Here is an 83,912-nt window from a genome sequence, read left to right as displayed (position 1 = left end):
CTTCACCCATCAACGACTCTTACAGCGTGTCGTCACACTTTCTCAACCAACCTGCCTGGGCAGTACACCTAGCGCGCCCCCCTAGATCTTGGCGTCCCGACCCTCCCAGTACGGGTCGCGCAGCTTGCGCTTGTAGAGCTTGCCATTGGGGTCGCGCGGCATCTCCGTGATGTAGTCAATTGACTTGGGCAGCTTGAACTTCGCCAGCCGTGCCGCCGCGTACTCCATCAGCTCGGCGGTCAGCGCGTCATCGCCCACAACACCCTCGGCCGGCTGGACGACGGCCTTGATCGCCTCGCCCCAGTCCTCGTCGGGCACCCCGAACACCGCGACATCGAGCACCTTCGGGTGAATGATCAGCTCGTTCTCGATCTCGGCAGGGTAGACGTTGACCCCGCCGGAGATGATCATGTTGGTCTTGCGGTCCTGCAGATACAGGTAGCCGTCCTCATCGAGGTAGCCGACGTCACCGACGGTGAACAGGTCGCCGGCACGGTTTTCCTCGGTCTTCTTCTTGTCGTTGTGGTAGGCGAAGGTGGAGCCGCCCATCTGCATGTAGACGGTGCCGACCTCACCGGCCGGCAGCTCGTTGCCTTCGTCGTCGAGCACCTTGACCACCGAATACGGCCAGGCCTTGCCCACCGAGCCCGGGTGCGTCAGCCACTCGGCGCCGCTGATCTTGGTGCCGCCGCCCTCGGTGGCGGCGTAGTACTCGGTGATCACCGGACCCCACCAGTCCAACATCTGACGCTTGACCTCGGGCGGGCACGGCGCCGCGCCGTGAATCATGTTGCGCAGCGAAGACATGTCGTAGCGCTCGCGCACCTCGGCGGGCAGCGCCAACAGCCGACGGAACTGGGTGGGCACCATGTGGCTGTGGGTGACTTTGTGCTGGTCGATCAACGCCAGCATCTCCTCGGGGTCCCACTTGTCCATCAGCACCACCTTGTGGCCCAGCTGGATGGAGATCGACGAGAAGTTCAGCACCGCAGTGTGATACAGCGGCGAACCACAGATGTGCACGTGGTTGTCGAACGGCAGCAGGTCATACAGCGCGAAGAAGCCGGCCGAGGCAACCGGCACCGCGTCGGGGTCGGCGCCAGTCAGCGGACGCTTGACGCCCTTGGGCTTACCGGTGGTGCCGGAGGTGTAGAGCATCGCCGCACCCATGGTGCGCACATCGGGCCGGCCCTCTTCGCCCGCGCCCAGCGTGGACAGCGGGGCGAACCCCTCGATGTCGCCGACGGCGAAACGCCCAGCCGCGGGCAGACCGGCCTCGTCAGCGGCGATCTTGGACGCCTCAGCGAATCGCTCATGGGCGACAACAACTTTCGCGCCACTGTCGGAGAGGATGTAGCCGATCTCCGGACCGGTCAGGTGCCAGTTGATGGCCACGATGTAGAGCCCGGTCTGCATGGCGGCGAAGTACACCGCGAGCGTGTCGACGATGTTCGGCAGCACCATCACCAGCACGTCGCCGGGCTCCAGGCCCATCGCCTGCAGGCCGCGGCCGTAGCGGTCCGCGCGGGCGGCCAGCTCCCCGTAACTCAGCTGACCGCCGTGGACGTCGACCACGGCGGCGACGTCGGGGGTGTCACGGGCAATGTTCCACAGGCCGGCTTCGTTCATTCGGCCAATCTAGAACGCGTTCTAGTCTGCCCGCAAGGCGGAACCAGCGCCGCGCGCCGAACCGGACTAAACCAGCGAGGCCAGCTGCTGAATCTGCTCGGTGCTGCGTCCGGTGACCACCATCATGGTGACGCCGGCGGCCTCCCAGACCTTGATCTGCTTACGGACGTAGTCGACGTCGCCCACGATCGCGGCGTCGTCCACAAGCTCGTCGGGGATGATCTCGCCGGCCTTGTCCTTCTGCCCGCTGCGGAACAACTTGGTCACGTCGTCGACCACCTCGCCGTAGCCCATCCGGCGGTAGACCTCGGCGTGGAAGTTGGTGTCCTCCGAGCCCATGCCACCCATGTAGAGCGCCAGGTAGGGCTTCATGGCCGCGAACGCCGCGGCGCGGTCCTCGGTGATGACGATGTTGGCCGTCGCACAGATCTCGAAGTCTTCGCGGGTGCGCCGCGCGCCCGGTCGGGCAAAGCCCTCGTCGAGCCACTCGTTGTACATGTCGGCCAGCCGCGGGGCGTAGAAGATCGGCAGCCAGCCGTCGGCGATCTCGGCGGCCATCGCGATGTTCTTCGGGCCTTCGGCGCCGAGCATCACCGGGATGTCGGCACGGCGCGGGTGGGTGATCGGCTTGAGCGCCTTGCCCAGTCCGGTGCTGCCCTCACCGCTGATCGGCAGGGGGTAGTGCGGGCCGGCGCTGGTCACCGGGGCCTCGCGGGCCCACACCTGGCGCAGGATGTCGATGTACTCGCGGGTGCGCGCCAGCGGCTTGCCGAAGCGCTGGCCGTACCAGCCCTCCACCACCTGCGGCCCGGACACGCCCAGGCCCAGGATGTGGCGGCCACCGGAGAGGTGGTCCAACGTCAAGGCAGCCATCGCGCAGGCGGTCGGGGTACGTGCCGACAGCTGAACCACCGAGGTGCCCAACCGAACCCGTGACGTCGACGAGCCCCACCAGGCCAGCGGGGTGTAGGCGTCGGAGCCCCACGCCTCGGCGGTGAACACCGCGTCGAAGTCGGCGTTCTCGGCCGCGGCCACCAGTTCGGCGTGGTTGGTCGGCGGCTGCGCGCCCCAATATCCGAGTTGCAGTCCCAGCTTCATCCTTGGCTCCTCGCTCGCCTGCTTGCCACCATTGTTAGAACCTGTTCTACTCGATGCCGTGACTGCCAGCCAAAGCAACCGCGCGCAGATCGATGACCATGAGCCACCCCTCTCTGCGCCGCTGAAGTTGTCCTTCGACTACACACGTTCAGTCGGCCCCGTTCTAGGCGCGTTCTTCACCGCTCTGCGTGAGCGCCGCATCGTCGGCGTCCGTGGTTCCGACGGTCGGGTGTACGTGCCGCCGGCCGAGTACGACCCGGTCAGCTACGAACCGCTCACCGAGATCGTACCGGTGGGCAGTGTCGGCACCGTGGTCTCGTGGTCCTGGCAACCGGCCCCGTTGGAGGGCCAGCCGCTTCAGCGCCCGTTCGCCTGGGCGCTGATCAAGCTCGACGGCGCCGACGTGCCGCTTCTGCACGCGGTGGCGGCCGAAAGCCCCAAGGAGATCAGCGTCGGCACCCGCGTGCACGCGCACTGGGCCGACGAGACCGTCGGCGCGATCACCGACATCGCCTACTTCACGATCGGTGAGGACGCCGAACCGGTGGCCGACACCCCTGACGAGCGCGACCCGGTGAGCATGGTGGTGATCCCGTCCAGCCTGGAGATCCAGCACACCGCCTCGCTTCCGGAGAGCGCGTACCTGCGCGCCCTGCAGGAAGGCAAGCTGCTCGGGGCCCGCACCGGCGCCGAAGGAAAGCTGTACTTCCCGCCCAAAGAGGCCGACCCGGCCACCGGCCTGCCGTTGGACAATTTCGTCGAGCTGCCCGACAAGGGCACGGTGACGACGTTCGCCATCATCAACATCCCGTTCGCCGGGCAGCGCATCAAGCCGCCGTACGTGGCCGCCTATGTGTTGCTCGACGGCGCCGACATTCCCTTCCTGCACTTGGTGTCTGACATCGACGCACACGAGGTGCGGATGGGTATGCGCGTCGAGGCGGTGTGGAAGCCCCGCGAGGAGTGGGGCCTGGGCATCGACAACATCGAATACTTCCGGCCCACCGGCGAACCGGACGCCGACTACGACACCTACAAGCACCACCTGTGAGGGGCAGCATGACGCAACGCGATGTCGCGGTGGTGGGTTTCGCCCACGCCCCGCACGTTCGCCGCACCGACGGCACCACCAACGGCGTCGAGATGTTGATGCCGTGTTTCGCTCAGTTGTACTCCGAGCTGGGCATCGCCCAGACCGACATCGGCTTCTGGTGCTCGGGTTCCTCGGATTACCTTGCTGGACGGGCTTTCTCGTTCATCTCGGCGATCGACTCTATCGGCGCGGTTCCGCCGATCAACGAGTCGCATGTGGAGATGGACGGCGCATGGGCGCTGTACGAGGCCTACATCAAGGTGTTGACCGGCGAGGTCGACACCGCATTGGCCTACGGCTTCGGCAAGTCCTCGGCCGGCCAGCTGCGCCGGATCCTGGCCCTGCAGACCGACCCCTATACCGTCGCTCCACTGTGGCCGGACTCGGTCTCGATCGCAGCACTGCAGGCCCGGCTCGGTCTGGACGGCGGCCAATGGACCGCCGAGCAGATGGCGCGGGTGGCACTGGATACCTTCGCGGTCGCCGACCGGGTGGATTCGGTAGAGCCGTCCGCCAGCCTCGATGAGCTGCTGGAGCGTCCGTTCTTCGCCGACCCGCTGCGCCGGCACGACATCGCACCGATCACCGACGGCGCCGCCGCGATCGTGCTGGCCGCCGGCGACAAAGCCCGCGAACTGTGCGAAAACCCGGCCTGGATCACCGGTTTCGAGCACCGCATCGAGTCTCCGGTGCTGGGCAGTCGGGACCTGACCCGGTCGGCGTCCACCACCGCTTCGACGCGCGCCGCCTCCGGCGACGACATGCCGGCGGTGGACGTCGCCGAGATCCACGCGCCGTTCACCCATCAGCACCTGATCCTGACCGAGGCGATGCGGTTGCCCTCGAAGACGAAGGTGAACCCGTCCGGCGGCGCCCTGGCGGCCAATCCGATGTTCGTCGCCGGTCTGGAGCGCATCGGCTTCGCCGCGCAGCACATCTTTGACGGTTCGGCGGGCCGGGTATTGGCCCACGCCACCAGCGGGCCTGCCCTGCAACAGAACCTGGTCGCGGTGATGGAAGGACGCAACTGATGGGCCAACTCGCTGCAGTGCTGGGCACCGGGCAGACCAAGTACGTCGCCAAGCGCCAAGACGTGTCGATGAACGGCCTGGTGCGTGAGGCCATCGACCGTGCGCTGGCCGATTCGGGCTCGACGTTCGACGACATCGACGCGGTGGTGGTCGGTAAGGCACCGGACTTCTTCGAGGGCGTGATGATGCCCGAGTTGTTCATGGCCGATGCTGTTGGCGCCACCGGCAAGCCGCTGATCCGGGTACACACCGCCGGTTCGGTGGGCGGGTCGACCGCGATCGTGGCGGCCAGCCTGGTGAAGTCCGGCAAGTACCGGCGGGTGCTGGCGATGTCGTGGGAGAAGCAGTCGGAGTCCAACGCGATGTGGGCGCTGAGCATCCCGGTGCCGTTCACCAAGCCGGTCGGCGCCGGCGCCGGCGGCTACTTCGCGCCGCACGTGCGCGCCTACATCCGCCGGTCCGGGGCACCGAACGACATCGGCGCGATGGTCGCGGTCAAGGACCGGCTCAACGGCGCCCGCAACCCGCTGGCGCACCTGCACCAGCCCGACATCACCGTGGAGAAGGTGATGGCGTCCCAGATGCTGTGGGACCCCATCCGTTTCGACGAGACCTGCCCGTCTTCAGACGGCGCTTGCGCGATCGTGATCGGTGACGAAACGGCAGCACAGGCTCGGATCGACGCGGGCGAGCCGGTGGCCTGGATCCACGCCACCGCGCTGCGCACCGAGCCGTTGGCCTACTCCGGGCGCGACCAGGTCAATCCGCAGGCCGGCCGGGACGCCGCCGCCGCGCTGTGGAAGGAAGCCGGGATCACCAGCCCGATCGACGAGATCGACGCCGCGGAGATCTACGTGCCGTTCTCCTGGTTCGAGCCGATGTGGCTGGAGAACCTGGGCTTCGCAGCGCCCGGCGAGGGCTGGAGGCTCACCCAGGCCGGCGAGACCGCGATCGGCGGCAAGCTGCCGGTCAACGCCTCCGGCGGGGTGCTGTCCTCCAACCCGATCGGCGCCTCGGGCATGATCCGGTTCGCCGAGTCGGCGATCCAGGTGATGGGCAAGGCCGGCGATCACCAGGTGCCGAATGCCCGCAAGGCACTGGGCCACGCCTACGGCGGTGGCTCGCAGTACTACTCGATGTGGGTGGTCTCCGCTGACAAGCCCGCCGACAAGCCCGCCAACTGAGAAGGACATCCGCATGAACGCAGATCACCCCGCCCACGTTGCCGGCAAGCGCTCCCGTGACGCGGTCGCGGCCCGCGACAAGGACGCCTGGCTGGCGAACTTCGCCGACGACGCGATCGTGCAAGACCCGATCGGGCCGTCGCACTTCGACCCCGAGGGCAAGGGGCACCGCGGTCGTGACGCGATCTCGAAGTTCTGGGACAACGCGATCGCGAGCACCGACAAGATCGAATTCAACTTCTCCGACACCTTCCAGTGCGGCGATGAGGAAGCCAACACCGGAAACATCACCATCACCATGGGCGGCCACCAGATCGTCACCGAGGGTGTGTTCACCTACCGGGCCAATGAAAAGGGTGAACTGGTGGCGCTGCGCGCCTACTGGGAGTTGGACCGCGCCGCCAAGACCGCCAAACCCGTTTAAGCGAGCCAGTTCAGCGGCACCAATAGCCGCGTCGAACGTGTAATCAGACCGAGTTTCCCGGCAATTTTTCGGTCTGAGTATACGTTCGGCGAGAACTGCATCAATCGCCCAGTTCAACCGGCTCCAGGCCTTCGCGGTAGCGCTGTGCGAGGTTGCGGTAGTACGGCGGGTTGGCGTTGATCCACATCTCGGCACCAGTGCCGGCGATCGGACCCTTGACGACGGCGGGCGAGCCGGTCACCAGCACCCCGGCGGGGATCTTGGTTCCGGCGAGCACCGTCGCTCCGGCCGCGACCAGGCTGCGGCTGCCGATCACCGCACCGTCGAGCACGGTGGCGTGGTTGCCGATCAGCGCCTCGGCGCCGATGTTGGCGCCATGGATCAGGCACATGTGGGCGATCGTCGCGCCGGGGCCGATGTCCACCGGAACGCCCGGCGGCACATGCAGTACCGAGCCGTCCTGTACGTTGGCGCCCTCGCGCACCACGATGGGAGCGTCGTCGGCGCGCAAGATGGCGCCGAACCACACCGAGGCCCCGGCTTCGATGGTGACGTCGCCGATCAGCGTGGCGGTGGGAGCGACGAAGGCGGTGGGGTCGATCCGCGGCGAGCGACCATTGAAGGAAAACAGCTGCATCGTTCACATATACCAGGGACGAAAGACCCCGAACCAGCAGGGCTTATTGCGCAAACAGCTGTCAAAACTGTAACGTGTTCTAGTTAGAAGCAAAGGGTTGGAGGCAACAGGTGAGCACTGACAACGCCGAGGTCGGCGTCCGCCACATCGATACCGGAACACTGCCGGACCGCTACGCGCGTGGCTGGCACTGCCTGGGCCCGGTGAAGGACTTCCAGGACGGCAAGCCGCACTCCATCCATGCGTTCGGCGCCAAGCTGGTGGTCTTCGCCGACTCGCAGGGTGAGCTGCACGTGCTCGACGCCTATTGCCGCCACATGGGTGGCGATCTGAGCCGCGGTGAGATCAAGGGCGACACGGTCGCCTGCCCGTTCCACGACTGGCGCTGGGGCGGCGACGGGCGCTGCAAGCTGGTGCCCTACTCCAAGCGGACCCCGCGGGTTGCGCGCACCCAGTCCTTCCCGACCGACGTGCGCGGCGGGCTGCTGTTCATGTACAACGACCCCGAGGGCAACCCGCCGCCGGACGAGGTGCGGATCCCGGAGATCGAGGAGTGGTCCAGCGGCGAGTGGACCGACTGGCGCTGGAACTCGATGGTGATCGACTCCAACTGCCGCGACATCATCGACAACGTCACCGACTTCGCGCACTTCTTCTACATCCACTACGGGCTGCCCACCTCGTTCAAGAACGTCTTCGAGGGCCACATCGCCTCGCAGTACCTGCACAACGTCGGGCGTTCCGACGTTCCCGGCCTGGGCACCAGCTACGGCGGCTCGGAATTGGACTCCGAGGCCTCCTACTTCGGTCCGTCGTTCATGATCAACTGGCTGCACAACAGCTACGGCGGTTTCAAGGCCGAGTCGATCCTGATCAACTGCCACTACCCGATCAGCCAGGACCAGTTCCGGTTGATGTGGGGCGTCATCGTGCAGAAGCCCAAGGGCCTGGACGACGCGACCACCGAGAAGATCGCCGACGCCATGACCGACGGCGTCAGCAAGGGCTTCCTGCAGGACGTCGAGATCTGGACGCACAAGAGCCGGATCGAGAACCCGCTGCTGGTCGAGGAAGACGGTGCGGTCTACCAGCTGCGCCGGTGGTACTCGCAGTTCTACGTCGACGCTGCCGACGTCACCTCGGAGATGACCGATCGCTACGAGATCGAGATCGACGCGACGGTGGCCAACGAGAAGTGGAACGCGGAAGTCGCCGAGAACCTGCGGGTGCAGGAAGAGGAAGCCAAGGCCCCAAAGGCTTCCGAAACCGTTAACGCCGAGTAGGGCGGCCGCCATGGCCCGCGAGGTTCCCGACGCCGGCGAGCTGGCCCGGTCCATGCTGATGCTCTACGGTCCGCATGACGAGCACGGCGACCACCCCGACGACCGGGACGATGAGTCGGGTCCCGACACCCGCTACTCGCGACAGCCACTGTTTCCGGTCGACCCGGAACGCTACGAGGCGATTCGTGCTGCGACCGAACGGGATACCGACCGCTACCTGCATTCAGGCTTGATGCCGGTGGAATGCCGGCACTGCACCGCCACCGTCGAGGTCAAGAAGCTGGGACCCGGATACACCTCGGTGCAATGGAATTCGGCGGCGGTGCAGCAGTGTGCCCACTTCGCCGCTGAGCGCGAAGCCGGCCACACCAGCAGCCGCAACCGCGGCTGCCCGAAGCTGGCGAAGAGCATCCTGCACGCGGTTGCCGAGGGCCACCTGGAGGAGCGATCCAGCGCTCCCCCGCCCGGCGACGGTATCGACTGAGCGACGCGAAAGCCCCCTCCATCATCGGAGGGGGCTTTCGCGTCGGGGCAACTCACAGTCCGGCGAAGCGCTCCCGGACCTGCTCGGCGGTCAACCCATAGTCCGCCAGCGAGTATTCGTGCTTCGGCGCACGCGGGCCGGTCTTGCTTGCGGCATAGTCGTCGGCCATGGCCTGGCGCGCCTCATCGGACAGCGGCAGGCCGAAGCGTTCGTAGATGCTCGCGGCGGTGGCCAGCGGGTCGGCGACGAAATCCTTGTAATCGATGTCGCAGAACTGAGCCTGGTCGTATTGCGCGCGTTGGCTGTTGAACAGCTCCAACCCGCGAGCCCAGGTCTCCATCTCGTCGGCGCCGATCCGCGCGCCCACGAAGGTGTTCGACTGACCTTCGGTGGTGTGCCGAGCCAGCGAACACATCGACGCCAGGATGGTCTCGGCCGGCCGGTGGCACTGCACGATGAGCGCATCGGGGTAGACCGCCATGATCGCGTCCAGCGCGAACAGGTGGCTGGGGTTCTTGAGCACCCAGCGCTTGCCGGGGTCGTTGAGCCCGATCAGTTGCAGGTTCCGGCGGTGCCGCTGGTACGACGGGACCCAGTCCCGTTCGGAGAGCCAGCGCGAATAGCTCGGCAGGTGCGCCAGCGTCTCATAGGACACCGAGTGCAGCGACTGGCGCAGCAGCTGCCAGCACTCTTCCAAGCCGTCGGCGGTCATGAAGTGCAGCCCGGTGTAGTCCGGGTTCTCGTCATGGTGCCGAGCGAACTGAGCTGTCATCTGCTGGAAAACCGGGTTGCTGTCCCAGGTTTCGCGTGGCGGTCGCGGCTGCGGGAACTCGGCCAGCCACATCTCCAAACCCTGGTGCGCCGGGTCGGCGCCCAGCAGCCGGTGCAGCGCGGTGGTGCCGGTGCGGGGCAGCCCGGTCACGAAGATCGGCCGCTCGATGCCGACCTGGATGTACTCGGGGTTGGCATTCCAGCCGGCCTGCGACAGCAATCGGGCCACCAACGCACCGCGCAGGAAGAACCGGTTCATCTTGCTGCCCAGCTCGGTGAGGTCGGCCTCGGTCCGATACGAGTCCAGCAGCACGCCGAGCGCTTCGCGGTAGTTGTCGTCGTCGGGACCGAAGTCGTCCAGACCCACCATCTTGGTGGCCGAGGCGTGCAGATCCTCGACGGTGCCGACGTTGGTACGAGCCGTCATCAGTTGTGGTACTCCCCGCAGTTGACGTCGATAACCTGGCCGCTGATGCCGCTGGCCAGATCGCTGGCCAAGAACAGCACCGCCGACGCCACCTCGTCCTCGGTGGGCAGCCGCCTCAGGTCGGAGTTGGCGGCGGTGGCCGCATAGATCTGCTCGACGGTGGTGCCGTACTTACCGGCCTGATGGGCGAAGTAGCTCTGCAAAGTGTCACCCCAGATGTATCCCGGCGCAACGGAGTTGACCCGGATGCCCTGCTCGCCCAGTTCGGACGCCAACGACTGCGACATCGCCAGCAGGGCGGCCTTGGCCATCTTGTAGGCGCCGTACTTGGGCTGTGAGTGCCGGATCACCATCGAGTTCAGGTTGACGATCGAGCCGTTAGCCGCGGCCAGCGCCGGCGTGAAGCCCTGCGTCAGGCGCAGCGCGCCGAGACCGCTGAGCTCGATGGCGTCGCGAATGTGCTGAAACGTAGTCTGCGCCAGCGGCTTCATCGACGGCACCCGGAAGGCGTTGTTGATCAGGACGTCGATGTGGTCGAACTCGGCCGAGGCCGCCTCCACCAGGTGCGCCACCTGGTCGTCATCGGTGATGTCGGCCGGCACCACCAAGGCGCGACGCCCGGCGGCCCGGACCTGCTTGGCCACCTCTTCCAGGCGATCCGCACTGCGCGCGACCAGCACCAGATCGGCACCCTCGGCCGCGAACCGATTGGCCATCGTGCTGCCGAGCCCCGGCCCGACACCACTGATCACAACGACTTTGCCGTTGAGCATTCCGGTCATCTTCACCCCAGCATTCTGTTAGCGATTTGCTGCTGCCGCTGCGCGATACGCGCTCGCCAGCTGTCTTGGGAAATCTTGTTGTGGTCGTAGAAGGGCAGCGCCGCCTGCACCGCATCGACGTCGATGAGCTCGACGGTCGGGCCGTCGGCCTCGGTCAGCTGCCGCGACACCCGCTGCCAGCGGAACTGCAGGAAGCCGCGCCGATGCCCCAGCGTCTCGACCCAGTTGGTGACCCCAGGATCGGTATCGGAGACCACGATCCGGATCTTGCCGTCCGGATCGGCTTGCGCCTGAGTGCCGTTCAGCGAGGTCTGGTGGTTGATGTAGTCCAGCGAGATGTACCACAGGCTGCCCAACTGGAAGCCCAGGTACGGCGCATCCGACACCGGCAGGGTGATGACCAAGGCCTGCCCGGGCTCGAGCTCGTAGTGCCCGGCCGACGAGTACTGAGTGGCCAGACCGCCCGGCGTGAGCCGCGGCGCCACCATGGTGTTGACCGGGAGGTTGAGGTAGAACCACTGCGGGAACGCCAGCCAGGTCTTGATGCGGTTGATCAGCTGCTTTCCCGCTGCGGCATAACGCTTCTCGATGAGCCGTCGGGTCAGCTCCGGCGGTGCGGTGCCTTCGGTATCGGTCCGGGCGATCGAGAGCGTGCCACGCTGCGCGGCCCAGTCGTTGTAGACCTCGCGGATCACCAGTTGCGCCGGTGTCTTGGGCTGGAAACGCCAGGTAAAGGTGCCGTCGGCGGCGACGTCGAGTTCGCGATCGTCGAAGGCGGCCTCACTGGCCGGGACGTTGTCGTCGGTGTACTCGCCACCGAGCAGCTGGAAACTGAGGTCGGTCGTGGTTCCCCGGGTGCCCTGCACGATGTAGTCGTTGCCGGGACGCACCACGGTGCCGAAGTACAGCGTGTCGGGGTTGTCCAGGCCCATCTTGGTGAACGGCCCGGTGCCCGACAGCAAGAACGGGTGGTCGCGCTCGCTGTTGAAGGCGGCGTGCACACATGCCTCGACGCCGCCGGCCAGGTATTGCAGGCCCTCGAGCAGGTCGGCCTCGGTCTCGATGTGCGGGGCCGCGGCAACCAGCTTCTCCGCCTCGGCGATCGCGGCCGACAGGGGTTCGGAGTACATCGCTGCAGCACCTCGCAGATCGTCAATTGGTCCAATATTGGACCGCAGTGGTAGATATCTCGAACCGACTTTAGACGGTCGCGGTAGCATGCTGCAATGGCTGTGCCTGAACAAGCGGCGCCCCAACGAGTCGTGCGGTCGTCCCCGCCGACCGAGCGGGTGGTGACGATCCTGGATTTTCTGGCCCGCCACCCCGACCAGAGCTTCGGCCTGTCCGAGCTGGCCCGGCGCACGCAGCTGTCCAAGCCGACGTGCCTGGGCATCGCCAACGCCCTGGCCGACGCGGGCTACCTGACGCGAGACGATCCCGACAAGACCTACCGGCTCGGGCCGGGCCTGATCTCACTCGGTCGCGCAGCCCAGCAGTCGCTGCGGGTCGGCCCCGAGGCGCGCGAGCAACTGCGGCGACTGTCCGCGGATTTCGCCACCTCCGCGGCGCTGAGCGCGGTGGTCGACGACCGGATCACGGTGCTGGAACTGGTGGCGGCACCCAACGCGCACCTGGGAGTTCAGGCCGGCCAGAGTTATCCCTTTGCACCGCCGGTCGGGCTGATGTTCGTGCTCTGGGACGACCACGCGCTGCGGGACTGGCTGGCCCGCCAGCCCACCATCCCGCTGCGATCGGAGAGCGAGCGCCTGCAACGCGTCGTCGACGAGTGCCGTGCCGACGGCTACCTGGTGGAGCGGCTGACACCGGGTGGGCAACGGCTTTACGGGTTGATGGCGGGCCTGTCCAGCGATCTGCCCGATGAGCTGCGGGCCCTGCTCGGTGAGCTGGTGTCCGATATCGGTGAGCGGGTGTATCTGCGTGGCGAAGCCGGCGGCCGGGGCCGGCACGACATCAGCGTGATCTCCGCGCCGGTCTACGACCACCATCAACGCCAAGCGATGGTGGTGTCGCTGCACGCCCAGCGCGCGCTGACCGACTCCGAGATCTCCAAGTGGGCGCGTGGACTGCTGCGGACCGCCGAGGCGCTCACCGTGCAACTCGGCGGAACTAGGCCCGCCTGGCTGTTAGGTTCGGCGCCATGACCGCGCTGGCCTTGTCGACTGCCTCCCGGCTCGAGCTGTCCGAACTCGTGCACCGCTACGCCGGCTACGTCGACGCACGACGATTCGACGAGGTGGCCGAATTGTTCACCGCCGACGCCGAACTCGTGCTGCCGGATCCGCCGGATCACCTGGAGCCATGCGTGCGCCACCGAGGCCACGCCGGTGTGCGGGACGCAATGTCAGCACTGGCCGGCGTGAGCCGCACCCACCACGGCATCGTCGGCGAGGTCTACACCGCCTCGACCTCGGCCGACGTCGCGACCGGAGAGATCGCCGGGGTGGCACATCATTGGCTCGAACACGATGGCAAGCTCACCGACCACGTCTGGTACCTGCGCTACCGCGACGCCTATCACCGCGTCGGGCAGGACTGGCGGATCGCGCGGCGGGAGCTGACCGTCGACGCGATCGAGTCGCGACCTGCTCGCCAGGTGCGCTCATGACCAGACCCCAGATCTCTTTCCAGCTCAAGACTTTCACCGACCACCCCGGCCACGATTGGTCCACCACCTTGGCGCTGGGCGCCGCGATGGACGCTGCGGGCGTCGATCGTGTCGTGGTCTCCGACCACGTGGTGTTCGGCGAGAACCCGGATGCCTACGCCGACCCCCGGCTGGGCGGTATCAGCGGCGGGCGCCAGCCGACTGGTCCCGACGGTCAGTGGCTGGACCCGCTGATCGTGCTGACCGCACTGTCCGCAACCACCACCCGCATCCGGCTGGGCACGGCGGTATTGCTGGCGGCACTGCGCCGGCCGGCGGTGCTGGCGAAAGAACTGGCCACGCTGGACGTGCTGTCGCGAGGACGGCTGGACCTCGGCGTGGGCGTCGGCTGGCAACGCGAAGAGTACGAGGCCGCCGGACTGTCGTTCGAGCGCCGCGGCCGTCTCCTGGACCACACCCTGGAGGTCTGCCAGACCCTGTGGACTCAGCAGCGCAGCAGCTACACATCCCCGGAGCTGTCCTTCGAGAACATTCACCAGATGCCCAAACCCGTTACACCCGGCGGGGTTCCGATCTGGGTGAGCGGCACCGTCAATGACGCGGTGGCGCGCCGGCTGGCCCGGTTCGGGTCCGGCTGGATCCCGTGGGGCCCGGCAATGCGCGACCCGGCGGGCGCCATCGCGGCGATGAAAGACCGCATCGCAGCGCTGGGCGGCGATCCGACCGGCCTGCAGGTGCTGGGCCACGCGACCACCGCCAAGAACCCGGACGGCTCCCTGGACACCGCCGCCACCGCGGCCTCTGCGCCGGCACTGGTAGCCGCCGGGGTCACCGATGTGCGGGTCACTTGCTCGCTGCCCAAGGAAATCGGCCGGGCCACTGAGCTGCTCAGCCAACTCGTCGAGGCGTTCCGCGCCGCAACCGGTTAAGGGAGACATCGATGGAAAAGGTCATGATCATTGCGCGCACAGCCGATTTCAGCGACCAATGGTGCCAGAATATGCGGGGTCCGGTCGCGGAGAAACTGCTGGATCTGGGACTGCCGGGCGTCGTGGTGAACGTGCGCGACGAGGCGGTGCGCGACTCCATGATGACCCTGACGACGCTGGATCCGCCGGCGGCGGCCGTCATCAGCCTGTGGACCCAGCAGTACTACAGCGAAGCGACTCGGGCAGCCATCGCACTGATCGAAGCCGAATCCGATTCGGCGGCGGCGTATCTGGTGACCGAATCGATGCCCATGCCGCCGCCGGACCTCGGCGAGGGCCGCCGTACCCGGGGACTGGCCAATGTGGCGTTGCTGCGCCGGCCGGCTGATCTGGACGAGGCGACCTGGCTGCACCGCTGGCACATCGACCACACCCAGGTCGCCATCGACACCCAGGCGACCTTCGGCTACACCCAGAATGTGGTGATCCGCCCACTCACCGAGGACGCACCCCGCATCGATGCCATCGTCGAGGAGAACTTCCCCGACGAGGCGGTGTCAGATCCGTACGCGTTCTACGGCGCGGCCGACGAGGCCGACCTCACCGACCGGGCGGGCCGGATGATCGCCAGTGTCAGTGCGTTCGGCGCGCACCTGAACATCGACACGGTGCCCACCAGCCGCTATGTGTTCCGGTCGCCGTTCGTCACACACACTGCTGGGACAGCGTGATCAACGCCTCCCGTACATGCGGGTGACGTTCGAGGTAGGAGAGCACCGGGTTCGGGGCGCCGGGATCCTCCTGCCGTCCTTTCGCGTCTAATTCGGCCCGGACGTCCGGATGCCGGTTCAGGTACGAGTCGATGGAGTTGCCGAAGGTCTGGTCGCATTGCTCCGGTGCGGCGTTTGCCACCGGTGTCAGTACCCCGGCAACGCTCAGCAAGCCGACCGCTATCGCTCGAGTAATACCGCTCATCACTCGACGGTACCCGCGTTCTTAGTTCACGCTGGCCAGGGCGAACGGCAGGACCTGGGGTGCACCCGCGGCGCGCAACACCCGGGCCGCCATCGTCAACGTCCACCCGGTGTCGGTCACGTCGTCGACCAACAACACCGGGCCGATGTCCGCCGGTAGTTCCGCCGGCGGCAGCCAGCAACCCTGCAGCGCGGCGACCCGGTAGGCGGAGTTCGCGGCGGTCGCCGCCCTCCGCCCAGGCGCATATCGCAGGGTGTCCAAGCGGGTCAGGCGGCCGAGTTCGGCCAGCCGGTCGGTCAACGAGCCGATCAGCACCGGGTGCGTTGCCGAGTCCAGCCCCAGCACAGCGGTCGGCCTGCTCTGCCACTCCCAGCCGGCCAGCACGCTCACGGCCGCGCGTACCACCTCGTCGGGCACCTCGCGGTCGGGCTCGTCGAGCAGCCGCCGCAGCCGAGCTCCCCAGCCCAGGTCGGTGAGCCGGCCGATGACCCGGCCCGGCTCCGGCCCGTCGGAGATCCGGCCGGACAGTGCGACGCCGAGCTGCGCCAGCCCCGATGGCCACTGTCGACGCGGCGTGATCTCCACCCCGGGTCGCATCAGCCGCTCGCGGGTGGCCGTGGCGGCCGCGGGATCCACCGCGGCGTCGAACCGCGGCCCTGCGCAGTTGTCGCACCGCCCGCAACGCTCCCCCGCCTGCAGTTGAGGGTCGTTGAGTTGGGCACGCAGGAAGCTCATCCGGCAGCCGTGCGTGCCCTGATAGTCCAGCATCGCCTGCTGCTCGGCCCGTCGCAGCTCATCGAGCTTGCGGTAGCGCTGCTCGTCGTAGCTCCACTGCGCACCGGTTCCCAGCCATCCGCCCTTGACTCGGCGCACCGCGCCGTCGACATCGAGGACCTTGAGCACCATCTCCAGCCGCGACCGATTCAGGTCGACGCGTGCCTCCAGCGCCGGTGTCGACAGCGGCTGGTCGGGTGATAGTTCGCCGATCACCTTGCGCACCAAGGACTCCGCGGGGAAGGCCAGCGACGCGAAGTAGCGCCAGATGTCCTGGTCCTCGGTGCCGGGCAGCAGGATCACCTCGGCGCTGGCGGTGGCGCGCCCGGCTCGACCGACCTGCTGGTAGTAGGCGATCGGCGAGGACGGCGCACCGAGGTGGACGACGAAACCTAGGTCGGGCTTGTCGAATCCCATGCCCAGCGCGGAGGTGGCGATCAGTGCTTTGACCCGGTTGGCCAGCAGGTCGGCCTCGAGTTGCTCCCGGTCGGCCGAATCGGTGGAGCCGGTGTAGGCGGCCACCGCGAACCCCTGCGCGCGCAGGTCGGCGGCCACGTCGTGGGCTTGGGCTACGGTAAGCGTGTAGACGATCCCGGATCCGGGCAGCTTCTCCAGGTGAGTGCCGATCCAGGCGGCCCGTTGCGCCGGACCACCGGCGTGCACCACCGACATCCGCAGCGATTCGCGGTCCAGGCCACCACGCAGCACCAGTGTGTCGCCACCGCCCACCCCGAGTTGGCCGGCGACGTCCTCGACCACCCGGTTGTTGGCGGTCGCCGTGGTCGCCAGCACCGGGATGTCGGCGCCGAGCTCGGCGATCAGGGTGCGGATCCGCCGGTAGTCCGGCCGGAAGTCGTGGCCCCAATCCGACACGCAGTGCGCTTCGTCGACCACGACCAGCCCGGCCCGGGCCGCCAGCGCCGGCAGCACCTCATCGCGGAAGTCCGGATTGTTGAGCCGCTCCGGACTGACCAGCAGCACGTCCAGCTCGCCCGCGGTCACCCGACGTTGCACGTCGGCCCACTCGGTCACATTCGACGAGTTGATGGTGGCCGCGTGCACACCGGCGCGTTCCGCGGCAGCGACCTGGTTGCGCATCAACGCCAGCAGCGGCGACACGATCACCGTCGGGCCGTGCCCGCCGGCCCGCAGCAGCTTGGCCGCGATGAAATACACCGCCGACTTGCCCCAGCCGGTCCGCTGCACCACCAGCGCGCGGCGGCGCCCAACGACCAGTGCCTCGATCGCAGCCCACTGGTCGTCGCGCAGCAGCGCCTGCGGTCCGGCCAGCTGCTCCAGAATCGCCTGGGCTTGCGGCCGCACCGTCATGCCGCGATTATTTCGCAGCCCGCTCCCGCTGGATCTCCAGCGCGATGTCGATGAGCTGGTCCTCCTGGCCGCCGATCAGCTTGCGCTGCCCGGCCCGGTGCAGCAGCTCATGGGCGGGCACGCCGTAACGCTCGCCCTGGCGCACCGCGTGCTTGAGGAAGCTGGAGTACACCCCGGAGTAACCCATGATCAGCGCGTTGCGGTCCAGCACGCACTCGGCCGGCATGGCCGGGCGCACCACTTCCTCGGCGGCGTCGGCGATGTCGAAGAAGTCGATGCCGGTCTTGATCCCGACCTTGTCGAACACCCCGATCAGCGCTTCGACCGGGGCGTTACCCGCGCCCGCACCGAATCGGCGCACCGAGCCGTCGATCTGCTTGGCACCGGCGCGTACCGCCTCCAGGGAGTTGGCGACGCCGAGCCCGAGGTTCTCGTGGCCGTGAAAACCCACCTGGGCGTCGTCACCGAGCTCGGTGACCAACGCCTGCACCCGATCGCGGACACCTTCCATCACCAGCGCACCCGCGGAGTCCACCACGTACACGCACTGACAGCCGGCGTCGGCCATGATGCGGGCCTGGGCGGCCAGCTTCTCCGGGGTGACGGTGTGGGCCATCATCAAGAACCCGACGGTCTCCAGGCCGAGCTCGCGGGCCAGGCCGAAGTGCTGGATGGAGACGTCGGCCTCGGTGCAGTGGGTGGCGATCCGGCAGATCACACCGCCGTTGCCCTGCGCCTCCTTCATGTCTTCCTTGGTGGCCACGCCGGGCAGCATCAGGAAGGCGATCTTGGCGTCGCGGGCGGTCTGCGCCGCGAGCTTGATCAGCTCCTGGTCCGGGGTCTTGGAGAACCCGTAGTTGAAGCTGGACCCGCCCAGTCCGTCACCATGGGTCACCTCGATGACAGGCACTCCGGCGGCGTCGATCGCGGCGACGATCGCCGAGACCTCCTCACCGGTGAACTGGTGGCGCTTGTGGTGGCTGCCGTCGCGCAGCGAGGTGTCGGTGATCCGCACATCGAAGATGTGGTCGCTCATTTCGCTCCTCCAGCCTTTGCCGCCGCCATCTCGCGGGCGATCTCCTCGCCGACCTTGGTAGCGGCGGCGGTCATGATGTCCAGGTTGCCCGCATAGGGCGGCAGGTAATCGCCCGCGCCCTCGACTTCGACGAACGTGGTGACCACCGCACGCCCGCCGGAGTTCAGCGACGGCTCGTCGAACTGCGGCTCGTTGAGCATCCGGTAGCCCGGCACGTAGGTCTGCACCTGGGCGACGACGTCCTTGATCGACGCGGTGATCGCGTCGCGGTCGGCGTCCTCGGGGATCTGGCAGAAAATGGTGTCGCGCATGATCATCGGCGGGTCGGCGGGGTTCAAGATGATGATCGCCTTGCCGCGCTCGGCACCACCGATGGTCTGCACACCGGCCGAGGTGGTCTTGGTGAACTCGTCGATGTTGGCCCGCGTACCCGGACCGGCCGACACGCTGGCGACGCTGGCCACGATCTCCGCATACGGCACCGTGCCGCCTTGGGCTTTGACCGCGCGGGTGACCGCGTACACGATCGGGATGGTGGCCTGTCCACCGCAGGTGATCATGTTGACGTTGGGCGCATCGACGTGCTCGTGCAGGTTGGCCGGCGGAATCACCGCCGGGCCCACCGCGGCCGGGGTCAGGTCAATGGCCCGGATGCCGGCGGCCTCGTACTTGGGCGCATACGCCTTGTGCACGTAGGCGCTGGTGGCCTCGAAGACGAAGTCCGGCTTCTCATCCAGGGCCAGCAGCCAGTCCGCACCCTGCGCCGAGGTCTCCAAGCCGAGCTTGCGGGCCCGGGCCAGACCCTCGGACTCCGGGTCGATGCCGATCATCCAGCGCGGCTCCAGCCACTCCGAACGCAGCAGTTTGTACAGCAGGTCGGTGCTGATGTTGCCCGACCCGACGATCGCGACTGAGGCTTTGGCAGCCATGAACGCTCCTCTATCCGAATCTATGCGAAAACCAGCCGGACTGAACCCAGCCCGGCGAACTCGGCGACACAGTCGTCGCCGGCGTGTACGTCGATGGCCCGGGTCGCGGTGCCCGGCAAGACGATGTCGCCCGCCTTCAACCGCACCCCAAAGCTTTCCACCTTGCGCGCCAGCCAAGCCACCGCGGTGACCGGGTTGCCCAGCACCGCGTCGCTGCGGCCCTGCGCGACCACCTCGCCGTTCTTGGTCAAAGAGGCGTTGATGGCTCGGATATCGATGTCACCCGGCTTGACCCGCTGCTTGCCCAGCACGAATCCGGCCGACGAGGCGTTATCGGCGATGGTGTCGCAGAGTTTGATCTTCCAGTCGCTGATCCGGCTGTCGATCAATTCGATGGCCGGGGCGAACGCCTCGGTGGCGGCCAGCACGTCTTCCTCGGTGCAGTCCGCGCCCGGCAGATCCGCGGCCAGGATGAACGCCACCTCGACCTCGACCCGCGGGTAGAGGTAGTTCGACGCCTTGACCGGCTTGTCCTCGAACACCTGCATCTCGTTGAGCAAGTGGCCGTAGTCCGGTTCGTCGACGCCCATCATCTGCTGCATCGCCTCGCTGGACAGACCGACCTTGTGTCCGACGACGCGGGCGCCCTCGGCGATCCGCTGGCGGATGTTGATCAGCTGGATCTCGTAGGCGTCGACGACGTCGATACCGGGCTGAGCCGCCGTCAACGGAGAGATCGGAACCCGACTCCGCTCCGCTTGCGCCAACTCGGCAGCGAGTTCCTCACGGATCTGGGCGCTGAGCATCTTCGATGGTCCCCTCGGGTGGTGTTGAGCGGATGAAACGAGCCGTTCAGCGGCAATTCTATAACGTGTTCTAAAACCGCAAACTGAGACGAGGCCGTAGCCCCGTAGCGGCCCGGACGTGATCTGTACCCGTCAGGATCTGCCGATGGAACAACTGTCAGGACAACAGTCCACTTTGTGAAACTCCGGAGGCGCCGTGCGGTCGATGGCCATCGTGACCAGTATTGGCCTGGCCGCTGCAGCAATCGCGGTTGTCCCACCCACCGCAGCGCTCCCGGACGCCGGCGAGCTGAGCTTTGCCGGTCCCGGATTCACCGTGCGCGTCAACCAGGCACCGTTTGCCATGCAGGTGCTCAACTCCTCTGGTCAACCGGTTTTGACGCAGGTGCCCAGCAACGGTGGGCCGCGACTGGTCAAGAACGAAGCCCAGAAACCGCTCGGTGTGACCCCCTCCGAGTGGCTGTTTCCCACCCGGTACACGCCATTCACCTTCACCGTGGGTACGTCCTCGGCGACCCCGTTTCTCATCAGCCCGTTGTGGGTGGGTGACCTATGGGAGGCCTCCAGCTGCGGGATGCAGTACGCGGCCACCGGAGTACTTTCCACTCGCCCCTTGCCGCAGGGCCTGGAGCTGACGCTGCGTACCGACGACCCGTCGGGGCGCACCCTGGGGGTGACGCTCAGCGAGGACTCCGGCCGGCTGCGGGTGTCGGTCGTCCCCAGCAGCACCCAGGGCATCGTCGCGATGGGAGACAGTTTCGCGTCGCCGACCGGTGAGCGGTTCGCCGGCTTCGGCGGCCTGCACAACGGACTGGATCAGCATGGGGGCCGATTCACCAACTGGGTGCAGGAGGCCAACGTCGGCGCCGGGCCATTGGCACCGGTGTTCAATGTCCTGATGGCCAGCTCCGGCGGCCCGCACTATCTGTTCCCCGGCGGTCCAAGGGCCGCCTACTACGTGCAACCACAGTTCACCTCCACCGCAGGCTACGGCTTCCTACTGGCCCAAACCGAGCTGGCCGACTGGCATCTGGACTCCGATCGCCCCGACGCCTGGCACGTCAACGTCGCCGCCGCCCACCTGGACTATGAGGTCGCCGTCGGCGACCCGGGACAGGTGATCAGTGCACTCAGCGCGGCCAACGGCCGCCATCGCGTCCCGCCGGCATGGGCGCTGGGCACGCAGTTGGACCGTCGCATCGTGACCGGGCAGACCGGGGACGACTACGCGGCGGTCGTCCGCAGCGACCTGGCCAACATCGTCGCCTACAACCTGCCGATCACCGCCTACCGCCCCGAGGCCTGGCTCACCCTGGACCCGGCGGTCCTACGCCAACTGATCAGCGAATTCGGTTCGCACGGTATTCACGTGCTGCTCTACACCCGCAGCTTCGTCAGCATGGATCCGCTGCGCAACACCTCCCCGGCGGATTACCGGTATGCGGTGGCCAACAACTACGTGGCGACCCACGCCAATGGCAGGCCCTACATCGTCGGCTCCCCCAACCAGGCGCTCGGCGGACAGGCCGCCGTCATCGACTTCACCAACCCGGCCGCCAAAGCCTGGTTCCAACGCACCGTGATCGAGCAGCTCGAAACCGGGGCGGACGGTTTCATGAGCGATTTCGGCGAACAGACCCTGCCCGACATGCATTTCGCCAACGGGCAGACCGGCGCCACCATGCACAACGCCTACCCCGCGCTGTACCAGCGGGCCGTACGCGAAGCGGTGGAGTCCTTCGAACAATCACATCCGGGCCGCCACATCTGGTTCTACAACCGCGCGGGCTATACCGGGTCGACCGGCTACGAAGGTGGCAACTTCCCGGGCGACGAGAGCACCGACTTCTCGGTGGCCTCTGGCCTGGCCGCACTCATCCCGGACATGCTCAACCGGGGCCTGGCCGGCGCCTACGGCTATGGCACCGACATCGGCGGCTACCAGGACCTGCTGGCCGGCCCCACCCCCAAGGAGCTGTTCGTGCGGTGGTCTCAGATGGCTGCACTGTCACCGATCATGCGGGTACACGGGGCGCACTCCGGCACCCATATGCCGTGGGACTACGACCAGGAGACGTTGGACACCTTCCGACAGCTCGCCGAGCTGCGCCAGCGGGCCATCCCGTTGATCTCCGCCACCTGGGCCACCGCGGCCAGCACCGGCATACCACTGTCCCGGCCGGTGTGGCTGGCCGCACCCGACGACCCCCGGGCATGGGCGGCCGACCAGGAATGGATGATCGGATCCGACGTCCTAGTTGCCCCGGTCGTCACCCAGGGCGCCACCTCGCGGAAGGTCTATTTCCCACCCGGTTGCTGGACACGGAAAGACAGCGAAGGAAGCTACGCCGGCCCGTCGGAGGCCACCGTGGCAGCGCCGCTGACAGACCTGCCCTACTTCGCCCGCTGCAACACCGGCGGCTTCTAGATCACCGACCGCCGGTGTAATCGACGTTCCAGTGCTTGATGCCGTTGAGCCAGCCTGAGCGCAGCCGCTGCGGGCGCTCCAGGGGCTTGAGGTTCGGGATGTTGTCGGCGATCGCGTTGAAGATCGACCCGATAGTCATCCGCGCCAGGTGCGTACCGATGCAGTAGTGCGCACCCGTGCCGCCGAAACCGACATGCGGGTTGGGGTCACGCAAGATGTTGAACTCCTGCGGCTTGTCGAACACCGTCTCGTCGAAGTTGGCTGCCCGGTAGAACATCACCACCCGCTGACCGTCCTTGATCAGCGTGCCGTTCAGGTTGTGATCACGGGTTGCGGTGCGCTGGAACGACGTCACCGGCGTGGCCCAGCGCACCACCTCGTCGGCGGTGGTCGCCGGGCGTTCCTTGCAGAACAGCTCCCATTGCTCGGGATGCTCGGTGAACGCCATCATCCCCTGAGTGATCGAGTTGCGGGTGGTCTCGCTACCGGCCACCGCCAGCAGGATGATGAAGTAACCCAACTCGTCGTCATTGAGCTTCTCGCCGTCGACGTCGGCTTCGACCAGCGTGGTCACGATGTCGGGACCGGGGTTCTGCCGCTTGAGCTCCGCGAGCTTGAGCCCGTAGGTGATGATCTCCAGCGCCGAGGCCGCCGGGTCGTAGTGCGCGAACTCCGGGTCGTCGTACGACGTCATCTGGTTGGTCCAGTCGAACAACTTGCCGCGGTCCTCCTGCGGCACCCCCATCAGCCCCGCGATCGCCTGCAGCGGCAATTCCGAGGCCACCTCCACCACGAAGTCACCGCTCCCCCGAGCCAATGCCTCCTTGGTGATCGCCTGCGCCCGCGCCTGCAGGTCATCGTGCAGCGGCAAGATGTGCCGAGGAGTGAAGCCACGGGAAATGATCCGGCGCTGCCGGGTGTGCTTCGGCGCGTCCTGGTTGAGCATCAGGATCCGTTGCGCGTCGAGCTGTTCACGGGTTGTCTCGTCGTGGAACCTGGGGATGGCCCCGTTGCGCTCGCTGGAGAACACGTCGTCGAGCCGCGAGATCTCCTTGACGTCCTCGTGCCGGGTGATAGCCCAGTAACCGCCGTCTTTGAATCCGCCGCTCTTGTCGTCGGGTTGCGCGATCCACTTGATCGGCTCGCTGCGCCGCAGTTCGGCGAACTCCTCGTCGGGCAGTCGCTCGGCATAGATTTCCGGGTCGGTGAGGTCGAAACCGGCCGGAATGCCGGTGGCTGACGAGATAGTAGGGCTGGCCACGATGACAACTCCTCACTACTGATCCGCAGGAGAAAACGATACGTTCTCGCGTCAGTAAAGCATGCCTTTACCTCAGGCGAAAGGGCAGAAAGGCCCTGCATCCGGGACGGAACTAGAACACGTTCTACTGGCTCGCCAGGTCGGCCTGACCTGGCCGGAACCGACGGGGTACCAGCAGGGTAGGGAACGCTTGCCCGGGGGCCGCCCGAGCAATAGGGCCAGCCAACTGGCGCCCGGGCGGGGCAATTCTATAACGTGTTCTACATGGCCGAACAGGAGTACGACGTCGTCGTGGTCGGAAGCGGCGGCGCCGGGATGGTCGCCGCCCTCACCGCCGCCCACCAGGGACTGTCCACCATCGTCATCGAGAAAGCCGCCCACTACGGCGGCTCGACAGCTCGCTCCGGTGGTGGCGTGTGGATCCCCAACAACGAGGTGCTGCAGCGCGCGGGCGTCAAAGATGATGCTCAAGCAGCTCGCACCTACCTGCACACCATCGTCGGTGACGTGGTTCCGGCCGAGAAGATCGACACCTACCTGCGGCGCGGGCCGGAGATGCTGTCGTTCGTGCTGAAGAACTCGCCGTTGAAGATGTGCTGGGTTCCCGGCTACGCCGACTACTACCCCGAGCAGCCGGGCGGCAAGCCCACCGGCCGTTCGATCGAGCCCAAGCCGTTCAACGCCAAGAAGCTGGGCGCCGACATGGGCGGCCTGGAGCCGGCCTACGGCAAGGTGCCGCTGAATGTGGTTGTCATGCAGCAGGACTACGTCCGGCTCAACCAGCTCAAGCGCCACCCGCGCGGTGTGCTGCGCAGCCTCAAGGTGGGCGCCCGCACCATGTGGGCCCAGGCCACCGGCAAGAACCTGGTCGGTATGGGTCGCGCCCTGATCGCGCCGCTGCGCATCGGCCTGCGCGACGCCGGCGTCCCGGTGGAACTCAACACCGCGCTGACCGACCTCTATGTCGAGGACGGCGTGGTCTCCGGTGTCTACGTCCGCGGTGCGGGCGACCCCGAATCGGGCGAGCCACGGCTGATCCGCGCACGGCGCGGGGTCATCCTGGCCAGCGGTGGATTCGAGCACAACGAGCAGATGCGGGTGAAGTACCAGCGCGCGCCGATCACCTCCGAGTGGACCGTGGGAGCGAAGGCGAACACCGGCGAGGGCATCGTCGCCGGCGAGAAGCTCGGCGCCGCACTGGACATCATGGAGGACTCCTGGTGGGGGCCGACGGTCCCGCTGCCCGGGTCACCGTGGTTCGCTCTGTCGGAGCGCAACTCGCCCGGATCGATCATCGTGAACATGGCCGGCAAGCGGTTCATGAACGAGTCGATGCCCTACGTCGAGGCCTGCCACCACATGTACGGCGGCGAATTCGGCCAGGGCCCCGGCCCCGGCGAGAACATCCCGGCCTGGCTGATCTTCGACCAGCGCTACCGCAACAACTACATCTTCGCGGGATTGCAGCCAGGCCAACGGATCCCGAAGAAGTGGCTGGAGTCAGGCGTGATCGTCTCCGCCGACACCCTGGACGAGTTGGCCGCCAAGACCGGCGTGCCGGCCACCGCATTGGCCGCGACCGTCGAGCGGTTCAACGAGTTCGCCCGCACCGGCGTGGACGAGGACTTCCACCGCGGCGAGAGCGCCTACGACCGCTACTACGGTGACCCGACCAACAAGCCCAACCCGAACCTGGGCCAGATCGCACAGGGCCCGTTCTACGCGGCCAAGATGGTGCCGGGCGACCTGGGCACCAAGGGCGGGATCCGCACCGACGTGAACGGCCGGGCACTGCGCGACGACGACAGCGTCATCGCCGGGCTGTATGCGGCCGGAAACGTGAGCGCACCGGTGATGGGCCACACCTACCCCGGACCGGGCGGCACCATCGGACCCGCCATGACGTTCGGCTACCTGGCCGCCCTCGACATCGCCGGAAAGGCCTAGACATGGCGATCGATCTCGACGTCGCACTGGGAGCGGAGTTCGGCCAGGTCGAATTCTCCTGGACCGCAACCAATGTGCAGCTCTACAACCTGGCGCTCGGTGCCGGGTCGGACCCGATGGCTCCGCGGGAGCTGAGCTATGTAGTGGACGGCAAGCCGCAGGTACTGCCGACCTTCGGCTGCGTCGCAGCCTCGTTCAACGAGGTCGACCCGCCGAAGGTGAGCTGGCCCGGTGTCGAGATCGACCTGGCCAAGATCCTGCACGCCTCGGAGAAGGTGACCGTGCCCGCGCCGCTGCCGCCCTCGGGCAGCGCCCGCGCGATCAGCCGGATCGTCGAGGTGTGGGACAAGGGCAAGGCCGCGGTAGTGGTGCTCGAGACCTCGGTGACCAGCACCGACGGCACGCCACTGTGGACGCAGCACCGGTCCATCTTCGCCCGCGGCGAGGGTGGCTTCGGCGGCGAGCGCGGGCCGTCGACGTCGAGCGAACTGCCCGACCGGGCACCGGATTTCGAAGTCGACATCCCGGTGTCCCCGCAGCAGGCACTGCTGTATCGACTCTGCGGCGACCGCAACCCGCTGCACTCAGACCCGGCGTTCGCGGCCGCGGCGGGTTTCGACCGGCCGATCCTGCACGGCCTGTGCACCTACGGCATGACCTGCAAGGCGGCGGTGGACACCGCGCTGGACGGTGACGCCGGCGCGGTCCGTTCCTTCGGCGCCCGGTTCGCCGGCGTGGTCTTCCCGGGCGAGACCCTGCGGGCCCGACTGTGGAAAGACGGCGGTCGACTGGTGGGCAATGTCGTGGCACCGGAACGCGAGGACGCCGCCATCCTCAACGACGTGGAGCTTGTTTCGGCTTAGCTACTTCGACCTGAAACGGGCTTCTGGTGAGCGTGGCTTGGAGTGGTCACGGCTGGGATCGACGAGGGTGGCCACCGGAGCGAACCGCCGTGGGCTGATTCCGGCCAGTCGCTGCCGGCACATGAGGCTGCCGCGGTCTTACCGGAAATGACTTCCCGTCCTCACTCGGATCTGCAGATCAGCCCGGATCGCGGTGCGCCATACACCTGGCCGGAGGCGTCATGGAAACGCCGGTCATCGGCACGATGGCGAAGTTGACCTTCTCGGCTTCGATGACCCGGTACGCTTCCACCGTTCCGTTCGGAGGCGACGAAGCTGCGGATTTTTCAAAAGCTGCCAGCCCGAACGCAATTCAGCGTTCTCTTCGCTCAACAGCACCCGCTCAAGACGCTCGTCAGCATTAAGCGACACACCATTATCGTCGGCGTCGGACGCCTCGCCGGCGAGGCGCACCCAGCGGCCCAACGCTTGCTCACCCACACCGATCTCGGCGGCCACATGGGCATGGTCCGACCGGTCTCGATTACCAGGCGGGCAGCCTGCTCCTGAAACGCCGGGCGTACGTCTTGCGCTTGCCCGACATACGGACATCCGTCTCACGGGAACAGCAGTACCACCAGTCACGTGTCCACCAGCAGTCCTCGGCGTCCACGGCCAGCGCACAACTCTTATCGTTATTGATAATGATTTTCATTTTCAGTATGGTGAGCTCTATGACCGCGCCTATGTGGATGGCATCTCCTCCAGAGGTTCATTCAGCTGCGTTGAGCAGCGGCCCTGGGCCCGGCCCACTGTTGTCCGCCGCCGGCGCATGGTCATTGCTGAGCCTTGAGTACACCGCGATCGCCGAAGCGCTGCGGGAATCGTTGGCCGCCACCGAGGCCGGGGCATGGCAGGGACCCAGCGCTGCGAGCTACCTCACCGCGCATCTCCCGTACTTGGCGTGGCTGACCAAAGCCAGTGCCGACAGCGCCGCGCATGCCTCCCAGCACGAGACAGCGGCTGCGGCCTACGTCACCGCGCTGGCGACCATGCCGACGTTGGCAGAGCTGGCCGCCAATCACGCCAGCCATGGTGTATTGGTCGCGACCAACTTCTTCGGCATCAACACCATTCCGATAGCGCTCAACGAAGCCGACTACCTCCGAATGTGGGCCCAGGCCGCGACCACTATGGCCACCTACGAAGCGGTGTCCGGCGCAGCATTGGCCTCGGCGCCGCAGCCGGCTGTAGCGCCAACGATCGTCGACCACAGTCACGACGACCACGAGCACGACGAGCACGACGACCACGAGCACGAGCACGAGCACGAGCACAACGACGACGACGACCTGGATGGCGGTCACAACCACGATCACGCCAGCGAGGGCCTGGATCCGACGGACCCGAGATGGTGGGTGGCCGTATGGGGCGAACTGGGCTACTACGCCGAAGTGCTGCTGATCGACCTGCTGACCAATCCTGGCGCGTTCATGACCGACCTCACCTGGATCATCGCCGACCTGACGTTCCATGCCGCCCAGCTCGCCCCGCTGCTTAGCCAGCTGGCCCCGGCGCTGCTGCAGACGGCGCTGGCCTTGTCCATCAGCAACCTGGGTTGGGCGGCGAGCCTTGCCGGCCTGGCAGACCTAGCCGGAATTCAGCCGGCTTCCGTCCCGGTCGGCGCCGAACCGATCGCCCCGACCACACCTGCAACCGGCGCGTCGTTGGGTGCACCACCCGCTCCAGCGTCCACGACTGTCGGCACGCCTTCGCCGGCTTCGGTTCCTACCAGCGCTCCACCGAGTCCGATGCCACCACCGGCTCCACCTCCGCCAGCAGGCGGGGGGTTCTTCCCGCCGTACGTTATCGGCCCTACGGGCGCAGTAACCCGGGCCAACGCCAAAGCCAGTTCCCGCAGCGCGAGCAAGGCATCGAATCCCGACCCGGCCACCGAAGACTCGACGGCGACCGCTGCCGCACGGAATCGGACCAGAAGCCGGCGGCGTCGAACTGCACCAGGGCACGCAGACGAATTCATCAAGGTGTACGCCGACAACACAGCACTGCCTGAACCCGAGCCCACATTCTCGACTCGCGTGTCGGCCAGTATCGCCGGTGGGCTGGGGCTCTCCGGCACACATACCGAGGAGGATTCCCCTGCAGCGGGATTGACCACCTTGTCCGGTGATGACTTCGGTAGCGGGCCGACAATCCCGTTGTTACCCGAAAGCTGGCACGACAATGCCTAATGGCCCGCCTGCGAATTACCGCGACAATTTGTAGAGCGGGGTGTTAAGGCATACATATATCCAAGCGCATATGCGACTCCACCCATATCTGATTTCGGATAGATATGGAACGTTGCATATATGCAGTCATAACAATTTGACCGGTTGTCCCAACACAGATTGAGAGTGTGTAGATGAGTGATCGCAACAACAACAGGCGGAAGAACAACGAGCTGCGTCGCGCAATAGGTGCAGGTAGCACGGTTGGTGCGTTTTTGGCGTTTGGGATGTCGCCATTGATATCAGCGCCGGTTGTGCGCGCGGACGATATCCTCATCGACCTGCCAGATTTCAGCACGCTATCCGATGTCAGCGGTCTAGCCGATGCCAGTTTCCTATCAACGGACATGCCCGGCTCGGCGGCGGAATCGGGCTTTAGCTGGGCCAATGTCTTTGACGCGACCTATGACAATCTCCATGCTGGAGCACAGGAATTCCTCGTTGACCCCGCCAATGCTGGGCTGCTTGAGTTGCTCAACGGCTTCGGCCTCTATGAGGCACTATTCGGGCGGCTGTTGATCGGCAACGGAATCGACGACTTCGCTGGCGCCAACACCTCGCTGTTCGGTTGGTTGCCCGGTATCGGCGACCTCGGCGACGGGGGTTTCCTGTTCGGTGACGGTGGTACCGGCACTGACGCCAGCTACCTCGACGGTGTTCTGAGCGCCGCCGGCGCGGGCGGCAATGCTGGGCTGATCGGCAACGGGGGCATCGGCGGCGTCGGTCTGGCCACCGGTTACTACGGTGGTGACACCTTGGTCGCAGCGACTGCTGGCGGGGCAGGAGGATCGGGCGGCCTGCTGGTCGGTGACGGCGGCGCCGGCGGCGTGGGTGGCCTGGGTCTGAATGGCAGCATCGCCGACGGCCTCGACGGTGGTGTCGGCGGCGCCGGTGGCGCGGGAGGGAACGCCTACTTCTACGGTTCCGGTGGTGCGGGCGGCAGGGGCGGCGCCGGCGGCAACGGCGCAGCGGGTGCTGACGGACAGATAGACCAGGTCGGCGGTGCTGGCGGCGACGGCGGCGTTGGCGGTGTCGGTGGAACCGGCGGCAACGGTGGGTGGATCATCGGCCACGGCGGTGCTGCCGGTCGCGGGGGCAACGGCGGCTACGGCGGTGACGGTGGCGAGGGCGCCGACGCGGTCGCGCACAGCCATGACCACGGTCATGAGCACGAGGATGAGCTCTTCATCCATGAGGCCACCGCTGGTGGGGCCGGCGGAAATGGCGGAAATGGCGGCGCTGCGGGCGAGGGCGGGCTGGCTCGCACGCTCTTCGGTAGCACCTTCGGAACCACGGGCGCCGCTACGGCCGCAGGGATGGGTCGCGACGGCGGTGACGGCGGCGGTGGCGGAGCCGGCGCAGTCCACGGCACCGACGTCCTCTCGGACGGAGCCGCTGGCGGCGCGGGCGGAAACGGCGGAAACGGCAGCACCGGAGGCGCAGGCGGTAACGGCGGCGCCGGGAGCGCCGGAATTACCGGCGGTGCAGGCGGTAACGGCGGCAACGGCGGAATCGGCAGTGCAGTCCACGGCGGTGCCGGTGGCGCCGGTGGTAACGGCGGGCACGGAAGCCATATCGGTGGTGCCGGTGGTGCCGGTGGAACCGGTGGCGACAGTGAGACGCGCGATGGCGGGGCCGGCGGCGCCGGGGGCACCGGGGGCAACTCTGCCGGTGCGACCATCACCTTGCCGGACACCACCGTGATCTCCGGGGCAGCCGGTGACGGCGGGGCCGGTGGTGACGGCGGCAACAACATCGGCACCCACGGCGCTGGTGGCGACGGTGGCGCCGGTGGTCGCGGTGGCAACGGCGTCGCGGCCCTCGCGCCTGGTGGTGCCGGTGGCCATGGCGGCCATGGCGGTAATTCGGGACCCTTGGAGGGCGAAGCCGGTACCACAGGCGGGCTCGCCGATGGTGCATTCGGAGGTATCGGTGGTACTGGCGGAGTCGGGCATGAGCACGATTCCAGCCATGACCACAGCGGGGAAGAACCGCCCATCAATCCCGACGAAGACGATGACCATGACCACGACCACGACCACGACCACGACCACGACCACGACCACGACCACGACCACGACCACTAACGTCGTAGTCGCTGGCGGAAGTCGCCGCCTCTGAGGTCCTTCGGGGAGGGCCCCGCACGCCGGGCGTGCGGGGCCCCCCTGCCATTCGGTAAGTCGATCAGCCACCCTCGCCGTGTTACTGATGCCAAGCAATGAACTTCCGAGGCTAGTGTTACGGCGCACCTCCCGCCGTTTGGTCACGTTCCCGGCCAGGCGAAACGACGACCCCAACTATTCAGCGGAAAGACGGCGGCCGACTGGTGGGCAATGTGGTGGCGCGGGCACGGAAGGACGCCGTCACCCCAACGATGTGGAGCTTGTTTCGGCCTAGGTTTCCCGGCAGCGCCCGCCTGAACCCAGGCAACCCTAATTGAAAATGACTTTCATCTTCGGATAATCTGTCCGGCATGACCGCGCCGGTATGGATGGCCTCGCCCCCCGAGGTGCATTCGGCTGCGCTGAGCAGCGGCCCCGGGCCCGGGGCCCTGTTGTCTGCTGCCGGCGCCTGGTCGTCGCTGAGCCTGGAGTACACCGCGATCGCGGAGGCGTTGCGGGACCTGCTGGGAGCCACCCAGGCAGCGTCATGGCAGGGGCCTAGCGCCGAGCGCTATCTCGCCGCACACGTGCCCTACCTGGCCTGGTTGGCGACGGCCAGCGCGGACAGCGCCGCGCGAGCATCCCGACATGAAACAGCGGCCGCGGCCTACGTCAGCGCATTGGCGGCCATGCCCACGATGCCCGAACTGGCGGCCAACCACGCTATCCACGGAATCTTGGTCGCCACCAACTTCTTTGGTGTCAACACCATCCCGATCGCGGTCAACGAAGCCGACTATGTGCGGATGTGGATCCAGGCCGCCACCACCATGGCGACCTACGAGGCGGTCTCCGGTGCAGCCGTGGCGTCAGCCCCACAGCTCGCCGTGGCACCGCCGATCGTCGGCTATGCCGAGGCCGATCACGATCACGATCACGACCACGACCACGACCACGACCACGACCACGACCACGACCACGACCACGACCACGACGGGATCCACGACGGCGATCTGGATCCGACCGACCCGGAATGGTGGAAAGACGTCTTCGGCGAAATGGGCGAGTGGGCCAAGATCATCATCAACGATCTGCTGACCGACCCGGCAGCGCTGCTGACCGATCTCCCCGTCATCATGGCCGATGTCACCTTCCACGCCAGTCAGCTCGCCGCCACCTTGAGCCAATTCGCGCCAGCGCTGCTGCAACCCGCGCTGGGCCTGGCGATCGGCAACCTGGGCTGGGCTGCCGGCCTGGCCGGACTGGCCGGAATTCAGCCTGCCCCGGTTCCGCTGGCCGTCGAGGCCGTACCTCCGGCCAATCCGCTGACCGCCGGGGGCTCGGCGGGTTCGTCCACCACCGTCGCCAACACCGCCGCGGCACCGGCCACGGGTGGCTCCATTTCGGCGCCGACCACCAGCGCAGCGCCGGCTGCGGCACCGCCTGCCGCTCCCCCCGCCGCTAGTAGCCCGGCGTTCTTCCCCCCGTATGTGATCGGGCCTCCCGGCGTCGCCGGCCAGGTGAGCGCCGTGGCCCGCCGCCATGCCGTGAAGAAGGCATCGAATCCCGACTCGGCCGCCGAGGATGCGGCCACCGCCGCCTCGGCACGGGATCGGTCCCGGGCCCGCCGACGCCGAGCTGCTCGCGGGCACGCGGACGCGCACATCTACGTGTACGCCGACAGCGCCCCCGATATCGGGCCCGACGCCGCGACTCGCGCCTCCGACAGCAGTGCCGGTCGCCTGGGATTCGCAGCGGCGCAAGCCAAGCCTGGTCTGCCCGCGACGGGTTTGACCACGCTGGCGAGCGGCGGTCTCAACGACGGGCCGACCCTTCCGCTGTTGCCCGAGAGCTGGGGCGAACCCACCAACGATTGAGCGGTGCCGGGTTCCCCTCCCACCCAGCGTGAAGGCGAGGGCGGCTAGCCCAGAATCAGGCCCGACGTAGGCACGCCGGTACCAGCGGTCACCAGCACGTGCTCGACGCCGTCAACCTGGTTGACCGAGGTACCGCGCAGCTGGCGCACACCCTCGGCGATGCCGTTCATGCCGTGGATGTAGGCCTCGCCGAGCTGGCCGCCGTGGGTGTTGATCGGCAGCCGGCCGCCGAGTTCGATGGCGCCGCCGGCGATGAAGTCCTTGGCCTCACCCTTGCCGCAGAATCCCAGCTCTTCCAACTGGATCAGCGTGTAGGGGGTGAAGTGGTCGTAGAGCACCGCGGTCTGGATATCGGCGGGCGTCAGACCCGACTGCGACCACAGCTGCTTGCCCACCAGGCCCATCTCGGGCAGGCCGAGCTCCTCGCGGTAGTAGGAGTACATGGTGAACTGGTCGGCCCCGGCGGCCTGCGCGGCCGCCTCGATGATCGCCGGTCGGTGCTTGAGGTCGCGGGCCCGCTCCGGCGTGGTGACGACGATCGCCACCCCGCCGTCGCTCTCCTGGCAGCAGTCCAGCAGCCGCAGCGGTTCGGCGATCCACCGCGAGTTCTGATGATCCTCAATCGTGATCGGCTTGCCGTAGAAGAACGCCTTCGGGTTGGTCGCCGCATGCTTGCGGTCGGCCACCGACACTGCGCCGAAATCCGCACTGGTGGCGCCGTATTCGTGCATGTAGCGCTGGGCGATCATCGCCACCGACGCCGCCGGGGTGCTCAGGCCGTGCGGGTAGGACCAGCTGTACTCCACGCCGCGCGAGTCGGCGTTGACCGTCAAACCGGTCATCACCTGGCCGAACCGGAACTCCGAGCGCTCGTTGAAAGCCCGGTACGCCACCACGACTTCAGCGACTCCCGTGGCCACCGCCAGGGCGGCCTGCTGCACCGTGGCCGCGGCGGCGCCGCCGCCGTAACCGATCTGGGAGAAGAACTTCAGCTCACCGATCCCGGTGGCACGTGCGACGGCGGTCTCCAGGTTGGAGTCCATGGTGAAGGTGACCAGACCGTCGACGTCGGAGGGCTTCAGGCCCGCATCGTCGAGGGCGTCGAGCACCGCCTCGGCCGCCAGACGCAGTTCGCTGCGCCCGGATTCCTTGGAGAAGTCGGTGGCGCCGATTCCGGCGATAGCCGCCTTACCGGACAGCATCATTCCTCCCCGAGGGTGAGAGTGGCGGTAGCGATCACGTGGTCACCAAGACTGTTGTTGCCCACGACCTTCACGGTGACCAGGCCGTCTTCCACCGCCGTCACCTCGCCGGAGAATGTGACTGTGTCATAGGCGTACCACGGCACACCCAGCCGCAGCCCGATCGAACGGATCACCGCGTTGGATCCCGCCCAGTCGGTGATGTAGCGCTGCACCAGGCCGGTGTCGGTCAAGATATTGACGAAGATGTCCTTGGAGCCCTTGGCCTGCGCCTTGTCCCGGTCGTGGTGCACGTCCTGGTAGTCGCGAGTGGCGATCGCCGTAGAGACGATGAACGTCGGGTCACCGTAGATCTTCAGTTCGGGCAGCTTGGTGCCCACGTCGACAGTCGCAGCGCTCATGCCCCGTCTCCTTCCACAGGCTCCCAGGCGTACAGAGACCACGCCGGACCGACATCGCTGGCGGGGAAATCGAGATAGGTTGCGCGGACCGGCATTCCGATCTTTACCGCTGCCGCGTCGACGCCGCGAAGCTCGCCGAGCATCCGCACGCCCTCTTCGAGCTCGACCAGCGCGATCACGAACGGCAGGCTGCGGCCGGGGACCTTGGGCGCGTGGTGCACCACGTAGCTGAACACCGTTCCCTCACCGCTGGAAACGACGTAGTCGGTGGTCTCGGTCTTGTCCTTCCAGACCGCCGGCACCGGCGGATGCTGCAGGCTGCCGTCCGGGCGGAGCTGGATGCGCAACTCGTGTGCGGCCACGCCGTCCCAGAAGTACTGGGAATCCCGCGACCACGACGGGCGCATCATCTTGTCGGGGTCGAGGTCCCCGGGCACCGCGGCTGAGGAGCCCGCGTTTTCCTTGTCGGCGGGCAGGAACTTCAGGATGCGCCAATTCATGTCGGCCACGCATTCCGCGTCTTCGTCGCCGTTCACCCACCAGCGGATCTTCTGAGTGACGAAGTACCCCTCACCCAGGCCGGTCTTCTTGGGCCCCACGATGTCGGTCACCTCGGCGGTGACGCTGACCTCTTCGCCGGGGCGCAGGTAGCGATGGTAGGTCTGCTCGCAGTTGGTGGCCACTACGCCGACATAGCCTGCGCCGTCGAACAGCTCCATGACCTTGCCGAGCGGGTCGTCGGCCGGACGCTCCCCGCCCAGGCCCATCATCGTCCACACCTGGATCATGGCCGGCGGAGCGACGACTCCGGGATGACCCGCGGCACGCGCGGCTGCCTCGTCGGTGTAGATCGGGTTGGCGTCGCCGATCGCATCGACCCAATGGCGAATCATCGGCTGGTTCACCGGATCCCGGCCGGTCCGCGGTTTGCTGCGGCCCGACGCCAGTATCTGCTCGATCCCGGAGGAAAGGTCGCTCATCTGTCTCCTCGACTCATCGTGAAACCCGCGGAACCTTCAGCCCAGAAGCGGCGATCATCTCGCGCATGACCTCGTTGACGCCGCCGCCGAAGGTGATCACCAGGTTGCGCTTGGCCATCTTGTCCAGCCAGACGAGGACTTCGGCGGTCTCGGGGTCCGCCGGGTTGCCGAATCTGCCGACGATCTCCTCAGCGAGGCGATTGACTTCCTGGATTCGCTCGGTGGAGAACACCTTGGTGGCCGCAGCGTCGGCGACGGCGATGTTCTCACCAGAGGATGCCACCTGCCAGTTGAGCAACTCGTTGATACGCCAGATCGACTTGATCTGCGCCAGAAGATGTTTCACGTCGTCCTGCTCGATCGGCGTAACGCCGTCCGAACCGGGCTTGGACGCCCAGTGGTGCACCTGGTCGTAGATGCCGGCGATGCGACCGGCCGGACCCAGACCGACGCGCTCATGGTTGAGCTGCGTGGTGATGAGCTTCCAGCCGCCGTTCTCCTCGCCGACCAGCATGTCGGCGGGTACGTGCACGTCGTTGTAGTACGTCGCGTTGGTGTGATGGGCCCCGTCGGACAGGATGATCGGGGTCCAGGAGTATCCGGGATCCTTCGTGTCGACGATGAGGATCGAGATGCCCTTGTGCTTGGCAGCGGTCGGGTCGGTTCGGCAGGCCAGCCAGATGTAGTCGGCGTCGTGGGCGCCGGTGGTCCACATCTTCTGCCCGTTGACGATGTATTCATCGCCGTGCTTGACCGCGGTCGTGCGCAGTGACGCGAGGTCGGTGCCGGCGTCGGGTTCGGAGTAACCGATCGCGAAATGTACATCGCCGGAAAGAATTCCAGGCAGGAACTTCTTCTTCTGCTCTTCGGTGCCGAGCAATTGCAGCGTGGGGCCGACAGTCTGCAAGGTGACCATCGGCAACGGGATGTCGGCCCGGTTGGCTTCGTTGATGAAGATCTGCTGCTCGAGCGGACCGAATCCCAGGCCGCCGTACTCCTTGGGCCAGCCGACGCCCAACTTGCCGTCACTGCCCATCCGCTTGATCACGGCACGATAGGCCTCGTTATGCCGATCCGACTCCATCGCCTGCGCCTCTTCGGGCGTGATGAGGGTCGAGAAGTACTCGCGCAGTTCGGCTTGCAGTGCCCGCTGCTCGGGTGTCAGGTCGATGAACATTTACGCTCCCACCAAATCGAGGCGGTGCACGGGACCACCCAACAGCCGGGTCAAGTCTTTGATCGAGGAGTAGTAGCGGTCCATCGGGTAGGTGATGTCCATACCCATACCGCCGTGCAGGTGGTGACAGAGTCGCATGGCCGGTGCAGCCTGCGATGTCAGCCAGTAACCCAGGATCCCGATGTCATCACCGGCGTCAAGACCTTGGGCCAACCGCCAAATCGATGAGGTCGACAGCAAGGCAATGGTCCGCGAGGCGATGTACACCTCGGAAAGCTGCGCGGCCACCGTCTGGAACGTCGACAGGGGACGGCCGAACTGCTCGCGGGTGGCGACGTAGTCGGCGGTCAACCGCAGGGCGCCTGCCACCAGCCCGGCCCCGAAGGCCCCGGTGGCGGCCAGCGCCAACTGGTTGACCCGGGCAACGCTGGCGCCATCGAGCACGTCGGCGTCCGCGATCGCGACGTCGGCGAACGTCACCACGTATTCGTCGGACCCGTTGGAAGTCGGGGTCTTGGTGACCGTGACACCGTCGGCGTCCGGGGCGACGACCACCACCGCCTTGTCAGCCGTGACGATCAGCCAAGTCGCCGCCTGGGCATAGGGCACACCGGTCTTGGTGCCGTTGAGCTTTCCGCCCGCAAAGCTGGTCGCGGGGTGCTCCGGCAACTGCCGGCCAGGTTCGTTCAGCGCGGCCGACAGCACCGCGCCGGTGGGCACCCCCGACAGATACCGGTCCTGCTGGGCATCGGACGCCAGGTCCAGCAGCGGAATCAACCCCAGGCCCAACGTTGCCAGTGCGGGACCGATGGTGCCATGACGGCCGATCTCGGTCAGCGCGGTAGCCAGCTCCGACAGGCCCAGACCGTCGCCACCGAGTCGCTCTGGCACACCCAGCGCTGCGACCCCGCCGGCTACCAGCGCATCCCAGCTGTTGTCTCGGTCGAGCACCGACGTCACCACATCGGCGACAGCCTGCTGCTCCGGGTTCGGTGTGAAGTCCACCCGAATCCTCCTTGATTCGTTAGGCCGTCAGTCAGGTCAGTGCGCGACCGGGCACGCACCCGAGTAGTCGACCGGCCAGTGCTTGATGCCGTTGAGCCAGCCGGACTTCAACCGCTCGGGGTCGCCCATCGGCTTCAGGTCGGGCATGTGGTCGGCGACCGCGTTGAAGATCAGGTTGATGGTCAGGCGGGCCAGGTTGGCACCGATGCAGTAGTGCGCCCCGGTGCCGCCGAAGCCGACGTGCGGGTTCGGGTCACGAAGGATGTTGAAGGTGAACGGGTCGTCGAACACCTCCTCGTCGAAGTTGGCCGAACGGTAGGACATCACCACGCGGTCGCCGGCCTTGATCTTGACGCCGTCGATCTCGGTGTCTTCGCTCGCGGTGCGCTGGAATGCCGAAACCGGGGTGGCCCAACGGATGATCTCGTCCACGGCGGTCTGCGGCCGTTCCCGCTTGAACAGCTCCCACTGGTCGGGATTCTGCGAGAACGCGACCATGCCGTGCGTGATCGAGTTGCGGCTGGTCTCGTTGCCGGCAACCGCCAGCATGATGACGAAGAAGCCGAACTCGTCATCGCTGAGCTTCTCGCCGTCGATGTCGGCCTGGATCAGCTTGGTCACGATGTCGTCGGTGGGGTTCTTGCCCCGCTCCTCGGCCATCTTCATGGCGTAGGTGATGACCTCGAACGATGACATCGCCGGGTCGACGTCGGCGTACTCCGGGTCCTCGCCGGCGGTCATCTCGTTGGACCAGCGGAACAACTTGTCCCGGTCGTCCTGGGGTACACCGAGCAGTTCGGCGATGGCCTGCAGCGGCAGTTCGCAGGACACCTGCTCGACGAAGTCGCCGGTGTTGGACGCCGCGGCAGTCTGGGCGATCTTCTGCGCCCGCGCCTTCAGCTCGTCCTCGAGCCGCGAGAGGGCGCGGGGGGTGAAGCCCCGGGAGATGATCTTGCGCAGCCGGGTGTGGTGCGGCGCGTCCATGTTCAGCAGGACCGCCCGCTGCAGGTCGACCGCCTCGCGGGTCATCTCCTGCGGCCAAACCGGGATCGCGCCGTTCATGGCGCTGGAGAAGACGTCGCTGCGCAGCGAGACGTCCTTGACGTCCTTGTGCTTGGTCACCAGCCAGTAACCCTTGTCGCCGAAGCCTCCGGTTCCGCCGGGAACGTCGACCCAACGCACCGGTTCGGACTTACGCAGCTCGGCGAGTTCCTTGACCGGGAGGCCCTGCAGGCTCATCTCGGAATCGAGGAAGTCGAAGTCGCTGGGGATGGCGGGGCAGCCCATGTGTCTACTCCTAGAGTGATCTGTTAGTAGGTTCGACGACGCAGGAACAACGCCGTCTAGTGCCTGATTGCGACCATTGAAACACGGCCCGACCGCAGATCAAAGGCGGTGCTGCATCGTCGCTTGTCAGACTAATGAAACGTGTTCTAGCCTGGCCGCATGGGTAATCCTGTCATCGTCGAAGCCACCCGCAGCCCCATCGGTAAACGTAATGGCTGGTTGTCCGGCCTGCACGCCACCGAACTTCTCGGGGCGGTGCAGAAGGCATTGGTCGCGAAGGCCGGGATCGACGCGGGAAGCGTCGAGCAGGTCATCGGCGGCTGCGTCACGCAGTTCGGCGAGCAGGGCAACAACGTCACCCGGCAGTCGTGGCTGGTGGCCGGGCTGCCCGAGCACGTCGGCGCCACCAGCATCGACTGCCAGTGCGGCAGCGCGCAGCAGGCCAACCACCTGATCGCCGGCCTCATCGCCACCGGCGCCATCGACATCGGCATCGCCTGCGGCATCGAGGCGATGAGCCGCGTCCCGCTGGGCGCGAACGGCGGCGGTGCGCGAGCGGCGTCCTGGGACATCGACCTGCCCAACCAGTTCGAGGCGGCCGAGCGCATCGCCAAGCGCCGGGGCATCACCCGCGCCGACCTGGACGCCCTGGGGCTGCGGTCCCAGCAGCTGGCCAAGCAGGCCTGGGCCGAGGGACGGTTCGACCGGGAGATCTCCCCGATCGAGGCCCCGGTGATCGACGAGAACAAGCAACCCACCGCCGAGCTGAACATCGTCAGCCGCGACCAGGGCCTGCGTGACACCACGGCCGAGGGCCTCGCGGCGCTCAACCCCGTCATGGAGGGCGGCTCACACACCGCCGGTACCTCGTCGCAGATCTCCGACGGCGCCGCCGCGGTGCTGTGGATGGACGAGGACAAGGCCAAGGCGCTGGGCCTGCGGCCGCGGGCCCGGATCATCAGCCAGGCCAACGTCGGCGCCGAGACCTACTACCACCTGGACGGCCCGGTGCAGTCCACCGCCCGGGTGCTGGAAAAGGCCGGGATGAAGATCGGCGACATCGACCTGGTCGAGATCAACGAGGCGTTCGCCTCGGTGGTGCTGTCCTGGGCCGCGGTGCACAAGCCGGACATGGATCGGGTCAACGTCAACGGCGGGGCGATCGCGCTGGGCCACCCGGTGGGTTCCACCGGTAGCCGGCTGATCACCACGGCGCTGCACGAGCTCGAGCGCACCGACAAGTCGACCGCGCTGATCACCATGTGTGCCGGCGGAGCGCTGTCCACCGGCACCATCATCGAGCGCATCTAGTGGCCTCGGTTCCGGAGGCTGACCGCATCGCGGCGGCCCAGGCCTACATCGACGCCCTGGTCAGTCACGACGCCTCGGCGGTCCGGTTCGCACCCGACTGTGTCCGGATCGAGGTCGGGCTCAAGACCGGATTCTCGGGAAATCATTTGCGGCGCAGCCTCAACCGCGGTCCGCAGTTCCGGTTGATCTCGGCGGCCACGCTGCCGAAGTACAGCATCGACGGCGACGACGTGCGGGCGGTCTACGACATCATCACCAAGCCGTCGCTGTTCGGGGTCCGGGTCTGCTCGCATGTCGACGAGGTTTTCCGGATCCCCGCGGACAGCGCGGACGGCACCGCTGTGATCCATCACATCCGCGCGGGGATTCGTCCGTTCATCCACCGTTAGAGTGAGCCCGTGAGCAACCCAGACACACCAGAGAAGCCGAAGTCGCTGGATTCGCCGGTCACCGGAACGGTGATCAAGTGGATGTCGAAGGCCAACACCTGGGCCTACAAGGCGACCGGCGGCCGGGTCGGCGGTAAATGGCGGTTGGGCACCAAGCACTTCGGTGAGGTTCCCGAGGTCGGCATCCTCACGACCACCGGACGCAAGTCCGGTCAGCCGCGCGAATCCCCACTGTTGTTCCTGCGCGAAGGTGACCGAGTGATCCTGGTGGCCTCCCAGGGCGGGCGCGCCACCAACCCGATGTGGTACCTGAACCTGAAAGCCAACCCGCAGGTGTCCTTCCGGATCCGCAGCGAGGTGCTCATCCTGCGTGCCCGCGACGCCAGCGAGGCCGAACGGGCCGCCTACTGGCCCAAGCTCGACAAGATGTACCCGGACTTCGTCAACTACCGGGCCTGGACCGATCGGGAGATCCCGATCGTCATCTGCGAGCCCTAGCAGCAACCTCGCGAGGGCTGCGAATCAGACCAGCCGCCAACGAGAGCCCCGCACACCCGGTGTGCGGGGCTCTCGTTGGCGAAACGCTTAAGGCGTTTTGCCGCTCGCGCCGGTCGTGCCGTTGGTGGCGCCGGTCCCACCCGTGCCGCCGGCACCACCGTTGATCGCACCGGCGTTGGTGCCGATGGATCCCGGACCGGTCGGCAGGTTCGGGGTGATGACGGTGCCGCCGGACCCGCCGCTACCGCCGACACCGTTGGTCGCCTGGCCGACGCCACCGTTGCCGCCCTTACCGCCATTACCGCCGTGCACGTTGTTGACCGGTCCGGAGGCGCTGGTGGTTCCGTTGCTGATCGAGGACGGAGGCGTTCCCTTGCCGGTCCAGCCCCAGCGGATGTTGCTGCCGTCGCCGCCCTTGCCGCCGGCACCGCCGTCGCCACCGGTGCTGCCTGCCCCGACACCGGCGCCGCCGTTGCCACCGGTACCGCCCGCGCCGCCGTTGGAGCCGGCCGCGTACTGATCGCTGCCGCCCATGCCGCCGGCACCGCCGTCTCCGCCGACGAATCCGGTACCGCCGTTGCCACCGGTACCACCGGCGCCGGTGACATTGGCCGGGGTCCCCGCCGAGGAGTTTCCGGCGGTGTCGAGGTAGCCCAGCGGTTGGAGGTTTCCACTGCTGCCACCCTTGCCGCCGACACCGCCGTCGCCACCGTTACCCGCGTGGCCGGCAGCGCCCAGGCTGGTACCGGCACCGGCCGCACCGCCGTTGCCGCCGGCGCCACCGGCGCCACCATTCGCGCCGGTGCCGATGTTGTGGCCCTGGAGCGGCTCACCGTCATTGCCGTGCGTGGTGTAACCGCCGTTGCCGCCGTCCGCGCCCGCGCCGCCCTTACCGCCGTCGCCACCATTGGTGCCCACACCGGTAGTCCCGCCGCCGGCCCCGCCGGACCCACCGGTACCACCGGTGCCGCCGGCGCCGCCAACGGTTCCGTTGCTGGCAGCGGCGTTGTACTCCGGAGACGCAACCCCGTTGGTGCCCTTGGCGCCGTCGCCGCCGTCGCCACCGTTTCCGGCCACGCCGCCGTTACTGTCGATGCCCGACGTTCCGTTGGCCGCACTGCCGCCGGCGGCGCCGTTGCCGGCGTTGCCGCCGGTGCCGCCGTTGCCACCCTTGCCGCTGGCCGCGGTGGCGTTGGCCCCGTCGCCGCCGTCGCCGCCGCTGCCGGCCTTGCCGGCATTGCCACCGGTGTCGCCGACCCCCGCGCCGGCCTTACCGCCGGCACCGGCGTTGCCGCCGTTGCCGCCGGCGGAGCCGTTGGAGCCGGCCGTGGTCGCGTTGTTGCCGGTGCCACCGTTGCCGCCGCTGCCCCCGGCCCCACCGTTGCCGAGCGTCCCGGCTGCACCGCCCTGGCCGCCGGCCCCACCGTTTTGGCCGGCGCCGCTGGCCAGCGTGGTACCGGTGCCGCCATCGCCGCCCTTACCGCCGTTACCACCGGCAGTACCGGCCGCACCGGCCGCGCCGTTGGCGGCCGACTGCCCACCGCCACTGTCGCCACCGGCACCCGCGCTGCCCGCAGCGCCGCGGTTACCGCCGGCGCCACCGGCGCCACCGACGCCCGCGGTCGTCCCGGTGCCACCACCGAGGCCCTTACCACCGGCACCACCGTTGCCGGCATTGCCGCCGCTGCCGGCGTTGCCACCGACACCACCAGCACCGTGATGGTTCGCCGCACCGTTGCTGGCGGTGCCACTGGCCCCGCCGGCGCCACCGGCGCCACCGTTGCCGCCCTTGCCACCGCTTGTGCCGTCGCCACCGGTGCCGCCGGCGGCACCGGCCACTGTGGCATCCGCGCCGGCCTTGCCGTCCGCGCCGGAACCACCGTTGCCGGCGTTGCCACCCTGACCACCGGCGCCACCGCTGGCCGCCACCGCGCCCCGGTCGCCACCGGCGCCGCCGACTCCACCCTGGCCACCGTTGCCGCCGTTGGCCGAACTGCCCGCCGCCTGGGTGAAGCCATTGCCACCCCGCCCGCCGGCACCACCATCAGCACCCTGGCCGTCGGCACCACGGTCCACCCCGTTGGCCTGCAGGCCACCGACGCCACCGCTGCCGCCCTTGCCACCGCTGCCGCCGGTGCCACCGTTGGGGTTGGCCGAGCTACTGGCATCGGTACCGGCGGCCCCCTGGCCGCCCTTGCCACCGGCACCACCAACACCCGCGTCGCCGTTGGCTCCATCGGTGGCCGCACCGGTCCCGGTGCCGGCCTTGCCGCCGACACCGGCGTTGCCGCCGTTACCGCCGTCATGGCCCGCGCCAGCGGCACCGTTGTTCACACCCGCAACCCCGGCACTACCCGCAGCCCCCTGGTCACCGGCACCACCGTTACCGGCGTTACCACCCGAGCCCGCAGCACCCGTGGCACCCGTGGTCGAACCGGTACCACCGACACCACCGTTACCGCCGGAGCCACCGTTACCGCCGTTGCCGCCGTTGCCGTCACCGGTCACAAACGACCCGGCCGCACCGTCAATACCGTTGCCGCCCTTACCACCGGCGCCACCATCGGCACCGGCACCCGAGGCAGCGTGCGTGGAACCGTCGGCCTCCAGGCCACCCTTGCCACCGTTACCGCCGGCGCCACCGCTGCCACCGGAGGTGCCGCTGTCGCCGGCATTGACACCGTTGACACCCGCGGCACCTTGGCCGCCCTTACCGCCGGCACCACCAACACCCGCGTCGCCGTTGGCTCCATCGGTGGCCGCACCGGTCCCGGTGCCGGCCTTGCCGCCGACACCGGCGTTGCCGCCGCTGCCGCCGTCATGGCCCGCGCCACCGGCACCGTTGTTCACACCCGCAACCCCGGCACTACCCGCAGCCCCCTGGTCACCGGCACCACCGTTACCGGCGTTACCACCCGAGCCCGCAGCACCCGTGGCACCCGTGGTCGAACCGGTACCACCGACACCACCGTTACCGCCGGAGCCACCGTTACCGCCGTTGCCGCCGTTGCCGTCACCGGTCACAAACGACCCGGCCGCACCGTCAATACCGTTGCCGCCCTTACCACCGGCACCACCGCTGCCACCGGCACCCGCGGCAGCGTGCGTGGAACCGTCGGCCTCCAAGCCGCCCAGGCCGCCGTTACCGCCCTTGCCGCCGTTGCCACCGGCGACACCGTTGACGTCAGCGGTGGTGCCGTCGGCGCCGTCGGTGCCCTTGGCACCGCTACCGCCGTTGCCACCGACACCGGCTGAACCGTCGGTGCCGTTGTCGGAGTGCTGACCGCCGCCGCTGTCGCCACCTTGGCCACCGATTCCGGCGTTACCGCCGGCGCCGCCGTTCTGCCCGTCGCCGCCACCGGTGCTGCCGTTGGCACCATCGGCGCCGTTGCCGCCGTTGCCACCGTTGCCACCGAGCCCGCCGACACCGTGGTCACCCGCGGTGTGTCCGGTGCCTGCGACACCGCCGTTACCACCGGCGCCACCGTTGCCACCGTTGCCGCCGTCGGCCCCGGGCGCCGAGCCGTTGAGACCGTTGTAACCGTTGCCGCCAGCGCCACCGTCGCCACCGCTGCCGCCGTCGCCCTGGTTGAGCTGCGTTCCGTTGCCGGCGAAACCACCGGCACCACCGTTGCCGCCGGCACCGCCGTTACCACCGGCCGTTCCGTTGATGTCGCCGGCCTTGCCGTTGGCACCGATGTAGCCGCGGCCACCGTCGGCGCCGTCGCCACCAATGCTTCCGTTACCGGCCTGCCCGGCGGCACCAGTGGTGCCGTCGCCATTGTCGCCACCGGCACCTGCCGCGCCGGCGCTGCCGCCGGAGCCACCGGCCCCACCGTTGCCACCGTCGAGGTGGCTCGCGGTCCCGTTGGCGCCCTTGCCGCCGCTACCGGCGCTACCGGCGTTACCACCGTTTCCGCCGGCACCGCCGGCGCCGTGGACGCCATCGGTGGCACCGTTGAGGCCGATACCGGCGTTGCCGCCAGCCGCGCCGGCGCCGCCGGCGCCGCCGTTGCCGGCGTTGCCGCCCTGGCCACCGTCACCGTTGTCGCCACCGGCGAAGGTGCCGGTAGCGCCCTTGGCGCCATCGCCGCCGTCACCACCATTGCCGCCGTTGCCGCCTAGGCCGCCACTGCCGGCGTGGTAACCGACGCCGCTGCCGGCACCGCCGTCGCCGCCCTTACCGCCGGCTCCACCGGCCTGGCCGTCGCCGCCGGCCTCACCGGGCTGGGTTCCGCTGCCGCCGTTGGCGCCGTTGGGACCGTTCGGGCCCGGCAGTCCATCACCGCCGTAGCCACCGTTGCCGCCGTTGCCTTCGCCCGTGGCGCTGCCACCGGTGCCGCCGTCACCGCCGTGCTGGCCGCCGTCGCCGCCGTCACCGGCATTGCCACCATCACCGGTCTGGGTGCCGCCGGCACCACCGTCGCCACCGTTGCCACCGTCACCGGTCTGGCCTGTGCCACCGTCTCCGGCGTCGCCACCATTGCCGTTGGCGCCGGCGTCGCCGCCACCACCACCGGCACCACCGTTGTGGTCGCCGTTGCCGCCATCGCCGCCGTTGCCGCCGTTGCCGGTGTCGGTACCACCGGCACCACCGGAGCCACCGGAGCCGCCGTTGGAGTTGTCACCGTGCCCATCGCCACCGTTACCGGCATTGCCGCCGTTGCCGTGGCTGCCGGCGTCGCCACCATTGCCACCGTTGCCACCGTCGCCGTTGGGGTTGGTGTAGCCGTTACCGCCGTCGCCGCCATCTCCCGACGGCGTGCCTTCGGCACCGTCGCCACCGTCGCCGCCGGCATTGCCGGTGCCACCTGCACCACCGGTTCCGGCACCACCGCCGGATCCCCCGGACCCGGCGTTACCGGTGTCGCCACCCTTGCCGCCGTCGCCGCCGTCGGGGTTGGTGGCGTCGCCGTCGGCACCCTTGCCGCCGTTGCCGGCCGAACCGGCGTTACCGCCGGCGCCTCCGTCGCCGCCATCGCCGTTGTTGCCGGCGTTGCCGTTGTTGGCACCGCCGCCGCTGCCGCCGGTACCACCGGCACCGCCGGTACCACCCGAGCCGCCGTTGCTGCCGGTACCGCCGTCGGCGCCGGGAGTGGTGGCGTCGCCGCCGTCCGCTCCGGCACCACCGTTGCCGGCGTCACCACCGCTGCCGGCATTACCACCGGCACCACCGTTGCCCACGACCGAACCGCCGGTGCCACCAGAGCCACCGTTGCCTCCGGCACCACCGTTGGTGCCGTCGCCACCGGCCTGCGACGGGTCCGTGCTGTCGCTGCCGTCTGTGCCGTTGGAGCCCGAGCCGCCGTTGCCGCCCTGTCCGCCGTTGCCGTGGTCACCGGCGTTACCACCGGCGCCACCGTTGCCACCGGCCGTGCCGGGGGCGGCGTTCGGGTCGGTGGAGGCGTCGTAGCCGTTGCCTCCGGCGCCACCGTCTCCACCGGCGTCCGCTGTGCCGTCGGTCCCGCCATTACCGGCCGTGCCGGTACCGCCGGCACCGCCGCTGCCCGCCGAACCGCCGGTTGCGCCCTGGCCGATGGCGCCGTCGTTGCCGCCGTCACCGCCCTTGCCGCCGTCGGGGTTGTTGGCGTCGCCGTCCGCGCCCTTGCCGCCGTTGCCGCCGACACCGGCGTTGCCGCCGTTACCGCCGTTGCCGCCGTCGCCGTTGGCACCCGCCGAACCGTTGGTCGCCGAGCCGCCGTTACCGCCGTTGCCGGCCTTGCCGCCGGCCCCCGCGTCGCCACCGACACCGCCGTTGCCGCCGTCCTGGCCGGGTGCGGTGGCGTCGGTACCGTTGGCGCCCGTTCCACCGGAGCCGCCGTTGCCGCCGTTGCCGGCCAAACCGCCGGCCCCGCCGTCGCCTTCGACCGAGCCGCCCTTACCACCGGCACCGCCGTTGCCGCCGGAGCCGCCGGCCGTGCCGGAGCCACCCGCGTTGCCGTTGCCGTCACCGTCGGTGCCGCTGCCGTTCGCACCGGTGCTGCCGTCGGTGCCGCTACCGCCGTTGCCGCCCAGACCACCGTTGCCGTGGTCGCCGGCGTCACCACCGGCACCACCGTTGCCACCAGAGGTCCCCGGCGCCGCGTTCGGGTCGGTCGAGGCGTCGTAACCGTCGCCACCGGTGCCGCCGTTGCCCTGGGAACCGGAGGGGATGCCCCCGTCCTGACCGTCCGTACCGTGGGTCAGGCCGCTGCCGCCCGTGCCACCGGTACCGCCGGTGGCGGCGTTACCGCCCTGACCACCATTGCCACCGTCGGGGTTCTCCGCGGTGCCGTGCGCACCCGTGCCGCCGTCGCCGGCCTTGCCGGAATCGGCACCATCGCCCGCGTTGCCGCCGGCACCCTCGCTGCCCGCCTTACCGTGCGTGGAACCACCGGCGGCACCACCTGCGCCGCCATCGCCACCGGCACCACCGGTGCCGGCGCTGCCACCCGCACCGCCGTTACCGTTTCCGCCGTTGTCAAACGTGCCGTCCGCACCATTGGCGCCATTGCCACCGACACCACCGTCGGCGCCGGCGCCACCGGCACCACCGTTACCGCCATCACCGGCGAGCGATCCACCGGCACCACCGGCACCGCCGGTACCGCCCTTACCGCCCGATCCGCCGGTCTGTCCGGCGTCGCCCGGGTTTTCGCCGTTGCCACCGGCACCACCGGCGACACCACTGCCGGCGTTGCCGCCGTTACCGCCATTGCCGTGGTCACCGGCGGCACCACCGGCACCGCCGTTGCCGCCGGCCGTTCCCGGTGCGGCGGTCGGGTCGGACGCGGCGTCATAGCCTGTCCCGCCGTTACCGCCGTTACCGCCGCTGCCGGGGGTGTTGCCTGCCGAGCCGTTGTTGCCTGCGGTTGCGCCGGATCCGCCGGTTCCGCCGCCGCCGCCGACGCCGACGTTGCCGCCGTGGCCGCCCGCGCCGCCGTCGGGGTGGGCCGCCGTGCCGTCGATACCGTCGCCACCGTCGCCGGGAGCACCGCCGTTGCCACCGTTGCCGGCATTGCCGCCGGCCCCGGTGGTGCCACCACCGGCACCGCCGTTGCCACCGGTACCACCGCCGCCGCCGTTTCCGCCGGCGAACCCGTCCGCGTGCCCGGCGTCGCCGTTGTTGCCGTCGAAACCGGCACCGCCCTGACCGCCATTACCGCCGAGGCCACCGTGGCCGTCGGTCGCATGTCCGCCGCCGACTTCTTGGCCGCCGGCGCCACCCGCGCCACCGGTACCGCCATTGCCGCCGGCGGTGCCGTCGACATTGTCCCGGTCGCCGTTTGCGCCGTCCAGGCCGGAACCGCCCGCGCCGCCGTTACCGCCGGTGCCGGCGGCACCATTGCCGCCGTTGACGCCCTGCTGACCGCCGCCGGAGTCACCGCCCTTGCCGCCAGCCCCGGCATTGCCACCGTCACCACCGGCGCCACCGTCGTAGCCACCCACGTGCTCGGCGTCTCCGTTGGCACCGTTGGATCCGTCGGCGCCGTTACCGCCGTTTCCGCCGTTGCCGCCGGCGCCACCGACGCCGTGGCCACCGGTGGCCGCACCCGTACCGCCGACACCACCAGCGCCACCATCGCCACCCGTACCACCGGACTGGCCGTCTCCGCCCGGGTTGGTGCCGTTGGCACCGTTGAAGCCGCTACCACCACGGCCACCGGCGCCACCGGCGCCGCCGTTGCCGTCGGCCGCCTGGGCGGTGCCGTCGGCTTGCACGCCGCCCTTGCCGCCGTTGCCGCCGGCGCCGCCGGCCGCACCCGCGGTGCCGTTGACGTTCCCCGCGGTGCCGTTGGTGCCGTCCAGACCGGCGCCACCGACGCCACCGTTGCCGCCTTGGCCGGCGGTGCCGGAGTTGCCGCCGGCGGCGGTGGTTCCGTTGCCGTTGTCGCCGCCCGCTCCGCCGATGCCGGCGTTGCCACCAGCACCACCGTCTTGGCCCGCGTAGCCCGCCTGGTGCTGCGCGTCGCCGTTGGCACCGCTAGCGCCGTCCGCGCCAGCACCACCGTTGCCGGCGTTACCACCCACACCACCAGCACCGTGGGCACCGGTGCTCGAGCCGGTGCCACCGGCCCCGCCGGCGCCACCGGTGCCACCGTTGCCACCGCGGGTGCCATCGGCACCGGGCTCGTCACCGTTGGTGCCGTTGATGCCGTTGCCGCCGCGCCCACCGGCGCCACCGGCACCACCCGTGCCCGTGGTGGCCTGGGTGGTGCCGTCCGCTTCGAGGCCACCCGTGCCGCCGTTACCGCCGGCCCCTCCGGCGCCACCGGCAGTCCCGTCGGGGTTCTCGGTGGTGCCGTTGGTGCCGTCGAGGCCGGTACCGCCTAGGCCACCGGCGCCGCCGTTGCCGGCGGTGCCGTCACTGCCATTGGCGGCGGAGGTGCCGCCGCCGCTGTCGCCGCCGGCGCCACCGATACCGGCGTTGCCGCCGGCACCACCGTCTTGGCCGGCATACCCGGCCGTGTGCTCACTATTGCCGTTGGCACCGTTGCCGCCGTCCGCGCCGCTACCACCGTTGCCGGCGTTACCGCCGACACCACCGGCGCCGTGGGCACCCTCGATCGTGCCGGTGCCGCCGACACCACCGGCGCCGCCGGCGCCACCATTGCCGCCGCGGGTGCCATCAGCCCCCGGCTCGTCACCGTGGAGGCCGTTGATGCCGTTACCGCCGCGGCCACCAGCACCGCCGGCACCACCAGTGCCCGTAGTGGCTGCCGTGCCATCGGTGTTCAGACCACCTTGGCCGCCGTTACCGCCGGCCCCACCGCTGCCGCCGGCGGTGCCGTCGGGGTTTTCGGCGGTGCCGTTGACACCGTCGAGGCCGGTGCCGCCGAGGCCACCGTTGCCGCCGATCCCGGCAACACCGTCAGCACCGCTGGCCGAGGTAGTGCCGTTACCGCTGTCGCCGCCGGCGCCGCCCTTACCGGCGTTGCCACCGTTGCCGCCGTCTTGACCCGCATACCCGCCGGCGTGCTCGCTGTCCCCGTTCGCGCCGTCACCACCGTCGGCGCCGTTACCCCCGTTGCCGCCGTTACCACCGAGGCCACCAACACCGTGAGCACCGTCGGTCGAGCCGTGCCCACCCTGGCCGCCGTTGCCACCCGCGCCACCATCACCGGCATGGGTGCCATCGCCGCCGGGGGTGTTGCCGTTGTAGCCGTTGTAGCCGTTCCCGCCAGCGCCACCATCACCACCGGCTCCACCGGCGCCTTGGGCGGCCTGGGAGCCCTCGGCGGTCAGGCCGCCGGCACCACCATCACCACCGTTGCCGCCCTGGCCACCGCCGGTGCCATTGATGCTGCCCGCGACACCATTGGTACCCAGGAAGCCATCGCCACCGGCCCCGCCATTGCCACCCACACTGCCGGTGCCGTCCACACCATCAGCACCCTGACCGCTGCCGTCACCACCGGTGCCGCCGGCACCGAAGTCGCCACCGGCGCCACCGACTCCACCATTGCCGGCGTCGGGATGCTCGACCGTGCCGGCAGCACCCTGGCCACCGGCACCGGCAACCCCGGCATTGCCACCATCCCCGGCGCCACCACCGGCACCCGCGCTACCGGCGTTGCCGGTGGTGCCGCTGCCGGCCGCACCGCCGGCACCGCCATGACCGCCCGCACCACCGGAACCGGCGTCACCACCGGCACCACCCTGGCCATCACCACCGTCAGCGAAGCTGCCGGTCGCACCATCAGCACCCGAGCCACCCGCGCCACCGGTGGCGCCTCTACCGCCGGCGCCACCGGAGCCGGCGTTGCCGGCCACCGCACCACCATTGCCGCCCGCACCCCCGGCGCCACCATGGCCACCGTTGCCACCGGAGACCCCGGAGCCACCGGCCGTGCTGGCATCGGCACCGATCGCACCCGCAATACCGTTACCGCCCAGGCCACCGGTTGCGCCGTTGCCGTGCGCACCACCATCACCGCCGGCCCCACCCTTGCCACCGGACGCGCCATCACCGTTGGCCAGGGTGCCGGTGCCGTTGCCACCGTTACCGCCGACCCCACCATTGCCACTGATCCCGGACGGGACCTGTCCGTCGGCGCCCGGACGGCCCGCGTTGCCCCACAGCCAGGACATGAACTTCTCACCGGCGGCCCCACCAACGCCGGCGATCGTGCCGATCGCACCGCCCTCGCCGCCATCGCCACCATCACCGCCACCGAGGAGGCCATCACCACCGGCACCACCAGCGCCGCCCTCACCGGCTAAGCCCGCATTACCGCCCACACCGCCATCACCGGCAGCACCGAAGTGCCCGCCCACACCCCCGACACCACCACGGCCACCGACGCCACCATCGCCACCGTTACCGCCGACACCACCATTGCCACCCAGATCATCGGCACTCACCGCGCCGGCGCCACCGGCTCCACCCGTGCCACCGGTGCCCCCGACACCACCTGCGCCGCCCAGGCCACCCAGGCCGAGCACGAAGCCGGCCGCACCACCCGCGCCACCATTGCCACCCACACCACCGGTCAGGCCCTCGCCACCAGCGGTGCCATTGAGCGCACCCAAGACACCGTCAACACCAGCCGTGCCCGTGGTGCCGACCGCGCCCGCACCACCAGCGCCACCGGTGCCACCGAACCCGAACAGGCTGATCACATCACCGCCGGCACCACCATTACCGCCGGCCACCAACACATCCAGTGACGCCCCACCCACACCGCCCGCGCCGCCATCGCCGAACAACCACCCACCCACACCACCAGCGCCACCATCGCCGCCGTCGACACCGACACCACCGGTGCCGCCGTTGCCGAACATGCCCGCGCTACCACCGACACCACCAACACCCCCAGCGATCCCAGCGACACCGGCCGCACCGGCACCACCATCGCCGAACAAGAAGCCGCCATCACCGAGATTGCCGAACCACCCCGACCCACCCAGCAACGACTCATTGGTCCCATCGAAGCCATCGACGCCGTTACCGATCAACGCCCGACCGAACAAGTCCACAAACGGCTGATTCACCAAGTCCAAAAACTGCTGATTACCAGCAATAAAGTCCTGCGTCAGGTTGTACAGCGGCAGATACAAATCCTCGTGATAAAACGACGCCACCGCCACATCGAACTGCTCAAACGCATCGACGATGAACCCACCATCGGCCGCACCCGGCTCACCCCACCCCACCCACAACGCCGAACCCGGATCCGACAACTCCGACCAAAACCCCGGATCCAACACATCAAAACCATCCGCCGACGCCACCGACGCCGACCCCACCCCAAACCCCAAAAACACCGCCACAACACTCGACGCACCCACCACACGCCGACGGCCCACGGCCCGACCGGACGAATAAACAACTTTGCTAGACATCCGACGGCTCATGACGACCCTCTCCATAACTTCTACTAAGAATTCACGCAGGTTCGAATTATGGCCGTCTGTTCACTTATCGCAAACTCAAGCGCCGCTTATGTGGCTGCAACTACACGGCAGGACGCTCCACAGCTTTAGGTGGAGTCTTATATCCGCCGGTCACCGCCCTACGGACACGGCTAGCGCGATTAGAGTGATGTTGGTCACAGTCTAAAAATGTGAACCATTGGCACGAAATTTGCATTTACTTCACGGCGATTGGCGTTGATTGCACGCCTTTAATGCGTAGGTCAAAGAGGCCTACGCATGCAGTGGGTCAAATATTCAATCGCAGTTTGCTGACACGACAAATTCGGCAGCAATAAGACGCCGAATACGGGCCTCGACGACCCACCAGGGGCCGCCATGGAGCACATCCTGGGCTTCCTTGCTGCCGCTGCCCTCGATCAGGAGTTCGCGATCAGTTGGAGATCAGCGAAATACGTCCGCTGCGAGGCGGCGGACTGGGCAAGCGCAGCTCTGCCACTGTCACTGTGCGGCAGTGCGCCCCCCAAGAGCATCGGCAAAATTGCCGAAATCGCGCTGGTATCGTGGCGCCGAGACTGGTCGGTAACTTAGCGGTAAAAGTACCTAGATGACGGGAAGCAAGCCTTACGACTGCACAACTGCATGGATGCACAGCGGATCCATCCGGGGGGAATGGAGGGCTTGCCCGCTTGCGCGGGCGTCCTTGCCTCTGAGAGACGGTAGATGATGTCGCACGCGAAAGTGGCGCTTTTGCCACCTTCCCCACCTCGCACGGTCCTCGTGGTCAGCCCCGGAGACTCACGGCCACAATGGCAACCTCCGACAGAGTCCATGACCACCGGGCTCTCCTGGCTGGAACGCATGCTCGCCGAAGTCGTTGCCGCCCATCGTGGTGAACGTCTGATGGACCAGGACCACAACGGCAAGTTCGCCGTCGGGTTCGCCGACGCCGGCGACGCAGCCGCTTGTGCCATCGCATTGCAGCACGCCCCCTCGGCGCCGATCCGTCCGCGGATCGCCGTGCACGCCGACAAGGTCTCGGTGGCCGAGCCTTGGGCACACCGGCATTCGCTGGTGAATCGCGCCGCACGGCTCTGCGATCTCGCCCATAGCGGTCAGACGTTGTTGTCCGAGACGGCCCAGCGGTTGATGGCTGACCGACTCCCACCAGAGGCTTGGCTGATCGATCTGGGTGTGTTTCGGCTGCGCGGCATACCGTATCCGGAGCGGGTCGCGCAGCTCTGCCACCGCGAGCTTGTCATCGACTTTCCGCCGCTTCGAACCGGAAATGCGGTGCACGAGCCCTACTTTCCGACGCCACTGACGAGTTTCGTCGGACGCGAAACGGAGTTGGCCGAGCTGCGGCGGCTGGTTGACGGCAACCGCCTTGTGACGCTGACCGGCTCCGGCGGCGTCGGCAAGACACGGCTCGCGCTGCAACTGGCCGAGGAATTTGTCGACCGGTTCCGCGATGGAGCATGGTGCGTGGACCTGGCGCCGATCACCGATCCGGAGCTGGTTCCCGAGCGAGTGACGCACATGTTGGGCCTGCCGGACCGACCGGACCGCTCCCCGGTGGACCCCCTCGTCCGCTTCATCGCGGACCGCCAATTGCTGCTGGTGCTCGACAATTGTGAGCATCTACTGGACGCGTGCGCGCACCTGACCGCGACGCTGTTGGCCGCGGGTGCAGAGCTGACCATCCTGGCGACGAGTCGCGAGCCCATCGGGGTAGCCGGCGAAGTGACCTGGAAGACCCCTTCACTCTCGCTCGTCGACGAGGCTGTCGAGTTGTTCCGGCAGCGTGCTCGGCTGGTCCGGCCCGGATTCACCGACACCGACGGTGATGCCGCCTTGGTAGCCGAGATCTGTCGCCGCCTGGACGGGGTGCCATTGGCCATCGAGCTTGCCGCGACGCGGGTTCGGGCGTTGTCGCTGGCCGAGATCGCCGACGGGCTGGACGAGCGGTTCCAACTGTTGACCGGTGGTGCGCGCACGGTGGTCCCACGCCAGCAGACACTGCGGGCTTCCGAGGACTGGTCGCACGACTTGTTGAGCGAACCCGAGCGCGTGGTGTTTCGCCGTTTGGCGCCATTTCGTGGCGGTTTCGACATCGATGCCGCCCACGCCGTGGCCGGCGGCACTGACCTGCCGCGTGGGCAGATCATCGACAAACTCACGCAGTTGGTCGACAAATCGCTGGTGATAGCCGACAGCACCGGAGAGTCGACGCGCTTCCGGATGTTGCAGACCGTGCAGCAGTACGCCCTGGAAAAGCTTGAACAGGCCGGGGAATCAAAGGCCATCCGGGCGCGCCACCGTGATCACTACACAGCCCTGTTCGGCTCCGAGGTGACCGCCGGATACGGCTGGCACATCGCGCAGGCGGAACTCGAGATCGACAACCTCAGGGCCGCCTTCGCCTGGAGCCGCCAGCATGGCGAGCTGGAGCTTGCCGCGCGGCTCGCCTCAGCACTGCTCCCGCTGTGGATCCACAGCCGGACCCTGGAGGGGCTGGCATGGTTCAACGCCGTGCTCGCCGTCGGCGACGCGATGGCGCCTGCCGCGCGCGCCCGCGCGCTTGCGGACAAGGCCATCTTCGACGCGTTGATCGGGAACTACGGGCAGGTCCAACAAGCAGAGGAAGCGGTCTCGATCGCACGGAATCTCGATGAACCGGGACTGCTCGCCTGGGCCCTGGCCGCCTGCGGCTTCACCTGTAGCTACAGCCCCGAGCTCGCCCTGCCCTACTTTGAGCAGGCCATCGCGCTTTCCCCGGCAATGAACGACGACTGGCGGTTGAGCCAGTTGTATGGCGTACAGGCATATTCGGCGTTCGTGGCCGGGGACCTGGAGACGATGCGGCTCGCCGCGGAGAAGGGCGCAACCCTCGGCGACGCGGTCGGTGACTGGTCGGTTGCGCGACTGTGCCGCCTTTGCCTGGGACTTGCGCACCTGCACCGCGCGGAGCTCCCACTGGCCGCCGAGCAGGCCCGACAGGTAGCCATGGAAGCCGAAGACGCACACGATCCGCTGTTCAGCTCCCAGAGTCTGACAGTCCTGGCCGAAGCCCTTGCGTGCCAGGGCGATATCCGCGGGGCGCACGCGGCAGCGGACGCATGTGTCGAGGCCGCGGCCGAACTGATCGACTTCCACCGCGCGTTCGGATTCGGCGCGGTCACAGACACGCTGTTGGCCGCCGGCGATGTGCCCGGCGCAATCCGTGCAGCCGAGGCGGCGTGTGACGCGTGCGAGCTACCCCAACTGCTGGCCATCAACGGCAATCCGGTCGCCCGGGCGGCACTGGCATCCGGCGACTTGGTCGCGGCGCGCCGTTGGGCTGACGAGGCACTGTCGGTGGGTTCGGGTATCCACCGAATACTGCTGCTGGAGATACGCGGCCGGGTGGCCATGGCCGAAGGAGAGTTCGAGCAGGCCGAACGGGACGCACGCGACGCGCTGGCGATCGCGGCGCACACCGAGGCAGTTCTGGGCGCCCCGGATCTGATCGAATTGCTGGCGGCATTGGCGACTGCCGCCGGGCGACACCACGACGCAGCACGAATGTTCGGCTCAGCAGCGGGTGCCCGTAGTCGCACCGGCGCGGTCCGCGCCAAGGTCTACGACGCGGACTACGAAACCACTGTGGGCACGTTGCGAGAAGCGATGCAGCTGAACGATTTTGAGCGTCGTTGGGCTCAGGGCGAGGCCTTGTCGACGACTGAGGCCATCGCCTACGCATGCCGAGGCGACGAAAAGGCCAAGGGCGAATCCAAACGCCCCTCCAGCGGTTGGGAATCGCTGACGCCGGCCGAACGCAATGTCGTCCGGCTCATCAGTGCCGGTCTGCGCGACAAAGACATCGCCGCCGAACTGAGCGTTTCACCACGAACGGTGCATTCGCATCTGAACCGGATCTACACCAAGCTCAACATCTCGTCCCGCTTGCAACTCGCGCAAGTGGCGGCGCAACATACCTGACCCGGCAGCGTTGCCCCGACGTATCAGGCGATGCGGGACTCGGGCTCCACGTACGCCCACTGCTTCCAGTGCCGGTATTCCTCGGCGGTCAGTTCCCGGCCGAGCAAGGTGGTGACGGCGGCGTCGTGCTCCAGGTAGAGCTCCTGGTTACGTCGCCACGCCGGCAGGTAGCGGTAGAACGGCAACCACGGGTGCAGATGATGGATGAGGTGGTAATTCTGGGACAGGCTCAGCGGAGCCATCAGCCATTCCATCCCCACCCGAAGCCGGCTGGCCCGATACCGGTCCTCACGCTGGGTGACGTCGATGCCGTGGTGCGGTAGCCAGTCGAACGCCCAGCCGATGATGAAGAGACCGAGGCGCTGCGGGATCAACACCACCTCCGCGAGCAGCCAGAAGTGGTCGGTGAGGATCGCCGCGACGGTCATGACGATCGTCAGCGTGAACAGCACCGACGTTTCGGCGAGCTCGGCAACCGGACGCCGCCAGGAATGGCGTATCCGCGGCCACAGCTTGCGGACATACCAGGTCGCGTTGAACAGGTCCATCAGCGCCCAGCGGAACGGCAGCTGCCAGGTGGGCGCGTGGGTGGCGAACATGTCGGGATCGCGCTCGGGATCATTGGTGTGGCGGTGATGCTCGCCGTGGACGTAACCGAAAGCCGGTAACGAGAACGGCAGCACTACCAACAGCCAAGCCACCCTGCCGACCACGGCGTTGACCCAGCGCACCGAGCAAAACGAACGGTGCAGGGCTTCGTGCGCCACCGAGAACAACACATACGTCACCAGGGTGCTCACCGGTATGACGACCCAGGCCGAAAGTGATCCGCGGGCTGCGCCGATGGCCACCAGCACGAATACGGTGACACCGGCCACCCCGAGCCCGAATGTGGGCCACGAGAAAGTCGGTACGCCCTCGCCGGGGTGTGGGTGGCGCCGACGCCGTACTGCCGCGGGTCGGTGGTCTTCCACCTCGAGCACCGACACGTGACCTCCAGCAGCTGGACATGAACAACGAGCGCGTCACCTAAGAGCAGGTGAAAGATTACGTCGCTTCCCAATGAGGGCCGGGCCGCAACGCATACTTGTCCGGCTAAGTAAGTATCACAATATTGACGCCCGCGTATAACGTCGCAGGTCCGCGCATCGAGACTTCCGTCTCCTTGAGGCGCTATGCCCCGTACACCGGCACCGGCGGCCGCGACTGGCCCAGCAGCTCGGTGACGACCGGCCCCAGCTCGGCGGGATCCCAGCGGGAACCCTTGTCAGCCTGCGGTCCGTGCGCCCAACCCTCGGCGACCCGGATCTTGCCGCCTTCGACTTCGAAGACCTTGCCGGTCACGTCGCGCGATTCGACACTGCCCAGCCAGACCACCAGCGGGCTCACGTTCTCCGGCGCCATTGCGTCGAAGGCATCGCCCTGGGTGGCCATCATGTCGGCGAAGACGGTCTCGGTCATCCGGGTCCGCGCCGACGGGGCGATGGCGTTGGCGGTGACGCCGTAGCGGCCCATCTCGGCGGCGGCGACCAGGGTCAGTGCGGCGATGCCGGCCTTGGACGCGCTGTAGGTGGCCTGCCCGACGCTGCCCTGCAGGCCCGCACCCGAGCTGGTGTTGATGATCCGGGCGTCAACGGTCTCGCCGGCCTTGGACTTGGCCCGCCAGTACGCGGCGGCGTGTTTCATGGTCGCGAAGTGGCCCTTGAGGTGCACCGCGGTGACGGCGTCGAATTCCTCTTCGGTGGCGTTGGCGAACATCCGGTCACGGACGATGCCGGCGTTGTTCACCAGCACGTCGAGTGTGCCGTAGGTGTCGACAGCCTGCTTGATCAGAGCCTCGGCCTGGCCCCAGTCGGCGACGTTCGAACCGTTGGCGACGGCTTCGCCACCGGCGGCGACGATCTCGTCGACCACGTTCTGGGCGGCGCTGCCGCCGCCGGCCGGCGAACCGTCCAGGCCGACGCCGATGTCGTTGACCACGACCCTCGCGCCCTCGGCGGCAAAGGCCAGCGCGTGTGCCCGCCCGATTCCACCGCCCGCTCCGGTGACGATGACCACGCGGCCGTCAAGAAGTCCCATGAGTGCTCTCTCCTTATTTGTTAGCGCTGGAAGCGTCGAGGTAAGCGGGGTTCTCGCCGCCACCGTGCACGGTCAGGCTGGCGCCGCTGACATAGGACGCCAGTTCGGAACTCAAAAATGCGGCCGTCCAACCGATTTCGGATGGCTTGGCCAGCCGGCCCAGCGGCACCGTGGCACCGACGGCGGCCACCGATTCGGCGTCGCCGTAGAACAATTCGGACTGCTCGGTCTCGACCATGCCCACCACGATCGAGTTGACCCGCACCTTCGGCGCCCATTCGACGGCCAGCGACGTGGTCAAGCTGTCCACCCCGGCCTTGGCCGCACCGTAGGCGGCGGTCCCCGGAGACGGCCGGCGGCCGCTGACGCTGGTGATGTTGACGATCGCGCCCCCACCGTCTTGGTTCTGCATGACCGCGTTGGCGTGGGTGGACACGTACAGGGCGCTGAGCAGGTTCAGCTCGATGATCTTGCGGCTGAAGTTGGCCGACGCGTCGGCGGCCAACGCGAACGGGGACCCGCCGGCGTTGTTGACCACGGCGTCGATCCGGCCGTGCTTGGCGACGATCGCCTCGATCAGGCCCTGCACCGCGTCGTCGTCGCGGACGTCGCAGGAATGGAACTCATACGGCAGTCCGTCCACCGGGCGTCGGGCGCAGGTCACCACCGTTGCGCCCTGATCGGCGAAGACGGCGCTGATGCCCGCGCCGACCCCTCGGACGCCACCGGTCACCAGCACCACCTTGCCGGTCAATCCGAGGTTGATAGCGGCAGCCGCAGAGTCAGACACTGTGCTAGCGTACCAAGCAAGTGCTTGCTTAGGTATCTAAGACCCCAATACGACAGGGAAGTCCGCCCATGCCGATCACATCCAAAACCGTCGAACCGGGGATCGTCGCGGTCACCGTCGACTACCCCCCGGTCAACGCCCTGCCGTCGCGGGCCTGGTTCGAGCTCGGCGAGGTCATCACCGCCGCCGGCAACGACATGTCTACCCACGCGGTGATCCTGCGCGCCGAGGGCCGTGGCTTCAACGCCGGTGTGGACATCAAGGAGATGCAGGCCACCGAGGGCTTCACCGCCCTGATCGACGCCAACCGCGGCTGCTTCGCGGCGTTCAAGGCCGTCTACGAGTGCGCAGTCCCGGTGATCGCCGCGGTCAACGGCTTCTGCGTCGGCGGCGGCATCGGCTTGGTCGGCAACGCCGACGTGATCGTCGCCTCCGACGACGCCAAGTTCGGCCTGCCCGAGGTGGAGCGCGGCGCCCTGGGTGCGGCCACCCACCTGTCCCGGCTGGTGCCGCAGCACATGATGCGCCGGCTGTTCTACACCGCAGCCACCGTCCCCGCCTCGGTCCTGGCCAACTACGGCTCGGTGCACGAGGTGGTGCCGCGCGCCGAGCTCGACGAGGCAGCGCTGCGGGTGGCCCGCGACATCGCGTCGAAGGACACCCGGGTGATCCGGGCCGCCAAGGAAGCCCTCAACCTGATCGACGTGCAGAAGGTCAACTCCAGCTACCGGATGGAGCAGGGTTTCACCTTTGAACTCAACCTCTCCGGTGTCGCCGACGAGCACCGCGACGAGTTCGCCGGTACCGAGAAGGGCGCTAAGAAATGAGCAAGGTAACGACTCTCGACGACGCCGTCGCCGAACTGCGCGACGGCATGACGATCGGCATCGGCGGCTGGGGCTCGCGCCGTAAGCCGATGGCGTTCGTTCGCGCCATCCTGCGCACCGACGTCAAGGACCTGACGGTAGTCACCTACGGCGGACCGGATCTGGGGCTGCTGTGCTCGGCGGGCAAGGTGCGCCGGGCCTACTACGGCTTCGTCTCGCTGGACTCCGCGCCGTTCTACGACCCGTGGTTCGCCAAAGCTCGCACCACCGGTGCCATACAGGCCCGCGAGATGGACGAGGGCATGCTGCGCTGCGGTCTGCAGGCCGCCGCCCAGCGGCTGCCGTTCCTGCCGATCCGCGCCGGTCTGGGCAGCTCGGTGATCGACTTCTGGGAGGGTGAGCTCAAGACCGTCACCTCCCCGTACCCGGTCTCGGCTGCAGAAGGGGGCGGACACGAGACGCTGGTCGCGATGCCGGCGCTGAACCTGGACGCCGCGTTCGTGCACATGAACATCGGCGATGAGCGCGGCAACGCCGCCTACACCGGGATCGACCCGTACTTCGACGACCTGTTCTTGATGTCGGCGCAGCGCCGGTTCCTGTCGGTGGAGAAGATCGTGCCCACCGAAGAGCTGATCGCCACCACGTCGCCGCAGACCCAGGTGATCAACCGGATGATGGTCGACAAGGTGGTGGAAGCCCCGGGTGGCGCCCACTTCACCATTGGCGCAGCCGATTACGGCCGCGACGAGAAGTTCCAGCGGCACTACGCCGAAGCCGCCAAGTCCGACGAGACCTGGGCGGAGTTCAAGGCCACCTACCTGTCCGGCAGCGAAGACGACTACCAGGCGGCGGTTAAGGCATTCGGAGCGGAGGCACAAGTATGACCGACTCACCCACACGCGCCGAGATCTGCGCCGTCGCCTGCGCCGAGCTGTTCCGCGACGCCGGCGAGATCATGGCCTCACCGATGGCCACGGTGCCCTCGGTCGGCGCCCGGTTGGCCCGCCTCACCTTCTCCCCCGACCTGGTGCTCACCGACGGCGAGGCCCGCATCCTGTCCGACACCCCGGCGATCGGCAAGGTCGGGCCGCTGGAGGGCTGGATGCCGTTCAACCGGGTCTTCGAAACCCTGTCGTGGGGCCGGCGCCATGTGATCATGGGCGCCAACCAGATCGACCGCTACGGCAACCAGAACCTGTCGGCATTCGGGCCGCTGCAGCAGCCCACCCGGCAGATGTTCGGGGTCCGCGGCGCACCCGGCAACACCATCAACCACACCACCAGCTACTGGGTGGGCGCGCACTCGTCACGGGTGTTCTGCGAGGCCGTCGACATCGTCTCGGGCATCGGCTACGACAAGGTCGATCCGGCCAACCCGGCGTTCCGGTTCTTCAACCTGGGCGGGGTGGTGACCAACCTCGGAGTGTTCGACTTCGGCGGCCCGGACCACCAGATGCGTGCGGTCTCGCTGCACCCCGGCGTCACCGCCGACGAGGTCACCGAGAACACCTCCTTCGAGGTACACGGCCTGGCCGACGCGGCAACGACCCGACTGCCTGAGGTCGAGGAGCTGCGACTGATCCGCGAGGTCATCGACCCGAAGTCGCTGCGGGACAAAGAAGTCAGAGCATGATGATCCGCCTCCTCCTCGCTCCGCTCTGCATCGTCGGCGGTGGCCAATGAGCCGCATCAAGACCCCGCTGACCGAACTGGTCGGCATCGAACACCCGGTGGTGCAGACCGGGATGGGCTGGGTAGCCGGCGCCCGGCTGGTCTCGGCCACCGCCAACGCCGGCGGACTGGGGATCCTGGCCTCGGCGACCATGACGATCGACGAGCTGGCCGCCGCGATCTCCAAGGTGAAGTCCGCCACCGACAAGCCGTTCGGCGTCAACATCCGCGCCGACGGTGCCGACGCCGGCGACCGGGTGGAGCTGATGATCCGTGAGGGCGTCAAGGTCGCGTCGTTCGCGCTGGCCCCCAAGGCCGAGTTGATCGCCAAGCTCAAAGAGGCCGGCTCCGTGGTGATCCCGTCGGTCGGTGCGGCCAAGCACGCCAAGAAGGTGGCCTCGTGGGGCGCCGACGCGGTGATCGTGCAGGGCGGCGAGGGCGGTGGGCACACCGGCCCGGTCGCCACCACGCTGCTGCTGCCGTCAGTGCTCGACGCCGTCGCCGGTACCGATGTGCAGGTGATCGCCGCCGGCGGCTTCTTCGACGGCCGCGGCCTGGCCGCCGCGCTGTCCTACGGCGCGACCGGTGTCGCGATGGGCACCCGCTTCCTGTTGACTTCCGACTCCACCGTTCCGGACGCAGTCAAGCAGCGCTACCTGGCCGCTGACCTGAGCGGCACAGTGGTCTCCACCCGAGTGGACGGCATGCCGCACCGCGTGCTGCGCACCGAGTTGGTGGAGAAGCTCGAAAGCGGCTCGCGGGCGCGCGGTTTCAGCGCGGCGATCGTCAATGCGGCCAAGTTCAAGAAGATGTCGGGCATGAGCTGGCCGGCGATGGTCCGCGACGGGCTGGCGATGCGGCACGGCAAGGAGCTGACCTGGTCGCAGGTGCTGATGGCCGGCAACACCCCGATGCTGCTCAAAGCCGGTCTGGTGGAAGGCAACACCGAAGCCGGTGTGCTGGCCTCAGGTCAGGTGGCGGGCATCCTGGACAGCCTGCCGTCCTGCGCCGAGTTGATCACCTCGATCGTCGACGAGGCCGTCGAGCACCTGAAGGCCGCCTCGTCCCACATCGTTTAACCCCGAGTGTGAATCTCACGACGCGACTCGCCGAGGCGTCGTCGCGAGATTCACACTCGCGCCGGTCCTCGCCCATCCTGCGGCGAGCATGGCGTCTTCAACCCGGCCGATGAGCGCGGCGCGACGGTATCGCAGCAGCTCGGCGCTTACCCGGATGATCACCCAGCCCAGGGCGGCCAGCGCCCAGTGTCGGTCGATATCGCGCTGCCGCTGAGCCGGATCCGTCCAGTGTTGCTCGCCGTCGTATTCGATACCGACCTTCAATTGCCGGTATCCCATATCGATCCGCGCCACGAATCCGCCGCACTCGTCATGCACCATCATCTGGGTCTCCGGGCGCGGCAGACCGGCGTCGATCAACGCCAACCGGGTGCGGCTCTCTTGCGGCGATTCCGCCCCGCTGTCCACCACCGGCAAGACCCGCCGCAGCCTGTTGAGCCCGCGCGCACCGGGGTGGTCGGCGACAACGCACTCGACTTCGTCGATTCCGAGACCGGTGGCGTTGGCCAACGCGTCGAGCCGCTGCACAGCCAGCAGCCTCGACGACGTTCGCCGTCCGATATCGAAAGCGGTACGCGCCGGGACGGTGACCGCGATCCCGGCGACGTTCGCCACCTCACCCGCTTTCAGCGTGTCGGTGTGCACCACGAGGTTGGCCGGCGGCCTGCGGTTGAGGTGCACCAACTCGGCCGCGAGCCTGGGACTGACCCACTTCGCGCCCAGCAGGGCCGCGGCCGAGTTGCCGGCTACCACTCCCTTGCGCCGCGACCATAGCCAGGCGGCCAGTGCCCGTTGCGACGCATCCAGCTCGATACCCCAGGGCGCGAAGACTCCGGGATAGACCGGTTCGTAGAGCCTCCGCATCGCCCGCTCGGGGATCGCCCTGTCGGCCAACGCTTCAGTACCCAGGAACGGCCAGTCCAATTCCGCCATGGTCGAAGCGTGCGGCCACCGACGAAAACGTGCCGACGACCATCCACAGCCTGCCGAGTGTGAATCTCACGACGCGACACGCTGGGAAGACGTCGTGAGATTCACACTCGGCGGGGCGGTGAAAGGCTAGGCCTCGACCACCATCAGGGTGTGCCCGGTCGGGTCGCGAAGCCAGAACATCGGCGGCACCGGGTCACCCATCCGGGCTACCTGGTCGTCCACGTCCACCCCGAGCTCACGGATCGCGGCGTGCGTGGCGTCGATGTCGTCGGTGGTGAGCGCGATGCCGGTGTCGGTCGGCTCGACCGGCCCGCTCTCCGGCGGGGGCGGAGCCAGCGCGATCCCGGTGTTGCCCTCGGGCGGGTAGACCTCCACCCAGCGGTAGCCATCACCCATGTCGATGTCGGTACGCTTTTCGAAGCCCAGGGACTCGTAGAACGCAACCGCCTTGTCCTGCTCGGGCGTCGGCACGCACACGAGGTTGATCGTCTTCAGGCCGATCTTGGCAGTGCTCATCATGCTCCTTCGGGGTTGGGATGGGTTGGGATGGGTTGGGGAAACTACGAATTGACGCCGTATAGCTGGGCGATCTCCGGCGAGCTGGCCCAGCGACCGTAGGTAGGACCCTGCGGCCAGCCGTCGGGCGAGTCCTGCCACTGCTCCTGACGCCCATAGGGCAACACGTCGATCAGCGGAAAGACGTGGCTGAGCTGCTCTACACCGCGGTGGTTGGTGTGCCAGGTTCGGTAGACCGCATCACCTTGGCGCAGAAAGACATTCACCCCGAACTGGCCGCCTGGAGGCACCCCGACGTCAGTCCCGAACGGGCTGTTGGCGGTGCTGTACCAGGGCATCTGATTGCCGACCCGCCGCTTGTAGGCGATCGCTTCGTCGATAGGCCCCTGCGTGACGATGACGAACCGCGCGTCATAGGCGTCGAGGAAGTCGAGCCGGGTGAACTGCGAGGTATAGCCGGTACACCCCGGGCACTGCCATTCCTGGCCCGGCGACCACATGTGGTGGTAGACGATCAGTTGACTCTTGCCCTCGAACACCTCGGGCAGGCGCACCGGTCCGCTCTCGCCTTCGAGCACATAGTCGTCCATGGCGACCATCGGCAGCCGCCGGCGCTGCGCGGCGATCGCGTCGAGTTCGCGGGTGGCCGCCTTCTCCCGGGCACGCAACGCGTCGAGTTCTCGTTGCCAGGTCTGGTGATCCACGACCGGCGGCGCCTTGAAACCCGTCATCGCTGAAAACCCCCATTGGTATGTGTACGGCGTCTACATTGGTTATGTTCACACCGTACACTTGGACCCGAGGGGGCTGTCAAGAGGTGACTGCGACGAAGACCGGTTATCACCATGGCGACCTGGGGGCGGCACTGATCGACGCCGGCCTACAGCTGACCCGCCTCGGCGGTCCCGAGGCTCTGACCGTCCGGGAGGCGACCCGGCGCGTCGGGGTCTCCCCCAACGCCGCATACCGCCACTTCGCCGACCGCGAGGCGCTGTTGAGAGCCGTCGCGATTGCCATCGGAGACCGCATGGCCGCACGCATGCTGCCATCGGTGGGCCGACGCGGCACCCCGGCGAACCGGGCGCGCAATCAGCTTCGTGCGGTCGGACTGGGCTACATCGGATTCGCGTTGGACGAGCCGGGATGGTTCACCGTGGCCTTCTTCGGTTCCGGTGTCACCTCGGTCGACGACGACGGAGTCCCACCACCGTTTCGCGCACTGGTCACCGCACTGGATGCGATGACGGAGGCCGGTGTGCTGCACGCGAACCGGCGTGCGGGCGCGGAGTGGCCGTGCTGGTCAGCCGTGCACGGATTCGCCGAACTGGCCCTGCGCGGGCCGCTGCGCGGTGCCCCCCGCCCCGACCTGGATGCGCTGGCAGGGCGAACGGTCGACGACATCATCGCCGGGCTGGTGGGGTGAGGCCGCGACCGCGCCGGTTCAGCTGGCTTGGGCGGGCAGATGGATCCCGTTACTGACCGTGATCAGGAACGTGGTGAGGTCGCGCGTGAGGTCGTCGATCGATCGCGGCGGGTCGGTCTGGTGCAAGAAATCAACGATGATCTCGAAGAGTCCCCCGACGGTGGCTACCGCCATCGCCCGGTAGTCGACGGTCTGGCCGGGTAGGGCCTTGCTGCGCCAGAACGACTCGATGAAGTTCGCGGCCCACTTGCGGTTCGCCCGCCGTTGCGCCTCGACCCGCGGCGAGATTCCGGTGCTTTCCCGGAACGCAACGACGGCCACTCGGGGGTCGACGACCAGCTCATGGGCGAACACCGTTAGGACACGGCGCACCGTCGCCTCTTCGGTCTCGTCGGGAGCACCGTGGAGCAACTCGTCCGAGACCCGCGCCTCGATGCGCTCGCCGATCTCGTTCATCAGCGCCAGGTAACAGTCTTCCTTGCTGTCGAATAGCTCGTAGAACGCCTTGTTGCCCACGTAGGCGGTTTGGCAGATCTGCTCGATCGAGGTGTTGACGTAACCGTCTCGGGCAAACAATTCGAACGCTGCGGTCAAGAGTTGCTCGCGGCGCTGAGCTCGACGCTGATCAGCGTCAAGCCCGCGAATCCGGCGCCCCCCTGGTGCCGTCGGAGTCGGTGTTTCCATAAGGCCCGATTTTAGCTGCCAAGGCGCTCGATGATCGTGACGTTAGCGGTGCCCCCGCCTTCGCACATCGTCTGCAAACCGTACCGGCCGCCGGTGCGCTCCAGTTCGTTGAGCATGGTGGTGAACAATTTGGCCCCGGTCGCCCCGAGCGGGTGGCCCAGCGCGATCGCTCCGCCGTTGGGGTTGACCTTGGCCGGGTCGATCGGGAATTCCTTCATCCAGGCCTGCACCACCGGCGCAAACGCCTCGTTGATCTCCACGACGTCGATGTCGTCGATGCTCAGGCCGGTCTTCTCCAGCGCGTAGCGGGTGGCCGGAATCGGGCCGGTCAGCATGATCACCGGGTCGTCGCCACGGGCACTGATGTGGTGGATGCGGGCGCGCGGCTTGAGACCGTGCGCCTGCACTGCGCTTTCCGAGGCGAGCAGTACCGCAGCCGACCCGTCGCAGATCTGGCTGGAGAGCGCGGCGGTCAGCCGGCCACCCTCGACCAGCGTCTTGAGACCGGCCATCTTCTCCAGCGTGGACTCGCGCGGGCACTCGTCCACCCGGAAACCGTCGACGTCGATGATCTCGTTGTCGAAACGGCCCTCGGCGATCGCGGTGAACGCCCGCTGGTGGCTCTGCAGCGCGAAGCGCTCCATGTCCTCGCGGGAGATGTCCCAGCGCTCGGCGATCATCTCGGCGCCGCGGAACTGCGAGACCTCCTCGTCGCCGTAGCGTTCCAGCCACTTCTTCGACTCGTTGGTCGGCGAGGTGAAGCCGAACTGCTCACCGACGACCATCGCCGACGAAATCGGGATCCAGCTCATGTTCTGCATCCCGCCGGCCACAATCAGGTCCGCGGTGCGCGACATGATCGCCTGCGCACCGAACGAGATGGCCTGCTGGGACGAACCGCACTGCCGGTCAACGGTGACGCCCGGCACCCCTTCCGGGAAGCCGGCTGCCAGCCACGCCAGCCGGCCGATGTTGCCGGCCTGGCCGCCGACAGCGTCCACGCAGCCGGCGATCACATCGTCGATGGCGGCCGGGTCGACGTCGACTCGGTCCAGCAGGCCGCGAAAGGCCAACGCGCCCAAGTCGATCGGGTGGATACCGGCCAGCGACCCATTGCGCTTGCCGACGGCGGTACGAACGGCGTCGATGACATACGCCTGCGAAACTTGTGCGGCCATTTCAGACTCCTTCTTTGGTGATACCACCCAGCACGATGGCGAGGTATTGTCTGCCGACTTGTTCGGCGGTCAGTGGACCACCGGGTTGGTACCAACGCACCGATACCCAGGTGGTGTCGCGGATGAAGCGATAGACCAGGTCGACGTCGAGGTCGGGGCGGAAGATTCCCGCTTCAATGCCCTGCTGCAGCACGTCAAGCCACATCTTACGTTGCTGCCGGTTGCGTTCCTCGACGTAGGAGAACCGCTCGTGAGATGACAACCGCTTGGCTTCGTCCTGGTAGATGACGACTTGGGCGTGCCGATGCTCGATCGCGTCGAAGGAGGCCAAGAACAGTCCCTTGAGGCGCGCCAGCGGATCCGTTTCGCTGTCGACGATCTGCTGATACCGGGCGAACAACCAGTCCAGGAAGTCGCGCAGCACCTCGTCGACCATCTCCTCTTTGGAGGAGAAGTGGTGGTACAGACTGCCGGACAAGATCCCAGCGGCGTCGGCGATGTCGCGCACAGTCGTGGCACGCAGGCCACGCTCGGCGATCATCGCCGCCGCCAGGTTCAGGAGTTCGTCACGGCGCGTCATGGCATCAGGCGCGCTGGCTGGAAACCGAGATGACCTCGCCGGTCAGGTAGCTGGAGTAGTCACTCGCCAAGAACGCGATGGTGGTGGCGATCTCCCACGGCTCGGCGGCCCGGCCGAACGCCTCGTCGTCGGCAAGCCGGTCCAGCAGTTCGGACGAGCTGGTCTTCTCCAGGAACTTGTGCCGGGCGATCGACGGCGAGACGGCGTTGATCCGTACCCCGTACTCGACGGCCTCGATCGCGCTGCACCGGGTCAGGGCCATCACGCCGGCCTTGGCCGCGGCGTAATGCGACTGCGAATGCTGTGCACGCCAACCCAATACGCTGGCGTTGTTGACGATCACCCCGCCGTGCGGGGCGTCGCGGAAGTAGCGCAGCGCCGCCCGGGTCGCCCGCATCACCGAGGTGAGCGTCACGTTGAGCACGCGGTCCCACTCGTCGTCGGTCATGTCGATGACCGGGGTCTGCCCGCCGAGTCCGGCGTTGTTGACCAGCACGTCGAGACGGCCCATCTTCGCCACGGCCTCGTCGAACAGCGCGTCGACCGCTGCGGTGGAGGTGACATCGCAGACCACCGCCTCCACCCGGCCCAGCCCGAGGCCGGCCAGTTCGTCGCGGGTCTCGCCGAGGCGGCGTTCGTGGTAGTCGGAGACCACCACGTCCGCGCCTTCGAGCAGCGCACGCCGCGCGGTGGTGGAGCCGATCCCGGTGCCCGCGGCGGCGGTCACCAGGACCGTCTTGCCCGCCAATAGGCCGTGCCCGGCGATCTCTTCCGGCGTCTTGGACAGATCCTTGGACGTCGAGCTCATCCCTTTGCCTCCCGGGGTAGGCCGAGAACCCGCTCGGCGATGATGTTGCGCTGAATCTCGTTCGACCCGCCGTAGATGGTGTCCGAGCGGGTGAACAGGTAGAGCCGCTGCCACTCGTCGAATTCGCCCTCGTGCAGCACCAGCGAGTCGCGCCCGATCACGTCCATCGCCAGCTCGCCCAGGTCACGGTGCCAGTTGGCCCACAACAGTTTCGATACGTTGTCCTGGCCGGGCTGCTCGACGTCCATGGTGGCCATCGCATACGACCGCATCGCCCGCAGGCCGACCCAGGACCGGGTCAACCGCTCACGGATCAGCGGGTCTTCGGCGGCCCCGTTGCGCGCCGCGAGCTCAGCCAGCGAAGACAGCTCACGGGCGTAACGGATCTGCTGGCCCAGTGTCGACACGCCACGCTCGAAGGTGAGCGTGCCCATCGCGACCTTCCAGCCGTCACCGGGCTCACCGACCACCAGGTCCGCGTCGGTGCGCGCGTCGTCGAAGAACACCTCGTTGAACTCCGAGGTGCCGGTGAGCTGCACGATCGGCCGGATCTCGACGCCGGGCTGGTCCAGCGGCACCAACAGGTACGACAGCCCGTTGTGCCGCTTGGAGCCCTTCTCGGTGCGGGCCACCACGAAGCACCACTGCGACAGGTGCGCCAGGGACGTCCAGACCTTCTGGCCATTAATCACCCACGCATCGCCGTCGAGCACCGCGGTGGTGGCCACATTGGCCAGGTCACTGCCGGCACCGGGCTCGGAGTAGCCCTGGCACCACAGCTCGGTGACATTGCGGATGCCGGGCAGGAACCGTTGCTGCTGCTCGGGCGTACCGAAGGCGATCAGGGTCGGGCCCAGCAGCTCTTCGCCCAGGTGATTGACCTTGTCGGGCGCGTCGGCTTTGGCGTACTCCTCATAGAACGCCACCCGGTGCGCCACCGACAGGCCGCGCCCGCCGTGTTCCACCGGCCAGCCCAGACAGGTCAGGCCGGCGTCGGCCAGATGGCGGTTCCACGCCATCCGCTCCTCGAACGCCTCATGCTCCCGCCCCGGGCCGCCGAGGCCCTTGAGCTCGGCGAACTCCCCGACCAGGTTGTCGGCCAGCCATGCACGGACCTCAGCCCGGAACTCCTCGACTGCTTGCACCCTTGTAGGCTAACCTACCAAGCACTTGCTCGGCTACGAGCCGTCGAGCCCCGGGAGCCCGCGCTGACGGCGATGCAGAGTTCAGCGACGGGGAGGAGCAGCGCCTATGAGTACAGAACCGCAGACCACACCTGCGGCCCTGGACCACATCGCGCGTGCGCTTCCCGACCATGACGCCCTGGTCACCGAGGACAAACGCTTCACCTACGCCGGCCTGCGCGATGAAGTGCGACGGGCCGCCGCGGCCCTGATCGCCCTGGGCGTGGAGCCCGGCGACCGGGTTGCGCTGTGGTCGCCCAACACCTGGCATTGGGTGATCACCTGCCTGGGCACCCATTACGCCGGCGGGGTGCTGGTGCCTTTGAACACCCGCTACACCGCGCCAGAGGCCGCCGACATCCTGTCCCGCAGCCAGGCCAAGGTGCTGGTCGGCATGGGCCGCTTCCTCAAGACCGACCGGCTCACCGAACTGGACCGGGACCAACTGCCCGATCTGCAGCACGTCATCCGGATTCCGGTGGATGTCGCCGACGGAACCTGGGACGAGTTCATCGCCGCCGGGGCCGCGGTGCCGGCCGCCGACGTCGACGCCCGTGCCGCCGCCGTCGGACCTGACGATCTCTCCGACATCCTGTTCACCTCCGGGACCACCGGCCGCAGCAAAGGCGTGCTCTGCGCACACCGCCAGTCGCTGGCCGGCCCGGCGGCTTGGGCCCAGTGCGGCCAGATGACCGAGCAGGACCGCTACCTGTGCATCAATCCGTTCTTTCACAACTTCGGCTACAAGGCCGGCATCCTGGCCTGCCTGCAGACCGGGGCCACGCTGATCCCGCAGCTCACCTTCGACCCGGCCGGCGCGTTGCGCGCAATCGAATCCCACCGGATCACCGTGCTGCCCGGACCGCCCACCATCTACCAGACCCTGCTGGATCACCCCGAGCGTGACCAACACGATCTGAGCTCGCTGCGGTTCGCGGTCACCGGAGCGGCCACCGTCCCGGTGGTGCTGATCGAGCGGATGCAGACCGAACTGGACATCGACATCGTGCTCACCGCTTACGGGCTGACCGAATCCGGCGGGTTCGGCACCATGTGCCGCGCCGATGACGACGCCGTCACCGTCGCCACCACCTGCGGGCGTCCGATCGGCGACTTCGAGCTGCGGCTGGAAAGCACCGGCGGCGCTTCGGATTCCGGCGAAGTACTGCTGCGCAGCGCCAACATCATGATCGGCTATCTCGATGATCCGGAGGCCACCGCCGCGGCGATCGACGAGCAAGGCTGGCTGCACACCGGCGACATCGGGACCGTGGACGCCGCCGGGAACCTGCGAATCACCGACCGGCTCAAGGACATGTACATCTCCGGCGGCTTCAATGTCTATCCGGCCGAGATCGAGCAGGTCCTGGCCCGCCTCGACGGCGTGGCCGACGTGGCGGTGATCGGCGTGCCCGATGAACGGATGGGCGAAGTGGGCCGCGCCTTCATCGTGCGCCGGGCCGGGTCGACTCTGGACGAGCAAGCGGTGATCGCTTACGCCCGTGAACATTTGGCGAACTTCAAGGCACCGCGATCGGTGACCTTCACCGACTCCCTACCGCGCAATCCCGGCGGCAAGGTGGTCAAGCATGAATTGAGAGAGTGGGCCTAGATGGACCTGAATATTGATGCAGAGGTCGAGGAGTTCCGTTTGGAGGTCCGCGACTTCCTGGCCGCGAACTCCGACAAGTTCCCGACTGAGTCCTATGACACCGCCGAGGGTTTCGAGCAGCACCGTCGCTGGGACAAGGTGCTCTTCGACGCCGGCCTGTCGGTGATCGCCTGGCCGAAGAAGTACGGCGGGCGCGACGCCAGCATGCTGCAGTGGGTGGTGTACGAGGAGGAGTACTTCCGCTCCGGTGCGCCCGGCCGGGCCAGCGCCAACGGCACCTCGATGCTGGCGCCGACGCTGTTCGCGCACGGCACGCAAGAGCAGCTGGACCGGGTGTTGCCGAAGATGGCCAGCGGCGAAGAGATCTGGGCGCAGGCGTGGTCGGAGCCGGAGTCCGGCAGTGACCTGGCTTCGCTGCGTTCGACGGCCACCAAGGTCGACGGTGGCTGGAAGCTCAACGGGCAGAAGATCTGGAGCTCACGCGCCCCGTTCGGTGAGCGCGGCTTCGGGCTGTTCCGCTCCGACCCCGAGGCCCAGCGCCACCACGGCCTGACCTACTTCATGTTCGACCTCAAGGCCGACGGGATCACCGTGCGTGCCATCGAACAGCTCGGCGGTGAGACCGGCTTCGGCGAAATCTTCCTCGACGATGTCTTCGTGCCGGACAACGACGTGATCGGTGTGCCCAACGAAGGCTGGCGCGCCGCGATGAGTACGTCGAGCAACGAGCGCGGCATGAGCCTGCGCAGCCCGGCCCGATTCGTGGTGGGCGCCGAGAAGCTGGCGGCCATGTGGAAGCAGCACGGCAGCGATCCGGTGTTCACCGACCGCGTCGCCGACGCCTGGATCAACGCGCAGGCCTACCGGTTGCAGACGTTCGGCACCGTGACCCGGCTGGCTGCCGGCGGCGAACTGGGCGCGGAGTCCTCGGTGACCAAGGTGTTCTGGTCCGACCTCGACGTTGCCCTACACCAGACCGGCCTGGACATCCGCGGCGCCGACGGCGAACTCGCCGACGCCTGGACCCACGGCTACCTGTTCTCGCTCGGCGGCCCGATCTACGCCGGCACCAACGAGATTCAGCGCAATATCATCGCCGAGCGGCTGCTGGGCCTGCCCCGGGAGAAGAAATGAAATTCGATCTAGACCAAGAGCAGCGCGACTTTGCGGCCAGCATCGACGCGGCCCTGGGTGCCGCCGACGTGCCCGGCGCGGTGCGCGCCTGGTCGCAGGGCGACGCCGAGCGGGGTCGTCAGGTGTGGAATCAGCTGGCCGAGCTGGGCGTGACTGCGCTGGCGGTGCCGGAGGAGTTCGACGGCATCGGCGCCCATCCCGTCGACGTGGTGCTGGCCATCGAGGCGCTCGGCCGCTGGTGCGTGCCCGGCCCGGTGGTGGAGTCCATTGCGGTGGCGCCAATCCTGCTGGCCGGCTCGCCCGATGCCGGCACGCAGCTGGCCGGCCTCGCCGCCGGTGAGCTGATCGCGACTGCGGCACTGCCGCCGCGCACCCCGCGGGCCCTGGATGCACAGATCGCCGACCTTGTTCTGCTGGCCGAGAACGGGACGGCGTCGATCGCCCAGGCCGGTACCCGTCACGCCTCGGTGGACCCCAGCCGGGCGCTTTTCGATGTCACCGCCAACGGAGCGGCCTGGGACACCGACACCGCCCGCGCCTACGAGATGGGCGCCCTGGCCACCGCCGCGCAGCTGATCGGCGCCGGGCAGGCGATGCTGAACACCGCCGTCGACTACGCCAAGCAGCGCACCCAGTTCGGCCGCGTGATCGGCGGCTACCAAGCCATCAAGCACAAGCTGGCCGACGTGCACATCGCGCTCGAGCTGGCCCGCCCGCTGGTGTACGGGGCAGCGCTTTCGTTCGCCGACAACTCTTCCGATACTGCCCGCGACGTCAGCGCCGCCAAGGTGGCCGCATCCGACGCCGCCCTGCTGGCCGCGCATTCGGCGCTGCAGACCCACGGAGCCATCGGCTTCACCAGCGAGTGCGACCTGTCGCTGTGGCTACTGAGGGTGCAGGCCCTGCGTCCCGCGTGGGGAGATCCGACCGCGCACCGGCGTCGAGTGTTGGAGGCGATCTAAGTGGCCCGTAACGACGAACGCGACCTGCTGCGCCAGACCGTGGCCGCACTGGTCGACAAGCACGCCACACCCGAAGCCGTGCGCGTGGCGATGGAGTCCGAGCGCGGCTACGACGAATCCCTGTGGCAGCTGCTGTGCGAGCAGGTCGGCGCCGCCGCCCTGGTGGTGCCCGAGGAGCTCGGCGGCGCCGGCGGCGAACTGGGTGATGCCGCAGTCGTTCTCGAGGAGCTGGGCAAGGCCCTGGTGCCCACCCCGCTGCTGGGCACCATCCTGGCCGAGCTGGCACTGCTGGCCGCCCCCGAGCCCGACGCCGAAACGCTGGAACAGCTGGCGGAGGGCGGCGCGATCGGAGCGGTCGTCTTCGGTGACGACTACGCCGCCAACGGTGATATCGCGGATGTCGTCGTGGGCGCCCAAGACGGGCAACTGCAGCGCTGGACCGAATTCAGCACCGAGCCGGTGGCCACCATGGACCCCACCCGGCGCCTGGGCCGGATCACCCCCACCGCGACCGCAACCATCGGTGACGACCCGGGCATCGCGGACTACGCGGCGATCCTGCTGGCGGCCGAGCAGATCGGCGCCGCGACCCGCTGCCTGGAGCTCACCGTGGAGTACACGAAGAGCCGGGTGCAGTTCGGCCGGCCGATCGGCAGCTTCCAGGCGCTCAAGCACCGGATGGCCGACCTGTACGTAGCCGTGTCGGCCGCCCGCGCCGTCGTCGACGACGCGATCGCCGAGCCATCGGCGACCTCGGCCGCGCTGGCGCGCGTGGTCGCCAGCGAGGCATTCTCCAAGGTGGCCGGCGAGGCCGTGCAGCTGCACGGCGGTATCGCGATCACCTGGGAAAGCGACATCCAGCTGTACTTCAAACGCGCGCACGGCAGTTCACAGTTGTTCGGCCTGCCGGCACAACATCTTCTCCGGTTGCAGGCCGAGGTGCTGTAGCAGCCCCGTACGGTAGCCGCATGTGCACCCGACTGGTTTATCTCGGCCCGAACGGCAACATCATCACCGGGCGGTCCATGGACTGGAAGCTGGATCTGGCGACCAATCTGTGGTCGTTGCCGCGAGGCATCAAGCGCGACGGCCGGGCCGGGGCGAACTCCGCCACGTGGACCGCGAAGTACGGCAGTGTGGTGGCCACCGGCTACGACATCTGCACCACCGACGGTTTGAACGAAGCCGGGTTGTCCGCCAACCTGCTCTGGCTGGCCGAATCGGTGTATCCGCAATACGACGGCAGCCGGCCCGGCCTGTGCATCTCGGTCTGGGCGCAGTACGCCCTGGACAACTTCGCCACGGTCGCCGAAGCGGTCGCAGCGCTGAGCACCGAAGCGTTCCAGGTGGTCACCGACGGCGTACCCGGCGAGGACCGGCTGGCCACTCTGCACCTGTCACTGTCGGACGCCACCGGTGACAGTGCGATCGTGGAATACGTTGACGGCAAGCAGGTGATCCACCACGGGCGCCAGTACCAGGTGATGACGAACTCGCCGATCTTCGACCAGCAGCTCGCCGTGAACGCCTATTGGGAACAGCTTGGCGGCACCGTCATGCTGCCGGGCACCAATCGAGCCGCGGACCGGTTCGCGCGGGCTTCGTTCTACGTCAACGCGATTCCGAAGGCCGACGACATGAAGATCGCGCTCGCCTCGGTGCTCAGCGTGGTGCGCAACGTGTCGGTGCCGTTCGGCATCTCCACACCGGGCGAGCCGAATATCTCCTCGACCCGCTGGCGCACCGTCGCCCACCACACCCGCAAGCTGTACTGCTTCGAGTCGGCGCTGACGCCCAACGTGTTCTGGGTGGACCTGGCCAAGCTCGACTTCGCCGACGGCGCCGCGGTGCGCAAACTCGACCTCGGCTCCGACGACAGCAATATCTTCGCCGGTGAGACATCGGCGAACTTCGAAGTCGCCGAACCATTCACCTTCTTGGCCCTGAACACGTGAGCACACTTCGTCGCGTGGCCACCGCCTCGCTGTCGGTCGGGCTGGCCGCCCTGGTGCTGGCCGCATCGGCCACGGCTGAGCCGGGGCCGCAGTGGTCGGGACTGGATGCGCGCGCCTACGCCGGTGCCATTCCCGCCGACGGGGAGCTGATCACCTCGGCACCACTGGACCCGGCACTGTCAGTGACCGGCGCCGCCCAAGCATTCCGGATCCTGTACGCCACGCCCGACCAGCACGATCGACCCGCGGTGAGCACCGCAGCGGTCTTCGTGCCGCGCGGCGCGGCCCCGGCGGGGGGATGGCCGGTGATCGCGTGGGCGCACGGCACCGTCGGTCTCGGCGACGACTGCACCCCGTCGGCCCGGCCACGCAGCCCCCGCGACAACCAATACCTGTCGCACTGGCTCGACCAGGGCTATGTGGTGGTCGGCACCGATTACGTCGGGCTCGGTACTCCAGGCCTGATGAGCTATCTCAACAGTGCCACCGAAGCGCACTCGGTGATCGACTCCGTGCGAGCCGTCCACCAGCTGGACCTGCCGCTGTCCCCCAAGTGGGCGATCGTCGGGCAGTCCCAGGGCGGCGGTGCGGCGATCAACAGCGCCTGGTGGGCCGCCCGGCTCACCGCCGGCACCGGCCTGGACTATCGCGGCGTGGTGGCCACCGGGACCCCGGCCAACATCGAACGGCTGGTCATGGAGGCCGGCCCCGATCTGCCGCCGCAGTCGGTGCCGCCGGCGGCGATCAGCTACACCTCGTACATTGTGGCTGCCCTGCGCGAAGCGCATCCCGAGATTCCCATCGACAGTGTGCTGACTCCGCGCGGGCACGAGCTGGCAGACCGGGCGGAAACGGTGTGCAAACCGGAGCTGGATCAACAGGTGTCGGGAACGACGCTGAACGAGCTGTTCAGCGCACCGGTGAGTTCGCTGGACGGTATCGGCGCCGCGCTCGATCGCTTCATGGGCACCCCGACCGACGGGTATGACCGGCCGATCTTTCTCGGACACGGCCTGCGCGACACCGACGTGCCGCCCCGGTCCAGTCAGACGCTGTACCAGCAGCTGATCGACAACCACCAGAATGTCGAGCTGCACATCTATCCCGACCAGGACCATTCGGGCACGGTGCTCGCCTCGATGCCGGACTCCACCCGGTTCCTCCAGCAACTGATGACAGGGTGAATCGCATGACCAACCAGCTCGACCGCACGGCGCTGCGCGCCGGCATTCCACCGTTCCACGTGATGGACGTCTGGCTGGCCGCCGCCGAACGCCAGCGCAGCCATGGCGATCTGGTGAACCTGTCGGCCGGCCAGCCCAGCGTGGGCGCACCCGAGCCGGTGCGCGCTGCCGCCGCGGCGGCCCTGCAGGCCAACGAAATGGGCTACACCGTCGCACTGGGCATCCCGGAGCTGCGCTCGGCCATCGCCGGCTCGTACGCCGACCGCTACGGCCTGGACGTCGACCCCGACGACGTGGTGGTGACCACCGGCTCGTCGGGCGGATTCCTGCTGGCATTTCTGGCCTGTTTCGACGCCGGCGACCGGGTGGCGATCGCCAGCCCCGGCTATCCCTGCTACCGCAACATCCTGACCGCGCTGGGCTGCGAGGTGGTCGAGATCCCCTGCGGGCCCGAGACCCGCTTCCAGCCCACCGCAGCCATGCTCGCCGAGATCGAAGGGCCGTTGGCCGGGGTGATCGTCGCCAGCCCGGCCAATCCGACCGGGACCGTCATGGAACCGGCGGAGCTGGCCGCGATCGCCGCCTGGTGCGACGCAGCCGGGGTGCGACTGATCAGCGATGAGGTGTACCACGGCCTGGTCTACGAGGGCGCTCCGCAGACCAGCTGTGCGTGGGAGACCTCCCGAAACGCGGTGGTGGCCAACAGCTTCTCGAAGTACTTTGCGATGACCGGCTGGCGATTGGGCTGGCTGCTGGTGCCGCCGGCATTGCGCCGGGCGGTGGACTGTCTGACCGGCAACTTCACCATCTGCCCCCCGGTACTGGCCCAGTACGCGGCGGTCGCCGCGTTCACCCCGGAATCCATCGCCGAATCCGATGGCCACCTGCGGCACTATGCCGCCAACCGGGAGCTGCTGCTGGGCGGCCTGCGGAGCATGGGCATCGAGAAGTTGGCGCCCACCGACGGGGCGTTCTACGTCTATGCCGACCTCGCAGAGCACACCGACCATTCACTGGGGTTCTGCGCCCGCCTGCTGGCCGACACCGGTCTTGCGCTGACGCCGGGAGTCGACTTCGACACCGAGCGCGGCAACACCTTCGTCCGTCTGTCGTTCGCCGGCCCCACCGCCGACATCGACGAAGCCCTGCGCCGGCTCCGCGGTTGGCTGCCGCTCCGGTAGGTTTACCTTCCGAGCTGGAAATACCTGATCGAAGGGACCACTGCTATGCGCATCACCACGACTTCTGGCCCTGCTCTCGCGGCGGTCCCAGCTTCGCCTCTGCTCCGTCGAGGCTCGCTGAACCGCCTGGCGCTCGGCGCCGCAGCCGTCGGCATCCTCGGGGCGGTGGCCGCATCCACGCTGACGACCAGCAACCCGGCCGATGCCGCACCCGGTGCCTGCACGGCTGCCGGGCTGTCCACCACTGCCAGCGGCGTCTTGGGCCAGGCCGGTGGATTCCTCAACGACCACCCGGAGACCAACGACGTGCTGACCGCCGCAGCCACCATGCCGGCGGATCAGGCCAAGTCCTCGGTGCAGGGCTACTTCATCGGCCACCTCGACCAGCTGGCAACCCTGCAGGGCATCGCCCAGCCGCTCACCGACCTCAAGAGCCAGTGCGGGATCGCGGTCTCCCCGACCCAGCTGGCCATGCTGCTGGAGACCGTCAGCAAGTAGGTCCGGGCCATGGCCCTGGCGATCAATGACCACGAACGGGCCGCGCTGGCGCAGGCGGCCGGTTTCGGGCTTTTCGCCGCAATCACCGGACGCCGGTCGCGGCGGTTCCCCGTGGGCGGCGCCATTCCCGCCGGTGCGCTGGCCTACACCAGCCGCCGTCCGGTACAGCCGTTGTCGGAGGTCGAACGGGCGCTGCTGCTGTCGCTGATGGCCGGCACCACCGGATGGCACGACGGCATCGCGCACCATCCCGGGTACGCCCCGGCGCTGCCGAACTACCCCGGCAGCGCCACCGGGCGGGCCATCCCGTCGGCGGCGGGTTTTCACACCAGCCAGCTGTTCTTCACCGACGACACCGGCTGCTACCTGCTGCCCACACGCGACCAGGCGCCACGGGAGTTCGACACCATCGAGGAGTGGATCGGCCACACCGCCGATTCGTATGTGCGGCTCTCGGATTCTCGCCTGGAACTGCCCGCCGAAGAGCCCTACATGGAGGGCCACAACACCTGGATCGGCAACCACCCGGGCAGTCTGCTGGCATTCAACGTGGCTGACCTGGCCGAACACCTGCTGGAGAATCTGTGGTTCTTCGCGGCCAACGGTTATCCGATCACCGATGACATCACTGGCCGCAACATCCCAGGCGTGCAAGCGTTTTCCGGTCTGGCGCATGCCGCCGACCCGATACCGCTGTCGTTCGTAGAGCAGTACACCCTGACCGAGGCCAGTGCCGAGTTGTCCATCGCGGCCCACAACGGGGCGCTGGGCCTGCAGGCGATGGGCTTGGGCGGCTGGATCTTCGACGGCCTGGACCGGTTGTCGGTCCTGGGCGGCTCCGGTGACCCGCGTGCACCCGGACTGGGATTCGTCGCCGACACCGATCCGCGCTGGCCGTTCCCGAATGTCACCGGCTTACCCGGCTACTTCGAGACGCTCAGTCCCCCGCATGTCACCTCGGTCGCCGAGGGTGTGCGCAAGCTGATGGTCCGCAAGTTCGGACCGGGCGGGCCGTCGCACCCCGAAACCCCGGGTCCGTGGTCGGACAGTCGGGCCGTGCGCGGTTCGGCACTGCCACCGGACGGCATCGCCGAACTGGTCACCTGCGAGGCGTCCTACATTTACGACACCTTCGGCAAACTGCCGGGCACCGTCCCGACCGTGCACGTGCTGATGTACCTGCAGGCCCAGCATCTGGACACCGATTTCTACGACGAGTTCTACTCCCCCGGTGCGTATCTGCGCACCCACGCCGAGCACCAGCGATGCTGGCACGGCTCATGACCGCCGGCGTGCTCCCCCGATGACGGTGTAGACCAGCCCCACCGCCAACAACGCGAACTTGGCCAGTGCCGCGCTACGGGCAAGCCGGGCGTTGGTGTCGACGCCGACGCCGTCGAGGGCTTTGAGCAATGCCACCCCCTCGATCGCATCGCCGGCCACCGCGCCGATCGGCAACAGCCGCAGTGCGATCGGATGACCATGGCGACTGCGGGCCCGCTCGATGAGCAACAGTGCCAAGGTTCCGTAGGTGAGCATGTAGCCGAAGTCGAGCCACAGCGACCAGCGCGCCCACCGACGGCCCTCGGATCCCCAGGCGGTCAGGATCTCCTGGACTCGCTCGGCATTGCCGGCCAGCTCAAACGGAATGATGCCGGGGCCACCCGTCTTGCGCATCCCGCGCTCCAGCACCAGCATCACCGCGGCGTAGGCGAGAGTCGCCACCGCCGACCAGCCAAGTCGCTTCACCCGGTGCATGGTAGGCACCAGCGCGCCCCGCGAGTGTGAATCTCACGACGCGACACGCCGCGTCGTCGTCGCCGGATTCACACTCGTGGCGAGGAATTACAGCCAGGTGTCGTCGGTGGTGGCGGTGAGGAACGCCTCCAGGTCGTCGCGCCAGTGCGCCGGAGTGGTCTTGTCCGGCTCGATGCCGGTGTAGTCGCCGCGGTAGAACAGCAGCGGCCGCGGCTTCACCTCCGGGATATCCGACAGCGACTGCACCGCGCCGAACACCACGAAGTGGTCGCCACCGTCGTGCACCGACGCCACCGTGCAGTCGATGTGGGCCAGCGATCCGGCCAGGATCGGCGACCCCAACGGGGACGGGCTCCAGTCCACGCCGGCGAATTTGTCCGGTTCGCGGGAGCCGAAGCGGGCGCAGACGTCCTTCTGCTCCTCGGCCAGGATGTTGACGCAGAACTTTCCGCTGGACTCGATGGCCAGCCAGGACCGCGACTGCTTGGTCGGGCAGAACAGCACCAGCGGCGGGTCCAGCGACAGCGCGGCGAACGACTGGCAGGCGAAACCGACCGGCACCTCGTCATCCACCGTGGTGATGATGGTGATGCCCGTGCAGAACTGGCCCAGTACGTTGCGGAACGCACGCGGGTCGATCGAGAGGTCGTCAGTCACTGCTACTGCATACCCACAGTGAAGTCATGCCCCCAGAGGCTGACCGCGGTGCTCTCCCGAGCCACCCAGTCATCGTCGTCGACCTCGAGGCCTTCGCAGCCGAACTCGATCTGAAAACCGCTGGGCGCCTTCATGTAGAACGACAGCATCTTGTCGTTGACGTGCCGTCCCAGGGTGGCGGCCATCGGCACCTTGCGGCGGTAGGCGCGGTCCAGGGCGAGCCCGACGTCGTCGGCGCTCTCCACTTCGACCATCAGGTGCACGATTCCGGTCGGAGTCGGCATCGGCAGGAAGGCCAGGCTGTGGTGACGCGGGTTGCAGCCGAAGAACCGCAGCCAGGCCGGGTCGCCGTCAGCGGGGCGCCCGACCATCTGCGGGGGCAGCCGCATCGAGTCACGCAGCCGGAATCCGAGCACGTCGCGGTAGAAGTGCAGCGCCTCGGCGTCGTCCTTGGTCGACAGCACCACGTGGCCCAGGCCCTGTTCTTCGGTGACGAACCGGTGCCCGTAGGGGCTGACCACGCGGCGGTGCTGCAGCGCCACCCCGTGGAAGACCTCCAGGTGATTGCCCGACGGGTCGTCGAACGCGATCATCTCCTGGACGCTGCGCTCGGCCAGCTCCGCGGCGGTGGCTTCCTTGTAGGGCGTGCCCTCGGCGTCCAGGCGCTGCCGAATCTCGGCCAGCCCTGCGGCGTTGGCGCATTCCCACCCCGATACCAGCAGCCGGTCGGTGTCCCCCGGCACGATCACCAGGCGGGCGGGGAACTCGTCCATCCGCAGGTACAGCGCACCGTCGGTGGTACCGGATCCCTCGACCATGCCGAGGACCTTCAGTCCGAAGTCCCGCCAGGCCGCCATGTCGGTGGCCTGGATCCGCAGGTAGCCCAGCGAACGGATACTCATCGGTGATACCTCCAGCAAGCTCTTCTATGTCCCAGCCAGGTCCAGTTCGATCAGACCATGGTGTCGCCGGGCGGCAACCCGAACTCGTGGTTACCGAAGATCATGTATGCGCGCTCGGGGTCATTGGCCGCGTGCACCCGACCCGCATGCGCGTCGCGCCAGAACCGCTGCACCGGAGCGTCGTTGGACAGCGCGGTGGCGCCGGCCGCCTCGAACAGCCGGTCGATGGAGGCGATGGCCCGGCCGGTGGCACGGACCTGATCGCGCCGGGCCCGGGCCCGCAGCTCGAACGGGATCTCCTGGCCGGCGGACAGCAGCGCGTACTCGTCGCCGACGTTGCCGATCAGCTGACGCCAGCCGGCGTCGATGTCACTGGCGGCCTCGGCGATCCGGACCTTGGCGAACGGGTCGTCCTTGGCCTTCTCGCCGGCGAACGCCGCGCGCACCCGCTTGCCCTGGTGCTCGACGTGAGCGTCGTAGGCGCCGAAGGCCATGCCCATGATCGGCGTCGAGATGGTGGTCGGGTGGATGGTGCCCCACGGCATCTTGTAGACCGGCGCGGTGTTGGTCTGGTAGCCGCCGGCGGTGCCGTCGTTCATGGCCCGGTAGGACAGGAAGCGGTGCCGCGGCACGAACGCGTCCTTGACCACGACGGTGTTGCTGCCGGTGCCGCGCAGACCGACCACGTGCCACACGTCGTCGATGCGGTAGTCGGAGATCGGGATCAGGAAGCTGCCGAAGTCGACCGGCTTGCCGTCCTTGATCACCGGGCCGCCCAGGAATGCCCAGGTGGCGTGGTCACAGCCCGACGACCAGTTCCACGAGCCGTTGACGATGTAGCCGTCGGCGGTCTCGGTGACCACACCGGCGCCCATCGGCGCATACGACGAGGAGATCCGGACGCCTGTGTCCTCGCCCCAGACGTCTTCCTGGGCCTGCTGGTCGAACAGCGCCAGGTGCCAGTTGTGCACGCCGATGATTCCGGCGACCCAACCGGTGGAGCCGCAGGCACTGGCCAGCCGGCGTACCGCCTCGTAGAAGAGGGTCGGGTCGCACTGCAGGCCGCCCCACTGCTCGGGCTGCAGCAGCCGGAAGAAACCGGCGTCCTCGAGCGCCTTGACGTTGGCGTCGGGCAGCTTGCGCAGGTCTTCGGTCTCCTGGGCGCGCTCACGCAACTGCGGCAGAAGGTCGTCGATGGCGGCCAACACCGACTGCGCGTCACGCTGTTGAATGGACGTCACTAGATTGCCTCCCAGAAGTGAACAGGTTCATCGGCGGTGTTTTCCAACCAGCCTAGAGTGAGATTAGAACACGTTCCGATTTGTGTCGAGCGGGGTGTTCCTGCAGCTGGTAGCAATACCGGACCACTTTTCTGTAACCTGTTCTAGTTATGACCGAAGATGAAGGGCGGCCCGTGACGGAGACCATTCCGGACGAACCACTCGGCAGTCACGTCCTGGAACTGCAGATCACGCAAGTCGTCACCGAGACCGACGATGCGCGTTCGCTGGTATTCGGCGTGCCGGACGGGCCAGACGACCCGGAGATCCCTGAGCAGCGCTTGAAGTACTTGCCGGGCCAGTTCCTGACGCTGCGAATCCCCAGCGATCAGACCGGCTCGGTGGCCCGCTGCTACTCGCTGTGCAGCTCGCCCTTCACCGACGACTCGCTGGCGGTCACCGTCAAGCGGACCGTCGACGGCTACGCATCGAACTGGCTGTGCGACAACGCCC

The 83,912-nt window shown here is 68.0% G+C and carries 71 protein-coding genes (1 of these 71 only partly in view); 36 read left to right on the top strand and 35 right to left on the bottom strand.

From position 1 onward, the window contains the following. Positions 1 to 81 precede the first annotated feature (81 nt). Together ACJH71_RS20330 and ACJH71_RS20325 are read right to left on the bottom strand one after the other, a co-directional pair. Positions 82 to 1,629: an acyl-CoA synthetase gene (locus ACJH71_RS20330; protein WP_406759780.1), complete on the bottom strand. Its 1,548-nt coding sequence runs from the start codon at positions 1,627 to 1,629 to the stop codon at positions 82 to 84. Between the two features lie 66 nt (positions 1,630 to 1,695). Then, positions 1,696 to 2,727, bottom strand: a complete 1,032-nt coding sequence (locus tag ACJH71_RS20325; RefSeq protein WP_406759779.1) for an LLM class F420-dependent oxidoreductase — start codon at positions 2,725 to 2,727, stop codon at positions 1,696 to 1,698. 58 nt (positions 2,728 to 2,785) lie between these two features. Here ACJH71_RS20325 and ACJH71_RS20320 point away from each other — a divergent pair, with 58 nt between their 5' ends. The 4 genes from ACJH71_RS20320 to ACJH71_RS20305 are packed head-to-tail and all read left to right on the top strand — an operon-like array spanning position 2,786 to position 6,459. After that, on the top strand, positions 2,786 to 3,778 hold the full coding sequence (locus ACJH71_RS20320; RefSeq protein WP_406759778.1) for a Zn-ribbon domain-containing OB-fold protein: 993 nt from the start codon (positions 2,786 to 2,788) through the stop codon (positions 3,776 to 3,778). 8 nt (positions 3,779 to 3,786) lie between these two features. Further along, positions 3,787 to 4,851, top strand: a complete 1,065-nt coding sequence (locus tag ACJH71_RS20315; protein WP_406759777.1) for a thiolase domain-containing protein — start codon at positions 3,787 to 3,789, stop codon at positions 4,849 to 4,851. Then, a complete protein-coding gene (locus ACJH71_RS20310) occupies positions 4,848 to 6,035 on the top strand; it encodes a thiolase domain-containing protein (protein ID WP_406759790.1) in 1,188 nt (395 codons plus the stop codon). The genes ACJH71_RS20315 and ACJH71_RS20310 overlap by 4 nt, the downstream gene beginning before the upstream one ends. Positions 6,036 to 6,048: 13 nt before the next feature. Beyond that, positions 6,049 to 6,459 (top strand): nuclear transport factor 2 family protein, encoded by a 411-nt coding sequence (locus ACJH71_RS20305; RefSeq protein WP_406759776.1) that lies wholly within the window; start codon positions 6,049 to 6,051, stop codon positions 6,457 to 6,459. Positions 6,460 to 6,559: 100 nt separating this feature from the next. Here the strand turns inward: ACJH71_RS20305 and ACJH71_RS20300 are convergent, their stop codons facing one another. Continuing rightward, positions 6,560 to 7,096: a gamma carbonic anhydrase family protein gene (locus ACJH71_RS20300; protein WP_406759775.1), complete on the bottom strand. Its 537-nt coding sequence runs from the start codon at positions 7,094 to 7,096 to the stop codon at positions 6,560 to 6,562. 110 nt (positions 7,097 to 7,206) lie between these two features. Between ACJH71_RS20300 and ACJH71_RS20295 the strand changes: the two genes are divergently transcribed. Together ACJH71_RS20295 and ACJH71_RS20290 are read left to right on the top strand one after the other, a co-directional pair. Next, on the top strand, positions 7,207 to 8,379 hold the full coding sequence (locus ACJH71_RS20295) for a Rieske 2Fe-2S domain-containing protein (protein WP_406759774.1): 1,173 nt from the start codon (positions 7,207 to 7,209) through the stop codon (positions 8,377 to 8,379). A gap of 10 nt (positions 8,380 to 8,389) precedes the next feature. Beyond that, a complete protein-coding gene (locus ACJH71_RS20290; RefSeq protein ID WP_406759773.1) occupies positions 8,390 to 8,863 on the top strand; it encodes a hypothetical protein in 474 nt (157 codons plus the stop codon). Positions 8,864 to 8,915: 52 nt separating this feature from the next. Here ACJH71_RS20290 and ACJH71_RS20285 read toward each other — a convergent pair whose 3' ends face one another. From ACJH71_RS20285 to ACJH71_RS20275, 3 genes are read right to left on the bottom strand one after another with little or no spacing between them, the layout of a single operon-like run. Continuing rightward, entirely contained in the window at positions 8,916 to 10,061 is a 1,146-nt protein-coding gene (locus tag ACJH71_RS20285; protein WP_406759772.1) for a sulfotransferase family protein, read from the bottom strand. Beyond that, complete coding sequence (locus tag ACJH71_RS20280; protein WP_406759789.1) at positions 10,061 to 10,843, bottom strand: SDR family oxidoreductase; 783 nt, start codon at positions 10,841 to 10,843, stop codon at positions 10,061 to 10,063. The genes ACJH71_RS20285 and ACJH71_RS20280 overlap by 1 nt, the downstream gene beginning before the upstream one ends. A gap of 2 nt (positions 10,844 to 10,845) precedes the next feature. After that, positions 10,846 to 11,973: a hypothetical protein gene (locus tag ACJH71_RS20275; protein WP_406759771.1), complete on the bottom strand. Its 1,128-nt coding sequence runs from the start codon at positions 11,971 to 11,973 to the stop codon at positions 10,846 to 10,848. A 96-nt stretch (positions 11,974 to 12,069) separates the two neighbouring features. Between ACJH71_RS20275 and ACJH71_RS20270 the strand changes: the two genes are divergently transcribed. Genes ACJH71_RS20270 through ACJH71_RS20255 form a run of 4 tightly spaced genes read left to right on the top strand, consistent with a single transcriptional unit; the run spans position 12,070 to position 15,129 of the window. Further along, on the top strand, positions 12,070 to 13,005 hold the full coding sequence (locus tag ACJH71_RS20270) for an IclR family transcriptional regulator (RefSeq protein ID WP_406759770.1): 936 nt from the start codon (positions 12,070 to 12,072) through the stop codon (positions 13,003 to 13,005). Positions 13,006 to 13,010: 5 nt separating this feature from the next. Beyond that, positions 13,011 to 13,469 carry a nuclear transport factor 2 family protein gene (locus tag ACJH71_RS20265; RefSeq protein ID WP_406759788.1) on the top strand — a complete coding sequence of 153 codons (459 nt, stop codon included), beginning with the start codon at positions 13,011 to 13,013 and terminating at the stop codon, positions 13,467 to 13,469. Then, positions 13,466 to 14,398, top strand: a complete 933-nt coding sequence (locus ACJH71_RS20260) for a TIGR03619 family F420-dependent LLM class oxidoreductase (protein WP_406759769.1) — start codon at positions 13,466 to 13,468, stop codon at positions 14,396 to 14,398. Before ACJH71_RS20265 ends, ACJH71_RS20260 begins: the two co-directional genes overlap by 4 nt. 11 nt (positions 14,399 to 14,409) lie before the next feature. Next, positions 14,410 to 15,129 (top strand): hypothetical protein, encoded by a 720-nt coding sequence (locus ACJH71_RS20255; protein ID WP_406759768.1) that lies wholly within the window; start codon positions 14,410 to 14,412, stop codon positions 15,127 to 15,129. On the opposite strand, the gene ACJH71_RS20250 is transcribed toward ACJH71_RS20255, so the two are convergent. The 5 genes from ACJH71_RS20250 to ACJH71_RS20230 are packed head-to-tail and all read right to left on the bottom strand — an operon-like array spanning position 15,104 to position 20,247. Then, a complete protein-coding gene (locus ACJH71_RS20250; protein ID WP_406759767.1) occupies positions 15,104 to 15,373 on the bottom strand; it encodes a hypothetical protein in 270 nt (89 codons plus the stop codon). The genes ACJH71_RS20255 and ACJH71_RS20250 overlap by 26 nt on opposite strands. A gap of 21 nt (positions 15,374 to 15,394) precedes the next feature. Then, a complete protein-coding gene (locus tag ACJH71_RS20245) occupies positions 15,395 to 17,476 on the bottom strand; it encodes a RecQ family ATP-dependent DNA helicase (protein ID WP_406759766.1) in 2,082 nt (693 codons plus the stop codon). A 7-nt stretch (positions 17,477 to 17,483) separates the two neighbouring features. Next, entirely contained in the window at positions 17,484 to 18,512 is a 1,029-nt protein-coding gene (gene dmpG, locus ACJH71_RS20240; protein WP_406759765.1) for a 4-hydroxy-2-oxovalerate aldolase, read from the bottom strand. Then, complete coding sequence (locus tag ACJH71_RS20235) at positions 18,509 to 19,441, bottom strand: acetaldehyde dehydrogenase (acetylating) (RefSeq protein WP_406759764.1); 933 nt, start codon at positions 19,439 to 19,441, stop codon at positions 18,509 to 18,511. Before ACJH71_RS20235 ends, dmpG begins: the two co-directional genes overlap by 4 nt. A gap of 20 nt (positions 19,442 to 19,461) precedes the next feature. Next, entirely contained in the window at positions 19,462 to 20,247 is a 786-nt protein-coding gene (locus ACJH71_RS20230) for a 2-keto-4-pentenoate hydratase (RefSeq protein WP_406759763.1), read from the bottom strand. A 205-nt stretch (positions 20,248 to 20,452) separates the two neighbouring features. Between ACJH71_RS20230 and ACJH71_RS20225 the strand changes: the two genes are divergently transcribed. Further along, positions 20,453 to 22,675 (top strand): TIM-barrel domain-containing protein, encoded by a 2,223-nt coding sequence (locus ACJH71_RS20225; protein ID WP_406759762.1) that lies wholly within the window; start codon positions 20,453 to 20,455, stop codon positions 22,673 to 22,675. Between the two features lies 1 nt (position 22,676). Here the strand turns inward: ACJH71_RS20225 and ACJH71_RS20220 are convergent, their stop codons facing one another. Further along, complete coding sequence (locus tag ACJH71_RS20220) at positions 22,677 to 23,936, bottom strand: cytochrome P450 (RefSeq protein ID WP_406759761.1); 1,260 nt, start codon at positions 23,934 to 23,936, stop codon at positions 22,677 to 22,679. Positions 23,937 to 24,200: 264 nt separating this feature from the next. Between ACJH71_RS20220 and kstD the strand changes: the two genes are divergently transcribed. Both kstD and ACJH71_RS20210 read left to right on the top strand, forming a co-directional pair. Continuing rightward, positions 24,201 to 25,883 (top strand): 3-oxosteroid 1-dehydrogenase, encoded by a 1,683-nt coding sequence (kstD, locus tag ACJH71_RS20215; RefSeq protein ID WP_406759760.1) that lies wholly within the window; start codon positions 24,201 to 24,203, stop codon positions 25,881 to 25,883. 2 nt (positions 25,884 to 25,885) lie between these two features. Then, positions 25,886 to 26,746, top strand: a complete 861-nt coding sequence (locus ACJH71_RS20210) for a MaoC/PaaZ C-terminal domain-containing protein (protein ID WP_406759759.1) — start codon at positions 25,886 to 25,888, stop codon at positions 26,744 to 26,746. A gap of 234 nt (positions 26,747 to 26,980) precedes the next feature. Here the strand turns inward: ACJH71_RS20210 and ACJH71_RS20205 are convergent, their stop codons facing one another. Next, positions 26,981 to 27,244 (bottom strand): hypothetical protein, encoded by a 264-nt coding sequence (locus tag ACJH71_RS20205; protein WP_406759758.1) that lies wholly within the window; start codon positions 27,242 to 27,244, stop codon positions 26,981 to 26,983. 215 nt (positions 27,245 to 27,459) lie between these two features. Between ACJH71_RS20205 and ACJH71_RS20200 the strand changes: the two genes are divergently transcribed. From ACJH71_RS20200 to ACJH71_RS20190, 3 genes are all read left to right on the top strand, one after another. Next, a complete protein-coding gene (locus ACJH71_RS20200; RefSeq protein ID WP_406759757.1) occupies positions 27,460 to 28,977 on the top strand; it encodes a PPE domain-containing protein in 1,518 nt (505 codons plus the stop codon). 386 nt (positions 28,978 to 29,363) lie between these two features. Continuing rightward, complete coding sequence (locus tag ACJH71_RS20195; protein WP_406759756.1) at positions 29,364 to 31,103, top strand: PE family protein; 1,740 nt, start codon at positions 29,364 to 29,366, stop codon at positions 31,101 to 31,103. Positions 31,104 to 31,489: 386 nt separating this feature from the next. After that, complete coding sequence (locus tag ACJH71_RS20190) at positions 31,490 to 32,995, top strand: PPE domain-containing protein (protein WP_406759755.1); 1,506 nt, start codon at positions 31,490 to 31,492, stop codon at positions 32,993 to 32,995. A gap of 44 nt (positions 32,996 to 33,039) precedes the next feature. Here ACJH71_RS20190 and ACJH71_RS20185 read toward each other — a convergent pair whose 3' ends face one another. From ACJH71_RS20185 to ACJH71_RS20160, 6 genes are read right to left on the bottom strand one after another with little or no spacing between them, the layout of a single operon-like run. Then, positions 33,040 to 34,197 carry a lipid-transfer protein gene (locus ACJH71_RS20185; protein WP_065039216.1) on the bottom strand — a complete coding sequence of 386 codons (1,158 nt, stop codon included), beginning with the start codon at positions 34,195 to 34,197 and terminating at the stop codon, positions 33,040 to 33,042. Beyond that, on the bottom strand, positions 34,197 to 34,598 hold the full coding sequence (locus tag ACJH71_RS20180) for a MaoC family dehydratase (RefSeq protein WP_406759754.1): 402 nt from the start codon (positions 34,596 to 34,598) through the stop codon (positions 34,197 to 34,199). The genes ACJH71_RS20185 and ACJH71_RS20180 overlap by 1 nt, the downstream gene beginning before the upstream one ends. Further along, complete coding sequence (locus tag ACJH71_RS20175; RefSeq protein WP_406759753.1) at positions 34,595 to 35,578, bottom strand: bifunctional MaoC family dehydratase N-terminal/OB-fold nucleic acid binding domain-containing protein; 984 nt, start codon at positions 35,576 to 35,578, stop codon at positions 34,595 to 34,597. Before ACJH71_RS20175 ends, ACJH71_RS20180 begins: the two co-directional genes overlap by 4 nt. A gap of 13 nt (positions 35,579 to 35,591) precedes the next feature. Next, positions 35,592 to 36,755: an acyl-CoA dehydrogenase FadE29 gene (gene fadE29 / locus ACJH71_RS20170; RefSeq protein ID WP_406759752.1), complete on the bottom strand. Its 1,164-nt coding sequence runs from the start codon at positions 36,753 to 36,755 to the stop codon at positions 35,592 to 35,594. Further along, the gene (locus ACJH71_RS20165) at positions 36,756 to 37,760 is read right to left on the bottom strand and encodes an acyl-CoA dehydrogenase family protein (RefSeq protein ID WP_406759751.1); all 1,005 of its coding nucleotides are present in this window, start codon (positions 37,758 to 37,760) and stop codon (positions 36,756 to 36,758) included. It lies immediately after the preceding gene. Positions 37,761 to 37,796: 36 nt separating this feature from the next. After that, entirely contained in the window at positions 37,797 to 39,047 is a 1,251-nt protein-coding gene (locus ACJH71_RS20160; RefSeq protein ID WP_406759750.1) for a cytochrome P450, read from the bottom strand. A gap of 159 nt (positions 39,048 to 39,206) precedes the next feature. Here ACJH71_RS20160 and ACJH71_RS20155 point away from each other — a divergent pair, with 159 nt between their 5' ends. From ACJH71_RS20155 to ACJH71_RS20145, 3 genes are all read left to right on the top strand, one after another. Continuing rightward, positions 39,207 to 40,358, top strand: a complete 1,152-nt coding sequence (locus tag ACJH71_RS20155; RefSeq protein ID WP_406759749.1) for a steroid 3-ketoacyl-CoA thiolase — start codon at positions 39,207 to 39,209, stop codon at positions 40,356 to 40,358. Continuing rightward, on the top strand, positions 40,358 to 40,747 hold the full coding sequence (locus ACJH71_RS20150; RefSeq protein WP_406759748.1) for a hypothetical protein: 390 nt from the start codon (positions 40,358 to 40,360) through the stop codon (positions 40,745 to 40,747). Before ACJH71_RS20155 ends, ACJH71_RS20150 begins: the two co-directional genes overlap by 1 nt. A gap of 81 nt (positions 40,748 to 40,828) precedes the next feature. Beyond that, a complete protein-coding gene (locus tag ACJH71_RS20145) occupies positions 40,829 to 41,245 on the top strand; it encodes a nitroreductase family deazaflavin-dependent oxidoreductase (RefSeq protein ID WP_406759787.1) in 417 nt (138 codons plus the stop codon). Positions 41,246 to 41,332: 87 nt separating this feature from the next. Here ACJH71_RS20145 and ACJH71_RS20140 read toward each other — a convergent pair whose 3' ends face one another. Next, complete coding sequence (locus tag ACJH71_RS20140) at positions 41,333 to 52,534, bottom strand: hypothetical protein (RefSeq protein ID WP_406759747.1); 11,202 nt, start codon at positions 52,532 to 52,534, stop codon at positions 41,333 to 41,335. A 444-nt stretch (positions 52,535 to 52,978) separates the two neighbouring features. Here ACJH71_RS20140 and ACJH71_RS20135 point away from each other — a divergent pair, with 444 nt between their 5' ends. Both ACJH71_RS20135 and ACJH71_RS20130 read left to right on the top strand, forming a co-directional pair. Beyond that, positions 52,979 to 53,191, top strand: coding sequence for a hypothetical protein (locus tag ACJH71_RS20135; RefSeq protein WP_406759746.1), 213 nt, complete (start codon positions 52,979 to 52,981; stop codon positions 53,189 to 53,191). Positions 53,192 to 53,341: 150 nt separating this feature from the next. After that, entirely contained in the window at positions 53,342 to 56,581 is a 3,240-nt protein-coding gene (locus ACJH71_RS20130) for a LuxR C-terminal-related transcriptional regulator (protein WP_406759786.1), read from the top strand. A gap of 23 nt (positions 56,582 to 56,604) precedes the next feature. Here ACJH71_RS20130 and ACJH71_RS20125 read toward each other — a convergent pair whose 3' ends face one another. The 3 genes from ACJH71_RS20125 to ACJH71_RS20115 form a co-directional block, all read right to left on the bottom strand. After that, positions 56,605 to 57,570, bottom strand: a complete 966-nt coding sequence (locus ACJH71_RS20125; protein WP_406759745.1) for a fatty acid desaturase — start codon at positions 57,568 to 57,570, stop codon at positions 56,605 to 56,607. A gap of 184 nt (positions 57,571 to 57,754) precedes the next feature. Beyond that, positions 57,755 to 58,660: an SDR family oxidoreductase gene (locus tag ACJH71_RS20120; protein ID WP_406759744.1), complete on the bottom strand. Its 906-nt coding sequence runs from the start codon at positions 58,658 to 58,660 to the stop codon at positions 57,755 to 57,757. 13 nt (positions 58,661 to 58,673) lie between these two features. Further along, positions 58,674 to 59,450: an SDR family oxidoreductase gene (locus ACJH71_RS20115; protein ID WP_406759743.1), complete on the bottom strand. Its 777-nt coding sequence runs from the start codon at positions 59,448 to 59,450 to the stop codon at positions 58,674 to 58,676. Between the two features lie 68 nt (positions 59,451 to 59,518). On the opposite strand from ACJH71_RS20115, the gene echA20 reads away from it, so the two are divergent. Genes echA20 through ipdC form a run of 4 tightly spaced genes read left to right on the top strand, consistent with a single transcriptional unit; the run spans position 59,519 to position 63,030 of the window. Further along, positions 59,519 to 60,277, top strand: coding sequence for a (7aS)-7a-methyl-1,5-dioxo-2,3,5,6,7,7a-hexahydro-1H-indene-carboxyl-CoA hydrolase (gene echA20, locus ACJH71_RS20110; protein WP_406759742.1), 759 nt, complete (start codon positions 59,519 to 59,521; stop codon positions 60,275 to 60,277). After that, on the top strand, positions 60,274 to 61,164 hold the full coding sequence (gene ipdA / locus ACJH71_RS20105) for a cholesterol ring-cleaving hydrolase subunit IpdA (RefSeq protein WP_406759741.1): 891 nt from the start codon (positions 60,274 to 60,276) through the stop codon (positions 61,162 to 61,164). Before echA20 ends, ipdA begins: the two co-directional genes overlap by 4 nt. Continuing rightward, complete coding sequence (ipdB, locus tag ACJH71_RS20100) at positions 61,161 to 61,913, top strand: cholesterol ring-cleaving hydrolase subunit IpdB (protein WP_406759740.1); 753 nt, start codon at positions 61,161 to 61,163, stop codon at positions 61,911 to 61,913. The genes ipdA and ipdB overlap by 4 nt, the downstream gene beginning before the upstream one ends. Positions 61,914 to 61,959: 46 nt before the next feature. Beyond that, positions 61,960 to 63,030, top strand: a complete 1,071-nt coding sequence (gene ipdC / locus ACJH71_RS20095; RefSeq protein WP_406759739.1) for a (3aS,4S,5R,7aS)-5-hydroxy-7a-methyl-1-oxo-octahydro-1H-indene-4-carboxyl-CoA dehydrogenase — start codon at positions 61,960 to 61,962, stop codon at positions 63,028 to 63,030. 15 nt (positions 63,031 to 63,045) lie between these two features. Here the strand turns inward: ipdC and ACJH71_RS20090 are convergent, their stop codons facing one another. The 3 genes from ACJH71_RS20090 to ACJH71_RS20080 form a co-directional block, all read right to left on the bottom strand. Next, positions 63,046 to 63,963 carry an endonuclease domain-containing protein gene (locus ACJH71_RS20090; protein WP_406759738.1) on the bottom strand — a complete coding sequence of 306 codons (918 nt, stop codon included), beginning with the start codon at positions 63,961 to 63,963 and terminating at the stop codon, positions 63,046 to 63,048. A gap of 126 nt (positions 63,964 to 64,089) precedes the next feature. Continuing rightward, positions 64,090 to 64,479: a VOC family protein gene (locus ACJH71_RS20085; protein ID WP_406759737.1), complete on the bottom strand. Its 390-nt coding sequence runs from the start codon at positions 64,477 to 64,479 to the stop codon at positions 64,090 to 64,092. A 44-nt stretch (positions 64,480 to 64,523) separates the two neighbouring features. After that, the gene (locus ACJH71_RS20080) at positions 64,524 to 65,210 is read right to left on the bottom strand and encodes a DUF899 domain-containing protein (RefSeq protein ID WP_406759736.1); all 687 of its coding nucleotides are present in this window, start codon (positions 65,208 to 65,210) and stop codon (positions 64,524 to 64,526) included. Positions 65,211 to 65,296: 86 nt separating this feature from the next. Between ACJH71_RS20080 and ACJH71_RS20075 the strand changes: the two genes are divergently transcribed. Then, positions 65,297 to 65,902 (top strand): TetR/AcrR family transcriptional regulator, encoded by a 606-nt coding sequence (locus ACJH71_RS20075; protein ID WP_406759735.1) that lies wholly within the window; start codon positions 65,297 to 65,299, stop codon positions 65,900 to 65,902. Between the two features lie 18 nt (positions 65,903 to 65,920). Here ACJH71_RS20075 and ACJH71_RS20070 read toward each other — a convergent pair whose 3' ends face one another. The 5 genes from ACJH71_RS20070 to ipdE1 are packed head-to-tail and all read right to left on the bottom strand — an operon-like array spanning position 65,921 to position 70,297. Continuing rightward, positions 65,921 to 66,586 carry a TetR/AcrR family transcriptional regulator gene (locus tag ACJH71_RS20070; RefSeq protein ID WP_406759734.1) on the bottom strand — a complete coding sequence of 222 codons (666 nt, stop codon included), beginning with the start codon at positions 66,584 to 66,586 and terminating at the stop codon, positions 65,921 to 65,923. A gap of 11 nt (positions 66,587 to 66,597) precedes the next feature. Next, the gene (gene fadA6 / locus ACJH71_RS20065; protein WP_406759733.1) at positions 66,598 to 67,764 is read right to left on the bottom strand and encodes a steroid 3-ketoacyl-CoA thiolase FadA6; all 1,167 of its coding nucleotides are present in this window, start codon (positions 67,762 to 67,764) and stop codon (positions 66,598 to 66,600) included. Between the two features lies 1 nt (position 67,765). Further along, a complete protein-coding gene (gene kstR2 / locus ACJH71_RS20060) occupies positions 67,766 to 68,344 on the bottom strand; it encodes a TetR family transcriptional regulator KstR2 (protein WP_406759732.1) in 579 nt (192 codons plus the stop codon). A gap of 4 nt (positions 68,345 to 68,348) precedes the next feature. Next, positions 68,349 to 69,152, bottom strand: a complete 804-nt coding sequence (gene ipdF / locus ACJH71_RS20055) for a (5R,7aS)-5-hydroxy-7a-methyl-1-oxo-2,3,5,6,7,7a-hexahydro-1H-indene-carboxyl-CoA reductase (protein ID WP_406759731.1) — start codon at positions 69,150 to 69,152, stop codon at positions 68,349 to 68,351. After that, positions 69,149 to 70,297 carry an acyl-CoA dehydrogenase IpdE1 gene (gene ipdE1 / locus ACJH71_RS20050; RefSeq protein WP_406759730.1) on the bottom strand — a complete coding sequence of 383 codons (1,149 nt, stop codon included), beginning with the start codon at positions 70,295 to 70,297 and terminating at the stop codon, positions 69,149 to 69,151. The genes ipdF and ipdE1 overlap by 4 nt, the downstream gene beginning before the upstream one ends. Before the next feature lie 106 nt (positions 70,298 to 70,403). Between ipdE1 and fadD3 the strand changes: the two genes are divergently transcribed. The 9 genes from fadD3 (at position 70,404) to ACJH71_RS20005 (ending at position 80,146) form a co-directional block, all read left to right on the top strand. Beyond that, complete coding sequence (fadD3, locus tag ACJH71_RS20045; protein ID WP_406759729.1) at positions 70,404 to 71,948, top strand: 3-((3aS,4S,7aS)-7a-methyl-1,5-dioxo-octahydro-1H-inden-4-yl)propanoate--CoA ligase FadD3; 1,545 nt, start codon at positions 70,404 to 70,406, stop codon at positions 71,946 to 71,948. Beyond that, positions 71,949 to 73,082, top strand: coding sequence for an acyl-CoA dehydrogenase family protein (locus ACJH71_RS20040; protein WP_406759728.1), 1,134 nt, complete (start codon positions 71,949 to 71,951; stop codon positions 73,080 to 73,082). Then, positions 73,079 to 74,044, top strand: a complete 966-nt coding sequence (locus ACJH71_RS20035) for an acyl-CoA dehydrogenase family protein (protein ID WP_406759727.1) — start codon at positions 73,079 to 73,081, stop codon at positions 74,042 to 74,044. The genes ACJH71_RS20040 and ACJH71_RS20035 overlap by 4 nt, the downstream gene beginning before the upstream one ends. After that, positions 74,045 to 74,992, top strand: coding sequence for an acyl-CoA dehydrogenase family protein (locus ACJH71_RS20030; protein ID WP_406759726.1), 948 nt, complete (start codon positions 74,045 to 74,047; stop codon positions 74,990 to 74,992). It abuts the gene before it with no gap. 20 nt (positions 74,993 to 75,012) lie between these two features. After that, positions 75,013 to 75,999 (top strand): linear amide C-N hydrolase, encoded by a 987-nt coding sequence (locus ACJH71_RS20025; RefSeq protein ID WP_406759725.1) that lies wholly within the window; start codon positions 75,013 to 75,015, stop codon positions 75,997 to 75,999. A 14-nt stretch (positions 76,000 to 76,013) separates the two neighbouring features. Further along, complete coding sequence (locus ACJH71_RS20020) at positions 76,014 to 77,183, top strand: alpha/beta hydrolase family protein (RefSeq protein WP_406759724.1); 1,170 nt, start codon at positions 76,014 to 76,016, stop codon at positions 77,181 to 77,183. A 5-nt stretch (positions 77,184 to 77,188) separates the two neighbouring features. Then, positions 77,189 to 78,364 carry a pyridoxal phosphate-dependent aminotransferase gene (locus ACJH71_RS20015; RefSeq protein WP_406759723.1) on the top strand — a complete coding sequence of 392 codons (1,176 nt, stop codon included), beginning with the start codon at positions 77,189 to 77,191 and terminating at the stop codon, positions 78,362 to 78,364. A gap of 165 nt (positions 78,365 to 78,529) precedes the next feature. Beyond that, on the top strand, positions 78,530 to 78,862 hold the full coding sequence (locus ACJH71_RS20010) for a heme-binding protein (protein WP_406759722.1): 333 nt from the start codon (positions 78,530 to 78,532) through the stop codon (positions 78,860 to 78,862). A gap of 9 nt (positions 78,863 to 78,871) precedes the next feature. Continuing rightward, entirely contained in the window at positions 78,872 to 80,146 is a 1,275-nt protein-coding gene (locus ACJH71_RS20005; RefSeq protein ID WP_406759721.1) for a hypothetical protein, read from the top strand. Here ACJH71_RS20005 and ACJH71_RS20000 read toward each other — a convergent pair. From ACJH71_RS20000 to hsaA, 4 genes are all read right to left on the bottom strand, one after another. Then, entirely contained in the window at positions 80,141 to 80,611 is a 471-nt protein-coding gene (locus tag ACJH71_RS20000) for a hypothetical protein (protein WP_406759720.1), read from the bottom strand. The two genes, ACJH71_RS20005 and ACJH71_RS20000, sit on opposite strands and share 6 nt — an antisense overlap. 96 nt (positions 80,612 to 80,707) lie before the next feature. Next, the gene (gene hsaB / locus ACJH71_RS19995) at positions 80,708 to 81,259 is read right to left on the bottom strand and encodes a 3-hydroxy-9,10-secoandrosta-1,3,5(10)-triene-9,17-dione monooxygenase reductase subunit (protein WP_406759785.1); all 552 of its coding nucleotides are present in this window, start codon (positions 81,257 to 81,259) and stop codon (positions 80,708 to 80,710) included. A 20-nt stretch (positions 81,260 to 81,279) separates the two neighbouring features. Beyond that, entirely contained in the window at positions 81,280 to 82,179 is a 900-nt protein-coding gene (hsaC, locus tag ACJH71_RS19990) for an iron-dependent extradiol dioxygenase HsaC (RefSeq protein ID WP_406759719.1), read from the bottom strand. 50 nt (positions 82,180 to 82,229) lie between these two features. Continuing rightward, positions 82,230 to 83,420 carry a 3-hydroxy-9,10-secoandrosta-1,3,5(10)-triene-9,17-dione monooxygenase oxygenase subunit gene (hsaA, locus tag ACJH71_RS19985; protein ID WP_406759718.1) on the bottom strand — a complete coding sequence of 397 codons (1,191 nt, stop codon included), beginning with the start codon at positions 83,418 to 83,420 and terminating at the stop codon, positions 82,230 to 82,232. Positions 83,421 to 83,593: 173 nt separating this feature from the next. Between hsaA and ACJH71_RS19980 the strand changes: the two genes are divergently transcribed. Beyond that, on the top strand, positions 83,594 to 83,912 hold the start of the coding sequence (locus tag ACJH71_RS19980; RefSeq protein ID WP_406759784.1) for a 2Fe-2S iron-sulfur cluster-binding protein. It continues 770 nt past the right edge of the window; 319 of the gene's 1,089 nt are visible here — the first part of the coding sequence; it begins with the start codon at positions 83,594 to 83,596; the stop codon falls past the right edge of the window.

This window comes from Mycobacterium sp. SMC-15 (assembly GCF_045310925.1).
Classification (GTDB): Bacteria; Actinomycetota; Actinomycetes; order Mycobacteriales; family Mycobacteriaceae; genus Mycobacterium.
Note: the sequence above shows the minus strand (reverse complement) of the source record. Positions and strands in the feature narration are given on the sequence as shown.

Bases quoted from the DNA above. Each gene is read 5' to 3' on its own strand.
- ACJH71_RS20085 (WP_406759737.1), bottom strand. From the start codon at position 64,479: ATGAGCACTGCCAAGATCGGCCTGAAGACGATCAACCTCGTGTGCGTG.
- ACJH71_RS20270 (WP_406759770.1), top strand. From the start codon at position 12,070: ATGGCTGTGCCTGAACAAGCGGCGCCCCAACGAGTCGTGCGGTCGTCC.
- ACJH71_RS20135 (WP_406759746.1), top strand. From the start codon at position 52,979: ATGGAGCACATCCTGGGCTTCCTTGCTGCCGCTGCCCTCGATCAGGAG.
- ACJH71_RS20235 (WP_406759764.1), bottom strand. From the start codon at position 19,441: ATGGCTGCCAAAGCCTCAGTCGCGATCGTCGGGTCGGGCAACATCAGC.
- ACJH71_RS20070 (WP_406759734.1), bottom strand. From the start codon at position 66,586: ATGGAAACACCGACTCCGACGGCACCAGGGGGGCGCCGGATTCGCGGG.
- ACJH71_RS20255 (WP_406759768.1), top strand. From the start codon at position 14,410: ATGGAAAAGGTCATGATCATTGCGCGCACAGCCGATTTCAGCGACCAA.
- ACJH71_RS20120 (WP_406759744.1), bottom strand. From the start codon at position 58,660: ATGGGACTTCTTGACGGCCGCGTGGTCATCGTCACCGGAGCGGGCGGT.
- ACJH71_RS20190 (WP_406759755.1), top strand. From the start codon at position 31,490: ATGACCGCGCCGGTATGGATGGCCTCGCCCCCCGAGGTGCATTCGGCT.
- ACJH71_RS20155 (WP_406759749.1), top strand. From the start codon at position 39,207: ATGGGTAATCCTGTCATCGTCGAAGCCACCCGCAGCCCCATCGGTAAA.
- ipdB (WP_406759740.1), top strand. From the start codon at position 61,161: ATGACCGACTCACCCACACGCGCCGAGATCTGCGCCGTCGCCTGCGCC.
- ACJH71_RS20330 (WP_406759780.1), bottom strand. From the start codon at position 1,629: ATGAACGAAGCCGGCCTGTGGAACATTGCCCGTGACACCCCCGACGTC.
- fadA6 (WP_406759733.1), bottom strand. From the start codon at position 67,764: ATGGCCGCACAAGTTTCGCAGGCGTATGTCATCGACGCCGTTCGTACC.
- ACJH71_RS20325 (WP_406759779.1), bottom strand. From the start codon at position 2,727: ATGAAGCTGGGACTGCAACTCGGATATTGGGGCGCGCAGCCGCCGACC.
- ipdA (WP_406759741.1), top strand. From the start codon at position 60,274: ATGAGCAAGGTAACGACTCTCGACGACGCCGTCGCCGAACTGCGCGAC.
- ACJH71_RS20280 (WP_406759789.1), bottom strand. From the start codon at position 10,843: ATGACCGGAATGCTCAACGGCAAAGTCGTTGTGATCAGTGGTGTCGGG.
- ACJH71_RS20035 (WP_406759727.1), top strand. From the start codon at position 73,079: ATGAAATTCGATCTAGACCAAGAGCAGCGCGACTTTGCGGCCAGCATC.
- ACJH71_RS20300 (WP_406759775.1), bottom strand. From the start codon at position 7,096: ATGCAGCTGTTTTCCTTCAATGGTCGCTCGCCGCGGATCGACCCCACC.
- ACJH71_RS20200 (WP_406759757.1), top strand. From the start codon at position 27,460: ATGACCGCGCCTATGTGGATGGCATCTCCTCCAGAGGTTCATTCAGCT.
- ACJH71_RS20260 (WP_406759769.1), top strand. From the start codon at position 13,466: ATGACCAGACCCCAGATCTCTTTCCAGCTCAAGACTTTCACCGACCAC.
- ACJH71_RS20315 (WP_406759777.1), top strand. From the start codon at position 3,787: ATGACGCAACGCGATGTCGCGGTGGTGGGTTTCGCCCACGCCCCGCAC.
- ACJH71_RS20145 (WP_406759787.1), top strand. From the start codon at position 40,829: ATGTCGAAGGCCAACACCTGGGCCTACAAGGCGACCGGCGGCCGGGTC.
- ACJH71_RS20025 (WP_406759725.1), top strand. From the start codon at position 75,013: ATGTGCACCCGACTGGTTTATCTCGGCCCGAACGGCAACATCATCACC.
- dmpG (WP_406759765.1), bottom strand. From the start codon at position 18,512: ATGAGCGACCACATCTTCGATGTGCGGATCACCGACACCTCGCTGCGC.
- ipdF (WP_406759731.1), bottom strand. From the start codon at position 69,152: ATGAGCTCGACGTCCAAGGATCTGTCCAAGACGCCGGAAGAGATCGCC.
- ACJH71_RS20180 (WP_406759754.1), bottom strand. From the start codon at position 34,598: ATGAGCGCTGCGACTGTCGACGTGGGCACCAAGCTGCCCGAACTGAAG.
- ACJH71_RS20195 (WP_406759756.1), top strand. From the start codon at position 29,364: ATGCCCGGCTCGGCGGCGGAATCGGGCTTTAGCTGGGCCAATGTCTTT.
- kstR2 (WP_406759732.1), bottom strand. From the start codon at position 68,344: ATGACGCGCCGTGACGAACTCCTGAACCTGGCGGCGGCGATGATCGCC.
- ACJH71_RS20090 (WP_406759738.1), bottom strand. From the start codon at position 63,963: ATGGCGGAATTGGACTGGCCGTTCCTGGGTACTGAAGCGTTGGCCGAC.
- ACJH71_RS20160 (WP_406759750.1), bottom strand. From the start codon at position 39,047: ATGGGCTGCCCCGCCATCCCCAGCGACTTCGACTTCCTCGATTCCGAG.
- ACJH71_RS20245 (WP_406759766.1), bottom strand. From the start codon at position 17,476: ATGACGGTGCGGCCGCAAGCCCAGGCGATTCTGGAGCAGCTGGCCGGA.
- kstD (WP_406759760.1), top strand. From the start codon at position 24,201: ATGGCCGAACAGGAGTACGACGTCGTCGTGGTCGGAAGCGGCGGCGCC.
- ACJH71_RS20210 (WP_406759759.1), top strand. From the start codon at position 25,886: ATGGCGATCGATCTCGACGTCGCACTGGGAGCGGAGTTCGGCCAGGTC.
- ACJH71_RS20275 (WP_406759771.1), bottom strand. From the start codon at position 11,973: ATGTACTCCGAACCCCTGTCGGCCGCGATCGCCGAGGCGGAGAAGCTG.
- echA20 (WP_406759742.1), top strand. From the start codon at position 59,519: ATGCCGATCACATCCAAAACCGTCGAACCGGGGATCGTCGCGGTCACC.
- hsaC (WP_406759719.1), bottom strand. From the start codon at position 82,179: ATGAGTATCCGTTCGCTGGGCTACCTGCGGATCCAGGCCACCGACATG.
- ipdC (WP_406759739.1), top strand. From the start codon at position 61,960: ATGAGCCGCATCAAGACCCCGCTGACCGAACTGGTCGGCATCGAACAC.
- ACJH71_RS20285 (WP_406759772.1), bottom strand. From the start codon at position 10,061: ATGACGGCTCGTACCAACGTCGGCACCGTCGAGGATCTGCACGCCTCG.
- ACJH71_RS20015 (WP_406759723.1), top strand. From the start codon at position 77,189: ATGACCAACCAGCTCGACCGCACGGCGCTGCGCGCCGGCATTCCACCG.
- fadE29 (WP_406759752.1), bottom strand. From the start codon at position 36,755: ATGTTCATCGACCTGACACCCGAGCAGCGGGCACTGCAAGCCGAACTG.
- ACJH71_RS20040 (WP_406759728.1), top strand. From the start codon at position 71,949: ATGGACCTGAATATTGATGCAGAGGTCGAGGAGTTCCGTTTGGAGGTC.
- ACJH71_RS20005 (WP_406759721.1), top strand. From the start codon at position 78,872: ATGGCCCTGGCGATCAATGACCACGAACGGGCCGCGCTGGCGCAGGCG.
- ACJH71_RS20225 (WP_406759762.1), top strand. From the start codon at position 20,453: ATGGCCATCGTGACCAGTATTGGCCTGGCCGCTGCAGCAATCGCGGTT.
- ACJH71_RS20185 (WP_065039216.1), bottom strand. From the start codon at position 34,197: ATGCTGTCCGGTAAGGCGGCTATCGCCGGAATCGGCGCCACCGACTTC.
- ACJH71_RS20080 (WP_406759736.1), bottom strand. From the start codon at position 65,210: ATGACGGGTTTCAAGGCGCCGCCGGTCGTGGATCACCAGACCTGGCAA.
- ACJH71_RS20175 (WP_406759753.1), bottom strand. From the start codon at position 35,578: ATGAGCGACCTTTCCTCCGGGATCGAGCAGATACTGGCGTCGGGCCGC.
- fadD3 (WP_406759729.1), top strand. From the start codon at position 70,404: ATGAGTACAGAACCGCAGACCACACCTGCGGCCCTGGACCACATCGCG.
- ACJH71_RS20305 (WP_406759776.1), top strand. From the start codon at position 6,049: ATGAACGCAGATCACCCCGCCCACGTTGCCGGCAAGCGCTCCCGTGAC.
- ACJH71_RS20250 (WP_406759767.1), bottom strand. From the start codon at position 15,373: ATGAGCGGTATTACTCGAGCGATAGCGGTCGGCTTGCTGAGCGTTGCC.
- ACJH71_RS20290 (WP_406759773.1), top strand. From the start codon at position 8,390: ATGGCCCGCGAGGTTCCCGACGCCGGCGAGCTGGCCCGGTCCATGCTG.
- ACJH71_RS20230 (WP_406759763.1), bottom strand. From the start codon at position 20,247: ATGCTCAGCGCCCAGATCCGTGAGGAACTCGCTGCCGAGTTGGCGCAA.